Origin of the sequence: Ramlibacter sp. WS9 (assembly GCF_003797765.1) — a bacterium.
In the GTDB taxonomy this organism is placed as follows: Bacteria; Pseudomonadota; Gammaproteobacteria; order Burkholderiales; family Burkholderiaceae_C; genus Ramlibacter.
Genome location: NZ_RKMB01000002.1, coordinates 500,830 through 612,727 on the forward strand (window position 1 = coordinate 500,830; position 111,898 = coordinate 612,727).

General features: G+C 64.2%; 106 protein-coding genes and 3 pseudogenes (1 of these 109 cut by a window edge). 47 read left to right on the forward strand and 62 right to left on the reverse strand.

Annotated elements, in window-relative coordinates:
- Together EEB15_RS05370 and EEB15_RS05375 are read left to right on the forward strand one after the other, a co-directional pair.
- Positions 1-1,067: the 3' portion of an efflux RND transporter periplasmic adaptor subunit gene (locus tag EEB15_RS05370; RefSeq protein ID WP_141508485.1), read on the forward strand. It extends 109 nt beyond the left edge of the window; only the last 1,067 of its 1,176 coding nucleotides appear in the window; its start codon lies off the left edge, out of view; its stop codon occupies positions 1,065-1,067.
- Between the two features lie 17 nt (positions 1,068-1,084).
- Positions 1,085-4,207, forward strand: coding sequence for an efflux RND transporter permease subunit (locus EEB15_RS05375; RefSeq protein WP_141508633.1), 3,123 nt, complete (start codon positions 1,085-1,087; stop codon positions 4,205-4,207).
- A gap of 1 nt (position 4,208) precedes the next feature.
- On the opposite strand, the gene rfaE2 is transcribed toward EEB15_RS05375, so the two are convergent.
- A complete protein-coding gene (gene rfaE2, locus EEB15_RS05380; protein WP_141508486.1) occupies positions 4,209-4,694 on the reverse strand; it encodes a D-glycero-beta-D-manno-heptose 1-phosphate adenylyltransferase in 486 nt (161 codons plus the stop codon).
- 66 nt (positions 4,695-4,760) lie between these two features.
- Positions 4,761-5,630: a ferritin-like domain-containing protein gene (locus EEB15_RS05385; RefSeq protein WP_141508487.1), complete on the reverse strand. Its 870-nt coding sequence runs from the start codon at positions 5,628-5,630 to the stop codon at positions 4,761-4,763.
- A gap of 85 nt (positions 5,631-5,715) precedes the next feature.
- Between EEB15_RS05385 and EEB15_RS05390 the strand changes: the two genes are divergently transcribed.
- Positions 5,716-6,276 carry a glutathione peroxidase gene (locus tag EEB15_RS05390; protein WP_141508488.1) on the forward strand — a complete coding sequence of 187 codons (561 nt, stop codon included), beginning with the start codon at positions 5,716-5,718 and terminating at the stop codon, positions 6,274-6,276.
- Between the two features lie 393 nt (positions 6,277-6,669).
- Here the strand turns inward: EEB15_RS05390 and EEB15_RS05395 are convergent, their stop codons facing one another.
- On the reverse strand, positions 6,670-7,284 hold the full coding sequence (locus EEB15_RS05395; RefSeq protein ID WP_141508489.1) for a glutathione S-transferase N-terminal domain-containing protein: 615 nt from the start codon (positions 7,282-7,284) through the stop codon (positions 6,670-6,672).
- A gap of 245 nt (positions 7,285-7,529) precedes the next feature.
- On the opposite strand from EEB15_RS05395, the gene purB reads away from it, so the two are divergent.
- Together purB and EEB15_RS05405 are read left to right on the forward strand one after the other, a co-directional pair.
- Positions 7,530-8,909 (forward strand): adenylosuccinate lyase, encoded by a 1,380-nt coding sequence (purB, locus tag EEB15_RS05400; RefSeq protein WP_141508490.1) that lies wholly within the window; start codon positions 7,530-7,532, stop codon positions 8,907-8,909.
- Between the two features lies 1 nt (position 8,910).
- Positions 8,911-9,471, forward strand: a complete 561-nt coding sequence (locus EEB15_RS05405) for a YaeQ family protein (RefSeq protein ID WP_141508491.1) — start codon at positions 8,911-8,913, stop codon at positions 9,469-9,471.
- Positions 9,472-9,476: 5 nt separating this feature from the next.
- Here EEB15_RS05405 and EEB15_RS05410 read toward each other — a convergent pair whose 3' ends face one another.
- Both EEB15_RS05410 and EEB15_RS05415 read right to left on the reverse strand, forming a co-directional pair.
- Positions 9,477-9,779, reverse strand: a complete 303-nt coding sequence (locus tag EEB15_RS05410) for a DUF2007 domain-containing protein (RefSeq protein ID WP_141508492.1) — start codon at positions 9,777-9,779, stop codon at positions 9,477-9,479.
- Between the two features lie 9 nt (positions 9,780-9,788).
- On the reverse strand, positions 9,789-10,220 hold the full coding sequence (locus tag EEB15_RS05415; protein ID WP_141508493.1) for a DUF3717 domain-containing protein: 432 nt from the start codon (positions 10,218-10,220) through the stop codon (positions 9,789-9,791).
- 311 nt (positions 10,221-10,531) lie between these two features.
- On the opposite strand from EEB15_RS05415, the gene EEB15_RS05420 reads away from it, so the two are divergent.
- Together EEB15_RS05420 and EEB15_RS05425 are read left to right on the forward strand one after the other, a co-directional pair.
- Positions 10,532-11,203, forward strand: coding sequence for a TerC family protein (locus EEB15_RS05420; protein ID WP_141508494.1), 672 nt, complete (start codon positions 10,532-10,534; stop codon positions 11,201-11,203).
- A 53-nt stretch (positions 11,204-11,256) separates the two neighbouring features.
- Positions 11,257-11,610, forward strand: a complete 354-nt coding sequence (locus EEB15_RS05425; protein ID WP_141508495.1) for a phage holin family protein — start codon at positions 11,257-11,259, stop codon at positions 11,608-11,610.
- On the opposite strand, the gene EEB15_RS05430 is transcribed toward EEB15_RS05425, so the two are convergent.
- Positions 11,578-13,071 carry a M48 family metalloprotease gene (locus EEB15_RS05430; protein ID WP_233259369.1) on the reverse strand — a complete coding sequence of 498 codons (1,494 nt, stop codon included), beginning with the start codon at positions 13,069-13,071 and terminating at the stop codon, positions 11,578-11,580. The two genes, EEB15_RS05425 and EEB15_RS05430, sit on opposite strands and share 33 nt — an antisense overlap.
- A gap of 105 nt (positions 13,072-13,176) precedes the next feature.
- Here EEB15_RS05430 and moaC point away from each other — a divergent pair, with 105 nt between their 5' ends.
- From moaC to rffA, 11 genes are all read left to right on the forward strand, one after another.
- Entirely contained in the window at positions 13,177-13,665 is a 489-nt protein-coding gene (gene moaC / locus EEB15_RS05435; RefSeq protein WP_141508496.1) for a cyclic pyranopterin monophosphate synthase MoaC, read from the forward strand.
- Positions 13,666-13,893: 228 nt separating this feature from the next.
- On the forward strand, positions 13,894-14,592 hold the full coding sequence (locus EEB15_RS05440; RefSeq protein WP_141508497.1) for a WbqC family protein: 699 nt from the start codon (positions 13,894-13,896) through the stop codon (positions 14,590-14,592).
- A complete protein-coding gene (locus EEB15_RS05445) occupies positions 14,589-15,533 on the forward strand; it encodes a glycosyltransferase family 2 protein (protein WP_141508498.1) in 945 nt (314 codons plus the stop codon). The genes EEB15_RS05440 and EEB15_RS05445 overlap by 4 nt, the downstream gene beginning before the upstream one ends.
- Positions 15,530-16,351 carry a phytanoyl-CoA dioxygenase family protein gene (locus EEB15_RS05450; protein WP_233259359.1) on the forward strand — a complete coding sequence of 274 codons (822 nt, stop codon included), beginning with the start codon at positions 15,530-15,532 and terminating at the stop codon, positions 16,349-16,351. The genes EEB15_RS05445 and EEB15_RS05450 overlap by 4 nt, the downstream gene beginning before the upstream one ends.
- A gap of 50 nt (positions 16,352-16,401) precedes the next feature.
- Positions 16,402-17,193: a bifunctional 2-polyprenyl-6-hydroxyphenol methylase/3-demethylubiquinol 3-O-methyltransferase UbiG gene (locus EEB15_RS05455; RefSeq protein WP_141508499.1), complete on the forward strand. Its 792-nt coding sequence runs from the start codon at positions 16,402-16,404 to the stop codon at positions 17,191-17,193.
- Positions 17,186-17,824, forward strand: coding sequence for a trans-aconitate 2-methyltransferase (locus EEB15_RS05460; RefSeq protein WP_141508500.1), 639 nt, complete (start codon positions 17,186-17,188; stop codon positions 17,822-17,824). The genes EEB15_RS05455 and EEB15_RS05460 overlap by 8 nt, the downstream gene beginning before the upstream one ends.
- Positions 17,821-18,486 (forward strand): acetyltransferase, encoded by a 666-nt coding sequence (locus EEB15_RS05465; protein WP_141508501.1) that lies wholly within the window; start codon positions 17,821-17,823, stop codon positions 18,484-18,486. The genes EEB15_RS05460 and EEB15_RS05465 overlap by 4 nt, the downstream gene beginning before the upstream one ends.
- Positions 18,487-18,683: 197 nt before the next feature.
- Complete coding sequence (locus EEB15_RS05470) at positions 18,684-19,409, forward strand: hypothetical protein (RefSeq protein ID WP_199236455.1); 726 nt, start codon at positions 18,684-18,686, stop codon at positions 19,407-19,409.
- Positions 19,366-19,833 carry a GtrA family protein gene (locus tag EEB15_RS05475; RefSeq protein ID WP_199236456.1) on the forward strand — a complete coding sequence of 156 codons (468 nt, stop codon included), beginning with the start codon at positions 19,366-19,368 and terminating at the stop codon, positions 19,831-19,833. The genes EEB15_RS05470 and EEB15_RS05475 overlap by 44 nt, the downstream gene beginning before the upstream one ends.
- A complete protein-coding gene (locus EEB15_RS05480; RefSeq protein WP_141508503.1) occupies positions 19,830-20,735 on the forward strand; it encodes a trans-aconitate 2-methyltransferase in 906 nt (301 codons plus the stop codon). Before EEB15_RS05475 ends, EEB15_RS05480 begins: the two co-directional genes overlap by 4 nt.
- 1 nt (position 20,736) lies before the next feature.
- Positions 20,737-21,888 (forward strand): dTDP-4-amino-4,6-dideoxygalactose transaminase, encoded by a 1,152-nt coding sequence (gene rffA, locus EEB15_RS05485; RefSeq protein WP_141508504.1) that lies wholly within the window; start codon positions 20,737-20,739, stop codon positions 21,886-21,888.
- A gap of 280 nt (positions 21,889-22,168) precedes the next feature.
- Here rffA and EEB15_RS05490 read toward each other — a convergent pair whose 3' ends face one another.
- Positions 22,169-23,689: a Wzy polymerase domain-containing protein gene (locus tag EEB15_RS05490; protein WP_233259360.1), complete on the reverse strand. Its 1,521-nt coding sequence runs from the start codon at positions 23,687-23,689 to the stop codon at positions 22,169-22,171.
- A gap of 237 nt (positions 23,690-23,926) precedes the next feature.
- Here EEB15_RS05490 and EEB15_RS05495 point away from each other — a divergent pair, with 237 nt between their 5' ends.
- The 6 genes from EEB15_RS05495 to EEB15_RS05520 all read left to right on the forward strand — a co-directional run bounded on the left by EEB15_RS05495 (position 23,927) and on the right by EEB15_RS05520 (position 32,845).
- Positions 23,927-25,207 carry a nucleotide sugar dehydrogenase gene (locus tag EEB15_RS05495; protein WP_141508506.1) on the forward strand — a complete coding sequence of 427 codons (1,281 nt, stop codon included), beginning with the start codon at positions 23,927-23,929 and terminating at the stop codon, positions 25,205-25,207.
- Between the two features lie 208 nt (positions 25,208-25,415).
- Entirely contained in the window at positions 25,416-26,225 is an 810-nt protein-coding gene (locus EEB15_RS05500) for an ABC transporter permease (protein WP_141508507.1), read from the forward strand.
- A complete protein-coding gene (locus tag EEB15_RS05505) occupies positions 26,215-27,465 on the forward strand; it encodes an ABC transporter ATP-binding protein (RefSeq protein ID WP_141508508.1) in 1,251 nt (416 codons plus the stop codon). Before EEB15_RS05500 ends, EEB15_RS05505 begins: the two co-directional genes overlap by 11 nt.
- A gap of 28 nt (positions 27,466-27,493) precedes the next feature.
- Positions 27,494-29,092: a hypothetical protein gene (locus EEB15_RS05510; RefSeq protein ID WP_199236457.1), complete on the forward strand. Its 1,599-nt coding sequence runs from the start codon at positions 27,494-27,496 to the stop codon at positions 29,090-29,092.
- A gap of 76 nt (positions 29,093-29,168) precedes the next feature.
- Positions 29,169-30,971, forward strand: coding sequence for a bifunctional 2-polyprenyl-6-hydroxyphenol methylase/3-demethylubiquinol 3-O-methyltransferase UbiG (locus tag EEB15_RS05515; protein WP_141508509.1), 1,803 nt, complete (start codon positions 29,169-29,171; stop codon positions 30,969-30,971).
- A gap of 80 nt (positions 30,972-31,051) precedes the next feature.
- On the forward strand, positions 31,052-32,845 hold the full coding sequence (locus tag EEB15_RS05520) for a methyltransferase type 11 (RefSeq protein WP_141508510.1): 1,794 nt from the start codon (positions 31,052-31,054) through the stop codon (positions 32,843-32,845).
- Positions 32,846-32,913: 68 nt separating this feature from the next.
- Here EEB15_RS05520 and EEB15_RS05525 read toward each other — a convergent pair whose 3' ends face one another.
- The 20 genes from EEB15_RS05525 to sucC all read right to left on the reverse strand — a co-directional run bounded on the left by EEB15_RS05525 (position 32,914) and on the right by sucC (position 58,580).
- The gene (locus EEB15_RS05525) at positions 32,914-34,032 is read right to left on the reverse strand and encodes a class I SAM-dependent methyltransferase (RefSeq protein WP_141508511.1); all 1,119 of its coding nucleotides are present in this window, start codon (positions 34,030-34,032) and stop codon (positions 32,914-32,916) included.
- A gap of 140 nt (positions 34,033-34,172) precedes the next feature.
- Entirely contained in the window at positions 34,173-35,207 is a 1,035-nt protein-coding gene (locus tag EEB15_RS05530; RefSeq protein WP_199236458.1) for a glycosyltransferase family 2 protein, read from the reverse strand.
- Positions 35,189-36,049, reverse strand: a complete 861-nt coding sequence (locus EEB15_RS05535; RefSeq protein WP_141508512.1) for an NAD-dependent epimerase/dehydratase family protein — start codon at positions 36,047-36,049, stop codon at positions 35,189-35,191. The genes EEB15_RS05530 and EEB15_RS05535 overlap by 19 nt, the downstream gene beginning before the upstream one ends.
- Positions 36,046-37,143, reverse strand: coding sequence for a glycosyltransferase family 4 protein (locus tag EEB15_RS05540; protein ID WP_141508645.1), 1,098 nt, complete (start codon positions 37,141-37,143; stop codon positions 36,046-36,048). The genes EEB15_RS05535 and EEB15_RS05540 overlap by 4 nt, the downstream gene beginning before the upstream one ends.
- 20 nt (positions 37,144-37,163) lie before the next feature.
- Positions 37,164-38,267, reverse strand: coding sequence for a hypothetical protein (locus EEB15_RS05545; RefSeq protein ID WP_158289993.1), 1,104 nt, complete (start codon positions 38,265-38,267; stop codon positions 37,164-37,166).
- Positions 38,242-39,648, reverse strand: a complete 1,407-nt coding sequence (locus tag EEB15_RS05550; RefSeq protein WP_141508514.1) for an MBOAT family protein — start codon at positions 39,646-39,648, stop codon at positions 38,242-38,244. The genes EEB15_RS05545 and EEB15_RS05550 overlap by 26 nt, the downstream gene beginning before the upstream one ends.
- A gap of 55 nt (positions 39,649-39,703) precedes the next feature.
- Positions 39,704-40,609, reverse strand: a complete 906-nt coding sequence (locus tag EEB15_RS05555; protein WP_141508515.1) for a glycosyltransferase family 2 protein — start codon at positions 40,607-40,609, stop codon at positions 39,704-39,706.
- Positions 40,593-42,521, reverse strand: a complete 1,929-nt coding sequence (locus EEB15_RS05560; RefSeq protein WP_141508516.1) for a tetratricopeptide repeat protein — start codon at positions 42,519-42,521, stop codon at positions 40,593-40,595. Before EEB15_RS05560 ends, EEB15_RS05555 begins: the two co-directional genes overlap by 17 nt.
- Before the next feature lie 64 nt (positions 42,522-42,585).
- Positions 42,586-43,014, reverse strand: a complete 429-nt coding sequence (locus EEB15_RS05565) for a pilin (protein ID WP_141508517.1) — start codon at positions 43,012-43,014, stop codon at positions 42,586-42,588.
- 158 nt (positions 43,015-43,172) lie between these two features.
- A complete protein-coding gene (locus EEB15_RS05570) occupies positions 43,173-45,218 on the reverse strand; it encodes a tetratricopeptide repeat protein (protein ID WP_158289994.1) in 2,046 nt (681 codons plus the stop codon).
- 54 nt (positions 45,219-45,272) lie between these two features.
- Positions 45,273-45,572 (reverse strand): hypothetical protein, encoded by a 300-nt coding sequence (locus tag EEB15_RS05575; RefSeq protein ID WP_141508519.1) that lies wholly within the window; start codon positions 45,570-45,572, stop codon positions 45,273-45,275.
- Positions 45,573-45,632: 60 nt separating this feature from the next.
- Positions 45,633-48,041 (reverse strand): GspE/PulE family protein, encoded by a 2,409-nt coding sequence (locus EEB15_RS05580; protein ID WP_141508520.1) that lies wholly within the window; start codon positions 48,039-48,041, stop codon positions 45,633-45,635.
- 19 nt (positions 48,042-48,060) lie between these two features.
- Complete coding sequence (locus EEB15_RS05585) at positions 48,061-48,852, reverse strand: 3',5'-cyclic-nucleotide phosphodiesterase (protein ID WP_141508521.1); 792 nt, start codon at positions 48,850-48,852, stop codon at positions 48,061-48,063.
- Between the two features lie 8 nt (positions 48,853-48,860).
- Complete coding sequence (locus EEB15_RS05590; protein WP_141508522.1) at positions 48,861-51,107, reverse strand: CHASE2 domain-containing protein; 2,247 nt, start codon at positions 51,105-51,107, stop codon at positions 48,861-48,863.
- A gap of 51 nt (positions 51,108-51,158) precedes the next feature.
- Positions 51,159-51,866 carry an FHA domain-containing protein gene (locus tag EEB15_RS05595; RefSeq protein WP_141508523.1) on the reverse strand — a complete coding sequence of 236 codons (708 nt, stop codon included), beginning with the start codon at positions 51,864-51,866 and terminating at the stop codon, positions 51,159-51,161.
- Positions 51,867-51,915: 49 nt separating this feature from the next.
- The gene (locus EEB15_RS05600) at positions 51,916-52,701 is read right to left on the reverse strand and encodes a Stp1/IreP family PP2C-type Ser/Thr phosphatase (RefSeq protein ID WP_141508524.1); all 786 of its coding nucleotides are present in this window, start codon (positions 52,699-52,701) and stop codon (positions 51,916-51,918) included.
- A 28-nt stretch (positions 52,702-52,729) separates the two neighbouring features.
- Positions 52,730-55,528, reverse strand: coding sequence for a CHASE2 domain-containing serine/threonine-protein kinase (locus EEB15_RS05605; protein ID WP_233259361.1), 2,799 nt, complete (start codon positions 55,526-55,528; stop codon positions 52,730-52,732).
- Positions 55,529-55,707: 179 nt separating this feature from the next.
- Positions 55,708-56,412, reverse strand: coding sequence for a TerC family protein (locus EEB15_RS05610; RefSeq protein WP_141508525.1), 705 nt, complete (start codon positions 56,410-56,412; stop codon positions 55,708-55,710).
- Between the two features lie 92 nt (positions 56,413-56,504).
- On the reverse strand, positions 56,505-57,398 hold the full coding sequence (gene sucD / locus EEB15_RS05615) for a succinate--CoA ligase subunit alpha (RefSeq protein ID WP_141508526.1): 894 nt from the start codon (positions 57,396-57,398) through the stop codon (positions 56,505-56,507).
- 12 nt (positions 57,399-57,410) lie between these two features.
- Positions 57,411-58,580 carry an ADP-forming succinate--CoA ligase subunit beta gene (sucC, locus tag EEB15_RS05620; RefSeq protein WP_141508527.1) on the reverse strand — a complete coding sequence of 390 codons (1,170 nt, stop codon included), beginning with the start codon at positions 58,578-58,580 and terminating at the stop codon, positions 57,411-57,413.
- Positions 58,581-58,741: 161 nt separating this feature from the next.
- Between sucC and argC the strand changes: the two genes are divergently transcribed.
- Positions 58,742-59,662 carry an N-acetyl-gamma-glutamyl-phosphate reductase gene (argC, locus tag EEB15_RS05625; protein WP_141508528.1) on the forward strand — a complete coding sequence of 307 codons (921 nt, stop codon included), beginning with the start codon at positions 58,742-58,744 and terminating at the stop codon, positions 59,660-59,662.
- Positions 59,663-59,699: 37 nt separating this feature from the next.
- On the opposite strand, the gene recX is transcribed toward argC, so the two are convergent.
- Complete coding sequence (gene recX, locus EEB15_RS05630) at positions 59,700-60,152, reverse strand: recombination regulator RecX (RefSeq protein WP_141508529.1); 453 nt, start codon at positions 60,150-60,152, stop codon at positions 59,700-59,702.
- 7 nt (positions 60,153-60,159) lie between these two features.
- Entirely contained in the window at positions 60,160-61,215 is a 1,056-nt protein-coding gene (recA, locus tag EEB15_RS05635) for a recombinase RecA (protein WP_141508530.1), read from the reverse strand.
- 145 nt (positions 61,216-61,360) lie between these two features.
- On the opposite strand from recA, the gene EEB15_RS05640 reads away from it, so the two are divergent.
- The 3 genes from EEB15_RS05640 to EEB15_RS05650 all read left to right on the forward strand — a co-directional run bounded on the left by EEB15_RS05640 (position 61,361) and on the right by EEB15_RS05650 (position 64,205).
- Positions 61,361-61,849 carry a MarR family winged helix-turn-helix transcriptional regulator gene (locus EEB15_RS05640; protein ID WP_141508531.1) on the forward strand — a complete coding sequence of 163 codons (489 nt, stop codon included), beginning with the start codon at positions 61,361-61,363 and terminating at the stop codon, positions 61,847-61,849.
- Between the two features lie 96 nt (positions 61,850-61,945).
- Positions 61,946-62,617 (forward strand): response regulator transcription factor, encoded by a 672-nt coding sequence (locus EEB15_RS05645; RefSeq protein ID WP_141508532.1) that lies wholly within the window; start codon positions 61,946-61,948, stop codon positions 62,615-62,617.
- A 109-nt stretch (positions 62,618-62,726) separates the two neighbouring features.
- Positions 62,727-64,205 carry a sensor histidine kinase gene (locus tag EEB15_RS05650; protein WP_141508533.1) on the forward strand — a complete coding sequence of 493 codons (1,479 nt, stop codon included), beginning with the start codon at positions 62,727-62,729 and terminating at the stop codon, positions 64,203-64,205.
- Here EEB15_RS05650 and EEB15_RS05655 read toward each other — a convergent pair.
- From EEB15_RS05655 to EEB15_RS05670, 4 genes and pseudogenes are all read right to left on the reverse strand, one after another.
- Entirely contained in the window at positions 64,190-64,837 is a 648-nt protein-coding gene (locus tag EEB15_RS05655; RefSeq protein WP_141508534.1) for a glutathione S-transferase family protein, read from the reverse strand. The genes EEB15_RS05650 and EEB15_RS05655 overlap by 16 nt on opposite strands.
- 18 nt (positions 64,838-64,855) lie before the next feature.
- On the reverse strand, positions 64,856-65,509 hold the full coding sequence (locus EEB15_RS05660) for an SPOR domain-containing protein (protein ID WP_141508535.1): 654 nt from the start codon (positions 65,507-65,509) through the stop codon (positions 64,856-64,858).
- Between the two features lie 9 nt (positions 65,510-65,518).
- A complete protein-coding gene (locus EEB15_RS05665; protein WP_141508536.1) occupies positions 65,519-66,295 on the reverse strand; it encodes a biotin--[acetyl-CoA-carboxylase] ligase in 777 nt (258 codons plus the stop codon).
- Positions 66,296-66,376: 81 nt separating this feature from the next.
- Positions 66,377-66,871 (reverse strand): annotated as a pseudogene (locus EEB15_RS05670) (SET domain-containing protein); the annotation flags it as partial.
- 131 nt (positions 66,872-67,002) lie between these two features.
- On the opposite strand from EEB15_RS05670, the gene EEB15_RS05675 reads away from it, so the two are divergent.
- The 5 genes from EEB15_RS05675 (at position 67,003) to EEB15_RS05695 (ending at position 71,977) form a co-directional block, all read left to right on the forward strand.
- Positions 67,003-69,933 (forward strand): DNA topoisomerase III, encoded by a 2,931-nt coding sequence (locus tag EEB15_RS05675; RefSeq protein ID WP_141508538.1) that lies wholly within the window; start codon positions 67,003-67,005, stop codon positions 69,931-69,933.
- A 51-nt stretch (positions 69,934-69,984) separates the two neighbouring features.
- Positions 69,985-70,245: a hypothetical protein gene (locus EEB15_RS05680; protein WP_141508539.1), complete on the forward strand. Its 261-nt coding sequence runs from the start codon at positions 69,985-69,987 to the stop codon at positions 70,243-70,245.
- Between the two features lie 107 nt (positions 70,246-70,352).
- Positions 70,353-70,727 carry a nuclear transport factor 2 family protein gene (locus EEB15_RS05685; RefSeq protein WP_141508540.1) on the forward strand — a complete coding sequence of 125 codons (375 nt, stop codon included), beginning with the start codon at positions 70,353-70,355 and terminating at the stop codon, positions 70,725-70,727.
- 205 nt (positions 70,728-70,932) lie between these two features.
- Positions 70,933-71,520 carry a hemerythrin domain-containing protein gene (locus EEB15_RS05690; RefSeq protein ID WP_141508541.1) on the forward strand — a complete coding sequence of 196 codons (588 nt, stop codon included), beginning with the start codon at positions 70,933-70,935 and terminating at the stop codon, positions 71,518-71,520.
- Positions 71,504-71,977 carry a hemerythrin domain-containing protein gene (locus EEB15_RS05695; protein WP_158289995.1) on the forward strand — a complete coding sequence of 158 codons (474 nt, stop codon included), beginning with the start codon at positions 71,504-71,506 and terminating at the stop codon, positions 71,975-71,977. The genes EEB15_RS05690 and EEB15_RS05695 overlap by 17 nt, the downstream gene beginning before the upstream one ends.
- Before the next feature lie 5 nt (positions 71,978-71,982).
- Here EEB15_RS05695 and EEB15_RS05700 read toward each other — a convergent pair whose 3' ends face one another.
- The 19 genes from EEB15_RS05700 to atzF all read right to left on the reverse strand — a co-directional run bounded on the left by EEB15_RS05700 (position 71,983) and on the right by atzF (position 91,623).
- Positions 71,983-73,203: an MFS transporter gene (locus EEB15_RS05700; protein WP_141508543.1), complete on the reverse strand. Its 1,221-nt coding sequence runs from the start codon at positions 73,201-73,203 to the stop codon at positions 71,983-71,985.
- Positions 73,204-73,297: 94 nt separating this feature from the next.
- The gene (locus tag EEB15_RS05705; RefSeq protein WP_199236459.1) at positions 73,298-74,071 is read right to left on the reverse strand and encodes an SDR family NAD(P)-dependent oxidoreductase; all 774 of its coding nucleotides are present in this window, start codon (positions 74,069-74,071) and stop codon (positions 73,298-73,300) included.
- Positions 74,072-74,186: 115 nt separating this feature from the next.
- Entirely contained in the window at positions 74,187-74,912 is a 726-nt protein-coding gene (locus tag EEB15_RS05710) for a GntR family transcriptional regulator (protein WP_141508544.1), read from the reverse strand.
- A gap of 13 nt (positions 74,913-74,925) precedes the next feature.
- Positions 74,926-75,606, reverse strand: a complete 681-nt coding sequence (locus tag EEB15_RS05715) for a cysteine hydrolase family protein (protein ID WP_141508545.1) — start codon at positions 75,604-75,606, stop codon at positions 74,926-74,928.
- A 19-nt stretch (positions 75,607-75,625) separates the two neighbouring features.
- Entirely contained in the window at positions 75,626-77,221 is a 1,596-nt protein-coding gene (locus EEB15_RS05720) for an ABC transporter ATP-binding protein (protein ID WP_141508546.1), read from the reverse strand.
- The gene (locus EEB15_RS05725) at positions 77,218-77,898 is read right to left on the reverse strand and encodes a cysteine hydrolase family protein (RefSeq protein WP_141508547.1); all 681 of its coding nucleotides are present in this window, start codon (positions 77,896-77,898) and stop codon (positions 77,218-77,220) included. The genes EEB15_RS05720 and EEB15_RS05725 overlap by 4 nt, the downstream gene beginning before the upstream one ends.
- Before the next feature lie 8 nt (positions 77,899-77,906).
- A complete protein-coding gene (locus tag EEB15_RS05730) occupies positions 77,907-78,950 on the reverse strand; it encodes a formamidase (protein WP_141508548.1) in 1,044 nt (347 codons plus the stop codon).
- Between the two features lie 10 nt (positions 78,951-78,960).
- Complete coding sequence (locus EEB15_RS05735) at positions 78,961-79,881, reverse strand: ABC transporter permease (RefSeq protein ID WP_141508549.1); 921 nt, start codon at positions 79,879-79,881, stop codon at positions 78,961-78,963.
- Positions 79,878-80,981, reverse strand: coding sequence for an ABC transporter permease (locus EEB15_RS05740; RefSeq protein ID WP_141508550.1), 1,104 nt, complete (start codon positions 80,979-80,981; stop codon positions 79,878-79,880). The genes EEB15_RS05735 and EEB15_RS05740 overlap by 4 nt, the downstream gene beginning before the upstream one ends.
- Positions 80,982-80,990: 9 nt before the next feature.
- Complete coding sequence (locus EEB15_RS05745; RefSeq protein WP_141508551.1) at positions 80,991-82,100, reverse strand: BMP family ABC transporter substrate-binding protein; 1,110 nt, start codon at positions 82,098-82,100, stop codon at positions 80,991-80,993.
- A 55-nt stretch (positions 82,101-82,155) separates the two neighbouring features.
- Positions 82,156-82,548 (reverse strand): oxalurate catabolism protein HpxZ, encoded by a 393-nt coding sequence (gene hpxZ / locus EEB15_RS05750; protein WP_141508552.1) that lies wholly within the window; start codon positions 82,546-82,548, stop codon positions 82,156-82,158.
- 5 nt (positions 82,549-82,553) lie between these two features.
- The gene (locus EEB15_RS05755; RefSeq protein ID WP_141508553.1) at positions 82,554-83,957 is read right to left on the reverse strand and encodes an AtzE family amidohydrolase; all 1,404 of its coding nucleotides are present in this window, start codon (positions 83,955-83,957) and stop codon (positions 82,554-82,556) included.
- A complete protein-coding gene (locus EEB15_RS05760; RefSeq protein ID WP_141508554.1) occupies positions 83,954-84,160 on the reverse strand; it encodes an AtzG-like protein in 207 nt (68 codons plus the stop codon). Before EEB15_RS05760 ends, EEB15_RS05755 begins: the two co-directional genes overlap by 4 nt.
- A gap of 2 nt (positions 84,161-84,162) precedes the next feature.
- Complete coding sequence (locus tag EEB15_RS05765) at positions 84,163-85,155, reverse strand: oligopeptide/dipeptide ABC transporter ATP-binding protein (RefSeq protein WP_141508555.1); 993 nt, start codon at positions 85,153-85,155, stop codon at positions 84,163-84,165.
- Positions 85,152-86,132: an ABC transporter ATP-binding protein gene (locus tag EEB15_RS05770; RefSeq protein ID WP_141508556.1), complete on the reverse strand. Its 981-nt coding sequence runs from the start codon at positions 86,130-86,132 to the stop codon at positions 85,152-85,154. Before EEB15_RS05770 ends, EEB15_RS05765 begins: the two co-directional genes overlap by 4 nt.
- On the reverse strand, positions 86,129-87,091 hold the full coding sequence (locus EEB15_RS05775; RefSeq protein ID WP_199236460.1) for an ABC transporter permease: 963 nt from the start codon (positions 87,089-87,091) through the stop codon (positions 86,129-86,131). Before EEB15_RS05775 ends, EEB15_RS05770 begins: the two co-directional genes overlap by 4 nt.
- Positions 87,088-88,101: an ABC transporter permease gene (locus tag EEB15_RS05780; protein WP_141508558.1), complete on the reverse strand. Its 1,014-nt coding sequence runs from the start codon at positions 88,099-88,101 to the stop codon at positions 87,088-87,090. Before EEB15_RS05780 ends, EEB15_RS05775 begins: the two co-directional genes overlap by 4 nt.
- A gap of 95 nt (positions 88,102-88,196) precedes the next feature.
- Positions 88,197-89,834: an ABC transporter substrate-binding protein gene (locus EEB15_RS05785; protein WP_141508559.1), complete on the reverse strand. Its 1,638-nt coding sequence runs from the start codon at positions 89,832-89,834 to the stop codon at positions 88,197-88,199.
- 37 nt (positions 89,835-89,871) lie between these two features.
- On the reverse strand, positions 89,872-91,623 hold the full coding sequence (gene atzF / locus EEB15_RS05790) for an allophanate hydrolase (RefSeq protein ID WP_141508560.1): 1,752 nt from the start codon (positions 91,621-91,623) through the stop codon (positions 89,872-89,874).
- Between the two features lie 160 nt (positions 91,624-91,783).
- Here atzF and EEB15_RS05795 point away from each other — a divergent pair, with 160 nt between their 5' ends.
- Both EEB15_RS05795 and EEB15_RS05800 read left to right on the forward strand, forming a co-directional pair.
- The gene (locus EEB15_RS05795; RefSeq protein WP_141508561.1) at positions 91,784-92,005 is read left to right on the forward strand and encodes a type II toxin-antitoxin system PrlF family antitoxin; all 222 of its coding nucleotides are present in this window, start codon (positions 91,784-91,786) and stop codon (positions 92,003-92,005) included.
- Positions 92,005-92,406, forward strand: coding sequence for a PIN domain-containing protein (locus EEB15_RS05800; RefSeq protein WP_141508562.1), 402 nt, complete (start codon positions 92,005-92,007; stop codon positions 92,404-92,406). The genes EEB15_RS05795 and EEB15_RS05800 overlap by 1 nt, the downstream gene beginning before the upstream one ends.
- Before the next feature lie 46 nt (positions 92,407-92,452).
- Here the strand turns inward: EEB15_RS05800 and EEB15_RS05805 are convergent, their stop codons facing one another.
- The 4 genes and pseudogenes from EEB15_RS05805 to EEB15_RS05820 all read right to left on the reverse strand — a co-directional run bounded on the left by EEB15_RS05805 (position 92,453) and on the right by EEB15_RS05820 (position 94,324).
- The gene (locus tag EEB15_RS05805; RefSeq protein WP_141508563.1) at positions 92,453-93,637 is read right to left on the reverse strand and encodes an acetyl-CoA C-acyltransferase family protein; all 1,185 of its coding nucleotides are present in this window, start codon (positions 93,635-93,637) and stop codon (positions 92,453-92,455) included.
- A 19-nt stretch (positions 93,638-93,656) separates the two neighbouring features.
- Complete coding sequence (locus tag EEB15_RS05810; RefSeq protein ID WP_141508564.1) at positions 93,657-93,860, reverse strand: hypothetical protein; 204 nt, start codon at positions 93,858-93,860, stop codon at positions 93,657-93,659.
- A gap of 21 nt (positions 93,861-93,881) precedes the next feature.
- Positions 93,882-94,076, reverse strand: coding sequence for a hypothetical protein (locus tag EEB15_RS05815; protein WP_141508565.1), 195 nt, complete (start codon positions 94,074-94,076; stop codon positions 93,882-93,884).
- A 90-nt stretch (positions 94,077-94,166) separates the two neighbouring features.
- Positions 94,167-94,324: pseudogene (locus EEB15_RS05820) on the reverse strand (rubredoxin).
- A gap of 107 nt (positions 94,325-94,431) precedes the next feature.
- Here EEB15_RS05820 and EEB15_RS05825 point away from each other — a divergent pair.
- The 8 genes from EEB15_RS05825 (at position 94,432) to EEB15_RS05860 (ending at position 103,057) form a co-directional block, all read left to right on the forward strand.
- The gene (locus EEB15_RS05825; protein WP_141508566.1) at positions 94,432-95,169 is read left to right on the forward strand and encodes an NUDIX domain-containing protein; all 738 of its coding nucleotides are present in this window, start codon (positions 94,432-94,434) and stop codon (positions 95,167-95,169) included.
- Between the two features lie 125 nt (positions 95,170-95,294).
- Entirely contained in the window at positions 95,295-96,314 is a 1,020-nt protein-coding gene (locus tag EEB15_RS05830) for an SPFH domain-containing protein (RefSeq protein WP_141508567.1), read from the forward strand.
- The gene (locus tag EEB15_RS05835; RefSeq protein ID WP_233259362.1) at positions 96,311-97,264 is read left to right on the forward strand and encodes a sugar kinase; all 954 of its coding nucleotides are present in this window, start codon (positions 96,311-96,313) and stop codon (positions 97,262-97,264) included. Before EEB15_RS05830 ends, EEB15_RS05835 begins: the two co-directional genes overlap by 4 nt.
- 19 nt (positions 97,265-97,283) lie before the next feature.
- Positions 97,284-98,147 (forward strand): cysteine hydrolase, encoded by an 864-nt coding sequence (locus tag EEB15_RS05840; RefSeq protein ID WP_141508568.1) that lies wholly within the window; start codon positions 97,284-97,286, stop codon positions 98,145-98,147.
- Between the two features lie 22 nt (positions 98,148-98,169).
- Complete coding sequence (gene pncB / locus EEB15_RS05845; protein WP_141508569.1) at positions 98,170-99,363, forward strand: nicotinate phosphoribosyltransferase; 1,194 nt, start codon at positions 98,170-98,172, stop codon at positions 99,361-99,363.
- Between the two features lie 7 nt (positions 99,364-99,370).
- Entirely contained in the window at positions 99,371-101,071 is a 1,701-nt protein-coding gene (locus tag EEB15_RS05850) for an NAD+ synthase (protein ID WP_141508570.1), read from the forward strand.
- Between the two features lie 7 nt (positions 101,072-101,078).
- Complete coding sequence (locus tag EEB15_RS05855; RefSeq protein WP_141508571.1) at positions 101,079-102,146, forward strand: bifunctional nicotinamide-nucleotide adenylyltransferase/Nudix hydroxylase; 1,068 nt, start codon at positions 101,079-101,081, stop codon at positions 102,144-102,146.
- A gap of 2 nt (positions 102,147-102,148) precedes the next feature.
- On the forward strand, positions 102,149-103,057 hold the full coding sequence (locus tag EEB15_RS05860; protein ID WP_141508653.1) for an ADP-ribosylglycohydrolase family protein: 909 nt from the start codon (positions 102,149-102,151) through the stop codon (positions 103,055-103,057).
- Between the two features lie 16 nt (positions 103,058-103,073).
- Here EEB15_RS05860 and EEB15_RS33595 read toward each other — a convergent pair whose 3' ends face one another.
- A complete protein-coding gene (locus EEB15_RS33595; RefSeq protein WP_158289996.1) occupies positions 103,074-103,325 on the reverse strand; it encodes a hypothetical protein in 252 nt (83 codons plus the stop codon).
- Positions 103,326-103,415: 90 nt separating this feature from the next.
- On the opposite strand from EEB15_RS33595, the gene EEB15_RS05865 reads away from it, so the two are divergent.
- A complete protein-coding gene (locus EEB15_RS05865) occupies positions 103,416-104,456 on the forward strand; it encodes a porin (protein ID WP_158289997.1) in 1,041 nt (346 codons plus the stop codon).
- A gap of 28 nt (positions 104,457-104,484) precedes the next feature.
- Positions 104,485-105,513, forward strand: a complete 1,029-nt coding sequence (locus tag EEB15_RS34165) for an ArgP/LysG family DNA-binding transcriptional regulator (RefSeq protein WP_141508573.1) — start codon at positions 104,485-104,487, stop codon at positions 105,511-105,513.
- On the opposite strand, the pseudogene EEB15_RS05875 reads toward EEB15_RS34165, so the two are convergent.
- Both EEB15_RS05875 and EEB15_RS05880 read right to left on the reverse strand, forming a co-directional pair.
- Positions 105,495-105,875 (reverse strand): annotated as a pseudogene (locus EEB15_RS05875) (Lrp/AsnC family transcriptional regulator); the annotation flags it as partial. The gene EEB15_RS34165 and the pseudogene EEB15_RS05875 sit on opposite strands and share 19 nt — an antisense overlap.
- The gene (locus tag EEB15_RS05880; protein ID WP_158289999.1) at positions 105,872-107,500 is read right to left on the reverse strand and encodes a Na+/H+ antiporter; all 1,629 of its coding nucleotides are present in this window, start codon (positions 107,498-107,500) and stop codon (positions 105,872-105,874) included. The pseudogene EEB15_RS05875 and the gene EEB15_RS05880, both read right to left, overlap by 4 nt.
- Positions 107,501-107,722: 222 nt before the next feature.
- Between EEB15_RS05880 and EEB15_RS05885 the strand changes: the two genes are divergently transcribed.
- The gene (locus EEB15_RS05885) at positions 107,723-107,965 is read left to right on the forward strand and encodes a hypothetical protein (protein WP_141508576.1); all 243 of its coding nucleotides are present in this window, start codon (positions 107,723-107,725) and stop codon (positions 107,963-107,965) included.
- A gap of 15 nt (positions 107,966-107,980) precedes the next feature.
- Here EEB15_RS05885 and EEB15_RS05890 read toward each other — a convergent pair whose 3' ends face one another.
- Positions 107,981-109,144: an FAD-dependent oxidoreductase gene (locus EEB15_RS05890; RefSeq protein WP_199236461.1), complete on the reverse strand. Its 1,164-nt coding sequence runs from the start codon at positions 109,142-109,144 to the stop codon at positions 107,981-107,983.
- 90 nt (positions 109,145-109,234) lie between these two features.
- Between EEB15_RS05890 and EEB15_RS05895 the strand changes: the two genes are divergently transcribed.
- On the forward strand, positions 109,235-110,203 hold the full coding sequence (locus EEB15_RS05895; RefSeq protein WP_141508578.1) for a hypothetical protein: 969 nt from the start codon (positions 109,235-109,237) through the stop codon (positions 110,201-110,203).
- A 64-nt stretch (positions 110,204-110,267) separates the two neighbouring features.
- Here the strand turns inward: EEB15_RS05895 and EEB15_RS05900 are convergent, their stop codons facing one another.
- Both EEB15_RS05900 and EEB15_RS05905 read right to left on the reverse strand, forming a co-directional pair.
- Positions 110,268-111,029, reverse strand: a complete 762-nt coding sequence (locus EEB15_RS05900) for a Fic family protein (RefSeq protein WP_141508579.1) — start codon at positions 111,027-111,029, stop codon at positions 110,268-110,270.
- Positions 110,983-111,669, reverse strand: a complete 687-nt coding sequence (locus tag EEB15_RS05905) for a type IV toxin-antitoxin system AbiEi family antitoxin domain-containing protein (protein ID WP_141508580.1) — start codon at positions 111,667-111,669, stop codon at positions 110,983-110,985. The genes EEB15_RS05900 and EEB15_RS05905 overlap by 47 nt, the downstream gene beginning before the upstream one ends.
- Positions 111,670-111,898: the final 229 nt, after the last annotated feature.

Genomic DNA, 111,898 nt, shown 5'->3' on the forward strand with positions numbered 1-111,898 from the left:
AGAAGGACGCGCCGACCGTCAAGCCGGCGCTCACCGTCACCGCCGTGCAGCCGCAGCGCGTCACCCTGCCGGTGAAGCTGTCCGCGAACGGCAACATCGTCGCCTGGCAGGAAGCCATCGTCGGCGCCGAAGCGCCGGGCCTGCGCATCGCGGAGGTCAACGTGAATGTCGGCGACCGAGTGGCCAAGGGCCAGGTGCTGGCACGCTTCGCTGAAGGCACGCCGCAGGCCGAACTGGCGCAGTTCCGCGCCAATCTCGTCGAGGCCGAAGCCGCAGCTGCGGATGCCGCCGCCAACGCACAGCGCGCGCGCAGCCTGGAGACCACCGGCGCCCTGAGCGCTTCGCAGATCAACCAGTACCTCACCGCCGAGAAAACGGCGCAGGCGAAAGTCGGCGCGGCGCGGGCCATGCTGCAGGCGCAGCAGGTTCGCGTGAACCAGGGCGACGTGCGGGCACCGGACGCGGGCATCATCTCCGCGCGCAACGCCACCGTCGGAGCGGTGGTGGGCAACGGCACCGAGCTGTTCCGGCTGATCCGCCAGGGCCGGCTCGAATGGCGCGCCGAAGTCACGTCGCAAGAGCTGGGCCGCATCACGACCGGCACCACGGCGCTGGTAACGGCGGCGAGTGGCGCGCGCCTGTCGGGCCGGGTGCGCACCATCGGCCCCACGGTCGATCCGCAAACCCGCGCAGCCCTGGTCTACGTCGACGTCACGCCGCTGCCCGGCATGCCCGCCAGCGCGCGCGCCGGCATGTTCGCGCGCGGCGAGTTCGACCTGGGCTCGACCCCCGCGCTCACCGTGCCGCAAGCTGCGGTGGTGGTGCGCGACGGCTTCAGCTATGTGTACCGGCTGAACACGGACAACCGGGTCAGCCAGGTGAAGGTCCAGACCGGGCGCCTGGCGGGCGACCAGCTGGAAGTCGTGGGCGGCTTGGCCCCCGATGCACGGGTGGTGGCGGCCGGCGCGGGCTTCCTCAACGACGGCGACATGGTTCGCGTGGTCGGCACGCAAGCGCTGGGTGCGGGCCGTGCCGCCAGCGCCCCCGCTTCCGCCGCGTCGCGCTGAACGGAGCGTCACCCATGATGAACGTCTCCTCCTGGTCGATCAAGAACCCGATTCCGGCCGTGATGCTGTTCGTGCTGCTGACCTTCGGCGGCATCCTGTCCTTCAACGCGATGAAGGTGCAGAACTTTCCCGACATCGACCTGCCGACGGTGAGTGTCACCGCCTCGCTGCCCGGCGCGGCGCCGGCGCAGATGGAAACCGACGTTGCACGCAAGATCGAAAATGCGATCGCAACGCTGCAAGGCCTGAAGCACATCTACACGAAGGTGCAGGACGGCGTCGTGACCATCACCGCCGAGTTCCGGCTGGAGAAGCCGGTGCAGGAAGCGGTGGACGACGTTCGCTCCGCCGTATCGCGTGTTCGCGGCGACCTGCCGGGCGATGTGCGTGACCCGGTGGTGACCAAGATGGACCTGGCCAGCCAGCCGGTGCTGGCTTTCACCGTCTACTCCAAGCGGATGGACGACGAGGCGCTGTCCTGGTTCGTCGACAACGACATCTCGCGCAAATTGCTCGCCGTGCGCGGCGTGGGCGCTGTCAATCGCGTCGGAGGCGTCACGCGCGAGATCCGTGTGGCCCTGGACCCGGCACGCCTGCAGGCCTTGGGCGGCACGGCGGCGGAAATCTCGCGCCAGCTGCGCCAGGTGCAAACCGAAAGTGCCGGTGGCCGCACCGACGTGGGCGGCAGCGAGCAGACGGTGCGCACCTTGGCCACCGTCCAGACCGCGCGCGAGATCGGCGAGCTGGAGCTGTCGCTGGCCGGCTCGGGCAGCGGCCCCGGCCGCAGCATCAGGCTCAAGGACGTGGCGACCATCTCCGACACCACCGCCGAGCCGCGCTCCGCGGCCCTGCTCAATGGCAAGCCGGTGGTCGGCTTCGAAGTGGCGCGCAGCCGAGGCGAGAGCGAAGTGACCGTGGGCGCCGCCGTGCACAAGGCGCTCGCGGAGCTGAAGCAACAGCATCCGGACCTGGAACTCGTCCAGGCCTTCGACTTCGTCACGCCCGTGGAAGAAGAATACCAGGGCTCGCTGCACCTGCTGCTCGAAGGCGCCGCGCTCGCGGTGCTGGTCGTGTGGCTGTTCCTGCGCGACTGGCGCGCCACCTTCGTGTCGGCCATCGCCCTGCCGATGTCGGTGATCCCCGCCTTCATCGGCATGCACCTGCTCGGCTTCACGGTCAACGTGGTGACGCTGCTGGCACTGTCGCTGGTGGTGGGCATCCTCGTCGACGACGCCATCGTGGAAGTGGAAAACATCGTGCGCCACCTGCGCATGGGCAAGACGCCGTATCAGGCCGCGATGGAGGCGGCCGACGAGATCGGCCTGGCGGTGATCGCGACCACCTTCACGCTGATCGCGGTGTTCCTGCCGACGGCTTTCATGAGCGGTGTCGCCGGCAAGTTCTTCAAGCAGTTCGGCTGGACCGCTTCACTCGCCGTGTTCGCCTCGCTGGTCGTGGCCCGGGTGCTGACGCCGATGATGGCGGCCTACATGCTCAAGCCGATCGCGACCGGCGAGGCCAAGGATGCGCGCTGGATGCAGATCTACATGAAGTGCGTGAACTGGAGCATGCGCCACCGTCTCGCCACGTTCATCCTGTCGGCGCTGTTCTTCTTCGGCTCGGTGGCGTTGATCCCGCTGCTGCCCACCGGTTTCATCCCGCCGGATGACAACTCGCAGACCCAGGTATTCCTGGAGCTGGCACCGGGCTCGACCCTGGAGCAGACCAAGGCCAGTGCGGAACAGGCGCGCCTGATGATCTCCAAGGTGGAGCACGTGAAGAGCGTCTACACCACCATCGGCGGCGGCAGCGTCGGCGTCGATCCGTTCGCCCCGGGCGGCGCGGCCGAAGCACGCAAGGCGTCGCTCACGGTCCTGCTGACCGACCGCGGCGACCGGCCGCGCAAGCAAGGCATCGAGAACAAGATCCGCGCGGCCCTCGAGCCACTGCCCGGTGTGCGCAGCAAGGTGGGGCTGGGCGGCTCGGGCGAGAAGTACATCCTGGTGCTGACGGGCGAAGACCCGCTGGCCCTGGGCGCGGCCGCGCTGGCGGTGGAGAAGGACCTGCGCACGATCCCCGGCCTGGGCAGCGTCGCGTCCACCGCCAGCCTGATCCGGCCGGAGATCGCGGTGCGGCCGGACTTCGCCAAAGCCGCCGACCTCGGCGTGACCAGCAGCGCGATCGGCGAAACACTGCGTATCGCCACGGCGGGCGATTACGACATCGCGCTGCCCAAGCTCAACCTGTCGCAGCGGCAAGTTCCCATCGTGGTCAAGCTCGAGGAGAGCGCCCGCAAGGACCTGAGCCTGCTGGAACGCCTGGCCGTGCCCGGCGCGCGCGGCCCCGTGATGCTGGGCCAGGTCGCGACACTGGAGATGGTCGGCGGGCCGGCCGTGATCGACCGTTACGACCGCTCGCGCAACGTCAACTTCGAGATCGAGCTGTCCGGGCTGCCGCTGGGCGACGTGGCCGCCGCGGTCCAGGAGCTGCCGTCGGTGAAGAACCTGCCGGCCGGCGTGAAGGTGATCGAGGTCGGCGACGCCGAAGTGATGGGCGAATTGTTCGCGAGCTTCGGGCTGGCCATGCTCACCGGCGTGCTGTGCATCTACATCGTGCTGGTGCTGTTGTTCAAGGACTTCCTGCACCCGGTCACCATCCTGTGCGCCTTGCCGCTGGCATTGGGCGGTGCATTCGTCGGCCTGCTGATCGCGCAGAAGAGCTTTTCCATGCCGTCGCTGATCGGCCTGATCATGCTGATGGGCATTGCGACGAAAAACTCGATCCTGCTGGTGGAATACGCGATCGTCGCGCGACGCGACCACGGCCTGTCGCGCTTCGACGCCTTGCTCGACGCCTGCCACAAGCGCGCGCGTCCGATCATCATGACCACCATCGCGATGGGCGCGGGCATGCTGCCGATCGCCATCGGCTTCGGCATCGCCGACCCGAGTTTCCGCTCACCGATGTCGATCGCGGTGATCGGCGGGCTGATCACCTCCACGGTGCTGAGCCTGCTGGTGGTGCCGGTCGTCTTCACCTACCTGGACGACCTGGAGCATTTCATCAAGCGGTTGGCGGGCAAGCTGCGGCGCAAGCCCCATGTGCCGCCGGACACCGAGGTGCCAGCGAAACCTGCGTGAGTCAGCTTTTCTCGCGGATACGGCGCACGAGCGCCGTGGTCGAGTAGCCGTCCACGAAAGGGATGGCCAATGCTTTGCCGCCATAGCCTTCCACCACGGCGGTTTCGGCCAGCTTGCTCATGTCGTAGTCGCCGCCCTTGACCAGGATGGCCGGCTTGAGCTGCATGATGAGCTGCAGCGGCGTGTCTTCATCGAACCAGGTGACGAGGCTCACGGACTCCAGCGCGGCCATGACCAGCGCGCGGTCGCGCTCGTTGTTGAGAGGACGGTCCGGGCCTTTGCCCAGGCGCTTGGCCGAGCTATCGGAGTTGAGCGCCACCACAAGGCTGGCACCGAGCTCGCGCGCCTGCGCGAGGTAGGTGACGTGGCCGCGGTGTAGTACGTCGAAGACGCCGTTGGTGAAGACCACGGGCTGCGGCAGCGCGGCCACGCGCGACGCGGCGTCGGTGCGGGCGACGATCTTGTCGATGAATGAAGAGGATGGCACGCCGCTATGGATTGCGGGGGATACGAAGGATCCCTCCGGGATCGGCCCGCAATGACATGCTTGCGATCAGGCAGTGCTCGGCGTGGGACCGACGCCGTTGCTGGCGATCAGCAGCGCGGCTACTTCCTTGCGGTAGCGATTGAGCTCCTGCACGCTCTTGAAGCTGCGGTCCATCAGCAGGCTCATGTTGTGCAGGATGCGCTCGACGACTTTGCTCTCCCAGACCGCGTCGAAGTTGATCTGCGTGTCCAGCCAGTGCTCCAGCCATTCCGGGTTGGGCAAGCGGCTCTGGATCGTGTCGCGCGGGAACAGCGCCTTGTTGACGTGCAGGTTGGTGGGGTGCAGCGCCTGCGCCGTGCGGCGGGCGCTGGCCATCAGGACACCGACCTTGGAGAAAGCAGCCTTGGCCTCGTTGCCGAAGTTGTTGATGGCCCGCTTCATGTAGCGCAAGTAGGCGCCGCCGTGGCGGGCTTCGTCCTGCGACAGCGTGGTGTAGATGTGCTTGATGACCGGCTCGGTGTGCCACTCGCTCGCGCGGCGGTACCAGTGGTTCAGGCGGATCTCGCCGCAGAAATGCAGCATGAGCGTCTCGAGCGCTGGGGCCGGCTCGAATTCGAAACGCACCTCGTGCAGTTCCTTCTCGGTCGGTGCCAGCTCCGGGCGGAACCGCTTGAGATATTCCATCAGCACCAGCGAGTGCTTCTGCTCTTCGAAGAACCAGATCGACATGAAGGCTGAAAAGTCGCTGTCGTCCTTGTTATCCCGCAGGAACATCTCGGTGGCGGGCAGGGCCGACCACTCGGTGATTGCGTTCATCTTGATGGTCTGGGCCTGCTCGTCGGAGAGCTTGCTGGCGTCGAACGTGTCCCAGGGAATGTCCTTGTCCATGTCCCAGCGGACGGATTCGAGTTGTTTGAACAGTTCGGGGTAGAGCATGATTGCTTTCGGAATGCCCACATTTTAAGCGGCCACGTGAAAACAGCTTGACAATTGGACACTACCGTCCGAAAGGTGGCTCTTCTTGAACACTTTCCGCTTCTTTTTAGCCGCCGCTGCGGCGGCGTTGACGTTCGCGGCGCCGGCGCGTGCGGCCGATGCCAGCTGCCCCGCCACGCTGAACCATCAATTTCCGCGCTTGCAAGACGAGAAGCCCCAGACACTTTGCCAATACAAGGGCAAGGTACTGCTGGTGGTCAACACGGCGAGCTTCTGCGGCTTCACCCCCCAGTACAAGGGCCTGGAAGCCCTGTACGCGAAGTACAAGGACCGGGGACTGGTGGTGCTCGGCTTCCCGTCCAACGACTTTGCTCAGGAAAAGGGAAGCAACAGGGAGATCGCGGACTTCTGCGAGAACACCTACGGCGTGAAATTCCCGATGTTCGGCGCCTCGCACGTGCGCGGCGCGGACGCCAACCCGCTGTTCAGGCAGCTTGCCCAGGCCACGGGGAACCAGCCCCTCTGGAATTTCCACAAATACCTGGTGGGCCGCGACGGAAAGCCTGTGGCCAGCTACGGCACCCGCACCGTGCCCGATGACGCGGTCCTGGTCGGCGAGATCGAAAAACAATTGGCCGCGAAGTGAACAGCGGGCCGCGCTAGGCCGATCGACTGCCGAGCCGGTTCACAAAAATTTACCTCTCGGCGCGGTCGGGGACTGGAACCCGGGCAATCCGTCCCCACTCTACTCAGCACACGAGCAGTGCTCGTCATAAGAATTGTTTTTCGTGCTGCGAAGACTTCCGGGAGCATTTAGCCCGGCTGTAATCCTGGAGCGACTCTTCTCCTCCTCCCTCCCTCCCTCCTTCGTTTCGGGGCGCTTCGCAGCACAATTTATTCACATGAAAAACGCTACGCGTTTTTCATGTGCTCTGATCAGATGAAAAAACCCGGCTGAGCCGGGTTTTTTAATAGGGGGCCGCACTGCGCGTTGCTGCGTGCTGGCCGGTGCCCCTGCGGGGGGGGGTGGCGTCAGCCGTCAGGTCGGTTTGCTGTCGATGAAGCTCTGGCGCTGCATCAGTTTCTCGTGGAGCTTGCTGAGGTTGGGGTAGGTGCCGCGCCAATCGATTTCGGGGAAGCGGAAGTCCAGGTAGCCGAGCGCGCATCCGACAGCGATGTCAGCCAGGCTCAGGTAGATGCCGGCGCAGAAGGGCTTTTCGCCCAAGCCTTGGCTCATGGCCTTGACGCTCGCATGCACCTTGGCCAGCTGCCGGTCGATCCAGGCCTGGCTGCGCTGCGCCTTGGTACGCCCCGCCCAGTTGGCTTCGAGCCGCGCGAGGATCGCGGCGTCGACGACGCCGTCCGCCAGTGCTTCCCAGGTCTTCACCTCCGCGCGCTCGCGGCCCATCGCCGGGATCAGTTTGCCGACCGGCGACAACGTATCGAGGTACTCGACGATCACGCGCGAATCGAACAGCGCCTCGCCGCCTTCCATCACCAGGCAAGGCACCTTGCCCAGCGGGTTGGACTGGCCGATGGTGCTGTCAGCGGCCCACACATCTTCCATCACGAAATCGTAGTCCAGCTTCTTTTCAGCCATTACGACACGCACCTTGCGCACGTAAGGGCTGGCGGTGGCTCCGATCAGTTTCATGAAAAGCTCTCTTTGGTATTCGAGTTATCGCGATGATTCATTTTAGCGAGAGGACCCGACGTGGCTTGTCTCGTTCCCGTGCGCCCGTGTAACCCTCGGGTTTTAGCCGGAGCGCTCCCGGATTTTGTGGCACGCGCACGACAGGGGCCGTGCACCAGTCCCGTGCGGGGCCGCCCCCTACAATCGCGGGGACCCGCCTGCCCACACCCGCCTCCCACGTTTTGCAGCCTCCCACGGTTTCCCCCATGACGCTATCCCACATTTCCGCCCTGTCTCCGCTGGACGGCCGATACGCCGGCCGCCTCGCGCCGTTGCGCCCGCTGATGAGCGAGCAGGGCTACATGCACAAGCGCGTGCAGGTCGAGGTCTGCTGGTTCATCGCACTCTCCGATGCCGGGTTCTCGGAATTCAAGCCGCTGTCGCCGGGTGCGCGCACGTATCTGCTTGGGCTGGTGAAGAACTTTTCCGAGGCGGACGCCCTTGCGATCAAGGAGATCGAAAAGACGACCAACCACGATGTCAAGGCCGTGGAGTACTGGATCAAGTCGAAGTTCGAGGCACGGCCGGAGCTCAAGGCCGCCAGCGAGTTCGTGCACTTCGCCTGCACCAGCGAAGACATCAACAACACGAGCCACGCGCTGCAACTGAAGGGCGGGCGCGACCAGGTGATCCTGCCCGCGCTCGACGCCGTCATCGCCAAGCTGCGCGAGATGGCGCACGCGTATGCCGAGGTGCCGATGCTGAGCCGCACCCACGGCCAGACCGCGAGCCCAACGACGGTCGGCAAGGAAGTGGCCAACGTGGTGGTGCGCCTGCAAGCCGCGCGCGAGAAGATCGCCGGCGTCAAGCTGCTGGCCAAGATGAACGGCGCGGTGGGCAACTACAACGCGCATCTCTCGGCCTGGCCCGACTTCGATTGGGAAGCGTTCAGCCGAAAGCTCATCGAGGCGCCGGAGCCGCTGGGCCTGGGCCTCACGTTCCAGCCGTACAGCATCCAGATCGAGCCGCACGACTACATGGCCGAACTGTTCGATGCGGTGGCTCGCGCCAACACCATCCTCATCGATTGGTCGCGCGATGTGTGGGGCTACGTCAGCCTCGGCTACTTCAAACAGCGGCTGCGTGAAGGCGAGATCGGCTCGTCGACCATGCCTCACAAGGTCAACCCGATCGATTTCGAGAACGCCGAAGGCAACCTCGGCTTGGCCAATGCGCTGCTGCGCCACCTGTCGGAAAAGCTGCCGATCTCGCGCTGGCAGCGCGACCTGACTGATTCGACGGTGCTGCGCAACATGGGCGTGGCGCTGGGCTACGCCGCGCTGGCCTACCACTCGATGGGCATCGGCCTGGGCAAGCTGGAGATCAACGAAGAAGCGCTGGCGGGCGACCTGGACGGGGCATGGGAAGTTTTGGCCGAACCGATCCAGACGGTGATGCGGCGCTTCGGCGTGCAGGGCGCGTACGAGAAGCTGAAGGAAGTCACACGCGGCAAGAGCGTGCGACCGGAAGACCTGCACCGCCTGATCCGCTCACTCGAAATCCCCGAAGCGGAGAAAGAGCGGCTGCTGGCGCTCACCCCGGGCACCTACACCGGCAAGGCTGCCGAACTCGCGAAACGAAGCTAGCTTGGCCCTCAAATCAACCATCTTCAAGGCGAACCTCTCGATCGCCGACATCGATCACGCGTACTACGCGGATCACCAGCTCACGCTGGCGCGTCACCCGAGCGAGACGGACGAGCGGATGATGATCCGCCTCGTCGCGCTGGCATTGAACGCGTATCGCGTGCAGACCGAATGCAACGGAGACGCGACGCTCACCTTCGGCGCCGGCCTGTCCAACCCGGACGACCCCGACGTGTCGTTGCGCGACTTCACCGGGCGCACGCGGCTGTGGATCGAGGTCGGGCAGCCGGAAGACAAGCCCATTGCAAAGGCTTGCAGCAAAGCCGATGCAGTCAGCCTGTATTGCTTCGCCCACTCCGCGGAAGTGTGGTGGCGCGGCATCGAGACCAAGCTCACCCGCCTGCACAGCCTCAGCGTCTACCGCGTCCCCACGGTCGCTTCACAGGCGTTGGCGGCCCTGGCCGAGCGCAGCATGCAACTGCAGGCCACGGTGCAGGAAGGCACGTTGATGCTGGGTGACGGCAAGAACACGGTCGACATCGAGCCGCTGCGCTGGAAATAGCGTCTTCAGGCCGGCATGGGCAGGCCGCAGTTCCAGCATTGCTCGAACCCGCCTTCCACCGTCTCGCCGCACGCACACAGCCATCGCCGCTGAGTCGCGTGCTGCAGCCCGTGCAGGAACTCGCGTGCCTCCACTTCCTGCTCATCGTGCGTGAGCCAGACCTCGGGCAGGCACTGGTCGGGCGGCAGCTCGCCGGCAGCGGCACCGAGGTAGTAGCGCTGCACGGAAGCTTCGATCCCCGCCTGGCGCAGCGCATCGGCCCAGAGCGCGGCAATGGCGATGTTGGGGGCCTGGGTCAACTTCCGCATTGCGTGGACTCAGGCGGACGCTGGCGGCTCACCAGGGCCTTCGGCTGCCCTTTCAGAGTACTTGTTGAAGCGCCAAGCATCACCTTCGAGGGTGATGCGCCGCCAGGTCTGGCGCTTCTCGGCCGGCGTCATCGCGGGCCAGTGCTGCACCTCTTCGAAGGTGCGCCCGCAGCCCTTGCAGTCGGCGTCGCCTTGGCTGGTCGAGCAGATGGCGATGCAGGGCGTATCCGGCGTCGTGTCGTACCAAGCCTTCCACGCAGCGTAGGCGGCCGGCGGAAAGCCTTTCTCATCGGCCTCGTCCTCGTGATAGAAGATCAGCAGCGCATACACCTCCGCCAGCGCCCGCAACTCGGGCGCGAGCGTGACGCCGTCGGGCGACGGCTTCTTTTCGCGCCAGAAGTTGATGGCGGCTTCGATGTCGGTGATGTGGATTCCGGCCATGTAACGAGCGCAAGGGGAGGCGGATGATAGCGCCTCAGTGTGCCCAGTTTGGGCGTCCTGTGCTTTAATACGGGCACGAAGGGGAGTAGCTCCCGTCCGGCGCTTCAACGCGCCGGGTATCGGCAAGTCGTCATTACGAAGTGCGTGCACTTCCGGCTTGTCGGGCACTGGCGCCACGCCATGCCGAGCCAGACCTTCGATTGAAACCCTGAACGGGGTTCGGTCGAAGCGATCTTGGTTCCCGCCAAAGCACGTACTCGCACCGTTCCCGTATGGGGTTGTTCATCGAACAGCAACTCGGAGCGTTTTTCATGGAATTTCTATCGACCGCCTGGTGGACAGCCTTGCTGGCCATCATCCTCATCGACCTGGTTCTGGCCGGCGACAATGCCATCGTGATCGCCCTGGCGGCGCGCAACCTGCCGCCCCATCTCCAGAAAAAGGCCATCGCCTGGGGAACGGTCGGCGCCATCCTGGTCCGCTCGGTCATGACCGTTGCGGTCGTCTGGCTGCTGAAGATTCCGGGCCTGATGCTCATCGGCGGATTGGGCCTGGTGTGGATCGCCTACAAGCTGCTGGCCGACGACGGCGGCGGCGAGCACGACGGCCCGGTCGTCGGCACTTTCTGGGGCGCGATGAAGACCATCGTCGTGGCCGACGCGCTGATGGGCATCGACAACGTGCTCGGCGTCGCCGGTGCGGCCCATGGCCAGATGGACCTGGTGGTGATCGGGCTGCTCGTCAGCGTCCCGATCGTCGTTTTCGGCAGCACCGTGGTGCTCAAGCTGGTGGAGCGCTTCCCCATCATCATCCAGGCCGGCGCCGCGGTGCTGGCGTTCACGGCCGCCAAGATGATCGTCGACGAACCGCTGCTGCGCGGGGTCTTCAGTCACGACGCGGCGCGCTGGGGCACGTACGCCGCCGCTGTCGCGGGCGTGCTGCTCGCCGGCTGGTACGCCGCCCGCCGCCAACCGGCCGCCTGACGCAGCCCGCCACGCGCCATGCGACCCGCATGGCGCGGTGTATGCTGCCGGCCATGAAGCTTCTTGCCAAATGGATGCTCAGCGCCGCGGCGCTGCTGCTTGTCGCCTACATCTACAGCGGCGTCGAGGTCAAAACGTTCACCGCGGCCCTCATCGCCGCGCTCGTCCTCGGGCTGCTCAACACCATCGTGCGGCCCGTCCTGGTGGTGCTGACCCTGCCAGTCACGGTGGTCACGCTCGGCCTGTTCCTGTTCATCATCAACGCGCTGATGTTCTGGGCCGCCGCGGGACTGCTGGACGGCTTCCACGTGCGCGATTTTGTTGCCGCGCTGATCGGCTCGCTGATCTATTCGCTGATCGGCGTGGTGATCGAGTCAGCGCTCGAGAGCCTGTTCTCGAAGAAGTGATGCCACCGCCCGCGCGCGGGTGTCGATGATCGAAGCCTCGATGTGGTCGCCACCGCCGCCCGACTTGCGCGCCACATCCTGCGCTGCCTTGAAGCGGTCCATTGCCGCCTGGTAGTCCAGGTGGGCCACCTGCACCTCGGCTTCGGCGCGGATGGCCCGCAATGTCTGGCCCTGCGCCGTGTAGGCGGCGCCTAGCAGCTGCCAGGCTTGAGCGTCGCGCGGGTGCAGCGCCACCCAGGTCTGCAGCCGTGGGGCGGCATCGGCAGCGCGCCCGCTCTGGATGCGGGCCTGCGACAGCAGCATCACTTCGGGGCGATGGTTGTCGGCCGGGTCGATCATGCCGGCCGCGCGTGTGGCGTCGCCGGCGGCAAGCGCCAACTCGGCCGCGAGCAGTTTCGCGGTGCGCGATGCGCGCGCGTCGCCCGCCGTGGCTGCCTGCAAACGCGCCACGAGACGGGATGCCGCCGCCGGCTCGCGCAGCTTGGTGCTGGCCAGCGCGGCGGCGTAGAGGATGCCCACCTGCCGCCAGCGGTCGCTGGCCGCCGCCTGCGGCCCGTCGGCTTCGGCCGCATACGCGCGCAGGCCGTCCATGCCCGGGTTCGACAACACGCGCGATCGGCCGACCATCATTGAGTGCACCAGGTCCGGCGCCGGCGCTGCCGGCGCGCGAGCCTGAAGCTGCTGGCGCGACTGCGCCTCGGCGATGCGCTCGGTGTTCATCGGGTGGGTGCGCAGATAGGGAAAGCTGCCGTTGTCGTTCAGGCGCGCGGACTGCTGCAGCTTTTCGAACATGCTGACCATGCCCTGGGCGTCGAAGCCGGCCTGCGTCATCACGCCGTAGCCGACGCGGTCGGCCTCTCGCTCCATGTCGCGCGAGAAGTTCAGCTGGTTCTGCATCGCGAGCGCCTGGCCGCCCGCGATCACTGCATTGGCCGCGTCAGGGCTCTTGCCCGCCGCGAGCGCGCCCAGGATGATGGCCGCCAGCATCATCGGTGCCTGCCGGCTCTGCTGCGTCATCAAACGCGAGATGTGGCGCTGCGTCACGTGGCTGAGTTCATGCGCCAGCACCGCCGCCAGTTCGTCGCGCGTCACGGTCACGTTGACCAGACCGAGCTGCAGGCCCATCCAGCCTCCGGGCACGGCGAAGGCGTTGATCACGCGATCTTTCCCCAGCAACACCTGCCAGGCGAAGCGATCGTCCAGTTCGGAGGTGAGCTCGCCGCGGGTGCGCGCGGCCGCCAGCAGGCGGGTCCAGATCTCGAGCACGTATTCGTCGAGCACCGGATCGTTGATGTAGTCCGGATCGCGGTACAGCTCGCGGGCGACACGCTCACCCAGCTTGCGCTCGGCACTCACGGCCATGTCGCTTGGGTCGCCCAGGGTGGGGAGCTGGGCGCGGGCCGGCATCAGCAGGCAAGCCGCCATCAGCGCCGCGCCCAACGGGGCGGCGCGCAAGCGCATGCCGCCCGCCCGCAGCCGGTGTTTCCAGAGGATCATGTGCGTATGATGCTAGAAGAAGATGAACACAGCGTAAATGGTTTTGCCCGCGCCGGTTACAAGGACATCATGAGCTCGCTGACACATTTCGATGCACAAGGCCAGGCCCACATGGTCGACGTGGGCGGCAAGCCGGCAACCCGCCGCGTGGCCGTCGCCGGCGGCCGCATCGAAATGCTGCCCGCCACCCTGGCGATCATCGAATCAGGCACGGCCAAGAAGGGCGATGTGCTGGGCATCGCGCGCATTGCGGGCATCCAGGCGGCCAAGAAGACCAGCGACCTGATCCCCCTGTGCCATCCGCTCGCGCTGACGCGGGTTGCGGTGGAATTCCTGGTGGAGCGCCCGGCTGCGGGCGGGCACGGCGCGATCGCCTGCACGGCCACCGTCGAAACGGTGGGCCCGACGGGGGTGGAGATGGAAGCGCTCACGGCTGTGCAGGTGGCCCTGCTTACGATCTACGACATGTGCAAAGCGGTGGATCGTGGGATGACGATTACGGGGGTGCGGGTGCTGGAGAAGCAGGGCGGCAAATCCGGGCACTACGTCGCCGGTTAAAGACCTTTTTGACCAGAAAACTTAGTCTTGTCCAACGCCTGGCCCAATGAAGGCGTTTTATGTTTATCCGGAGGTAGCCGGTTCGAGCTCTGGTCGAGGAAGCCAGAGACCACTACCTTCTAAGGCATTCCGAAGACCGCTGTCCGCGAGGCCAGCGGATTATCTGCCCCGTGAGCGTGCGCTATCATTGTTCAGCAGAACCCCAGCGACGCTGACCCCGGATCATCGATGAAGAAGATCGCCATCGTCCAGTCCAACTACATTCCCTGGAAAGGGTACTTCGACTTGATTGCGATGGTAGATGAGTTCGTACTGTTCGATGACATGCAGTACACACGCAGGGACTGGCGCAACCGCAACCGGATCAAGACGCCCCAAGGCGTCCAGTGGCTCAGCGTACCCGTGCTAGCCAAGGGCAAATACAACCAGAAGATCAATGAGACCGAGATTGACGGAACCGGTTGGGCCGTGACGCACTGGAGAGGGCTGGAACAGAACTACCGCCGCGCCGCTCATTTCGAGACTGTCGCCCGGTGGCTGGAGCCGCTCTATCGTTCGTCTGCCGCGCGGACGCACCTCTCGGTGCTGAATCGCTGCCTGCTAGAGGCAATATGCGCATTCCTCGGGATTCGGACCGTCATCAGCAGCTCGGCCGACTATTTGCTGTCAGAAGGCAAATCCGAGCGGCTTGCCGATATTTGCGCACAGGCAGGTGCAGATGAATATATTTCCGGGCCCGGTGCAAAGGACTATCTCGATCCGGCCGTTTTTGAGGAGCGGGGCATCGGCGTGCGCTGGTTCGACTATTCCGGGTATCGCGAGTATTCCCAGCTGTGGGGCGCGTTCGTCCATGAGGTGACGGTGCTGGATCTCCTCTTTAATTGCGGGAAAAATGCCCCGGACTTCATGAGGCACGTCAGGCCATGAAGCTCTCCATCGTCGCCACGCTTTACCAGTCAGAGAACTGGGTTGCCGAGTTCTGCGCGCGCGCAGGTGCCGCGGCCGGACAGTTCGCGGGCGACGACTACGAGATCGTCCTCGTGAACGATGGCTCACCCGATAGAAGCCTCGACGTCGCAGTGCAGATGGCGGCAGCCGACCCGCATCTCGTCGTCGTCGATCTTTCCCGCAACTTCGGCCATCACAAAGCGATGATGACGGGCCTGGCGGCCGCCAGGGGGGACAAAGTCTTCCTTGTCGACAGCGATCTGGAGGAGCAGCCCGAGTGGCTCTCACTGTTTGCGCAGAACATGGACCGTGACTGCGCCGATGTCGTGTTCGGTGTACAGGGGCCACGCAAGGGACGGGCCTTCGAGCGTTTGAGCGGGCGCATGTTCTACAAAGTGTTCCGGCTGCTGACAGGGATCGCGCAACCCGACAACATCGTGACCGCCCGCCTGATGAGCCGCCGTTATGTCGACGCGCTTCTGTTGCATCGCGAACGAGAGGTGAATATTGGCGGGCTCTGGATCATCACGGGCTTCAAGCAAACGCAACTGCCAGTCCAAAAGCTGTCTGTCAGTCCAACCACCTATTCGCTATCGCGCAAGATCAGCCACCTTGTTAACGCAGTCACATCCTTCAGCAGCGTGCCGCTCGCAATGACGTTCTACGCCGGACTGTTGATCTCGCTGTCAGCCATGCTGTTCATATTTTTCCTCGTCGGGCGGTACTTTTCTGCCTCGGCCCCACCCGACGGCTACACGTCGATCGTCGCGTCCATCTGGCTGTTTTCCGGCCTCATTATCTTCTTCATGGGTGTTCAGGGAATCTACATCGCAAAGATCTTCTCCGAGGTGAAGCAAAGGCCCTACACCGTCGTTCGACGGGTGTACCGCGGGGGAGCGAGTGCTGGGGACGCCTTATGAACGATTCTCCGCGGGGAGCGGTCCCGTCAGCTTCGTATGGCGTACTCGAGCGGACAACCGCCGGATCGAGTCTGAACGAGGCGATAGAACAGGTGCGGTCGCTCGGCTACGCGGTACTGGAGTCCGGATGTTCGGCCGAAGACCTCGGACGCCTGTCGCGATGCTTCGACGGAGCTCGCCTGCGCTATGTGCGGCAGCACGGGCAGGCGGCCCTCGAATCGATCGATGAGCACAACAACATCCGCTTGCTGATGGCGCATGACCGCGCTTTCCTCGACTTGGCGCTGCGTCGCGAACTGCTGGCAGCCGTGGGGGCGCTGATTCCTGGCAAGTTCTTGCTGAATCAGCAGAACGGCATCATCAATCCGCCGAACCAACGATACAACCAGGGTGCATGGCATCGCGACCTGCCCTACCAGCACTTCGTCTCGTCCACGCCTCTGGCGGTCAACGCACTCTTCTGCATCGATGATTTCACGGTAGAGAATGGTGCAACCTTTGTCTTGCCTGCATCGCACAAGTCGGCGGCGTTTCCATCCCCGTCGTTTGTGGAGCGCAACGCGCTGCAAGTCCAGGCGAAAGCGGGGCAGTTCCTGCTGATGGACTGCATGGCGTTCCACTCGGGCGGCCACAACGGAAGCGGCCGCGAACGGCGGGCCGTCAATCATGTTTTCAGCATTCCGTATTTCAAGCAGCAAATACGCATCCCCGGGAATCTGGACGAATCGGGACTGACTCCCCAGGCGAGAGAAATCCTGGGCTTCGCCTTCCAGGAGCCGGCATCGGTGACGCACTATCTCGCAAGCCGTACAAGCTGATGCAAGATGGTTGAACTCCTGCGCTCCGCCCCGCATCGAGGATTTCGTCCATGAACGTACTTCCCCCGGGAACGCTGCTTCAAATGATGTACCTCGAAGAGCGGCTTGGACGGACTCCGCCCGGCCGGTTCATCGAGGTGGGACCGGGCAGCGGCGAAATCACGCAGATGCTGCTCAATCGCGGGTGGTGTGGCCAATCCTGCGACCTCGAAGCGACGACCGTGGCGAAGCTCGAACACCGCTTCGCAGCTCAGATTGCGCAGGGGCGCTTCGCCGCTTTCCACGGGGACTTTCTCTCCCGGAGCACCGTGGTGTCGCCGCAAGTGGACCTCGTGATCTCGTGCATGGTCATGGAGCACCTCGACGAAACGGCACAGTTCGAGTTCATGCGCCGCGCCCGAGAGGTTCTGAACCCTTCCGGAAAAATGATCGGCCTGGTTCCCGGCTCTCCGGCACACTGGGGCATCGAGGATGACATCGCCGGGCATTGCCGGCGGTACACGCAAGCCAGCATCGAGGCGCTGGCAAACACGAACCGCTGGCGCCTCATGCACGTCGCTGGCTTGACCTACCCACTCTCCAATCTTCTGTTGCCGCTGTCAAACGCCATTGTCCGCAAGCACGAGGGTTCGAAGCTGTCGATGTCGCTGCTGGAGCGTACGAAACAATCCGGTGCGCGTGACGTCAAGTTTAAAACGCGGTTTCCTCCCATCCTTGGTTTGTTTCTGAACCGCATGGCAATGGCGCCGTTCAACGCCTTGCAAAAGGCGTTCTCGAAGTCCGAGAGTGCCCTGGTCATCTACTTCGAGGCAAGTCCCGCGCCGGAGCTCGTTCATGGATGAGTTTAAAAACGAGGCGCTCCTGTCGGACGTGGCTGCTTACTACTCGCTCAAACTGTCGGAGCATGGGCAGACCGCCCGCGGTGTCGACTGGAATGGGGAGGAAGGACAGGCACAGCGATTTCGCGAAGTTTGCAGGCTAGTCGACGGCACACGCCCTTTCTCCGTCGCCGACCTCGGGTGCGGCTATGGCGCGCTGTACGACTACCTGCTGCTTCAGCAGTACAACTTCAGCTACCTTGGAGTCGACTTGTCCGAAAGCATGATCGCTGCGGCGCGCGAGCGATTGAGGGAAAGCCGCACTGCAAGATTGCTGCAGGCGAGTGCTCCTGACGTGGTGAGCGACTACGGCATCGCCAGCGGCATCTTCAACGTCAGGCTTGGCCACGCTGACGACGAATGGTCTGACTACGTCTACCGGACGCTCGACGAACTCGACAGGACGAGCCGGCTGGGATTCTCGTTCAACTGCCTGACCAAGTACTCCGACACGCATCGCATGCGCCCGGGCCTCTACTACGCAGACCCTTGTGAGCTGTTCGACTTGTGCAAGCGACGATACGCAAGGAACGTGGCGCTGCTGCACGACTACGGCCTTTACGAGTTCACGATCCTGGTCAGGAAAGTACCATGAAGAAGCGGCTTGTGGTTTTTGGAACGGGCGACATTGCCCAACTGGCGCACCGGTATTTCAACCTCGACTCCGACTATAAGGTCGCCGCTTTCACCGTCGACGCCGAATACATGGACAAGCCCGTGTTCTGCGATTTACCGGTCGTCGCGTTCGACGAGGTTGTCAACCACTTCCCGCCTGGCGAGTTCGACATGTTCGTCGGCCTGAGCTATTCCAAACTGAATGCAGTCCGACGAGACAAATTTCTCGCGTGCAAAGCGAAAGGCTATCGCCTGCCGAGCTACGTGAGCAGCGCCGCCAGTGTCCAGAACGATGGTGCCATTGGAGACAATTGCTTTGTCCTCGAGGACAACACCATCCAGCCGTTCGTACGGATTGGAGATAACGTCACGCTGTGGAGCGGCAACCACATTGGCCACCACTCGACGATCGGCGACCACAGTTTTCTCGCATCCCACGTGGTGGTGTCTGGCGGGGTGACGATCGGCAAGCAGTGCTTTATCGGCGTCAACGCGACGCTGCGCGACCACATCCGGATCGGCGACCGGTGCGTCGTCGGTGCCGGTGCGCTGCTGCTCGCCGATGCAGCGCCAGATGGGGTCTACATCGGTCCGGCCACGGAGCGTTCGAAAGTGCCGAGCGGGCGGCTGCGCGGCATATGACGGTCTCGTGGAGAAAACTGGGACGGCTCTTCTGTCCCAACGATAGCGGGCGCCACGCGAAGCTTCTGACGCACGCCGCAAATCCACTGCCTGTCCATCTGGAGGGAGACGTCTACCGTGTCTTCTACTGTGCCCGCGACAGCGCGAATCGGTCTTCCGTCGGCGCCGTTGACATCGATGTCGTACGGCGCCGGGTGTTGCACGACCATCCCGAGCCCGTATTCGTACATGGCGCCGAGGGCAGCTTTTTCGCCGATGGCGTGAGTATCGGCAACTGCTACGAGACGCCCGAGGGGCGCTTCATGCTTTTCATGGGCTGGCGCAATCCGGCCGGCGCCCACTGGTACGGTGAGATCGGCCGGTTGCGAGTGGACAATGACCTGGGACTCTCGCTGGACGGCGAAGTGCCGTTCTTGCCGCTCGACCACGACGACACAGCGAGCCTCTCGTATCCATGGGTCGTGCGCGAGGACGGCGGGCATGGCTACGCGATGTGGTACGGGTCGACCCTTGCCTGGGATGGCGGCAACGGCGAGATGGTTCACGTCATCAAGCGGGCCTCCTCCTTCGACGGCAAACACTGGCGCAAGGAAGACGTGGCGATTCCCTATGGCATCGGCACGGCGCAGGCGTTCTCGCGACCGACAGTCTTGGTGGACGCGACGGGCCGCCACCACATGTGGTTTTCCTATCGGAGCGGGTCCGGGCCGGCGTATCGTATCGGGTATGCGAGCAGTCCCGATGGTGGCGCCTGGACGCTGGATCTTGCCCAAGCCGGCATTGCCGTGGCCGAAGAAGGTTGGGACTCCGAGATGATCGAGTACCCGTTTGTATTCGAGCATGGCGGCGAGCGCTACATGCTCTATAACGGCAACGGGTATGGCAGGACGGGATTTGGCTTGGCCGTGGCTTCGCATGAATGAGGCGCCTCCGGCGGCAAAGCGGCACGCGCTGGGTACCCAACTGCTGCGCTATGGCTTTGTCGGCGTGCTCAGTAATGCGGCAGGCTACCTGGTCTACCTGGTTGCGACGCATCAGGGCGCCGAGCCGAAGGTGGCCATGTCATTGCTTTATCTCGCGGGCGCGTGCATTGGTTTTTGGGGTAACCGCCAGCTCACCTTCAAGCACGGCGGCAGCGTCACCAAAGCCGGCATGCGATATGTTCTGGCCCACTGCATGGGATACCTGATCAACCTTGCCATCCTGTACGTCTTCGTCGACCGCCTGTCCATCCCGCACCAGTTGGCCCAGGCGATCGGCATCGTCGCGGTTGCTGGGTTCCTTTTCGTCACCTTCAGGCACCTCGTGTTCGGCGACGCTGCGTCGAAGTCGAGAGACCATTCGTGAAACTGTGCCTGCGTTGCCATGCAAGCTTCGAAAGCAGCGCCAGCCGTTGTCCAGCGTGCGGCCATGCGCCCTCGGAACTCGACGGGTTCACCGCCTACTCTCCCGAGCAGGCGCATCATGGGGGTGGCTTCAAGGCGGGGTACTTCTCAGAGCTGGCGCAGCTGGAGGATGCCAACTTCTGGTTCCGGGGGAGGAACGCCCTCATCCAGTGGGCCATCGGCAAATACTGCACCGACTTCCGGTCTTTGCTGGAAATCGGCTGCGGGACTGCCTACGTGCTTTCGGGAGTCGCCAAGGCATTCCCGCAAGCGCGGTTGCTCGGGAGCGAGATTTTCGTCGCAGGCCTCGCTTTTGCCGCCACGCGCCTGCCCTCCGCCACATTCGTGCAAATGGACGCGCGCGATATTCCTTTCGTGAGTGAATTCGACGTCATCGGGGCATTCGATGTCATCGAGCACATCGAAGAGGACAAGCGCGTTCTGGCCGCGATGCATGCCGCGCTCAAACCGGGTGGCAGCATCCTGGTGACGGTGCCACAGCACCCCTGGCTGTGGAGTGCCGCAGACGAATACGCGTGTCATGTCCGGCGGTACCGCGCCGCGGAACTGCATCAGAAGGTCCGCGCAGCAGGATTCGAAATCGTGCGCAGCACGTCCTTCGTCAGCGCGCTGCTGCCGGCCATGATGGTGTCCCGCCTCGCACACCGCCAGCGTGCGGCCGGGCGCTATGACCCCCAGGCCGAATTCAAGATCCGGCCCTGGCTGAACACCGCGCTTGAGAGTGCACTCGCGTGCGAGCGGGGCATGATCAGGGCGGGCATCGACCTGCCCGTGGGGGGCTCCAGGCTCTTGGTGGCAAGGAAGCCGGCGCACCAGCCCGCGCGGGTCATTGATCGGACTTGACATGAAAAACTCACGCATCCCATTCAACTGGCCGCACATGACGGGGAACGAGCTTCAATACATCGCCGAGGCCCACCTCAACGGCCGCTTGGCGGGCGACGGCCCTTTCACTGCCCGGTGCCATCGGTGGATCGAACAGCATACCGGTTGCTCCAAGGCACTTCTCACGCACTCGTGCACAGCGGCCCTGGAAATGATCGCTCTGTTGATGGACATACGTCCCGGCGATGAAATCATCATGCCCTCATACACCTTTGTGTCGACGGCAAACGCTTTCGTGCTGAGGGGCGGCGTACCAGTGTTTGTGGATATCCGTACCGACACGCTGAATCTTGATGAAGCGCTGATAGAAGCTGCAATCACTCCGCGCACTCGTGCCATCGCGGTTGTGCACTACGCGGGCGTGGCCTGCGAGATGGACACGATCATGGCGATCGCCCGAAAATACGGATTGGCAGTGGTCGAGGACGCTGCGCAGGGCGTCATGTCCACCTACAAAGGACGCGCACTCGGCAGCATCGGGCAATTTGGCGCATACAGCTTCCATGAAACAAAGAATGTCATCTCGGGCGAAGGTGGCGCTTTGCTTGTAAATGATCCAGCACTCAACCTCCGCGCGGAAATCATCCGCGAGAAGGGGACAGACCGCAGCCGTTTCTTCCGGGGCGAAACCGACAAGTACACTTGGCAAGAAGTTGGGTCATCGTTTCTGCCGGGCGAACTGATCGCTGCATTCCTCTGGGCACAGTTGGAGCAGGCGGATCGAATAACGCAGGCGCGTTTGGCTGCATGGGACCGATACCACGAGCGCCTGAAGGGCCTGCAGGAGAGCGGCGCCGTGCGCAGGCCCGCGGTGCCTGAAGGCTGCGTCCACAACGCGCACATGTACTATCTGGTGCTGTCACCTCAGATCGACCGCCAACACGTGTTGGATCGATTTAAGTCGGCAAGTATTGCGGCAGTTTTCCACTATGTTCCGCTTCACTCATCCCCTGCGGGGCTGCGATATGGTCGCGCGCACGGAAGCCTTGAAGTGACCGAGGCTGTCTCGGAAAGGCTCATACGGCTACCGCTTTGGAGCGGATTGACGGAAACGCAGCAGGAATTCGTCATTAAGATACTCAGCGAGGCCGTCGGCAATCGCATCAACTAAGACATTGGTTCCTCTTCCCCGTTCTTGATCCAGCCGCTGGGCGACTCGGCAATCCACTTGCGCTTGCGATGGGCGCTGCGGGCTTCATCGGTGTGCAGCTTGGTTGCCATTGCCTAATGCACGGATACTTGCTCGCATCGATTTCGACTCGCTCGTTGCTCTCGCCCCCAGCGCGACCACCAGCTCGGTGGGATGGTCCTTTTGCGCTCGAACACCGATTCGCGCCACCGCCACATAACCCTCACCCTAGCCCTCCCGCGGGCAGAGGGAGAGAAGGGCACTAAGTCGCCGGCTGACCCGGCGGCGCGGAGCCGCGGCCTCCTCTGTCCTTCGACCATTTGTCGTAGGCTTCAGGAAATGCTGCCTTGAAGCGCGCCAAGTCCATCAGCAGTTCGTCTTCGCGCTTCAGTACCAGCGCGCTTTCGAGCGCCTTTTCGATGATCCGCGGCTCGGGCGAATAGTGCAGCAGGGACCGCGCGGTCTCGTACGTCCATGCCGCGTTGTTCAGTGTTAGCGGCGTGATCGTCAGTTCGGCAAAGCGCGCCTGATTGCGAAACAGCCAGGACTTGCGAATCTGCGGCAACGGGTCGTCACGCATGGCGGGCGTGCGCGATTCGGGCGGCAGGTAAACCTGGCTCACGCGCCGGTAGTCCCACGTGGCATAGGCACAGGCGGCCACGACTGTGACCGCGAGCCCCGCGCTGACCATTCGGGCCCGAGCACCCGCCGCACGCAATGGTGGGCCGGGCTTGACGCCCCAGAGCAGGCCCAGGCACAAGCCAAACGCAAGCTGGAACGGGCCATACCACAGCGGATATTCCAGCAGGCTGTGCAGCCCGATCACCGCCAGCACGCCCCAGGCCATCTGGCGCACCGGATCGGCATCGCTCCATGGCCGCGCTCGCAGGGCCGCCCACAGCAGGCCGACACAAGCGATCAGCGCTGCCGGGACGCCCAGCTCCACTGCCAGGTGCAAGGGCAGGCTGTGCGCGTTGTCGAGGATGTCGCAAAAACGCGCGCCCGGGTGCAAGGTGGTGAAGTGGGCGAAATCCAGCTCGCCCCAACCCCACCCGCGCCAAGGGTGCTGAGCGATGAGGTGCAGCACGTTGGACCAGAGCACGGTGCGACTGCTGCAAGCGTCGACGGCCGCGACGCGTTCCCACAGCCGGTTGCCGGCGACGCCAGTCAGCGCCTCGAGAAGCGCCGGCAATGCGAGCGCTGCCACGAGGTAGGCTGTGAGACCCACGCCAAAGAGCGCTGCACGCGCGCGGCGCGGTCCGGGCCAGGCGCAGGCCAGCACGCCCAGCACCAGCATCTGCATGAGCCCGGTGCGGGAGGTGGTTGCGGCATTGCCCGCGGCCAGCCACGCCATCGCAAGCACGGCGGTCCAGGCGCCGAGCTTGCGCGGGGACAACCAGAGCAGCGACGCCATGCCGATGGCGGTGAGCGACGCGAACTGGTTGCGTTGACGCAGGTTGGCGTAGGCTTCGCCGGCCGAGGAGCTGTTGATCCAGGGGGCGAACGATGCTTCGACGCCAAAGTACTGGCACAGCGCCATCGCCGTACTGACCGCGGCGGCGAGCAGCCAGGCGAACGCCATTGCATCGATAAAGCTTGCGCGGCTGGAGCCGCCGGCGGCCGCACCGGCGGCCATGAGGATCAGCAGGCAGGCTGCGGCGAGGGCCAGGGATTCAGGGGACAAGCCGGTGCGTATTGCGGTCCAAGCAGCCAGGAGGGCGAGGGCCAGCACCAACACGGGATTCAGCCGCGCGGGCGGCTGGATGGCCAAAACCAGCGCCACGCACGTTGCGCTTAGCAGCCAGGGATCAACGGAGGACGAGGGACCACTCGCGAAGGGAGAGATCCACGGCAGCAGCAGGCAAGCCAGGCAAAGCAGCGAACGAACACGTGGCGGCACCGGCGGGTCACTCACCTGAAAGGTCATCGATCGACACGTGGAGACACGAGGCACGGGTTTGCATGGCCTGGATTTTGCCCGAGGGCCGATGCTACAGTAGCCGGGATGGCCGAATGACGCATGGAAAAAATCGCAATTGTCGGACTGGGATATGTCGGCCTTCCGTTGGCCGTGGCGTTCGGCAAGCTCATGCCGACGATCGGGTACGACCTGTCGACGCGCAAAGTCGATAGCTATCGCCAGCACGTCGACCCCAGCGGCACCGTCACAGGCGAGGAGTTGCGCGCGGCCGAACTACTCTCTTTTGCGACGGACGCTGACCAACTCGCCGGTGCCACCTTCTTCATCATCGCCGTGCCGACGCCCATCGACGCGGCCCGAAAGCCGGACTTTTCCCCGCTGGTCCACGCCAGCGAAGTGGTGGGGGCGAGCCTCAAGGCCGGCTCGACCGTCATCTACGAATCCACCGTCTACCCCGGCGCGACGGAAGAAGTCTGCATCCCGATTCTCGAGCGCGTTTCCGGCCTCAAGTGGCAGCGCGACTTTCATGTCGGCTACTCACCCGAGCGAATCAACCCAGGCGACAAGCAGCACGTGCTGGCCAACACGATCAAGGTGGTGGCTGGGGACAGCCCCGGCACACTAGAGCGCGTCGCAGCCCTGTACGAGAGGGTGGTAACGGCAGGTGTGCATCGCGTTTCGTCGCTCAAGGTCGCCGAAGCGGCGAAGGTGATCGAGAACACCCAGCGCGACTTGAACATCGCGTTGATGAACGAACTGGCGGTGATCTTCAACCGGATCGGCCTGGACACGCTGGAGGTGCTGGAAGCTGCCGGCACGAAGTGGAATTTTCTACCCTTCCGCCCGGGCCTGGTCGGAGGCCATTGCATCGGCGTCGACCCGTATTACCTGACGTACAAGGCAGAGATGGTGGGCTACCATCCCGAGGTGATTCTGGCGGGCCGCCGCATCAACGACAGCATGGGCAAATTCATCGCGGAGCAGACGGTGAAGCAGCTCATACAGGCTGGCAGCCACATCAAGGGCGCCAAGGTGAACGTGCTGGGCATTACCTTCAAGGAAAACGTGCCGGACCTGCGGAATTCGAAAACGTGGGACCTGATCACGGAGCTTCGCGCGTATGGCGTCGACGTGTATGTGCATGATCCGGTCGCCGACGCGGACGAGGCGCGCGGGGAATACGGGATCGAGCTGATGGCGTGGGAGTCACTGCCCGTGGCGGACGCGGTGGTTGTGGCCGTCGCGCATCAGGACTTTTTGGCGAGGCCTCATTCGGCCTACGTCGGGCAGTTGAAACGGGGCGGCTGCTTCATCGACGTCAGGGCGAAGTTCGACAGCGACGAGTTGAGGGCGGCGGGGTTGGCGGTATGGCGTCTGTAGTGACATGGCTGAACCCTTCGCGCACCACAAGGTACGACGCCAGAATTCTTGGCACGATTGGCGATTTGAGGGGCATCATATTTCCTGAATCGTCTCATCCGCCGGTTCTGCCGAGGGACGGACTGCTACAGTAAGCAGCATGGCCTCATTCAGCGCATGCGCCCGCGAGCGACCCTAGCTGATGACCTGCCGTCACGCCACTACAGTCATGAGCTTCATCGCGTTGCACCCATTGCGCACTTTTTCCGACACTTGGCGCCACCGCTATCTGCTTGCGCAGCTCATTAAGCGAGACGTTCTCCTGCGCTACCGCGGCGCCGTGTTCGGCGTGTTGTGGATTTTCTTGAGTCCGCTATTCATGCTCGCGGTTTTTGCCTTTGTCTTCGGAAACATTTTCCAGTCCCGCTGGCCCGAGCAAACCGGAGGAATGCCTTTTTGGCTGTTGCTCTACTGTGGATTGATCGCATTCAACATTTTTGCGGAGACAGTTTCACGCGCGCCGACGTCAGTGCGGGGCTACCCGAGCTTCGTCAAAAAAATCATCTTTCCTGTGCACATCCTGCCCGTTGTTCCAGTTGGAGTCGCACTGGTGCATGGGACTTTCAATTTTCTCGTACTCCTGGCCGCCTTGTCCTGGTCGGGCAATTTCCACGCACACGCACTGCTTTTCCCTCTTTTACTCCTTCCGTTGTTGCTGCTCGCGCTTGGAATTTCCTGGTTCGTGGCTGCCTGGGGCGTGTATATCAAGGATATGACCCAGATCGTGCCCATGCTCGTGCAGATGCTGATGTTCGTATCGCCAGTCTTCTATCCCGCGAGCGCCGTGCCTGCAGCGCTGCGTCCCTTCTACGACTACAACCCCCTTGGAACAGTGATTGAAAGTACCCGTTCCGCCGTTACGGGTCAATCGATCGACTGGCGTGCGTGGGGCGTGGCATTGGGGTTCTGCATGGCGGCCTGCATGCTAGGGTACGCGTTCTTCCAGCACAGCCGTGACGAGTTTGCCGATGCACTCTGAGCTTGCGATTTCGGCGCAGAACCTCGGCAAGACCTTCCGTGTGTTTGGCCATCCCGGCGACCGCATCAAGCAGGCATTGTCGTTCGGCCGGATCCGCCTGCATCGAGAATTCACCGCCTTGCGAGACGTCTCTTTCGATGTCAAGAAGGGGGAAACAGTCGGCATCATCGGCCGCAACGGCTCGGGCAAGAGCACCTTGCTGCAACTTGTGTGTGGAGTCTTGAAGCCTACCTCAGGAAAGGTGGAGGCGAACGGACGAATCTCGGCCTTGCTCGAATTGGGCTCCGGATTCAATCCCGAATTCACGGGGCGGGAAAATGTTTACTTCCAGGGAGCGGTGTCCGGGATAGACAAGAAAGAAATGGCCGCACGTTTTGACGATATCGCAGCCTTTGCCGAAATCGGCGAATTCATCGACCAGCCAGTCAGAACCTATTCCAGTGGCATGTTCGTCAAATTGGCATTCGCCGTCGCCATCCACGTGGACCCGGACATCCTGATCGTTGACGAAGCGCTTGCCGTCGGAGATGCGGCTTTCCAGTCCAAATGTTTTCAACGCATACGAGGCTTCCAGAAAAGCGGCGGGTCGATACTTCTCGTGACGCATTCCCTGGAACAAGTGGGCCATTTTTGCGACCGGGTGCTGCTACTGGATTCCGGTACGCTGCTCGCCGACGGCAGTACATCAGAAACACTGACGACATACACAAATAGAATCGCCAAGGGTGCGGCACGGGTCATTGACAGGCCGGCCAAAGATGACCAGTTCTCAGACCATCCAGCCTACGTCAGTAGCGAGACGCGCTGGGGTGGCGGCGCAGCCACGATCGACGATATTTCCTTGACGCAAGCTGGCGTCGTGAATCCCGACAAGTTTCTTGCAGGCCTTGAAACAGAACTTGTGCTTACTATTCGATATCACGCCATCGTCGATCGACCGGTTTATGGCCTGACTGTGAAGTCGGCTGACGGCGCACAGCTTTTTACCGCCAACTCGCTCCAATCACCCGGGGCTGCGGTTGTTCGGGCGCAAAAAGCGGGCGACGTCGTGCGAGCATGCTTTCGCTTCAATCCCTTCTTCGATTCGGGGCACTATTTGATTTCAGTGGGCGTGGCTGGCGAAACGCAAGACGGGCTGATCGCCCACGACCGGCGTTACGATTCGATCGACTTTCACATTGCGCATCCGCTCACCCCGTCACAGGAGGTCGCCGTCCGCTCCACCTTCACCCTCCTGTAGCGATGGCGGCCCGCACACAAGCCCTGAAATGAAGTTGGCGATGCAAATGCGCAATGGCCTACCCGCGGTATTCCGGGTTGCGCTCACGCATATTTATCGCCTCCAGTTGGCCGTGTTGGCCGTATTGGTGGTCTCGTGCCTCTTTTGGTGGCAAGGCAAGGCAGGCTTTAGCCTGTGGGACGAGGGATTCCTCTGGTACGGTGCACAGCGTGTCATGTTGGGAGAAGTGCCGATCCGTGACTTCATGGCCTACGATCCGGCTCGATATTACTGGTCAGCGACGCTGATGAGCGCGTGGGGCGACAGTGGCATCGTGGCCTTGCGGCGAGCTGTCGCAATCTTTCAGGTCATTGGCCTGTTTACAGGCTTGCTCCTGTTGTCGCGGGTCGACAAGACAGCGCGCAAGCTGGACGGCCCTTATCTGCTCCTGTCCGCGGCGGTGTTGGCCCTATGGATGTTTCCCCGCCACAAACTTTTTGATGCGTCGGCGTCCATTCTGTCGATCGGCATACTGGCCTATCTCATCCAAAATCCGACTGGAAGACGTTATTTGCTCAGCGGCGTGTGCGTAGGCTTTGTCGCCATGTTTGGCCGAAACCACGGCGTCTATGCAGGCGTAGCCAGCATTGGCGCCATTGGCTGGTTGAGCATGAAGCGCCCCGGCGGGCCAGGCGCGTGCCAGGGCCTGGCGATTTGGGCGACGGGCGTGCTGCTTGGGTTCTCACCCATACTCCTGATGGCGTTGTTGGTACCCGGCTTCGCCGCAGCGTTTTGGGAAAGCATCCGCTACGTATTTGAAGTCAAGGCGACAAATCTCCCCTTGCCGGTACCGTGGCCATGGCAAGCAAACTTTTCCACTGCACCGTTTGGCCATGCGATTCGGGATGTCCTGGTGGGCCTGTTCTTCCTGGCGACGATTCTTTTCGGCGCGTTTTCCATCGGGTGGGTGATTTATCGAGAATGGCAGGCCAAACCGGTGATTCCCGTGCTGGCGGCGACAGCGTGGCTAGCGCTTCCGTACGCGCACTATGCCTATTCCCGCGCGGACGTCGGCCACCTGGCTCTGGGCATCTTTCCCTTCCTGATAGGTTGCCTCGCCGTGCTGGCGACGCAGGCCGCAAGAATCAAATGGCCGGGCGCGCTCCTGCTTTGTGCCGCAAGCTTCTGGGTAATGCACATATTTCACCCAGGATGGCAATGCCGGAACGGGCGCTGCGTTAATGTGGAAATTTCCGGCGACCAATTGCGTGTGGACCGGGTTACCGCAGACGATGTTGCGTTGCTCCGCCGTTTGGCCACCCAGTATGCCCAGAACGGGGAGGCGTTTGTCGTCGCGCCCAACTGGCCGGGCGCCTATCCCCTGCTCCAACGCAAGTCGCCGATGTGGGAGATTTATGCGCTTTGGCCGCGCTCCGACTCGTTCGAGCGCGCAGAAATCGAACGGATTAAGGCTTCAAATCCTCAGTTTGCGCTGATCTGGAACTTTTCGTTGGATGGAAACGCTGCCTTGCAATTCCGCCATACTCATCCGCTGACTCATCAGTACATTCTGGAAAATTTCGATCCGCTTCCCGCCGTATCCAACCCGGCCTATGGCCTTTTCAAGGCAAGAAAGGCCGCGCAATGAAAGAAACGCAACCGTACAAGCCTCGCTGGCTATTTCAGGATGATTTGCTGGCGCATCAAGTGCGCACACCGGTCTCATGACTACACAGATTCGGCTCGACCCAAGACGGGGCAGCGAGTCAGACCAGACACCCCATGGCATCTCGTATTCAGACGGTGATGAGGTTGAAGACTATCTTTATTCGGTGCTGAGAAATGCGGTCGATCTCAGTGCAGCTTCGTCTGAGTTGGCGGCCGCGATCAAGGATTGGCCGAGTGAGTATCACCTAAGCCCCAGACGGCATAACCTGCTGCGGCATCTTGAATTGAAGTCGACAGACAGGGTCCTGGAACTGGGATGCGGCTGCGGCGCAATTACTCGCTTTCTCGGTGAAACCGGCGCAACGATCATCGCCTTGGAGGGCAGCCCCCGCCGCGCAAAGATTGCCGCAGAGCGCTGCCGGGATCTTCCCAATGTGAGCGTTCGCTGCGGCAACATTGCAGACTTCAGGGCAGCTGAAAAGTTCGACTTTGTCACTCTTATCGGAGTGCTGGAATACGCACCCCGCTTCATTGAAGCGGACGACCCAGTCGGTGCCTGCATTGGTCAGGCTGAAAGCCTCCTGAAAGAGGAAGGCTCCCTGATCTTGGCCATCGAAAACCAACTCGGATTGAAATACCTGAACGGCTGTGCCGAAGATCACGCGGGCGTTCCGTACTACGGAGTCCAAGATCTTTATGGTGCCGGCACGGCGGTCACCTTTGGCAAGAGGGAACTGGAGTCCCGCTTGGGGGCCGCCGGCCTTTCGGATGTTGCATTCATGTATCCGTTTCCGGATTACAAGCTTCCGAGCATCGTCTTGACGTCGGAGGCTTTCGAGCGCCCGGATTTCAAGGTCGCCGACCTGCTGTATCGCAGCTTTAGCCGTGACTACAGCGGTGGCGCGTCCCGGGCGTTCCACGAGAATCTCGTCTGGCAACCATTGGCGCGCAACGGGCTCCTGCAAGATCATGCCAACTCATTCTTGGTCACGGCCAGCCGGAAGCGGCCGGGGCGCCGGGCACGAATCGATTGGTTCGCGCGGACCTACAGCGCGGGGCGTCTTCCCGCATACGAGACCGAGACACTTTTCCGGCCAGACGGCAATGGCATTGCTGTTGTGAAACGCCAGTTGTTCCAGAGTGCGTCGCCTCCCGACCATATGGGCGAATGGAAGTTGCGCCATCGGCCCGCGATGCATGCGTCATACGTTTCGGGGCAACTCTATGCGACGAAACTGCAACCCATCATGGCTCGCGGTGGGGGCCCCGAAGCAGTGGCGAGATGGGCGGCCCCCTGGGTAGAACGTCTCCTGGCAGAGTCACTGCTTGGCCCGGATGGCAAGAAGTTCGTCCCGGGTGCGCGGTTGGATGCCCTTCCCTCAAACCTGGTGCGTGACAGTTCCGGAACATTCTTCGACATCGACCTCGAGTGGGAAGCCGGAACACCTGTGCCACTCGCCTGGGTATTGACGAGAGGGCTCGTCAACTCCATTGGCGCCTGCCCTGCTTCGCCGGCTTTTAATGGCCTCACTTTTCGCGAAGGCGTGATCAAAATCCTGGAGAATTTGGGACTGGTTCTCTCGGAGGAAGACTTCCGGACAGCCGCAGCTTTTGAGGATGCTCTCCAGGACATGGTATCTGGTCAAGATCGGTCTGCGTCCCCCTATTCCGCACTGCTGAATGGGCCGATATATTCATTCACCTTTCCGACCACCTTCCACGATGAAATCGCAGGATTGCGCGTGGAAATCGCTGCGTTGCGCGCGGAGATTATCCGCGTCAAAGCCTCGTCTTCGTGGCGCCTTAGTGCGCCATTTCGCGTGGCTTACAATTTTGCGCGCAAGATTGGTCGCGGATGAAGTACGTCTCCGGCCGATGATTTACCGCGCCTCCACACTGATGCGTTGGCGGCTTTTTTGAACAGCATAACGGGGCGTGCGTGATCCGGCAGACCATTCGCGCCCTTCAGCGCTACACAAAAGACAATGGCGGCTTTGTCGCGGCGACTCGCAAGGTAGCGCGACTCGCTTGGCTGCTCCTCAGGACGACAGGCTTCGCTGGACTCTTCACTGAAGTGCGTCAAACCTTGAAGGCGAGGCAGGCCCAGGTAGCGCTATTGCAGCGCAAGAAAATACTTGCCACTCTGGCCCAGAGCAAGCAGGTGGCAATCCTGACGACCCCTCACGCGATGTTTGTCGCGCACATGCTGAATCACGGGCTAGCCCGACGGGGCTTCCGCGTTTCAATCATTACATCGCCGCCCTCGTTGGGCTATGGAGATGCGATCTACTTGGTAATCAGCCCGCAGATGTTCGCGAGGCTACCAATGAACATGATCGCCTTCCAGATGGAGCAGTCCACCAGCACACGATGGTTCACGCCGCGATACCTCGACCAGCTGCGTAACGCGGTGGCCATCCTGGACTATTCGCGAATCAACATCGACTACCTGACACGTCAGGGAATTCCTTATGGGAACATTTTTTACCTGCCGATCGCGCCCGTGCCGGACTACCTGGATTTGCTGTCCGAACACGGCCTAAATCTCGACCGTTCCGGCAGGAAAGACTATGACGTGCTGTTCTATGGTGACGTCAACAACGAGCGCCGCCGCACCATCCTCGGCAAGCTTGGCGAGCGGTTCAATGTGACCATCGTCGGCAACCTGTTCGGCCGCGAGCTGTACGACAAGCTGCTGAGAGCGCGTGTCGTCGTCAACATCCATTACTACGAGAACGCGCTGCTTGAAACCACGAGAATCTCTGAGTGTCTTTCGCTGGGCGTCTCCGTGGTGTCGGAGAGCAGCTCTGACCGAAGCGATTACCCGGAGCTGGAGGCCCGCGTCCGCTATGTCAAGGTCGGCGACGTTGGGGCCATGATCGATGCCATCGAAAGCCTCCTCAGTGACGAAACCGACCCGGCAGCAGAGGCGCAAGCCGGCGAAGCGGAAACAGTCGGCGCGACGGCTTCCGCTTTCTACCTGGATCGGTTCCTGCTGGCCTTCGGGCTGACCGATTTCGAGACCATGTCGAGCACCGAGGCGCAGCCTCCGCGTTTCTCGACGGGGCGTATCTGCTTGAGCCTGCCGGAGACGATGGCTCGACGGAATTCCTTTCTTGCCCAGGGCCAATCGGCATACGAATTGTTCGATGGCATGCGCGGGGCGCAGGGCTGGATAGGTTGCGGGCTCAGCTACAAGTACTTGCTACAGCGTGCCAAGCGTGCAGGCCTTCCCCGGCTGTTGATCTGCGAAGACGATGTGGTGCTGACGAGCGCCGCGGAAGACTCGTTGGCGGTGGTTTATGACTACCTGGACTCGATCGACGGGCAGTGGGATGTGTTCGCCGGATTGATCGCCCATCTTCACCCGGACGTGACGGTCAGTCGCGTTGCCGAACACGGCGGACTAACGTTTGCCCATCTCGACAAGATGACCAGCATGGTGTTCAACATCTACAACCGGTCGATCTACGATCTGCTGATCGCATGGGATGAATCTGACGAGAATCCGCGGAGCAACACAGTAGACCGATACCTGGAAAGCAGGGACAACTTGAGAGTTGTTACCGCCGTTCCCTTCATCGTCGGGCACTCGGAAGACGACACGTCGACCTTGTGGGGGTTTGGGAACAGGCAGTACGTCGAACTGATTTCGCGCAGCCAGTTGCTGCTGCAAAGCAAGGTCGACGCCGTCCGGGCGCAAGCGAATGCGGGAGGGTCTGGACAGGCCTGACCCCGCGAGGAACAGCCAAGCCTCGGTCTTTGGTCGCGCGATACGCTACCGCGGATCGCCTTGATTTGCTAGCCGGGCGGAATGCTGGCGTTTCTGACGCAAAACTGAGGCGTCAGATGCATGTGAAAGCGCGGCTGCTCGACTTTGCCGATCTTCATTGCGGCAAACATATGTGTGGGGGTGATCTTGCCGGCATGAATGAGCTCCTCATCCTTTGCCTGCACTCGATCGATGAAATCGGTGGCCCAGCCGTCGGTCGGGTCAAAATTGTGGCCGAAACAGCGGTCCACAAATATGTCGATCACATTGCCGAACGGCACAAACAGCGCAAAATCGAAATGCTCGACGAGCAGGGGGAGAATGTCCTGCGCCCGGATGCCCTCGAAGCCTTCAGTGCTGCAATCAAAGTTGATGTAAAGAGGCTCGTGCCGGCGCAGCAGGTTGTTGTAGCGGCAGCGCTCCGGCAACTCCGACCAGAACGAGTGCACAACCTCCAGGGCTTCCGGCCACCGCATGTGCCCGTTGCGCCCGATCATGTCGTGCGCAAGAAAATAGCCGTCGGGACGCAAGTGTGTTTTTATCTCTTTGAAAATGTGTTCCAGCGCCACGAAGTGATGCAGCGCGTGACTGGCGATCACCACGTCATACGCGCCTTCAAGCCGAATCTTGTTGATGTCTGTCGCGGTGAAGCGCAGCAACCCGTCGACGCCCGCGTCTTGCGCGAGCTTCTTGCCGCGGCCGAGCATGGCGGCGTTGAGGTCGACACATTCAATTGTGAAATTGCTGTGCCCTTTGTCGAGCAGTGACCGCGCCAACTTGACCTCCACTTCGCAGTTACCCGAACCCAAGTTGATGATTCGTGTGGGTCGTCCTGCGGCCACCCGCAGCACTTCGTCGGCATGCTTGAGTAGAAACTCAGTGTCGTTCGTGAAATCGAACTTCTCGAGCATCGGCTTCACGTATTTGCCGGCCCAGTAGCCGTGAATCTCGGGTAGATTTGCCACCTTCTCCACGCCCTCGAAAGTCCGGATCTCCGCCGCGAGCTTCGAAGCGTAACTGCGCTTGGGTGAAGGTTCCACAAGCAGCGGCCGAACGCTTGCCACGAAGCGGTCCCAACCCGGCATACGCTGGAGCCGGAGCATGTGGGCCAAGCGCGTCCCGGCACGTCTCACGTTGGTTCGGATCATCAAGTTTCTCCAGTACTCTTGGGGCCAATATCCGCGCTGCGATCAGCCTGACATGCATAAGCCACGCTGCAGAGACCATTATGCTCAGTTCCCCGGGGAAATCGCCCGCACAGGCTCCTCACGCCTTGCATAGAGGCCCGCTACCGCACGGCCGGGATGCCATGCTTCCATAGCATCTGCAGCTTGTACGGAATCCACTGAAAAACCGAAAAGAATTGCCGGGCGGTGCTGCGCCGGTTGCCCTGCACCCATCGGCGGCGCTCGCGCAGCAGATGCCGTTGTTTCCAGAGCGACATCAGGCAGGCTCCATAGATCTCGCGCCACACGCGCAGGTCCCGTTTGATGAGAGTCAGCACCGCTCCCTCGCACGCCAGCGCCGCGAGATGAAGGGGAAAAAGCAGTGCGAAATGAGGCGCCGGACAGGTCAGCACCATCACATAGGACTTGTTGCGCTCGGAGAGCGCCCTGCGTCGGAAGGAGGTGACGAGGCGGCCCTGATCCACCTTTCCCCCGCCAAAGCTGTGGCCGACACGGTGCTTGTAGCCGCTCGCCCGTACGGCGATGACCCGGTATCCCATCAGGCGGGCACGGCAGCAAAGGTACAGGTCTTCGCCAATGCTCCCGAACCATTCGGGAAAGCCGTCCAACTCTCTCCAGAGGGCGCATGGGATCCAGAGGCACGCCCCCATCACCATCCCGACGTCTTCGCGGCGCGGGTCCTGATTGGGCACGGGGTTAAGGAAGGCATCAAGCATGCTGCCCCGGTCGAGCAGTTCCCCACTGGCGCAATCGAATTGCGGAAGAGTCAAGATGGCTGGCGTATCCAGTTCGCGAGCCGCGGACAGCAGGTGTTGCAGCGCGTCCGGATGCAGCGCCGCGTCGTTATTGAGAAGCAGCAGGTAGTCGCCACTGGCCACTGCGGCCATGCGGTTGTTGGCAATGCAGAATCCTACGTTTTCCGAGCTCTCTAGCAGCTTCGCCGCGGGATATTTCAGCCGCACATGCGCTGCGGACCCATCGCTGGACGCGTCGTCGTGGACAAGGATCTCCACGGCGATGTCGCCTTGCTGCTCCAGGATCGAGCGTAGGCACTCGTCGATGACGTCCATTCCGTTGTAGTTGGCAACGCAAACCGAAACCAGGGGCCGTTGCGCCGTCATTTCTTGTTCAGCCAATTCCAGGCGAGATCGAGGCCATCCGCAAGGGAGACTTTCGGTTGCCAACCGAGATGCTGCCGGATACGCGATGTGTCCAGCACCACGCCGCGAACATCGATGCTGCGAGCAGCCCGGTAGACCGTGTTCACCGGCCTGCCTGACACGAGTTCGACCATGCGGCGCAGCTGGTTGACACTTGCGCCGATGCCGCTGCCGAGGTTGTACGTTCTGCGATCGTGCGGAAGCCTGATCAAGCGTACGGTCGCTTCGACAACGTCGTCAATATAGATGTAGTCCCGCACGTTTTCTCCGTCGCCCCAGATCTCCAGCGTGGTGCCGTGAAACGCGTGGTCGAGCAAGGTGCGCACCAAGCCGAACCCGCTTTTTAGCTTCTGGCCTGCTCCATAGGCATTGGAGGGCCGAAGGATGGAGACGGCGCGACCTTGATCGTGTGCGGCCTTGCAGAGCGCTTCCTGCGATGCCTTGGCCGCGCCGTGGTCCGAAAGCGGAAAAAGCGGTGCATCTTCCGGCACTGGCAGGCGAAGCGGATTTCCATAAATGGCTCCGCCGGACGAAAAGTAGATCAGGTGCGTCTCCGGATGAGGCTGCAGGGCTCCCAGGAGTCGCGAGGTCAAGGCGACGTTTTCAAGTTCGAGGGCGGGTTGGCCGGCCGATGATGAGGGCGTCGTCGCGGAGGCCAGATGAACCACCGTACCGCAGACGCGCAGCGATTGTTCGAGCCGCCAGATGTCGGTACGGCCCACCGTATGGACAACGAACCCCTCCTGCTCAAGGCGAGTCCCCAATGCGGTCCCGATGAAGCCCGTGCCTCCAAGCAGTAGCACGCTGCGCCCGTTCATGTCCGGCGCTCCAGAAGGCTCGCATACGCGGCGGCATACCGCCCGGCGCAGCTGGCCCAGGTCCCGACGGAGTCCATGACCCACCTGCGCGCGGCCTGCCCCGCTGCCCGGTTATTGACGGGGTCCTCCAGCCATTCGAGGCCTTGGCTCAGTTGGCCCGGGCCGGCCGCCAGCCAGCCGGTCTTGCCATGCTGCAACACGTCGCGATGGGCCGGCAAGTCGGACGCAAGCACTGGCAATCCGGCAGCCATTGCCTCCAGCATCACTTGCGGGCGCCCTTCGTCATGGCGGCTCAATGTGATCAGCCCGCACGCCATGGGGAACCATCGCTCCTGTAGCTCTGCCGGATGGGTGGGGCCATGGTATTGGACCCATGAAGGGAGGTCAATTTGTTCTTGCATCGGGCCAAAAAGATGCAGCTGCCGCTGCGGGCCGAACAATCCATCACCCCAATCGAACAGGTGGCCGATCTTGTTTTTGGTAAGGCGCGTGATGGCCAGCCAATGACGCGTCGAGTCCGTCGGAATTGGCCGCACCATTTCAAACCACGAATCGTCGACGCCAAAAGCGATTGGGCGAATTTCGGCCAAGTCACCAAAAGCCTGCTCCAGTGCCGGCCGCATCCACTCCGCATTCGGCGCGAGTATGGCGCGACGCTGGCGCAGCACAGCGCGCAATAGCATCTTCATGCCTGGTAGCCGCAACAAAGCGAAGTCCGTTCCGAGCACTGTGATCAACGCGGGTGTGGTGCTGCCCCATAGCGGCAGCGCGTTCTGCAGCCAATTGACGTGTGCCACGTCGGCGCGCTGCTTGCGATAGGCGCGCCCTAGCCGCAAAACCAGGCCAAGGATCGTTCCTATGGCCTGGACCCTATGCACGCGCATCAAGTGCGCAATGCCGCCCCGCTGCGCCAGCCGGGCCAGCCACTCGGCGTCTGCCGAAGTGGAAGCAGACGCAACCGCGGCGGGAATTTGGCCAGGAGGCGCCCACAGTGAGAGCGTCATGTCGTCACGCGCGGCCAACGCTGTGACGAGGTTTGCGATGAAACGTCCGCGCCAGTCCTGTGGGCCCTCGGGGTACGACGTGCTGGTCATCAGCACGTGCAGAGCCGGGTTCATGGCGAACGATCCAAACCAAGGCCCGCAGCCCTGACAAACGCGGTTGTGAATGCCGGCACATCACGCTGGTCCAGATGGGATCCGTCCGGGCAAGCAAAGCGCGACAATTCGGGGTGCTCTTGCGAATGGATAGCGTGGGCGCTTGTGGTGGCCGCCACCCTATCCCAGTACAGGGATTTGGGAAAGCGCCTGGTATCTGCTTCGTGAACAAGACCACTGGTCGGCAAGCTGACGATGATGACTTTGCCGCCACGGGATTGAATGGCCGCCACGGTGCGCTCCAGGTCGACGAGTCCCTTCGTCGTTTGTGCACTCGCCGCCGTTGGTTCGAGCCGGCTCACGTAGTCCTCCACTTTCTGCGCGAGGCGATCGGCTGGCAGGCTTGTGTCGATCTCTGGGGGATTTCCAAGGTGCCTCAGAACTCGGCTCAAATAGAAATCGGGCATCTTCACGCGCTGGTAGTCGGCGCGCCGAGAGCGATCCGCGAAAGTTGACAGGTACTGTGGGGTTGCTTCGGGATTGATGATGCGGTTCTGAAAGGCATCCCACGGGCGCCCGCCGTCGGCGTAGTTGATCAGGTGATTGCGCATGGCATCGGACATCCGCGCGTCGATGTCCCGGTAGGTCGGCCACCGTATTTTCCCGTCGGCACTGGTCTCGTATTCAGCTTGGAAATCATGACTCGCTCCCGACGATTGCCGCTCAAGTGAAACTGGGCCGGGTATCAGATCGAGAACGACGGTACCTCGGATTGACGGGTCATGTGCCAAGCCCTCCAGCACCGGAACGTACGAGCTGCCATCGATGGCCAGCTGCACGGGCTCGAGCCCGGTGGTCCTACGCAGGATGTCCAAGTCGATGTCTAACTGGATCCGAGAGGCCCCCACCAGGATCAAAGCACGCTTGCCGAGTGCGGAAGCCCGCTCGCGCTCCTTGAGCCAGAGCGCCTGGGTGTCATGGACCGTGGGAGCGAAACCTCTTCGCGCCAAAATGATCTCTGTCGTCGCGACAAAGGCGAGTAATGTCAACAACGCGCCGCCAATAGTCAGCTTCCAAGCGCGTGGGGGGGGCCACTCAGAATTGGAAATAAATGAAAGCACGCGGCTCACCTCCGGACACCAGAAAGATGCCAATCAGGCAGATCCCCAAGAGCATAGTCTGTGCTGGGCGCGGGATTGCAAGAAACCAACCACCTGAGGTGCGGTCCCGACCCCAAATGTGCAGGATCACCAGCGCCAGTGAACAGCCCGAGGACGCGAACAAAGTGCCGGGTGGAAGATCAGGGAAGCCAGGCCGCGCCAGCGCCGAGAGAACTGCGAGAGCGTTGCCCGCGTCAGAGGCCCTGAAGGGTATCCAGGTCAAGGTGGCGACCAGGAACGTAGCCACCGCCATCCCGGCACTCGAAAAGTATCGGCCGATCAACCGCAAGTGTCGCCGGCCAAGCCGCTCGAGCAGCAGATAGGTACCATGCAAGCCGCCCCAAAACAGGAACATCAACGAAGCGCCGTGCCACAAACCACCGAGCAGCATGGTCACCATGAGATTTCGGCCGACTCGAAGCGTCGTTCCGCGGCCTCCTCCCAGCGGGATATAGAGGTAGTCCCTCAGCCACGAGGACAGCGAGATGTGCCACCTGCGCCAGAAATCGGAAAAACCGATCGCGCCGTATGGAGAGCGAAAGTTCAGTGGGAAGATGAAGCCGAAGCACAGGGCCAAGCCAATGGCACATGTTGAATAGCCGGCGAAGTCGCAGAAGATTTGCCCTGAGAACGCCAAGACGCCGGCCCAGGCATCCCACGCGCTGGCGCTCTGCGGTGAGTTGTAGAGTTGGTCCACCACCGGAGCGAAAATGGTGTCGGCGAGCACGGTCTTTTGGAAAAGACCGAGCACGAACAGAGCAAGACCCCATCCAACTTGCTGGCCCGTGACGGTCCTTGGCGTGTCAAGTTGAGGAAGAAAGTGGCTTGCGCGGACGATGGGTCCGGCCACTAGCTGCGGGAAGAAGCTCATGTACAACGCGAAGTCCAGCAGCGAAGCCGGCGCCAGCGTCTGCCGCCGATAGACGTCAATCGTGTACGACAAGGCGTGGAAGGTGTAGAAGGAAATGCCGATCGGCAACATCACATCGAAGGGCGCAGGCTTGAACTGCACGCCCGCCACCGCGAGCGCCGCAACGAACTGTTCGAGCACGAAGGCGGCGTACTTGAAGTAGGCCAACGGGATGAGGAGGACGAAGACGCTCGCGACCAGATACCGCTTTCGAATTGCTTCCGATTCCTGGAGCTGGACCAGTCGTACGAGCCACCAGGTCACCACCGTGATGGCTAGCAGCAAGAGGATGAATGGTGGGTTCCACGCGGCGTAGAAAAGCAGGCTGGCCGCCAGAAGAATGAGCTTCTTGGCTCTCCAGCTCCGGGCGATCCTGTGCGCGCTAAACACGACAATCAGAAACAGCAGAAAGCTGAGCGTGTTAAATGGCATGGGCGTTGTGGCCTGCGTTCCACTTTGCGCGCTTCAACTGCGCATCAAATCGTGTTCAGTCCTGGTCGCGATCTTGCGCATCGATGTTCTTGTAATGCAGCGCGGAGATCTGCTCGGAGACGACGCCGATGAGGAATGTGAAGACGGACGAAATGAAAAGCAATGCGCTCATGTTAGTGAAGCGGCCGGAAGTCAGATAGGTGTACAGGTAGTAGCCGAGCCCCGTCAGAAAAAACGTTGCGCTGATGGGCAGGAAAAGCCTTTGCGGCGAGAAGAGCGTGCCAACCTTGATGATGATCAACAGGAATCTCACGCCGTCACGCAGCGGATGAATGTGGCTCGCGCCGGTGCTCCTGCGCGGCGAATGAATTGGAACGTAGGCCACGCTGTAGCCCGCACGGAAGAAGCTCATCGTGATTGTCGTCGGATACGAAAACCCATTGGGCAACAAATACAGGAACTGGCGGAACTGGCGAGCATTCACCACCCGAAACCCCGAAGTGAGATCCGCGATCGGCTGCAAGACCATCCAGCTGGCGAAGCGGCTGAAGATGTCGTTGGCGGCCGCACGGTGCAAGCCTGCTTGAGAGCCTGACTGCCGCGCGCCGACGACCATGTCATAGCCCTGGCGGAACTCATCCAGAAGCAGAGGTACGTCCTCCGGTTTGTGCTGTCCGTCCGCATCCATGAAGATGAGTACGTCGCCTGTGGCGGCACGAGCGCCGCTCTTGACGGCGGCCCCGTTCCCCTTGGGGTAGGGATGGGTCACGACCCGCACCCCGTGCTTCGCACATACGGAAACCGTGGCGTCATCCGAACCGTCGTTGACGACAATGATCTCTGCGCCCTGGGGCATGTACACAGCCAATGCCGGCAACAGTTTTGCCAGTCCCTCAGCTTCGTTGCGGGCCGGAATCACGATGGAATACGTGTCAGCCGGCTTGTCAGTTCGTGTTTGCACTTGTTCCCATCGACTCGACCAGCGTCTTCAGTTCATTCAAGACTGGTCGGTCGCGCACAGCATGAAAATTTTCGATCAGCCAAGTGTATTCTCGCCGCGCTTCCTCCACCCTGTTGGCCCGCAGCAGCAGGCGAATCAAATTGGATCGAAGCGCCGCGCTGCCCGGATCGCTCGCCACAGCAGCCTGTGCGTACCCTATCGCCAATGGAACGGAATTCAGTCGGGCGACGGCGTAGTCCATCGCTACCGCATAGATCATCGCACGCGTCGTGGCGTCAGCGTACGGATTCGACAGGGCAGCCTCGATCAGCGCCTTAGCCTCGTTGTCGTCCATGCATAGACGCCCTTCTACCAAAAGGCCTGAGAGGCTTTGCACGATTCCACGATCGCCTAGGCTGTAGCGGCCGTAAACAAACCGCTCCAGCAAGCGCGCTCGAAGGGCAGCGTCTTTTTGCACACCGGTAATGCAGTCGAGATAGACGAGTCCGACCAAAGCAGCCTTGCCGTTCTTGTCGAGTTCTGCGGCGCGTCGGTAAAAGAACTGCACGGATTGATAGGCCAGCGCATTGCCCCCGCCAGCCTCGAAGGTTCTCTGCATGATGGCCGAGGCCGCTTGAAAGTTGGAGCGCGCCGAATTGGGATGGTTAGCCACATCCGCCTGAGAGCGCAGGAATTCATTGGCCCACTGCATGGACCGGAGGGTTGTTACCAGCCCGCAAAATGATACAAAGCTGATCGCCAGGACCAACCGGGGAACTGGCCAACGAGCATTCGCCTGAACCGGCAACATGAAGCTGAAGAGCCACAGGACTATTCCGAATGACGCGATGTAGTTGCGGTGCTCGTGCGCAATTTCCAGCGGGAACAACGTTGACTCCAGAGCATGGGATGCCAGGAACCAAAACACCGCAAACGCGAATAGCGGCCGTCTTGCGCGTTGCCAAAAGGCGAGCATCGCGACCGCCACCCAGCCCGCAATAGCCAACAAGGTTTCAGGCGGCGCGAAAAGCCCGCGTGAAATTGGAATGTCGTCGTGAAATAAGCCGAAGAAGTGCGGCGCGGGCAAGAGAAGCTGTCCCACATAGAACCAGAGCACTCTGGCTTCTGTCATGAGCCGCTCCACCATGCCGAAATCCCGCACGCTGTACCCTGCGGTGATGAATCCCCACTTGGCCCAGCACAACGTCGAAAGCAAAACACCCGCAATCGCCGCGGCCCACCATTTCAGGCGCGTCGGAACCGTTCGAAACGTGCCAAGGACGAGCCACTCGCACAGGAATATGTGGGCCGGCAGCAGGAGCCCGGTTTCCTTTGAAAAGACGGCGGCGGGCCATAGAACCAGGATGCTGGCCGCCATCGCAAGCACTCCTCGCGCGCCTTGTGCCTGCCTTCCGAAAAGCCAGAGTGACAGCGCGCAAAGTGAAAAAAGCGCCGACAGGCTGGTCATGCGCTGAACGACGTATAGCACCGGCATGGCGTTCAGCGGATGCATTGCCCATGCGGCCGCCACAGCTGCCGCGAGAAGCCATGCGCGGACGCGGCTTGTGCGATTCACCCACCGTCCCAACTGCAACGCGATCACGAAAAAAAGCGCCGCGTTGGCGATGTGGATGGCTAGATTGGTGACCTTGAATGAATAAGGAGCGGCGCCGAAAAGGTGGAGATTTGCCGCAAAACTTAACATGCTCAGTGGCCGGCCCAAGGGGCCTGAAATACCACTGCTTGCGGCCGTCGTCAGGGAAGCAATCGAGCCGTCGGTCGACCTCAGAGCCGGATTCTCGACGATGCTCGAAAAGTCATCGAATATGAAGCCACCTTGCAGGCCGGGCCAGTACAAGGCGAGAAGAAGCAGGCTCACCGCAGGCAAAACCGCAGCTTGAAGTAGCAAGGAACGGTTCGCGAAGGTCAACATGCGCCTAGTGTGCGGGCAAAAAAAAGCCCCGCCGCAGCGGAGCTTTTTTACTACAGACCGTTGATTAGCGGCAATTTGCCGGCAGGTACTTGGCCGCAATGGAACCAGTGCAAACCCAGGTGATCACGCCAACAGAGTCGGCCGTGCCGGTCAGGACGACGTTGCTTCCGCTGATCTTGGGCTCTTTGGCCGAAGCGACCGCGGTAATGACACCAACGTTGGTGACACTGCTTGTATATGCCACGCTCGCGACATACGGCGACGTATGCGCCGACAAGCCGGCCGACGCGACAGCAGGCATGTGACCAAGCGTTTGATAGGCTTCAGCGATCGCGCCCTTCGGGCCAGACGCCGCCAGAACGACTTCACTGGTCTTCGCACGGACCGTGTAGTCCTGGTAAGCCGGCAAGGCCACCGCCGCCAGAATACCGATGATCGCGACCACGATCATCAGTTCGATAAGGGTAAAACCCTGCTGCATGGAACGCTTCATGGAAAACTCCTTGGGTAAAAAATGTTGCGGAGCGTATATGCACGCTTTGTGCCAGCCTGCTCTGCCCTCAAATCAGGTGAAAACAAGCTCATTTCGACACTGTGTGCTTTGCCAACTCGACAATTTTGGTCGTTTTCATCAGAACCGGACATTTCCTGTCACCTCTCAGCGTGTTCGCGGGCCATGCCCACGAACGCGTCTTCCAAATTGCGGGCGAACTTTGCGGAATCGAAAAGTGGCGAATTGATCGCTCGTTGACGCAAACCGGCGCGCACCTCGCCCAACGATTTCAGGTCGCTAGCGTGCTGTGCCGCGATCTCCACGTATTCCTCTTCGCTGCTAGCAACCCAGTCAGCAAGACCGACACAGCGCAAGAGACTTTCGCCTTGGCGCGCCAGTAACGAGTGCCCTGTAAGGGTGACTGTCGGTACACCCATCCACAAGGCCTCGGCTGTGGTCGTTCCGCCTGGGAAAGGATATGTGTCGAGAATCATGTCGACTTCATCGTAGGACGCCAGGTAAGCCTCACGAGGCGCGCCGCCATGAAGGTCCACTCTGGCAATGTCGATACCGACCGCGGTCAGCCGTTCTTTCATGTTTGCAACTGCTTCGCCGTATGCCAGTGGCAAGCTCTGAAGTCGAAGGCGCGAAGTAGGAAGCTGCGCAAGCACTTTCGACCAGAGGGCCAAGGTGCGGTCATTGATCTTGTTCAAGATCTGATACGAGCCGAAGGTGATGTACCCCTTACGCAAGGCGGGTAAGTCTTTTACCTCATCTGCGGCGCCGCTCGTAGGAAGGCTCATGCACAAACGCGTGTCTGGCAGGTACCAAAGTTGCTCGGAATAGTACTGAGCATCGCTTGCGGGCACGGATACCGGGTCCACGAGGATGTGGTCAATTTCCGATACGCCCGTACTGCCCCAGTATCCGAGCCACGCGACCTGATGGGGCGCCGCCTTCCACGCGAAAACCGGCAGTCGATTGAGTCCCGTATGGCCGGCGAGATCCACGAGGATGTCGATGCGGTCCGCATGAATTTTCCTTGCCAATTCATCGTCCGGCAGAACGGCCACCGAGTTCCACTCAGAAACGAGACCTTTGAGCCGGTCGGAAAGTACATCTTCTGTGGCGCTGGCCGAGTAGGCGACGATCGTCAACTTGGCGGGATCGAGATTCGCCAGAATGCCCTCGAGAAAAAGTCCCACGGGGTGAGTGCGGAAGTCCCCGGAAACCATTCCCACCCTCAGAGGTCGCGCCCCCTCCTCGAACGGCGGGCAAAGCCACTGGGAGTAGGGTTTGGCACGTGCCGTCACCCGTGCTCCGTATCGCCGTGCCTCACTCAGGTAATCCGCCGGCGACAGGTCCGACAAGTAAGTCAGCGAAAACAAAAGATTCTGGTGCGCATTCAGGTACTCCGGGTTGATTTGCAATGCGCGCCTGTAGCTTTGGACGGCAAGCTCCAACTGGCCGCTTTGCTGAAACGCCGCACCGAGGTTTGCATGAGCCTGCACGTTGTCTGGCTCGAACTCAAGAACGTTTCGGTAGGTTTGTATTGCCGAGAAAACCTCGCGCCGTCTGAGCTGCGCCACTCCCAGGTTGATGAGAATCGATGAGTCCTGAGGTTGCAGCTGCGCGGCCTGCCGGAAATGAACGATCGCCTCGTCGCACTCGTCCACCGCCAGGCGCAGGTTACCCCTGAAGTAATGAAAGTCCGCCGTGTCCGGCGCAAATGCAGGGCCTTGCTCGAGCACAGCGGTTGCCTCTTGAATTCGGCCCATCTGCGCCAGTGAAATGCAAAGATCCCGCCGGCATGTGTCGAAGCCGGGATTGATTCTCAGGGCTTCCCGGTAGCAGGCCGTCGCTTGTAGCCATTCGCCACGGGTCCGCGCCAGATTGCCGAGCATGTAGTGCGCGTCATAATCCACTGGATTGAGCTTGACGGCCTGCGAGAGCATTTCCTGCGCCACGATGGCATGTCCCAGTTCGCTCTGGACGTAACCGAGGTTGGAGTAGCAGGTTGCGTCTTTGGGGTCGCTCTCCAACCCGCGCCGATAGCAATTTGCAGCCTGCTGCAGATTGCCTTCCTTGAGATAAGTGTTGCCGCGTTGGCGCCACTCGGCGGAACTGACCTTCGGCTTTGCAGTCGCCGCCGGCGCAACGGATCCTTCGAGGCGCGACTGCAGGCTTGCGCGCTTGGTTTCCAACTTGGTTGCGAGCCACCTAAGCATGGAGCGGCACCATCGCGGAGAAGGCGGGCTTCATGATTTGACCGCCACCACAAGCCACTGTGTCAGCTTGTCGATATAAGAGTCGTCGTACCCGGCGTCCTTCAATGCCCACTTGAAGGCGTTCCCCATCTGGGCCGTCTTGTAAAAATTAAGTTTGTTCTTCTGCCTGTAGTTCTTCACCTGCAGATCCATCTGGTCCATGACTTTCAGCGACTTGACGGCGAACTGCTTTTCCTTCAGTGCCACATTCAAGGGCATTCGTTCCATGTAATAGCGAGCCAGGCTCGCGCCAAACTCCTTGGCAGAACTTGCGTCAAAAAATGAAAACATTGGGAGTTGCTGAACGATGAGGATTGCTATTTTGGCCGGATTTGGCCCCAGCCATTCGACTCACTTGATGCAAACCGACCGCACCTGCTTCAAGTCAGTGAGCCCCAGCATCACTTTTTCCATGCCGTCCATTTTCAGGGTCCGCATGCCGCTCTCCACGGCCTGCGTGAACAGCTCGGAGACGCGGGCGCGCTCCTGGATCAGGCGCTTGATGTGGTCTTCGGCCACCAGTAATTCGTGCAGGCCGATGCGCCCCTTGTAACCGGTCTTGTTGCATTTCTCGCAGCCGTTGGCCTTGAAGAATTTCAGCCGGCCGTCCTGGCCATAGGTCTTCACCCAGCTGTCATAGAGCTTCTTGGCCTCGCCGGCGTAGTCGGTTTTCCACGCCGAGGAATGCCGCAATTCTTCGGCGTATTCGGTTACGAACAGCTTGACCTCGTCGGCGTCGGGCAAGTACTCGGTCTTGCAATCGCATAACTTTTTGGCGAGGCGCTGCGCCAGGATCCCCAGCAGCGCGTCGGCGAAGTTGAACGGGTCCATCCCCATGTCCAAAAGGCGGACGATGGACTCCGGCGCGGAGTTGGTATGCAGCGTCGAGAACACCAGGTGGCCGGTGAGCGACGCTTCCACGCCCATCGACACCGTTTCCTTGTCGCGTGATTCGCCGATCATGATGATGTCCGGGTCCGCGCGCAGGAAAGCCCGCATCACCAGCGCGAAGTCGATGCCTGCCTTGCGGTTGATCTGGACTTGGCGCAGGCCCTTCTGCGTGATTTCGACCGGGTCTTCCGCGGTCCATATCTTCGTGTCGGGCGTGTTGAGGAACTTCAAGATGGAGTGCAGCGTCGTGGTCTTGCCCGAGCCGGTGGGTCCGCACACGTAGAACAGGCCATAGGGCTTGCTCACGGTTTTTTCCAGCCGCTCCTTGTTGTGGGCAGTCAGGCCCAGCTTCTCGAGCGGGATCGGTTCGCCGGCCGCGAGGATACGCATCACCACGTCTTCGACCCCACCAGCCGATGGGATGGTGGCGACCCGCAGCTCGATGTCGATCGGGCCGAACTTCTTGAACTTGATCTTGCCGTCCTGGGGCTTGCGCTTTTCGGAGATGTCCAGGTCGCACATGATCTTCAGCCGCGTGACCATGGCCTGGCGGAAATGCGAGGGCACCTCGACGTACGGCTGCAGCGTACCGTCGATGCGAAAGCGGATGCCCGTCTTCTGCTTGCCGGGCAACGGCTCGATGTGGATGTCCGACACCTTCTGGTTGTAGGCGTCGATGATCACCTTGTTGACGAACTTGACGAGTTCGTTGTCCGCGGCGGCGGACATCACATCGCCTTCTTCACCGCCTTCGTCGTCCACAGGCGCGCTGAGATCGGCCAGCAGGTCGTCAATGGACGCGCCTTCTTCGGCGCCGTACAGTTGCGCCAGCGTTTCCTCGAACTCGGTTTGGGTGGTGACCCGGTACGAGAACTTGGAATAGCGCGCAAAAACCTGGGGGACGATGCGCGAGCCGCGAACCGCCTCCGGGTCCATGCACATGACGACCAGCCCCTCCGGCGATTCCTCCAGGGGGATCCAGCCCTGCTCCTCGACGAAGTCGCGCTTGAGCGGACCCTGAAGCGCGTCGACGCGGATGCGGCCAGGATTGAACGGCTCGTACGGCACGCCGAAGAACTTGGCCAGCGACGGCCCGATCTGCGCCGGGCGGATGCGGAAGTCCTGCATCAGCAAGTGCTCGACCGGCTTGGCTTCCTCGCGCGCTTTCTGGATGCAACCCTGCAGTTCGTCCTCGGTCAGCACACCGGCCATGACCAGTCCGCTGTATTTGGTGGCGCGGCGCCGCTGGCCCTCGTCGGCCCTCTGCATCCGCTGGCGGATCGCGGTGGCCAGGGTCTTGCACAGCTGTGTGGCGCCCTCGACCTCGAGGTCGCCGAACGGCTGGTCGCTCTTGTTGTTGATGACCTGCAGGACACCGTGCAAGGTGCTCCCGTCCAGGATCGGCACCACCATCATCTGCTTGGTGCGATAGCCCGAGCGCTTGTCCACTTCCTTCAGGAAGGACAAGGTGGGATGGATGCGCTTGAGCGCTTCGTCGTCGTAGACATCGGCGATGTTGATCAGCTGCCTGCTGAAGGCCGCGTAGCCGGCCAGGCTTTGCGCGCTGATCGGCAGCTTCAAGTCCTTGCTGGTGTTCAGGCCGGTCTTCAGCTTGGAGATGATGGAGGCCTTGTCCTCGCTGATCGCATACAGCGTCAACCGGTCGGCGTTGAACAGCTTGCAGATGTCCTGGCTGGCCTCCAGCATGATCTGGTCGATGTTCTCGGTCTCGTGGATCCGCGTGGTGACCACCTGGAGCTGCTTGTAGAACAGCGCCTCGAAAGACACGCCGCGCTTTTCCGGGGGCAGCATCAGCGAGTCGAAGAACGCCTGCGAGTCGCGCTCGGGCACCTTCAAAACGGCGTTCATGAATGGGGCTTCCACGTGCTCATAGATCAAATTCCTGTCCCGCCCTGAGCCAGCGGATGTCGTGCGTGACGTTCGGGCCGAACGGCTGCGTCTGGTCGAACCGCTGGATCTCGGCCATGATCAATTCGGTCTCGGCCGGCTTGGTGTGCGTGATGTAGATCGGGAACGACTTGCTCTTGTCGATGCAGTCGAGCTCTTCGGCCAGAGCGTGCGGCGACAGGTGCAGGCTGCGCCGGGCCAGGTCTTGCTCGCGGTTGGAGAATGCGGTCTCGATCACCAGCGCGGCGACGTTCATCGAGTTGATGCGCCGCCAGAACGCGGGGTTGCGCTCGGTGTCGCCTGTGAAGACCCAGCAACCTTTGCCCGCCGTCACCGCGTAGCCCACCGCGGGCACCGTGTGCACCGCCGGCAAGACCTCGATGCGCTTGCCGGTGATGTCCAATGTTTCGCCGACCTGGATCTCGTGAAAGCTGATGAAGGGCTTGTCGGGCGACGGGATGCGGCTGAAATCGGGCCAGATCACGTTGTTGAAGATGTGGGCCTTGATCGCCGCAATCGTGCCCGGCAGCGCGTACACGCGGACCGGCTTGGTCAGCTGCGACGCGATCGCGTCGATCATGAGGGGCAGCGCCGCGACGTGATCCAGGTGCGAGTGCGTGAGCAGCACATGCTCGATGCCGCGCATCTCGGGCAACGTCAGGTCGCCGACCCCGGTGCCCGCGTCAACGAGCACGTCCGAGTCGATCAGGAAGGACGTCGTGCGACAGTCCTTCGCGATCGCTCCGGAGCAGCCTAATACGCGGACCTTCAAGGGTTTCCTTACTTGGTTTCGAAATTCGTTGCCCCGTCCCACTCAGGGTCGAAGGGCAGCAGCCTCTTTGAGGCTACACGCTCTGAATACAACTCGTAAAGGTATTTTTTGGCATTCATGCGCTGCAGGTTGAGCATCAGCACGTCGCATTGCTCCCAGTTCTGCGCGCGGTAGGCCTTCAGGAAGGCCGCCCAGGTCTTGAGCTCGTCCTGGTAAGGCTTTTCCAGCCGGTCGGCGGGGGCGACCGGCCGGTAGATGGCAACCGCCTGCTCCTTGCCTTTCACGCGGACCCGATCGAGCTCCTGCCAGGCATATTCCGGCGCCAGCCGGCGGGTGGTTTCGCTCGCCACGATGTCCACGCCATACACCTTGGACAGCCCTTCCAGGCGGGAGCCGAGGTTGACCGCGTCGCCGATTACCGTGTACGCAAGCCGGGCGTTCGAGCCCATGTCGCCCACGCACATCGTTCCCGTGTTCAGGCCAATGCCGATGCCGATTTCCGGGATCCCCTTGGCCCGGTGTTCCTCGTTGACTTTGCGTACCGCGCTGGCCATTTCCATGGACGCCTTGACGGCCAGGGACGCGTGGTTCGGAATGTCCACGGGCGCCCCCCAGAAGGCCATCACGCAGTCGCCCATGTATTTGTCGATGGTGCCGCGGTTCTGCTGGATCTGGTCGGTCAAGCGGCTGAAGATGCCGTTGAGAAGCTCCTGCAGCCGGGTCGGCTCCATGGTCTCGGACATCTTCGTGAAGCCCCGCATGTCGCAGAACATCACCGTGAGTTCCTTGCTGGCGGCAGCCATCGTGTAGCTGCCCGGGTCCTTGACCATTTCGTCCACCAGTTCCGGGGGGACATAGGTGCCAAACAGGTGGGCCAGTTCGCGTTTGCTTCGGCTTTCCACAAAGTAGCCGTAACTCATGTTCAACGCAAAGGCCGTGACGGCCATGACCAAAGCCGCCGCCAGTGGCAGCACCAGGCTCTGGCCCAGGAACAGCCAGAAGTTCAGGCCCACCACGGCGCCGATGACGACCGCGCTCAGGAGCACGGCCCGAGGCGCCGACAGCAAAGGCAAGCCGAATGCGAGCGCGAGTCCGGCGACGACCAGGATGGCGACGTCGTAGCCCAGCGTGTAGTCCGGCTTCACCGGGATGCGGTCGTCGAGCAGGCCGGAGATCAGGTTGGCGTGTGTTTCCACACCGGGGTAGGCCTCGCCCACGGGCGTCACCCGGATATCGAGCAGGCCGGGGGCTGTGGTCCCCACCAGGACGACCTTGCCCTTGAGGGTGTCGGGTGCAATGCGCTTGAACAGCAGGTCGGTGGCGGAGACGTACCGGAACGAGCCGCCGTTGATCCCGCCCGGACCGCGGAAGGGAACCAGGATGGTGACGCCTTCCGCGACGGGGACGCCCAGGCTTTTGTTGCCCAGGCGAAGGCGAATGCCCTCCAGGCCCTGGTACGTGCGCGCCAACCAGCGCTCGTGAGGAAAGGCCGGCTCAACCGTGGGCATGCCCGACAGCATGCGGAACATCGCGAGAGACAGGGATTCGTAGAACTGGTCGTTGTACGCCGCGACCAGCGGGACCGAACGGACCACGCCGTCGATGTCCACCATCGAATTGAAGAAGCCGGCCATCGGCGCCGCCTTGGCCAGCTTGTCGAGGTTCGCGCCGTAGCTGTTCCAGCTGGTGAACTTGATCGGCCGCCCGCGCAGTGCTTCCCGCTCCATCACGGGCGCCGGCAGCACGCCCGTGCGCCGCGGCTCCTTGGCGTTGGTGAGGTAGTAGCCGAGCACCACCGGGCGCTTCTCCAGCGACTTCGCGAACACGCCGTCGTAGTCCAGCGATTCCTGCAGTTCGCTGAGTTTCTGCGTGAACCCGGCCTGGTCCTTGAGCTCGCCTTGCGCCAATTGGCGCAGGCGTTTCAGCCCCGAGCTCTCGTCGGGCTCGGCAAAGACGAAGTCGAAACCCACCAGCGCCGCTTTCTGGCGATCGAACAGCTCGTCGACGAGCTCGGCGAACCGGTGGCGCGACCAGGGCCATCCGACTTCCGCCAGGCTTTTCTCGTCGATATCGACGATGACGATTCGCTCGTCGAGCGTGCGCGGCATGGTGGCGCGCAGCCGGGCGTCATAGATGATGTCATCCAGGCGCTGCAGCACATGGACGGGCATGGCGCCCGTCGCGTGCAGCAAGGCGAACACCAGCGGAATCAGCGTGACCGCGATCCTCGACCAGTGCTTGGCAAGCAGGCCCATCAGGGCCTCGTTCTCGCGTGACGTGCAGCCGGCATTTGCGCGGCGCGGCGGTCAGGCCTGCACGAACTGCATCTGCGTCCCCGCCAGCTCCAGGAGGTCGCCGTTTTTCAGTGTCACGGGGTCGGCGCCGATGGCCGCACCGTTGAGCGTCGGCTTGTTCGTGCCTTCGACGTGCGCGACGACGAAGCCGTGGGGCCGCTTGGTGATGGCAGCCACCGCGACGCCGGGCTTCCCGATCGTGGTCACGACCTTGACCAGGGGCACCTCGCGGCCGGCAGCCGCACCCGACAGCACCTTGATGGCGGCCCTCAGCTGGCCGAGATCAGACGCCAACGCGTGCGCATGCGCGCCGGGGCTCACGCTCGCCGGGGCCGGCGCCGGCGCCGGCGCTGCGCCAACGGCAGGCGCGGGCAACGGCGGCACGACGGCGCCGGCCTTGAGGATCATGGTCTTCTCGAAGGTCGGCCCGGCGACCTCGTTGATGTACTTGATCTTGTACTTGCCGATCTCGACCGTGTCGCTGTTTTGCAACAGCTGCTTCTTCACGGCCTTGCCGTTCACGTAGGTGCCGTTCGTGCTGTTGAGGTCTTCCAGGTAGACCTCGTTGCCGGTCATCTGCAGCACCGCATGTTCGCCACTGACGGCTAGGTTGTCGATCACGATGTCGTTGTAAGGCCGGCGCCCCAGAGTGGTCCGGTCCTTGGTCAACTGCACTTCCTTGATGACAACACCGTCGATCGAAACGATCATTTTCGGCATGGTCTGCTCCTGTCTATATAACTCGTTATCTGCGAACTAGTACGAAAGACTATTTTCCCAGCAATCTGGAAATCAAGCCGCGTTTTTTCGATTCGGTGTTGGCCTGGGCCAGCAGCACGGATATGTTGTCGCGCCCGCCGTTGGCGTTCGCGGCGTCGATCAATTGGGCCACTTTCTGTTCCAGCGGGGCGTCCGTTCCGAGGATTTTGGCGATGCCCTCATCATCCACCATGTCCGACAGGCCGTCCGAGCACATCAGGTAGATATCGCCCGGTTCGACCTTGTGCTCGTTGACTTCCAGCAACACTGCGTCCTCCACGCCCAGGGCGCGGGTGACCAGATTCTTGTTGCTGGAGGTCGCCGCCTGCTCCGGCGTGATGAGCCCGGCATCCATCTGCTCCTGCAAAAGCGAGTGGTCCTTGGTAATCTGGACGAATTCGCCCTCGCGCAGGCGGTAGCAGCGCGAATCCCCGATGTGCCCCAGCATCGCCCGGCCGTCCTGGAACACGCCCAATACCAGCGTCGTGCCCATTCCGCTGTACTGCGGGTTGGAATTGGCGGCGTTGAAGATCGATCGGTTGGCGTTGTCGACGCAGATTTCCATGGCGCGGCGCACTTCGCGGGCATTGGCGTGGCGACCCGCCTGAGACAACCAGCGCCCCAGTTCCGACTTGATGAACGTCGTGGCCATGCCGCTGGCGATCTCGCCGGCGTTGTAGCCGCCCATTCCGTCGGCCAGGATGGCCAGGCGGACCGGCTCGTCGAAGGTGACGGAGTCTTCGTTGTTCTCCCGTGCGAGACCCGGGTCGGTGCGTATGCAAAACTCGTAGTTCATAGGTTGCCGGATCAAGCCTCAAGGTGGTTCATGCGCCGCCCGCACCGCCGGACCCGCCGGGCTTGCGGACCACGTCGGTTTTGGCGAAGGCCGGATCGCCCCCATCCTTTTTCTGCGTCGGATCATAGCCCGGCGCGGGGACCGCGGGCCGCCGCATGCCGACCACGGTCGGTTCGAAGTCGGGTTCGCCCCTGGGCGGGCGGACGCTCGTGGCCATCCCGACGGTCTTGTCGAAGTTGGGAACATTGACCTCGTTGTCGGGCCGCATCACGACGCCCGGAGGCGTCGCGAGGGCGGACCGCGGCGCAGGCGCGGGCAACGGCGCGCCGCTCATTTCGGCCAGCATGGAGCGGAGGTCGGCCGCGAACTGGTCGCCGTCCTGGTAGCGGGTCTCGGGCCGTTTGCTCAGGGCCAGCGCGACCACGTTGGCCAGCCGCTCGGAAATTTCGCGGCGAATGATGCGGATGTCGGGCGCTTCCTCGTTCGCGATCTTGTACATCAGCTCCGCCATCGAGTCGCCGCGGAACGGCAGCACGCCGGCAAGCATCTGGAACAGCATCACACCCAGCGAATAGATATCGGAGCGCCCGTCCACCTTCTTGCCCGCGATCTGTTCGGGCGACATGAAGCTGGGCGTGCCCAGCACCAGGCCGGTCTTGGTCTTACTCGAGTCGGTGATGCGTGCGATGCCGAAATCGGTGACCTTCACCGTGTCGCTGTCGAACTCGTACATGATGTTGGCCGGTTTGATGTCCCGGTGCACCACGTTCTGCCGGTGCGCGTACGCCAGCGCCTCGGCCACGCGTGCCACGATCGACAGCACCTTGGGCACGGGCAGCAGGTGCCCGTCCTTGCAGACATCGGCCAGGTCCTTGCCCTTGAGGAACTCCATCGCGATGTAGGCCAGCTCGTGTTCCTCGCCGGCGTCGAAGATGGTCACGATGTTCTGGTGCTGCAGCCGGCCCGCGGTCTCGGCTTCGCGGAAGAACCGTTCGCGCGCATCGGCGAGCTCCTCGCCTTCGAACTCGTCGCCCAAGGCCATCGTCTTGATGGCCACCACGCGGCCGATTTTCGGATCCCTGCCGAGGTAGACCACGCCCATCGCGCCCTTGCCCAGCTCCTTTTCCACCTGGTAGCGGCCCAGCATCGGCTTCTCGACCCCGCCGCCGTCGAGAAGCATGGTCCCGCCGGGGCGTCCACCGCTGCCGAGGATGACGGTCTCTGAGAGGTTCTTGGCACGGCTGATCTTGCTCTGCAGGTCCTTGTAGCCCTTGTCGTAAGTGGCCATGTACTCGTACACGGCCTGCGCCTTGTTGAACTGCCGCTTGCGCTCGAAGTCGAGCGCAAGGTTGTACAGGTTGTCCATGAGCGCGTCGCCCAGGGGCACCTTGCGGTAGTAGTCGAACGACAGGTCCAGGTCGCCCTTGCCCTGCATGGCCAGGCCCATCATCCGGTTGGCCTCGGCCGAGGCTTCGTCCGATTTGAGCTTGCCCGCTTCGGTCATGAGGAAGCGCTTGGTGGTGAGGGCGAGATGGCCGATGACCAGCAATGCCGCCGGCATGACGAAACGCAGCCACAAGGCCGATCCGGACAGCAGGAAGAATTCGGTAGCCAGCAAGACCACCAACAGGGCGGAGGTGATGATGGCGCCCATGCCCGCCGACAGGCGCGGCAGCAGTGCGATCAAGTACGCGGCCACCAGCAGGAACGCCGCGAATGACGCCAGCACACCCCAGCTCGGCTCGACGACGAAATGCTCGCTGAGGATGTTGGAGGTGACGTGCGCCATCATTTCCGCAGGGCTCAGAGCGGGGTAACCGGGCACCGGGAAAGTGGTGCCGACGCCTTGCGCTGTGGGGCCGATCAGAACGATCTTGTCTGCGTACTTGCTGGCGGGGATCTTGCCGCTGAGCACGTCGTAGAACGAATCGACAGCGAACGCCGGCTTGCCGGCCTGGCTGCGATAGAACTGCGGCAGGATGCGGGCAAATTCGTCGGTCTTGACCTTGAGCTTGCCAACCTGCAGGCCCTCGCCCGCGATGACCTTGATGTCCGGGGTGCCGAGGTTCAGGCTCTTTGCGGCAACCAGAAGCGCCATCGAAGGCACGGCGCGACCGTAATAGTTGACGAGAAGGGGGTCGGCCCGCACGGCGCCGTCTGCGTCATTGGTCTGGTTCAGGTGCCCCAAGCCCGCAGCGGCGTTCGCGATGCTTTCGATCGGGTACTGGCCTTGCAAGGCGGGCCACGAAAAACCGTTCCGCTCATCGATCGTGCTTTTGGCAACCGCCGGAGGGAGGTCCTTATCGGCCTTGCCGAGCGGCTCGCCCAGCACGAAAGCAGACGGCACCAGCACATTCCCGGCCTTGGCCATGCTGGCAGCCAACTTGCCGTCGTTGTCGAGGGCGCTCTCGGCTTCGGCCATCAGCTTGGCCACGGCCTCTTCGTCCGCGTTCGGCCCGAGCGCTTCCTTGATCTTGCGGATGTAAACGAGGCCGCGCTCGGTTTGGGGCTCGGTGAAGAAGACGTTGTAGGCGATGGTCTTGGCCTTGGCCGCCGCGAGCTTGTCGATCAGCTCGGCGTGCACGTCCCGGGGCCACGGCCAGCGGCCGATGTTGGCGACGCTCTGGTCGTCGATGGCGATGATGGCGATCCGGTCGGACGGATGGCGCGAGCTCTGCACGCTCGCGATGTCATAAAAACGGCGCTCCAGCGTCTCGAAAGCGTCGGTGGCCTTCCAGAGCATGAAGACCGCCACCACGATCAGGACGCCCGCGAACCAATCCGCACGCCAGAACCGGCCACGTTTCGCTGAAGAAGATTTGCTCACTGGCCCCTCGTCAGAGAACTGTTCAAAACACCGCGGACTCGCAGCGTTTCCACACCCGCGACGCCAGGAAAGGGGTGCAGGCCTCTGTTTGGACGTTAACAGACGCCCATTCGCCGGACAAGCGACTTTGTCACGGCTTCGGAACGAATTGTTGCAATTTCGCCCGTGCCGCGCGCCATTCACCCAGCGTCGGCAGGCGCCGCGGCGCGCGGCTTGAACACCTTGGCAAGAATCAGGACGAGGATCGCGCCCGCTGCCGCCGCGGCGTATTCCCAAGCCTTGTCGGCAGGCAGGTAGGGCTTCATCGCCGGATCGGTGTAGATCATCTGGCCGGCGATCCATCCCAGCAGCATCGCGCCGAGCGTGATGATGATGGGAAAGCGGTCCATCAGCTTCAGAACGATCTGGCTGCCTGCCACGATGATCGGGATGCTCACCAGCAAGCCGAAGATCACCAACGGCAACTGGTGGCTGCCCGCGCTTTCGGCGGCGCCCGCGATGGCCAGCACGTTGTCCACGCTCATCACCAGGTCGGCGATGATCACTGTCTTCACGGCACCCCATAGCTTGTCGCTGGTGGCGATGTTGCCGTGGTCTTCCTCTTCATGGGGCACGAGCAGCTTCACGCCGATCCACACCAGGAGCAGCCCCCCAACCACCTTGAGGTAAGGGACGGCCAGCAAGGCCAACGCGAATGCGATCAGCACCACCCGCAGGATGATGGCGCCCATGGTGCCGTAGATGATGCCCAGCCTGCGCTGCGTGGGCGGCAGCCCGCGGCAGGCCAATGCGATGACGACGGCGTTGTCGCCGCCCAGCAGGATGTCGATCAGGATGATCTGGCCGACGGCAATCCAGAAAGGGGCGGTCAGGAATGCTTCCATGCTGGGACGTCTCCGGAAGAACAGCTCGAATCAAAAAAGCCGATTGTCCGTCAGGACGATCGGCTTTCGGATGTGGAAAACCGCAGAACTCTCTACAGCAGGGCTTTCAGCAGCTTGGCCATTTCGGACGGGTTGCGCGTGACCTTGAAGCCGCACTCTTCCATGACTTCCAGCTTGGCGTCCGCCGTGTCGGCGCCGCCGCTGATCAGCGCGCCGGCGTGGCCCATGCGCTTGCCCGGGGGCGCGGTGACGCCGGCGATGAAACCGACGATCGGCTTCTTCATGTTGTCCTTGCACCAGCGGGCGGCGTCCGCCTCATCGGGGCCGCCGATCTCGCCGATCATGATCACGGCGTCCGTTTCCGGATCGTCGTTGAACGCCTGCATCACGTCGATGTGCTTCAGGCCGTTGATCGGGTCGCCGCCGATGCCCACGGCGCTGGACTGGCCCAGGCCGATTTCGGTCAGCTGAGCCACGGCTTCATACGTCAGCGTGCCGGAGCGCGAGACCACGCCGATGCGGCCCTTGCGGTGAATGTGGCCGGGCATGATGCCGATCTTGATCTCGTCGGGGGTGATGAGGCCCGGGCAGTTGGGGCCCAGCAGCAGCGTCTTCTTGCCGCCCTTGGCCTCTTTTTCCTTCATGCGGTTGCGCACTTCCAGCATGTCCTTGACCGGGATGCCTTCGGTGATGCAGATCGCCAGATCCAGGTCGGCCTCGACGGCTTCCCAGATCGCGGCGGCGGCGCCGGCCGGCGGCACGTAGATCACGGAGACGGTGGCGCCGGTTTCCTTGGCGGCTTCCTTCACCGACGCGTAGATCGGGATGTTGAAGATCGATTCGCCGGCCTTCTTGGGGTTCACGCCCGCGACGAAGCAGTTCTTGCCGTTGGCGTATTCCTGGCACTTCTCGGTGTGGAACTGGCCGGTCTTGCCGGTGATGCCCTGCGTGATGACGCGCGTGTCTTTGTTGATGTAGATCGACATGACTGGTATTCCTTAGGCGGCTGCTTTGACTGCGGCGACAACTTTTTGGGCCGCTTCGGCCATGGTGTCCGCGCTGATGATGGGCAGGCCCGATTCGGCCAGCATCTTCTTGCCCAGCTCTTCGTTGGTGCCCTTCATGCGCACCACCAGCGGCACGGAAAGGTTCACGGCCTTGCAGGCAGTGATGACGCCGGTGGCGATGGTGTCGCACTTCATGATGCCGCCGAAGATGTTGACCAGGATGGCCTTGACCTTCTTGTTCTTCAGCATGATCTTGAAGGCCTCGGTAACCTTCTCCGGGGTGGCGCCGCCGCCGACGTCCAGGAAGTTGGCCGGCTCGGCGCCGAACAGCTTGATGGTGTCCATGGTCGCCATGGCCAGGCCCGCGCCATTCACCAGGCAGCCGATGTTGCCGTCCAGGCTGATGTAGGCCAGGTCGAACTTGCTGGCTTCGATTTCGGCCGGATCTTCTTCGTCGAGGTCGCGCAGCGCGACGATGTCGGGGTGGCGGAACAGCGCGTTCGCGTCGAAGTTGAACTTGGCGTCCAGCGCGGTGATGTTGCCCTTGCCGTCGCGATTGAGCGGGTTGATCTCGACCAGAGACGCGTCGGTGTCCATGTAGCACTTGTAGAGCTTCTGCAGCACGTCGGTGGCCTGTGCCGTCGAGCCGGCCGGGATGCCGATGCCGTCGGAGATTTCCTGGGCCTGCGCGGCGGTGAGGCCGGCCAGCGGATCGACGAACACCTTGATGATCTTCTCGGGGGTGGAATGGGCCACTTCCTCGATGTCCATGCCGCCTTCGCTGGAAGCGATGAACGCGATCTTCTGCGTGGCGCGGTCGGTCACGACCGAGACGTAGTATTCCTTCTGGATGTCGGCGCCGTCCTCGATGTAGAGGCGACGGACCTTCTGGCCTTCGGGGCCGGTCTGGTGGGTCTTGAGCTGCATGCCCAGGATTTCACCGGCCAGGCGCTTGACGTCGTCGATGCTCTTGGCCACCTTCACGCCGCCGCCCTTGCCGCGGCCGCCCGCGTGGATCTGGGCCTTGACGACCCAGACCGGGCCGCCGAGTTTCTGGGCGGCTTCCACCGCTTCCTGTACGGTGAATGCCGGGATGCCGCGGGGCACTGGCACCCCGAAATTGCGCAAGATTTCCTTGCCTTGGTACTCGTGAATCTTCATGAGGTGTCTCTCGAGGAACGGGTGGGGGTGGTGCCCTACGACGGGGCTTTGGTCTTTGGCGGGAGCGGCTGCAAGGAGCAGCCCGCAACTGTATCATGCTGCAACGCACCAAACCCCACGTGTGGCTTACAGTGGGATGAGCAGTTTCCACAGGAAAAACGATGGCCAAAGTCTTTATCGACGGCGAAGCCGGCACCACCGGCTTGCAGATCCGTGAGCGGCTGGAAAGCATGCCGCAGGTTGAACTGGTGAGCATTGCGCCCGAGTTGCGCAAGGACCCAGCCGCCAAGCGCGCGCTGATGGCCGGCGTCGATCTGGTGATCCTGTGCCTGCACGACGACGCGGCGCGCGAATCCGTGGCGGTCATCGACGCCATCGAAAAGGAAACCGGCCGCGGGCCGCGGGTGATCGACGCGTCGACGGCGCATCGCACCGCCGAAGGCTGGGTGTTCGGGTTCCCGGAACTGGCCGCCGGCCAGCGCGAGGCCGTCGCCAAGGCCACGCGCGTGAGCAACCCCGGCTGCTATGCGACCGGTGCGATCGCATTGGTGCGACCGCTGGTGGACGCCGGCATCATCCCGCGCGACTTCCCTCTGGCGCTGCCGGCCGTGAGCGGCTATTCGGGTGGTGGGCGCAGCATGATCGAAGCCTACGAAGCCGGCACGGCGCCGGCGTTCGAGCTCTATGGCCTCGGCCTGAAGCACAAGCACCTGCCCGAGATCGTCAAATACACGGGCCTGACCCGCCGGCCGATCTTCATCCCGGCGGTGGGCAATTTCCGTCAAGGAATGCTGGTGCAAGTACCGCTGCATCTGGACATGCTACCCGGCAAGCCCACCGGCGCCGACCTGGAGGCCGCGCTGAATAGGCATTATTCCGGCAGCGAATGGGTGACGGTGCAACCGGCGACCGAGGGCGGGAAGATCGATCCGCTGGCGCTGAATGACACCAACAAGATGGAACTGCGTGTCTATGCCAACGAGGAATACCGGCAGGCCGTGCTGATCGCCCGGCTGGACAACCTGGGCAAAGGCGCCAGCGGTGCCGCGGTGCAGAACCTGAAGTTGATGCTGGGGCTCTAGCTAGGGCCTGGATTCCCGCCTTCGCGGGAATGACGCGTTAGTCGTTGGTGACGGTGCCGCCGAGAACACGGCGGATCACGTCGCCATCGAACCCTCGCGCCGCCAAAAACCGCGCCTGCTTGCCTCGTTCGGCCGCATCGGCAGGCGGGGCATCGAACTTGCGGCGCCACACTTCAAGCGCGCGCGTCACTTCGGAAGAACGCAGGCCGGCCACGGCCTGGGCCACCAGCTCGGGCTCGAGACCTTTGCCTTGCAGCTCTTGCCGCACCCGCGCGGCGCCCAACTTGCCGGCACGGCGATGGACCACGGAGTCGGCCACCCGCTGATGGTCGATGAAGCCCCGGGCCTGGAGTTCATCAAGCACCCGGCGCAGCTGGCCGGGCTCTTCTTCGTGACCCGCCAGCTTGCGTTCCAGCTCGCTTCGGGAGTGTTCCCGGCCCGAGAGCAGGCGCAGGGCCCGGCCCTTCAGTGACAGCTGCGGCCGCTGCACGAGTGAGTCACTCCGCGGCTTCGACGTCCGCCGGCAGCAGCGGGATGCCCAGCGAGTCGCGCACCTTGTTCTCGATCTCGCGGGCCAGTTCGGGGTTCTCGCGCAGGAACTCGCGCGCGTTGTCGCGGCCCTGGCCGATCTTTTCGCCGTTATAGGCGTACCAGGCGCCGGACTTCTCGAGCACATGGGCATTGACGCCCATGTCGATGATCTCACCGTGGCGGCTGATGCCCTCGCCGAACAGGATGTCGAACTCCGCCGTCTTGAACGGGGGGGCGACCTTGTTCTTCACGACCTTGACCTTGGTCTCGTTGCCGATCGCCTCTTCGCCCTTCTTGATGGTGCCGGTACGGCGGATGTCCAGGCGCACCGAGGCGTAGAACTTCAGCGCGTTGCCGCCGGTGGTGGTTTCCGGGCTGCCGAACATCACGCCGATCTTCATGCGGATCTGGTTGATGAAGATGACCATGCAGTTGGTCTTCTTGATGGTGGCGGTGAGCTTGCGCAGCGCCTGGCTCATCAGGCGGGCCTGCAGGCCGGGCAGCGAATCGCCCATTTCGCCTTCGATTTCGGCCTTGGGCGTGAGCGCGGCGACCGAGTCGATCACGATCAGGTCCACCGCGCCGGAACGCACCAGGCTGTCGCAGATCTCCAGGGCTTGCTCACCGGTGTCGGGCTGGCTGATCAGCAGGTCCGACAGGTTGACGCCCAGCTTCTGCGCGTACTGCACGTCCAGCGCGTGCTCGGCGTCGATGAAGGCGCAGGTGCCGGCCTGGCGCTGCATTTCGGCGATGACCTGCAGCGTGAGGGTGGTCTTGCCCGACGATTCCGGACCGTAGATCTCGATGACGCGGCCGCGCGGCAGGCCGCCGACGCCCAGTGCGATGTCCAGGCCCAGCGAGCCGGTGGACACCACCTGGATGTCTTCCAGCTTCTCGCCTTCGCCCAGCCGCATGATCGTGCCCTTGCCGAACTGCTTGTCGATCTGCGCCAGCGCAGCCTGCAAGGCCTTGGACTTTTCGCTGTCGGCGGCGATACGGGTTCCTTTGACTTGAGCGTCCATTTTTGAAAATCTCCTTGTGAATCAACAGGTTGAGGTGTCTCATCCAGTGGTTGAATTCACAGGCTGGATGCTTGACCAGTACTTTAACGCGCCGGGTTGAAAGAAGTAAACGAGTTTTTTTGTCAGTTTGCCTTACGATTCAGACATGCCCGAAATCCCCGCGACCGCTGACGACAGCTGGCGCCTCACGCACCTGGGCCGCCTGCTGGGCCACGCCGCACGCCGCTTCGACGAGCGGGTGCTCGCGCTGATGGCGCACAACATCGACGTGCCCTTGGCGCTGTCGAACCTGGCGGCCCGCTCGCAGGTCAGCGCGGCCCACGTCCACGTCACGCGCCACCTCGCACTGGGAGGCTCGCGCCTCACCGAGCTGGCCCAGCGCGCCGGCATGAGCAAGCAGGCGATGGGCGATCTCGTCGACCAATGCGAAGCCTGGGGCCTCGTCACCCGCGAACCCGACCCGCTCGACGCCAGGGCGCGCCGCGTGCGCTTCACCGCCACCGGCCTGGCCTGGCTGCAGGCCTTCAAGGAAGCGGTGGCGCAAGCCGAAACGGAATTCCGCGCCGAGGTGGGCCATGAGGTTGCGGCGGTGGTCATGATCGGCCTGGAGGCTTATGCTGGCCCATCGGCGTAAGCGGCAGGGTTGACCTTCGTCAGTGCCAAGTAGGATGTCCCAGCCTAAAATTTGACTCAGAGCGCTCACAAGATCGGCGCCGACCAGGAGACAGCCATGCGGATACTGATTGCCGAGGACGACCAGGTGCTGGCCGACGGCCTGCTGCGGACGCTGCGCGCCTCCGGCGCGGCCGTGGACCATGTCGCCAGCGGCACGGAAGCCGACGCGGCACTCATGACCAACAATGAGTTCGACCTGCTGATCCTCGATCTGGGCCTGCCCAAGATGCATGGTCTCGAGGTGCTGCGCAAGTTGCGCGGCCGCGGCTCTTCGCTGCCCGTCCTCATCCTCACCGCCGCCGACGGCGTGGAAGAACGCGTCAAGGGCCTCGACTACGGCGCCGACGATTACATGGCCAAGCCGTTCAGCCTGCAGGAGCTGGAAGCCCGCGTGCGCGCCCTCACGCGCCGCGGCATGGGCGGCACCAGCAGCACCATCAAGCACGGCCCGCTGGTGTACGACCAGGCCGGGCGCGTCGCCACCATCGACGGCAAGATGATCGAGCTGTCCGCGCGGGAGCTGGGCCTGCTCGAAGTGCTGCTGCAGCGCGCGGGCCGCCTGGTGAGCAAGGACCAGCTGGTCGAGCGGCTGTGCGAGTGGGGCGAAGAAGTCAGCAACAACGCGATCGAGGTCTACATCCACCGGCTGCGCAAGAAGATCGAAAAGGGCCCGATCCGCATCGCCACCGTGCGCGGCCTCGGGTACTGCCTCGAGAAGATTCCTTGATGCCTAACGATCCACCCCGGCTCCATTCGGGGGCCACCGCGGAACCGGCTTCGCCGGGCCGCTGGTGGCGCCCCCTTGAGGGGGAGGCGCCGAAGGCGCTTCGGGGGTGGTGAAGTTATTTCAGCGCGAGCAGCGCTCGCTGTTCGGCGAGATTCTCGACTGGATGCTCACGCCGCTTCTGCTGCTGTGGCCGGTGAGCCTGGCGCTAACCTGGCTGGTGGCGCAGAGCATTGCCGGCAAACCCTTCGATCGCGCGCTCGAATTCAACGTGCAAGCGCTGGCGCAGTTGGTGACAGTGCAGAACCAGCGTGTCGTATTCAACCTGCCGCAGCCCGCGCGCGAGATCCTGCGCGCCGACGATTCCGACCAGGTCTACTACCAGGTGCTGGGCCCGCGCAGCGAGTTCCTCTCCGGCGAGCGGGACTTTCCGCACCCACCCGAGGAAGAGACCCCGCTGGTCGGCGAAGTGCGGCTGCGCGACGACGAGATGCGTGGGCTCGACGTGCGCGTGGCGTACACCTGGGTCCGGCTCGACCTGCCCGGTGCCCAGCCGTCGCTAGTGCAGGTGGCGGAAACGCGCGAGAAGCGCTCCGTGCTGGCCACCGAAATCATCAAGGGCGTGATGCTGCCCCAGTTCGTCATCCTGCCGATGGCCGTGCTGCTGGTGTGGCTCGCGCTGGTCCGCGGCATCAAACCGCTGTCGCAGTTGGAAGAACGCATCCGTGCGCGCAAGCCCGACGACTTGAGCCCGCTCGACGACACCACGGTGCCGCTCGAAGTCGCGCCGCTCGTCTCGTCCGTCAACGACCTGCTGACCCGCCTCAAGGATTCGATCGCGACGCAAAAGCGCTTCCTCGCCGATGCGGCGCACCAGCTCAAGACGCCGCTGGCGGGGCTGCGCATGCAGGCCGACCTGGCTCAGCGTGAAGGCTTCAATGCCGAGGAGCTGAAGCAGTCGCTCAAGCAGATCGGCCGCTCCAGCATCCGCGCAACCCACACGGTGAACCAACTGCTCGCGCTGGCCCGCGCGGAAAGCAGCGGCCATGTCCTGGCGCGCCAGCCCTGCGACCTGGCGCAGCTCACCATGGAAGCGGTGCAGGACTCGCTGCCGCGCACGATGGGCAAGCACATTGACCTGGGCTATGACGGCGCGGAGCCGGGCGCCGAGGGCGTCGCGCTGCAGGGCAACCCCACGCTGCTGAAGGAAATGATCCGCAACCTGCTGGACAACGCGATCAGCTACACGCCTTCGAGCGCCGAAACGCCCGGGGTCATCACGGCGCGGGTGCTGGCCGACCCGTTCGGCCATGTGCTGATGCTGCAGGTGGAGGATTCGGGGCCCGGCATTCCCGAAGCCGAACGGGACCTGGTGCTGCAGCCGTTCTACCGCGCGCTCGGCACGAATGTCGATGGATCAGGCCTGGGACTTCCGATCGTGCTGGAGATCGCGCGGCAGCACAACGCCGAGATCCAGCTCGAAGATGCCCGCCCTGGGCATGTGCCGCCGGGCACACGGGTCAACGTGCGATTCGTGTTGCCAGCAAATGGACTCGACGCCCGCGAAGGAGCAGCTCAGGCAGCCTTGTAGACATTCAACTGCAGCCGCTCGCGCTCGATGGCGCGCGCCACAGCGGGCAACGCCGCCACGCGCTGCACGAGTGCCCACAGCGCGGGAAAGCCCTGCGGGTCATGCCCGGCAAAGCCACCCCAGCGCAACAAGGTCAGCGCATAGGCATCGAGCGGGCCGAAGTGCTCGCCGCCCAGGTAGGGGCTGGCCTTCTGCGCCATCGCTTCGATCTCACCGAGCATGCCCCCGTACAGTTTCGCGTTGAACGACTTGATCGCCGCCTGCGCGGACTCGTCGTCGGTGAACTTGTACGGCATGAACACGTGCGTGAACGTGGGGTGCACGGTGTTGTTCATCCACGCCAATGTTTCCAGCACCCGGGTGCGCGCCAGTGGCTCGCGCGGCAGGAAGTTGCACTGCGGAAATCGCTCGTTCAGGTGGCTCACGATGGCGACGATCTGCGTGATCACCTCTCCGCCGTCGACCAGCACCGGCACCTGGCCGCGCGGATTCATGGCCCGGTATTCGGCACCGAGGTTCTCCTGCTTGTGCAGCTTCACCAGCACCGGCTCGAACGGCTCGCCGGCCGTCTCCAGCAGGGCGTGGGGAACGAAAGAGCAGGCACCCGGCCCGAAATACAGCTTCAGTGTCATGAGATAAATTCTTCGGTTTTAGCGGCAGGGCCGCAAGGTGCGCGCGCCCAGGCCGGCCTTGAGCTCGTCCAGGCGCGGGCGCAGGGTGTCGTCGACGGCCGCCAGCTTGAGCAGCTGGCCGCGCACCTCGGCGCGCTCCTGCACCACCTTGGCGGTGCGCACGCCGCGCTGCGCGAGCGATTCGAGTTGCCGGGTCGCTTCGGCTTCCGTGGCGAAACCGCCCAGCGACAGGCCCGGCTCCAGTGTCGCATTGGCCAGGGCCTCGAACGAGATGCCCAGTTGCCGCAGCTCGGCCCGCTTGCGCGCGACGTTCTCCGGCGTCTGGTATTTGCCCATGTAGAGAATCCAGCGGGCCGGTTCGACCGTCGGCTCCAGCGACCATGAACCGGACGGCCAGGACTCCAGCGCCGCCTTCAGGGTTGTGGCTTGGCCGTCGTCCAGCGGCGCGGCCTGCAGGCATTCCTGCGGCCGCAGCGCACCGCTCGATACGTCGATGCGCCGGGATTCGTCGGCACTCAGCACCCGGACGGCTTGGGGCTTGATCTGCTGTTCCACGCGATGCGGCTCCGACTGCTGCGCCGGCGCAAAGCCCCAGGAGGCCAGCAGGTTTTGCGACCACGCGAAATAGCCGGCATTGGCCAGCAGCAGCAAAAGGACGGTGAGGCGCATCATCGGGACGGGTCAGGGCACAGCCGGCCGCACGCTCACCTCGGAGCTGGTGATGGCGCTCATGCCGCGCGCCGTATGCACGAGCAGCGCGCCGGTCTCGCTGGTGCCGTGCGCAGTGCCGGCGGTGCCGTCCGAGAGCACCACAGGCCGGTCGCGCAACGTGTCGCGGGCGTTGAAACGAGCCTGGAACGGCGCGAATCCAAACGTCTCGAAGGCCTGCACGGCCTGCACCAAGGGCGCCGCGATGCGCAGCAGGGCATCACCGGCTGTTGTCGCCTGGGGCAGGATTTCGCGCAGCCAGGCTGGCGGTGTGGACAGGCCCGTGGCGTCGCGTTCGGCGATGTTGATGCCGATGCCGATCACCGCGTAGCGCTGGGCCTCGCGCGGCTCACCGAAGCTGGCGGTTTCGATCAGGATGCCGGCCAGCTTGCGATCGTCCAGCCACAAGTCGTTGGGCCACTTCAGCTGGACGCGCGGGTGCAGGCTCTCCGCGAGGCTCACGCCCACCGCCAGCGAAAGCCCCGACCAGTCGGCCGGCGCCAACGGCAACCCCAGGGAAAACGTCAGCGAGTCCCCCGTTTGGCTGGCCCAGCCCCGGCCCAGCCGGCCGCGGCCGGCGGTTTGCTGCTCGGCGACCAGCAATACGGGCTCCAATCGGCCGGCGCGGGCTCGGCGCATCAGCTCGGTATTGGTGGAATCCACCTGCGGCAGGATCTCGACCGTGAAGCCCGGCAGCCGGGGCGACACGGCCTCCCAGATCGATTCCGCGGGAAAAGTAGATGCCCCCACGCTTGCGGCCGAAGCCGCTGCGCTGCCCCCCGAGGGGGCCTTCGTACCTTGGGGCGGCCCGGCGGTACTCACACATCAATCCTTCCGCTTCTTGCGCTTCTTCTTCGGCTTTTCCTTGGGCGCCAGCAGGGTGCCGCGGCAGCTCTTGGCGCCGCACCAGCAAGGGTATTCGGCCTTGATCTTCTTGGTGTAGGGCTCGTCCAGGATCAGGCCGTAGTCGTAATTCAGCTCTTCGCCGGACTTGATGTTGCGCAGGGCCTTGATGAAGACCCGGCCCTCGTCCTCGTCCGCCTCGCAGTTCGGGTCGCAGGAGTGGTTGATCCAGCGCGAGGAGTTGCCGCCCACCTTGGCGTCGATGACACGGTCTTCATCGACGTGGAAGTAGAAGGTGTGATTGGGATCATTGGGGTCGTGGGGGTGGCGCTTCTGCGCCAGCTTCCAGGTGATGATTTCACCCACGTACTCGATGATGGTTTCGCCCTCGGGAATGTCCTGCACCGCGAAGACCCCCTTGCCGTGCACGCCCGACTTGCGGGTCTGGATTTTCTTGCCGGAAACTTCTGCCTTGCCTGCCATTGCCCAAACTCTGTTAATTTAAATATGCACACGTGCGCGCGTGCGCGTATGCGCGCGGGAAGCGCCGATTGTAAGGACGCCGGAGGTCGCCGTGACCGAAGGGCAGGGAAACTACAGGATTGATGAGCCAGATGACTAAGACTTTGGTGATTGCCGAGAAGCCGTCGGTGGCGCAGGACATCGTGCGGGCGCTCACGCCCGTCGCGGGCAAGTTCGACAAGCACGACGAGTATTTCGAGAGCGAGAAATACGTCGTGACCAGCGCGGTGGGCCACCTGGTCGAGATCCAGGCGCCGGAAGAGTTCGACGTGAAACGCGGCAAGTGGAGCTTTGCCCACCTGCCGGTGATCCCGCCGTACTTCGACCTGAAGCCGGTGGACAAGACCAAGACGCGCCTGAACGCCGTGGTGAAGCTGGCCAAGCGCAAGGATGTGAGCGACCTGGTGAACGCCTGCGACGCGGGCCGCGAGGGCGAGCTGATCTTCCGGCTGATCGAGCAATACGCCGGTGGCGCCAAGCCGCTCGCCAAGCCGGTCAAGCGCCTGTGGCTGCAATCCATGACGCCGCAAGCCATCCGCGACGGCTTCGACAGCCTGCGCAGCGACAAGCAGATGGCGGGCCTGGCCGACGCGGCGCGCTCGCGCTCCGAGGCGGACTGGCTGGTCGGCATCAACGGAACGCGGGCAATGACCGCCTTCAACTCGCGCGACGGCGGCTTCTTCCTCACCACCGTCGGCCGGGTGCAGACGCCGACGCTGGCCGTGGTGGTGGAGCGCGAAGAGCAGATCCGCAAATTCATCAGCCGCGACTACTGGGAAATCCACGCCACCTTCCTGGCTGAAGCCGGCGAGTACCAGGCGAAGTGGATCGACCCGAAGTGGAAGAAGAACCCCGACGACGCCGAAATCAAGGCCGACCGGGTCTGGTCGCAAAAGGAAGCGCAGGCCATCGCCGACGCGGTGCGCGGCAAGGCCGCCACGGTCACCGAGGAATCGACGCCGACCACCCAGGCTTCTCCGGCCCTGTTCGACCTCACGTCCTTGCAGCGGGAAGCCAACGGCCGCTTCGGCTTCTCGGCCAAGACCACGCTGGCGCTGGCGCAGAGCCTGTACGAGCGGCACAAGGCTTTGACCTACCCGCGAACCGATTCGCGGCACCTGCCCGAGGACTACCTGGCGGTGGTCAAGGACACCATGGGCATGCTCAAGGACAGCGGCATGAAGCACCTGGCCCCGTTCGCCAAGCAGGCCATCGAGGGCAGCTACGTCAAGCCGATCAAGCGGATCTTCGACAACGCCAAGGTCAGCGACCACTTTGCCATCATCCCGACGCTGCAGGCGCCTAGCGGCCTGTCCGATGCCGAGCAGAGGCTTTACGACCTCGTGGTCAAGCGTTTCCTGTCGGTGTTCTTCCCGAGCGCCGAGTTCATGGTGACCACGCGCATCTCGCAGGCCGTGGGCCACAGCTTCCGCACCGTCGGGAAGGTGCTGGTGAAGCCGGGCTGGCTGGCCATCTGGGGCAAGGAAGTCGCCGAGGAAGGCGATGAGAACGACAAGACGCTGGTCGCGGTGAAGCCCGGCGAGATGGTGCGCGCCGAAGTGGTCGAGCCCAAGGGCCTCAAGACGCGACCGCCCGCGCGCTATTCGGAAGCGACGCTGCTCGGCGCGATGGAAGGCGCGGGCAAGCTGGTGGATGACGACGAATTGCGCGAGGCCATGCAGGAGAAGGGTTTGGGGACGCCGGCAACGCGCGCCGCGACCATCGAAGGCCTGATCAACGAGAAGTACATGTTCCGCGAAGGGCGCGAGCTCATTCCCACGGCCAAGGCGTTCCAGCTGATGACGCTGTTGCGCGGCCTGGGCGTGGAAGAACTCTCCAAGCCCGAGCTCACCGGCGAGTGGGAATACAAGCTCGCGCAGATGGAGCACGGCAAGCTCTCGCGCGAAGCCTTCATGCGCGAAATCGGCGAGATGACGAAGCACATCGTCAAGAAGGCCAAGGAGTACGACCGCGACACGGTGCCCGGTGACTACACGACGCTGACCACGCCCTGCCCCAACTGCGGCGGCATCGTCCGCGAAAACTATCGCCGTTTCACCTGCACCGGCAAGTCGGGCGCCGGTACGGATGCTTGTGGATTCTCGTTCGGCAAGACGCCGGCCGGCCGCACCTTCGAGATCGAGGAAGTGGAAACGCTGCTGCGCGACAAGAAGGTGGGCCCGCTCGAAGGCTTCCGCTCCAAGGCCGGCTGGCCCTTCACCTCGGAGATCATCCTCAAGTACAACGAGGAAGAGAAGAACTGGAAGCTGGAGTTCGACTTCGGCAACGAGCAGGACCCGGCCGAGACCGGCGAGATCATCGACTTCAGCAGCCAGCAGTCGCTGGGCCCCTGCCCGAAATGCGGCGCACGGGTGTTCGAATTCGGCAAGAACTACGTCTGCGAGAAGTCGGTGCCCACCGCCGCGCAGGCCACGCCGAGCTGCGACTTCAAGACCGGCCAGGTCATCCTGCAGCAGCCGGTGGAGCGCGAGCAGATGCAAAAGCTGCTCGCCACCGGCAAGACCGATTTGCTCGACAAGTTCGTCTCGATGCGCACGCGCCGCGCGTTCAAGGCCTTCCTGGCGTGGAACAAGGACGAGGGCAAGGTGACCTTCGAGTTCGAACCGCGCGCGAGCAAATTCCCGCCGCGCAAGACGGCCGCGGGCAAGGCGCCCACCGCGAAGGAGCCGGCAGCGAAGTACGGCGCGCCCGCAAAGGCCGCCGCCAAGAAAGCGCCGGCCAAGAAGGCCGCGCCCGCGAAAAAGGCGGCCGCACCCAGGGCACCGAAGACCGGCACCTTGGCCCCTAGCGCTGCGCTCGCTGCCGTCATCGGCGGCGGGCCCTTCGCGCGCACCGAGGTGATCAAGAAGCTGTGGGACTACATCAAGGCCAACGGCCTGCAGGACGCCAAGGACAAGCGCTCGATCAATGCCGACGCCAAGCTGCTGCCGGTTTTCGGCAAGCCGCAGGTGACGATGTTCGAGCTCGCTAAGGTCGTGGGACCTCACTTGAGCAACGGTTGAGTTGGGTGGTTGTCGCTTGCTGTTTGGCACGTGATACGTCAGCATCACGGCATGCGGACCACATTGGACATCGAGCATGACGTGCTTCTTGCCGTGGCGGAAGTCGCCCGGCTGGAAGGGAAGTCTCTCGGCAGCGTCATCAGCGCTTTGGCGCGCCGGACGCTGGCACAAGAAGCAAGAGAGCCGGCCCCCACACAGCCTCCGCCCGTTCCGGGACCGCTTGCGGCGTATGGCATTCATCCGCTGCCCGCGCGCGGCGCCCTGGTCACCAATGAGCTGATTGATCGCCTGCGGGAACGGCAAGGCGTTTAATGATTACTCGGCGCGACGCAGGCCCACCTCGTCACGTTGGACCGACCGAGCAAGCGGACGGCATTCGCGGCATCATGGCGTCCTCAGCAGCATCTATCCACTAGCCCATGCCTTCTCCCGACACCCTCGAACATTTCATCGCCCGCGTGGAAAGCAATGCCCATGTCGAGGCCATCCAGGAGTTCTACGCCGAGCACGCCTCGATGCAGGAAAACATGGGGGCGCCGCGCGTTGGCCGCGACACTCTCGTCGCGCATGAAGCGGCGGCCCTCGCGCGCGCGGCGTCGGTGCACTCGACCTGTGTGCGTCCGGTGTTCGTGAACGGCGACCATGTCGTCATCCGCTGGATCTTCGTCTTCACCTGGAAAGACGGCACGACGGGCCGCATCGAGGAGCTGGCCTACCAGCGCTGGGAAGGCCAGAAGATCGCGCAGGAGCAGTTCTTCTACGACCCGAAGCAGTTCGTGCGCGCGCCGGCCTGAGGGGCGCTTTCGCGATATAGCAGCAGCAAGAGCTGGCACGCATCGCGGCGTGATGCGGCTTTGCACCTTCCGCCCGGCAATAGCTCTCAAAAGTTTCGCTCAGCCGAGTCTGAATGTCCGACCATTTGACCTATGTCAATTGAAAGTCGCGCTGCACAGCTAGATTCAACAGTCCGAGATTCATCAGTCGTCCGGGGAGGAAGATATGGACCACACTCTACTGAACTACCCAAATGAGGTTGCCCACAGGATCTGCGAAGCCCAGTTGCAATTGCTGAGCCAGCCGCACGATGCGTTCCTGACGGAGCTCATGTTGCTTGCGGGGCTGCCGTCGCTATTCGCGCAGCTTCAACAAGCGCAGTGCGTGGCTGCATCCGCCCTCGCAAAGATCGAGGATGAGATGCTGCCCCACCACGCAACCGAAGAGAAGGTTCTGTTTGCTGCCGTTCTTCTCGGAGTTCGCAACGATGCCGAGAGGGAGCAAGTCCAGTCATTGACGCTCCAGCTGGCCGCCGAGCACAGAAACGTGGAGCAATTGTGGGCCAGGGTCGCCCCGGGGCTTCGAGCACTCGCTGAAGTGCCTGTTGTGCAGATAGATGAAGCACTGCTCACCCGCTTGCTCCGTGACTACTCTCGTCATGTCCTCCTGGAAGAATCCGAGTTCCTGCCCCTTGCTCGCAATATTCTTGCCGACTCTCCCAGCGGGTTGCCCACTCCGACGACGTCCAATCTCTTGCGGCCACGTTCTGAAACGACGGCACTGCCCGGGGATCAGCATGAACAAGTTCTCTGAATCACATGTGCGCATTTTGGGGGCCCTGGAGCGGCTGTCGCAGCTTGCGCGGGGCGAAGTCGCGCGTGACGCCGTTTCCTCGGCGGTGCAAGCCAGCATTGCCATGTTCGATGACGTGGTCGTACCCCATCATCGACTTGAGGAGACGCAGCTCTTCCCGTCGGTGCTCACCGCTGCGCGCGGGACCCCTCGCGTTGGTGCAATCGAAGCGATGGTGCGGCGAATGACAGCGGAACACAAAACCATCGAAGATGTTTGGGTCCAACTCAGGGAAGAACTCGAACACCTCCATTTCGGCGCGGCCAGCGCACGTTGTACGTTGCTCGCTCGCCGCCTGGTCACCGCCTATACGCTCCATGCCGCATTTGAAGAGATCGAATTTCTGCCATTGGCGGAAGACTTGGTCGGCCGGTCCGTGCCAGATGCAGCTTTAACCCACTGCATGTACGAGCAATAGAAGGCTCAGTGCGCCGGCTCCGGCAGCACACTCAATTCGCTCAACGCCGAAACCAGAATCACCACCGCCTGCACGATGAAGCCGGCCAGTGCCAGCCACAGGCACGCCGCCTCGCCCCAGGTCGCGCCGACAAGTCCGCCGAGCGCGGCGCCCACCGGGCGCGAGCCCGCATTCACCGTCAGGAACACCGACGACACGCGGCCCAGCATCGCGCCCGGCGTGATGCTCTGGCGCAGCGTGGTGGAGGTGATCGTCCAGATGATCGGGCCGGCACCGAACAGGAAGAACGCGGCGAAAACCAGCGCGCCTGATGGCACAAGCAGCGTGGCCACGACCATCGCCGCCGCGAGGACGGAAACCGCCGGCCCGAACTGGATGGCGCGGCCGAAGGGCATGGCGCCGACGATGCGCGAAGCCAGCAGCGCGCCGACCACCATGCCCGCGCCATAGCCCGCCAGCGTCACGCCGACGGCCTGCGCGCTGAGGCCCAGCGCCCGCACCGCATAGGGCACATACGCCGCTTGCAGCACGAACCATGAGATGTTCCAGGCCACGCCGGTGAGCAGCATCGGGCGCAGGAAGGGCTGGCGCCAGACGAACTGCGCGCCGTCGCGGATTTCCAGCAGCGGGTGGCGCGGGGCCGCCGCGGCCCGCACCGGCTCGGCCAATCCCCACAGCAGGCAGAGCGCCGACACCGAGAGTACCGACGCCAGTACGAAGGCAGCCGATGCCCCGGCCCACGTGACCAATGCACCCGCCAGTGCGGGACCGCCCGCGTACGCCGCACTGCGCGCGAGTTCGAGCCGGCCGTTGGCACGCGCCAGCGACTCGCGCGGCACCAGCGCGGGCACCAGTGCCGGCGCGGCGACGCTGAAGCCGACGGTGCCCACCGCGCCCAGGAACCCCAGCACAGCCAGGCCGGCGAACGAAAGTTGCCCGCCCAGCACCATCGCCAACAGTGCGAGCAGCGAGAGCGCGCGCAAAGCTTCGGCCCAAACCATCAATCGCCGGCGCGACACCCGGTCCGCCAGCAGCCCCAGCGGGATCGAGAGCAAAAGAAAGGGCAGCGTCTGCACCGCCGCCAGCGCGCCGATTTCGCCGGGTCCCGCGTTGAGCACAAGCACCGCCACCAGCGGCACCGCGGCCAGGCTCAGTTGCTCGGCCGACTGGGCGGCAAGGTTGGACCAAGCCAGGGCGGTGAAGGGGCGAGGGAGTGTGGGCGGCATTGGAAGTCTCTTGTGAACTCCAATGGTGCTGCCTCCAGGAATTCACGCTGGCCGTTTCCGGACCTGGTGTTCCCGGCGCCGACCTGCAGACGCTTCACAAGCTGCTGACCAGGTGTCCTCCGTCCACCGGGATCACCGCGCCGGTCATGTACGAAGACGCGTCTGACGCGAGCAGCATCAGCGCGCCGTCCAGGTCCGCGTAGTTGCCCATGCGCTTTTGTGGCACCCGCGCGATCAGCGCCTGGCCGGCCGGCGAGCGCAGCAGGTCGCGGTTGATGTCGGTCTCGAAGTAGCCGGGCGCCAACGCATTCACGCGGATGCCGTGCTCGGCCCACTCGAGCGCCAGCGCCTTGGTCAGCTGCACGACCGCCGCCTTGCTGGCGGTGTAAGGCGCCACCTGCGGCCGCACGCGCAGGCCCAGGATGGACGCGATGTTGATGATCGTGCCCGGCTGGCCGGCCTTGATCAGCATCCGGCCCGCGGCCTGCGCGACGCGGAACACGCCCGACAGGTTGACGTCGATCACATTGACCCAGTCCTGCTCGGGAAGCTCCGCGCTCTGGCCACGCGCCACCGTGCCCGCGTTGTTGACGACGATCGTGGGCAGCCCCAAGTCCGCCATGGTCTGCGAGAACGCGTTGGACACGCTGGCTGCGTCGGTGACGTCGGTCTCGTACGCGCGGATGTCGTCGGGGCGGTCCACCTTCGCGCCCAGCGCGTAGGCCATTTCGCGTCCCAGGTCGATGCGGCGGCCAAGCAGCGCGACGCGGGCGCCGTGCTCTGCCAGCACCTGCGCGAAATGCGCACCCAGGCCGCTGAAGCCGCCGGTGACGATGGCGGTGCGTCCCTGCAGGTCGAATGAAATCATGCGCGGCGTCCTTCGCAGGTGAGTTGCTGCTCGAAGATTACCGCAGATGCAACGCACCCGTCATTCCCGCGCAGGCGGAAGCCCTGGATCCCCGCCTTCGCGGGGATGACGAACGCTATTTCGCCAACCCGCCCTGCCGCGCCAGATGCACCTGGTGCAGCGTGATCTTCCGCACCTCGGCCTGGCTGGTCTCGATGTGCGCGCGCAGCAGCATCGCGGCCTGGTCGCCGCGCTTGCGCTGGATCGCCTTCAATATCTTGGCGTGCTCTTCGTAGGTGGCGTCGATGCGCGCCTGCTTGGTGAAGTCGAGCCGGCGGATGATGCGGATGCGATCGGTCACATCGCGATGCACCTTGGCCATCTCGGCGTTGCCGGCAGCGGTGACCAGCTTGCAGTGGAATTCCTCGTCCCACTGCGACACCTGCACCATGTCGCTGCTGCGCTCGGCGACGGGCACGAGCCAGATCGCCACCAGCTCGTCGAGCAATTCACGGTCCACCCGCCGGTCGTCGGCGCACAGGCGATGCGCGGCAGTGGTCTCCAGCACCATGCGCAGGTCATAGAGCTGTTCGAACTGCTCGAAGTCGAACGGCAGCACACGCCAGCCGCTGCGAAACAGCACCTCGACATAGCCTTCCTGCTGCAGGCGGAACAGCGCCTGGCGCACCGGCGTGCGCGAAACGCCCAGGCGTTCGGAGAGTTCGTTCTCGGTGAAGCGGTCACCGGGAACCAGATTGAACTCCGCCACGTCGCGCTTGAGCTGCGCGTAGACCTCGTCGGCGCGCGAGCGGTGCGCGGGCGCTTCGGTCACGGGCGGGGGACGGCGGGTGGTGGTGTGCACGGCGCAGACTCTATCAGCGTTGCCCTGTTACATCCGTCGCCAGTGCGGCGATCAACTGCTCGCTCGTCGCCGTCCAGCCGACGATGGCGCCTTGCGCACGCATCATCTCCACGGCGCTGGCTTTGAAATGCGGGAAGTAACTTTCCGTGCAGTCTTCCAGCAGCAGGCAGTCGTAGCCGCGATCGTTGGCCTCGCGCATCGACGTCTGCACGCAGACCTCGGTGGTCACGCCCATGAAAACCAGGTGCGTGACCTTGGCGTCGCGCAACAGGCCACTGAGCGGCGTGGCGTAGAACGCGCCCTTGCCGGGCTTGTCGATGACGATCTCGCCGGGCTGCGGCGCGAGCTCAGGAATGATCTGGTTGCCCGGCTCGCCGGCCACCAGGATGCGGCCCATAGGACCTGGGTCACCGATGCGCAGCGAGGGATTGCCACGGTCGCGCTTGGCGGGCGGGCAATCGGAGAGATCGGGCCGATGCGATTCGCGTGTGTGCACCACCAAGCCGCCGGCTGCGCGCCAGGCATGCAGCACGCGCTGGCACGCGGGGACGATGGCTTGCAGTAGCGAGACGTCGTTGCCGAGGCTTTCGCCGAAACCGCCGGGCTCGACGAAGTCGCGCTGCATGTCGATGATGACGAGTGCTGTATGCGCGAGGGTGAAGTCGTAGGGGAAGGGCGCGGCGTCGAGTTTCATTCGGACTCCTTCGCGAGGTTCATATGCTGCCGCCCATGTGGGCGCCCAGGACATGGCGCTGCGCATCGGCGGCGGTGGTCTCGTGGACGATGCGGCCGTCGCTCATCACCACGATCCGGTCAGCCAACTCCAGCAGCTCATCCAAGTCTTCGCTGATCAGCAGTACCGCGCCGGCGCGCGCGCGCACGCCGAGGATGCGGGTGTGGATTTCCTTCACGGCCGCGAAGTCCAGGCCGAACACCGGGTTGGCGGCGATGAGCACGTTGATGTCGCCGTTGAGTTCACGCGCCAGCACGGCGCGCTGCACGTTGCCGCCGGACAGGCTGCGGATCGGCGCCTGCTCGCCCCGCGTCTTGATGCCGTAAGCGGCGATCCAGTCACGGGCCCGGCTGCGCCAATGCGTGAAGCGGAGCCGACCGCCTGCACAGAGCGGTGCGCGGTCGAAGTCGCGCAGCGCCATGTTTTCCGCGACGGAGAGTTCGCCTACGCACGCGTTGCGCAGCGGCTCTTCCGGCAGGCTGCGCACCTTCAGGCGATGGTTCTCCTCGCGCCGCGCGGCATACGGCTGGCCCATCACGCGGACTTCGCCGCTCGCGCGCTCGCGCTGGCCCACCAAGGCTTCCACCAGTTCGCGCTGGCCGTTGCCCGACACGCCGGCGATACCGAGGATCTCCCCGGGATGCACCGTGAGGCTGAGATCGCGCACGGCCAGCGTGCCGCGGTCGCCCATCACCTTCAGCGAACGCACCTCCAGCGCGGCTTGGTCCGCGTGCTCAGCCTTACCGACCTTGCCTGGCGCATCTGGCACGGGCGCGCGGACCGCGTGAACCTGCGAGAGATGTTCTTCGGCGATGGCGTCCTCGGCGGCCTCGCCCACCATGTGGCGCGCCAGCAGTGCCGGCCCCGTGTAGGGCACGCCGGTGGTGTGCACGGCCTTTCCACGGCGCAAGACCGTCACGTCGTCTGCATACGCCATGACTTCGCGGAACTTGTGCGTGATGATCAACACCGTGCACTGCCCGCTGCGCGCGAACTCGCGCACGTGGCCCAGCACCTCATCGGCTTCTTGCGGCGTGAGCACCGAAGTGGGCTCGTCCAGGATCAGCAGGCGCGGGCGCAGGTACAGCTGCTTGAGCAGTTCCAGCTTCTGCTTTTCTCCCGCGGCCAGCTCGGAGGGGCGTGCGTCCAGGTCGAGCCGAAACGGCGTCGAAGAAAGAAACTGCTCCAGCTCCGCGCGCTTGGCTTTCCAGTCGATCAGTGCGGGCGTCTTGCCCCCGGCCAAGAGCAGGTTCTCGGCGACCGTCATGCCCGGTGCCAAGGTGAAGTGCTGATACACCATGCCGATGCCCAGCATGCGCGCGACGACCGGATTGGCGACGTCGTGCTCGCGACCGTCGATCATCACCGCGCCCTCTTCCGGCCGGTGAAAACCGGCGACGCACTTGACCAGCGTGCTCTTGCCCGCGCCGTTCTCGCCCAGCAGCGCGTGCACCGTGCCCGGCGCGACCTTCATCGTCACGTGGTCCAGCGCGGTGAACGTGCCGAAGCGCTTGGTGAGCTCGTAGGTTTCGAGCGCCATGGCGCCCGCGTTCGGCGTGAGAGCCGGGGAGTTCATGCGATTGCGTCGAGGACGGCTTGCGACGGCGCGTGCGCACCGAACACGCCGCCCTGCATGGTGATCATCTTCAGCGCCGCCTCGTGGTTGCCCTTGTCGGTGGCGGCGGTGCAGTCGGACACAGCCAGGCATTCGAAGCCGCGGTCGTTGGCCTCGCGCATGGTGGTGTGCACGCAGACGTCGGTGGTGATGCCGGTGAGGACCAGGTTGACGATGCCGCGCGTGCGCAGGATCAGCTCCAGGTCGGTCGCGCAGAACGAGCCTTTGCCCGGCTTGTCGATGATGGCTTCGCCCGGCAGCGGCGCAAGCTCCGGAATGATCTCCCAGCCTGGCTCGCCGCGCACCAGCACCTTGCCGCAAGGCCCGTCGTCGCCGATGCCCGCGCCGAGTTGGCGCGAACGCCAACGCTTGTTGGCGGGCAGGTCGGACAGGTCGGGCCGATGGCCTTCCCGCGTATGGATGATGTGGTAGCCCGCCTTGCGCATGCCCGCCATCAGCTTCTTGAGCGGCTCGATCGGTGAACGCGTGAGCGAAATGTCATAGCCCATCTTGTCGACGTAGCCGCCGATGCCACAGAAGTCGGTCTGCATGTCGATGACGACGAGCGCAGTGTTGGCCGGTGTGAGGTCGCCGTTGTATGGCCAGGCGTAGGGGTTGGCGGGGATGAAGCGTTCCATGGTTCTTCTCAAGCAGCTTTCTTGATGGCGACTGCGGCCGAATCAGGCACCAGCGGGTGTTGCTCGGGCCCCTTGTATTGCCTCGTCGGCGCATCGAAGCCGCAGCTCGTACCGTCGGTCACCTGCACCCGCCACGGCAGCTGGTAGCGCCCCGCCGCCATGTCGTGCATGTAGGTGTAGGGGCAATCCTGCGCGCCGCCCTTCACCGCCACGTAGCCGCGGTGGTAGAGCTGGTAGATGTTGTTCTCCACGCCCCAGCCGCTGCGCGCCTCGCGCACCAGGTCGGGCCGCAGTTCGCAGGTGATGATCTCGTCCGGCCGGCCCCCGCCTTCGACCAACACGCTGCCGTCGAAGTTGCAGAACATGCCCTCGCCCATCGAATCGAAACTGCCGTCGCTGCCGCACATGCACACGTTGGCCGTGTAGGCGAGGTTGCTGAACGCGTTGGCCTGGTTGGTGATCTTCCACGCATGGCGGATCGGCGCGGTGTAGCCGGCGGTGCGGATGATGATCTCGGCGCCCTTGTACGCAGCCTCGCGCGCCATCTCGGGGAACATGCCATCGTGGCAGATGATGAGGCTGATCTTGCTGCCGTTCGGGCCGTCGCACACGGGGACGCCCAGGTTGCCCGGCTCCCACGGTTCAACCGGCACCCAGGGATGCAGCTTGCGGTAGTACAGCTTGATCGCGCCGGTGTCGTCGATGATGAGGCCGCTGTTGTAAGGGTTGCCGCCGGGGTTGGCTTCCATGATCGAGAAGCAGCCCCAGATCTTGTGCTCCACGCAAGCACGCTTGAAGGCGGCGACTTCCGGGCCGTCGAGCGAACACATGATCGCGGGCGCCGTGTCCATCGACAGGCCATGCAGCGAGTATTCCGGAAACACAACCAGGTCCATCCCCGAGAGGTTGCGCCTCGCTTTGCCCACCAGTTCGCAGATGCGCCGCGTCTGCGCGGCCAGGTCAGCGGGCGTCTGGACCACGGGCAGTTGCAGCTGCACGAGGCCCACCACGACGCCGTTCGGTGATTTGTTGAGTCCGCCCAGTCCGGTCATGTGATGACTCCTAGTTCGATGCGCCGAGCTCGCCGGGGCTGCCCGCGACCTTGCCCCCGGGCTTGCAGGTCAACACCAGGATGACCAGCGTGAGCACGTAGGGCACGATGTTGAACAGGTGGTAGCCCCAGCCGACGCCGACGGACTGCAGCGCCGGGCCGATCGCGCCGGCACCGCCGAACATCAGCGCCGCGCCGACACAGCGCAGCGGGCTCCAGCGCGCGAAGATCACCAGGGCGACCGCGATCAGGCCTTGGCCGCTGGAGATGCCCTCGTTCCAGCTGCCGGGATAGAAGAGCGTCAATGACGCGCCGCCCAGGCCGGCGATCATGCCGCCCGCGGCTGTCGCGGCGATGCGGATGCCCGACACCGAATAGCCCAAAGCACGCGTGGCGTGAGCCGAATCGCCGGCCATGCGCACCAACAAGCCTGCGCGCGTGTTGGCGAAAGCCCACCACAGGGCAACGGCGAGGGCCAGGCCGATCGGCACCAGCGCATTGACTTGCAGTGCCGAACGCACCGCCGCCGAATCGCTCCAGTTGCCCAGCGCGATGGCGGGCAGTTGCGGCGCCTGCGGCTGGATCAATGGCTTGCCGAGGTAGAACGCGAGCCCCATGCCGAGCAGCATCAGCGCGATGCCGGTCGCGATGTCGTTGACGCGAGGCAGCGAACACAGCACGCCGTGCAGCGTCGCGAGCAGGGCACCGGTGGCCGCGGCCGCGAGCACACCGATCCAGGCGGAGCCGGACAGATAGGACGCCCCGAAGGCCGACATGGCCGAGAGCACCAGCACGCCTTCCAGGCCCAGGTTGATGCGGCCCGATTTTTCGGTGAGGCATTCGCCGAGGCTGACGAAGAGGAACGGCGCGCCGACGCGCAATGCGCCGCCGAGGATGCCGGCGAAGAAGATAAGGAGTTGGTCGGCGGTCATAGGCCTGGATTGCGGGTCGAGCCGGCAATGACAATTGGCGAAGGTTCGGCCGGGCCGAAGCGCCCGAGCCGCGCAAACACGGCCTTCCAGTCCACATCCCTCAACGCCTCGCTCGCCAGGATGAACACGAAGGCTATCCCCTGCAGCAGCAGCACCGACGCATCCGGCAAACCCAGCCTGCGCTGCAACAAGCTGCCCGCTGCGCCAAAGCCCCCAAAAAGAATCGCGACCGGTATCACCGCCAGCGGTTGTTGCCGCGCGATGAACGCCACCAGGATGCCGGCATAGCCGTAGCCCGCGATCAGCGCGGCGTTGGCGCTGGTGTGCACGGCCGCCACTTCCACCGCGCCGGCCAAGCCTGCGCATGCCCCGCCCAACGCGCAGGCCAGGAGGATCAATCGCGACGCCGGCAGCCCCACCAATTGCGCGGCGCGCAAATTCCCGCCCACCACCCGCACCGAAAATCCCGATGGCGTCCAGCGCAGCCACAGCGCCGCCACGATGCAGGCGACGACGCCCAGCACCAGTCCCCAGTGCACGTCGGAACCACCGATGCCGCTGATCAGCATGCCGTCTTTCAACGCATGGGTCGAAGGCTTGTTCAAACTCGCCGGATCGCGCAGCGGCCCTTCGACAAAGTGCTTGAACAGGCCGATCGCGACATAGGCCAGCAGCAGGCTGCTGATCGTTTCGTTGATGCCGCGGAATTGCCGCAGCCAGCCGGCCAGCGCGACCCACAGCGCGCCGGCAGCCGCACCGGCCAGGCACACCATCACCGTGCCGGCCGCGTTGTTGGGAAGCGGCAGGGCCTGGGCGAGCCCCGCACACGCGAGACCGCCCAGGACCAGCGCCCCTTCTCCTCCGATGACCACCAACCCCGCCCGCGCGGGGATCGCCACGCACAGCGCCGTGAGCATGAGCGGCGCTGCGCGCTGCAGCGTGTTCTGCCACGAGTACCAGTCGCCGAACGCGCCCTTGAAGAGCAACAGCCAGACGTCGAGCGGGCTGACCCCCGCGAACCACACGAAGACGCCAAACACGAGCAGCGCGGCCACGATGGCCGCGACAGGCAGCAGGGCTTCTTTGAGTGCGGTTCGCATGCGTGAGCGTCAGCCGACCGAGCCGATCACGCCCTCGACCAGGTAGTTCATCTTCTCCAGCTCAAGGTCGGTCTGCTTGTACGACTTGCCGGCGGGGATGGTGGTCGCGCCTTTGTTGTCCTTCAACGGTCCCTTGAAGATGTCGAACGAGCCGGCCATCATCTTGGCCTTGGTGGCGTCGGCCTCCTTCTTGGCCGCGTCCGTCACCGCAGGGCCATAGGCCGACATCTTGACGAAGCCGTCCTTCAGGCCGCCACGCACGAAGTTGGGGTGCGGCTTGCCGCTGCGCGCCGCTTCGATGAAGTTGGTGTAGGCCGTGAGCCAGTTCCACTCGGCGCCGGTGAGGTAGGCCTGGGGCGCCAGCTTGGCCTGGCTGGCGTGGTAGCCGCAGACCATCTTGCCGCGTTTGGCTGCTGTCTCGACGATCACCTTCGGCCCATCGACGTGCATGGTGAACACGTCCACACCCTGGTCGGCCAGGCTGTTGGTGGCTTCGGCTTCCTTGACGGGCATCGACCAGTCACCGGTGAAGATCACGTTGGTGGTGATGCCGGGCTTGACCGAGCGCGCGCCCATGGTGAAGGCATTGATGTTGCGCAGCACCTGCGGGATCGGCTTGGCGGCGATGAAGCCGAGCTTGCCACTTTTGCTCATGTGGCCGGCGATCACGCCGTTCAGGTACTGGCATTCGTCGATGTAGCCGAAGTAGCTGGCGGTGTTCTTGGGGTGCTTGCCCTCGGTCCACATGCCGCCGCAATGGGCGAAGCGCGTGTCGGGGAATTTGGCGGCCACGGCCAGCATGTGCGGGTCGAAGTAGCCGAACGAGGTGGGGAACACCAGCGACGCGCCATCCTGCGCGATCATGCCGGTCATGGTTTTTTGCACGGCTGCGGTCTCGGGCACGTTCTCTTCTTCCACCACCTTCACGCCCGGCATTTTCTTGAGCATGGCCGCCGCTTCGGCCTGGGCCTGGTTGTAGCCGTAGTCGTCGCGCGGGCCGACATAGATCACGCCCACGGTGATGGGCTTTTGCGCGAACGCCAGCGGGGCAAGACCGGTCGCGCCCAGGGCGGCCAGCGTCTTGAGGGAATCGCGGCGGTTGAATGACTTGAAGCTCATGAGTCTCTCCGGGGGATGAAAGTTGAAGAAGTACTGCGGGACGTGAAAGCAGGATTCATGCAAGCGGCGGCGGCGCGGGCAGCAGGCTGACGTGGGCGGCGACGACGCGCCAGCCCTGGGGCGTGCGCATCCAGGTCTGGCTCTGGCGGCCGGTCTTGTTGCCGCCCGCGCGCTGGAACTCGACGTTGGCCGTGGCAAAGTCGCGGCCGTAGGTGGTGATGACCGTCTTGAGGATCGAACGCTCCAGCCCTTGCACGGGACGCCCAGCGCGGAAGGCCTTGATCGCGTCGTAGCCGTAGAGGTTCTCGCCCACGCCGTAGCGCAGCGTGTGCGGACTGTCCCAAAAGAGCTCGTCGAGCACGGGCACGTCATTGGTGACCAGGGCGGTTTCGTAGCGGTCGAAGACGGCCGTGACTTCGGCCAGCACGTCGGGGAGGTTGATGTCCATGGGCATTACTCCCTCTCCCTCTGGGAGAGGGTTGGGGTGAGGGCAAGATGCGCCACGCCCGCTTGCTGCAGCACCATCGCGGCGCGCAACGCGAGGTCTTCGCGCCAGGGTGCGGCAATGAGCTGCACGGCGATGGGCATCCCGCCCGTGCCCTCCGGCCACATCGGTGCGGCGACCACGGGGCAGCCCGCGAACGAGACGGGCTGCGTCAGCAGTCCCATCGCCGGCCGGCTCGGATGCTTCACGCCGTTGATCTCCAGCCAGTCGGTGCCGATGACGGGCGAGCTCACCGGCGTTGCCGGCGTGATCAGCACGTCCCATTTCTCGAACAACGCGTTGACCTTGTCGCGGTAGACACGGCGAAAGCGCTGGGCCTTGATGTACCAGTCGGCCGGCTGCAGCGCGCCGGAGATGAAGCGGTCGACCGACATCGGCTCGAAGTCCTGCGGCCGGGTGCGCAGATCGGCGAGGTGCAGGCTGCCGCCTTCGCTGGCGGTGATGATGAAGGCGGCGGTGCGGCCCAGCGCGGGATCCGGCCACTGCACTTCTTCCGTCGCGCCCAAGGTCTTTGCGGCAAGTGCCGCGACCGATCGCGCCGCCGGCGTCGCGTTGTCATGGAAATAGCCGGCGAGGATGCCGATGCGCAGGCCCTGCACGCCCTGCGCCAACTCCCCGGCTGCCGGTTGCACTTCGAGTGCGTGGCAGCCCGCGTCCAGCGGGTCGGGCCCTTGCATCGCGTCGTACGACAGCGCGAGGCCCTCGACGCTGTCGGCCAGCGGGCCGAGATGGTCGATGCTGTAGACGAAGGGGTAGGTGCCGCGGCGCGAGAGCCGCCCGAACGTGGGCTTCAGGCCCCACACGCCGCACAGCGAAGAGGGCACGCGGATCGAGCCATTTGTGTCCGAGCCCAGCGTCATCGGCACCTGGCCGGCGGCGACGGCGGCGCCCGAACCGCCCGACGAGCCGCCCGACATGCGCGCGAGGTCGTGCGGATTGCGCGTCGGGCCGTAGTGCGTGTTCTCCGTGGTGAAACCATAGGCGTATTCGTCCATGTTGAGCGCGCCCACCAGCACCGCACCGGCGGCCTTCAGGCGCTGCACCAGGACCGCGTCGGCGGAAGCGGCCGGCAGTTCGCGGTTGATCTTGGAGCCGGCCAGCGTGGTGACGCCTTCGATGTCGAACAGGTTCTTCACCGCGTAGGGCAGGCCTGCCAGCGGAGGCAGCATCTCGCCGCGCGCACGCATCGCATCGACAGCGTCGGCCTCAGAGCGCGCGCGGCGCAATGTCTTCTCGGTGAACGCATTGACACGGCCGTCCGTGGCCTCAATGCGGGCCAAGGCCGCGTCGCACACCTCGCGGGCGCTGGTTTCGCCTGTTGCGACGGCGCGCAGCAAAGCAGCGGTATTCATGGCACGGCTTTCGGAAACGGCGCCGGCCGAAAGATCTCGGCCAACTCGTGGTCGGGCGCGAGTTCGGCGCCGTCCAGCATCCGTGCCATCGCCGCGGTGCGGCTCATGTGTTCGGCCACGCGCTGCGCGGCTGCATCATCCAGCGGCAGACGCACCACAATCGCGGCGGCTTTGACATAGGCGAGGGTTTCGGCAGCGTCCATGCTCAGAACTCCGGCAAGGTTTCGGTGAAGTGGCAGGCGACTTCGCGCGCCGTCGCAACAGCGCGCAGCGGCGGCACGTCGCGCTCGCATTGCGCCACGCCGTGCGGGCAGCGCCCGTGGAAGCTGCAGCGCGTCGGTGCCGCGCCGCCCGCCATCTGGATCGGGCTTTGCGCCTCGCCGGGCAAAAGGTGTTCGGCCGCGTTGTGGCCGGTGCCGGGGATGGAAGCGATCAGCGCGCGCGTGTACGGGTGGCGCGGGTTGGCGAACACCTCGGCGGCCGGGCCGCTTTCGACCACGCGGCCCAGGTACATCACCAGCACGCGGTCGCACAGCAGGCGCACCACGTTCAGGTCGTGCGAGACGAACAGGAAGCTCATGCCCAATTCGCGCTTCAGGTCGGCGAGCAGCTGCAGGATCACGACCTGCACCGAAACGTCCAGCGCCGCCGTGGGCTCGTCCAGCACCAGCAGGCGCGGGCGCAGCACGGCCGCTCGCGCGATGCCCACGCGCGCCTTCTGCCCGCCGGAGAGCTGATGCGGAAAACGCTGCAGCAGTTCGAGCGGGAGGCCGGTGAGCGTGGCGATCTCTTCGACCTGGGCGCGGAGTTCTTTCGCATCGCGCACGCCCGCGAGCAGGCGCAGCGGCTCGGCGATGGTGTCGAAGGCGGTGTAGCGCGGATTCAGGCTGTCGTGCGGATCCTGGAACACCATCTGCACTTCGCGCCGCGACTTGTGCTGCGGCATCAGATGCGGATCGACCAGACCGAGGTCGGCCCCCAGGAAGCGGATCTGGCCCTCGCTCACAGGAAGGGTGCGCGTGAGCAGCCGCACCAGCGTGGATTTGCCGCAGCCGGATTCGCCGACCAGGCCCACCGTTTCGCCGCTCTCGATGCGGAAGCTCACGCCGTCCACGGCGTGCAACAGGCCCTTGCCCTGCGGGGTCTTGACGGGGAAGCGCTTGACCAGGTCCATGACTTCGAGCAGGGCGGCGGTCATGCGGTGACCTCGGGATGATGGCACCGAACGACATGGTGGCCGTCCGCCACGCTCGGCAGCTCGCCGGCGCAAGCATCGGTCACGTGCGCGCAGCGTTCAGCGAAGCGGCACGCCGGCAAATCGGCCCGGCGCAGGTCGGGAAGGTTGCCGCGCACGGCCACCAACTCGCTCAAGGAGGCGCGGCCTACCGGCGTCGCGCCGATCAGCTGGCGGGTGTAGGGATGTTGCGGCCGCAGGAACAATTCTTCGGTCGGCGCGGACTCGACCACATGGCCCGCGTGCATCACGACGATGCGGTCGCACTGGTCGCGCGCCAGGCCGAGGTCGTGTGTGATCAGCAGCGTCGCCATCGCGTGGCCGCCCGCGACCGTGCGCGCCTTCTCGCGGATCAAACCCATGATCGCGGCCTGCGTGGTCACGTCCAGGCCAGTGGTCGGCTCGTCGGCGATCAGCAGCTTGGGGCCGCAGGCCAGGGCCAGCGCGATCATCACGCGCTGGCACAACCCGCCTGAAAGCTCGAACGGGTACGCGTGGTAACGCCGCTCCGGGTCCGGAATCTTCATCTCGGCCAGGCAGGCGATCGCGCGCGCCTTCGCGTCGGCGTGACGCACCGTGGTGTGGCGCAGCAACACGTCTTCCAGCTGGTGGCCGACCTTGCGGATCGGATTGAGCGCGACCTTCGGATTCTGGAAGATCATCGACACTTCGCGGCCACGGATGTCCTGCAGGTCTGCTTCCTTGGCCGCGAGCAGGTCCATGCCGTCGAACTTCGCTGAGCCCTGCGTGATGCGCGCCGCGGCGTCCGACAGGCCCAGCAGCGCATAGGAGAGCACGCTCTTGCCGGAACCGGATTCGCCCACCAGGCCCACTGTCTCGCCCTTGTCGATGCTGATCGACACGTCCTGCAGCGCATGCACGATGCCGCCGCGCGTGCGAAACTGCAGCGACAGGTTGTTGACTTCCAGCAGGGCGTTCATGTCCTCCTCCGCGGGTCGATCAGGTCGCGCAGGCCATCGCCCAGCAGATTGAAAGTGAACACCGCCAACATCAGCACCGAGCCGGGGAACAACGCCACCCACCACTCGCCGGAGATGATGTACGTCGCGCCCTCGGCCACCATGATTCCCCACTCGGCCGCCGGCGGGCTCACGCCCAGGCCGATGAACGAGAGGCCCGCCGCGTTCAGGATGGCCCAGCCCATGTTGAGCGACACCTGCACCATCATCGGCGGCATGGCGTTGGGGATCAGGTGGCACAGCAGGATGCGCGCGTCGCCGTTGCCGGCCAGGCGCGCGGCCTCGATGAAACCGGACTCGCGCCGCACGTTGACCTCGGTACGCGCGACGCGGATGTAGAACGGCAGGTTCACCACCGCCGTGGCGATGATGATGTTGAAGACCGAGTTGCCCAGTGCGGCGACGATGCCCATGGCCAGCACGAATAGCGGAAAGCTCATGACCATGTCGCACAGGCGGATCACGATGCGGTCCAGCCAGCCGCCGAAGTACCCGGCGGCGGAGCCGATCAACCCGCCGATGGCGAACGAGGCACCGACGGCCGACAGCGCGATGACGAAGTCGACACGCGTCGCCACCACTACGCGCGACAGGATGTCGCGGCCCAGGGAGTCGGTGCCGAACCAGTGCTGCCAGCTGGGCGGCGACATGGGCTTGCCCACGTTGGTAGCCAGCGGGTCGAACGGCACGACCCATGGGCCGATCACGGCCAGCAGCACGAACATCGCGAAAAGAACGGCTGCGACGAGTGTGAAGGGGTTGTCGGAGAGAACGTAGCGGGCGTGCGACCAGAAGTTCTTGCTCCCTCTCCCGCTTGCGGGAGAGGGCTGGGGTGAGGGCTTCGCGGCACCCTCATCCCCCGCCTTCTCCCGCGAGCGGGAGAAGGAGCCGATACCGCTGGTGTCCGTCATCGCTTTCATTCCCCCAGCCTCACACGCGGATCGATCACGACGTACAGCATGTCGATCACCAGATTGAGCAGCGTGTACAGCACCGCCATCGTCAGCACAAAGCCCTGAACCGGTGCGTAGTCGCTGGCCACCAGCGCCTCGAGCGCGAAGGACCCAACGCCGGGCCAGGCGAACACTTTCTCCACGATCACGCTCATGCCGAGCAGGAAGGAGAACACCATGCCCATGGTGGTCACCACCGGCAGCAGCGCGTTGCGCAAGGCGTAGCGCACCAGCACCGTGGTGGTGGACAAGCCGGAGGCGCGGGCCGTGCGCACGAAGTCCGCGGACAGCACGGCGAGCATGGAAGCGCGCGTCATGCGCGCGATCGGCGCCAGCACGAAGATGCCGAGCGTCAGCACCGGCAGGATCATCTGCTTGGCGCAGGCGATGAACAGCGTGAAGTTGCCGGCGAGCAGCGCATCGACGGTGTACAGGCCCGTGATCGTCTTGGGCGCGGTGAGGTACGGATCGAGCCGGCCGATCGGCGAGGGCGCCCATCCCAGCAGGAAATAGAAGACATACGCGAGCAGGAGGCCCGTGAAGAAGGTGGGCAGCGAGACGCCTGCCGTGGTCACCAGCCGGCAGGCATGGTCGATCCATGAATTCGGGTGCCGCGCGGCGGCGATGCCCAGCGGGATCGCAATGCTCACCGCGAACAGCAGCGAGGCCAGCACCAGCTCGAGCGAGGCAGGGAGACGCGTCAACAGTTCCTCGCGCACCGGCTGGCCGGTGGACAGGGCGTTGCCCAGGTCGCCGCGTGCCAGGTCCTTCAAGTAGATCCAGAACTGCACGGGCAGCGTGCGGTTCAGCCCCAGCTTCTCGCGCACCTGCTCCACTGCCTCTTGCGTGCCGGCCGGGCCGGCGAAGAACGCCGCCGGGTCGCCCGGCAGCGCGCGCGTAAGCAGGAAGGTGATGAGCACGATGCCGAAGAGGTTCGGCAACGCGCCCAGCAGGCGTTTGAGGATGGACAGGGGCATGAGGGGCTCAGGCCGTCGACGGGCCGCCCCTAGACGGCCTTGGCCCCCTCGGGGGGCAGAGCAGCGGCGTAGCCGCAAACGTGGGGGTCAACATGTCAGGCCGGGCTCGCCGCCTTCACCAGTTGCCGATAGTCCGGCTCCAGGTGGAACCAGTAGGTGTAGCCGCTGATGGTCGGCTGCATCGCCACGTCCATCATCGGCTGCACCAGCGGAATGCGCGGCACTTCCTCGTAGGCCAGCTTGATCATGTCCTTGACCATGCCGTCGTACAGGGGCTTGCTCTCGGCGAAGCGCGCGTTGGTGATCAGCTTGTCCATGGTGGCGTTCTGGTAGCTCATGGTGTTGAACACTGCGTTCTGCCCGTGGTAGCACCAGAAGTAGAAGTACTCCGGGTAGTTCAGCCAGCCGCCGAAGCGGTTCAGGATGATGGGCATGTCCTTCTTCAGCAGGGCCGCGCGCCAGTTGGCGCCGGGCACCTTGTTGATGGTCAGTTTGATGCCGATCTGCGCCAGCGCTTCCTGCACCAGGATCGCCGTGGGCTCGGACACTGTCGCCGAGCCCAGGTCGTACGACAGCACGGTTTCGATGGGGCCCACGCCCGATTCGGTCATCAGCTGCTTGGCCTTGGCGATGTCGGTCTTGTAGCCGTGGGCCTGCGGCCACACCGGCGCCTTGGGGTCGTTGCTGCCGCCCCACTGCTTGATGCCGCGACCGTAGAACGCCGACTCGAACATCTTGTCGTAGGGCATCGCATAGGCCACGGCCTGTCGCACCTTGACGTTGTTGAATGGCGGCTTGGCGGTGTTCATGCCCAGGTAGAACAGGGCGTTCTCGACCGGCAGGCTCACCACTTTCACCTTGCCCTTGTCGCCGGCGAAGTCCGCGAAGTCCTTGGGCGGCAGGGTGTAGGTGATGTCGATGTCACCCTTCTGCAGCAGCGCACGGCGGTTGCCCGACGACGGGATGTCGCGCTGGATGATGCGCTTGATCTTGGGCAGCGGGCCGTTCTTCCATTCCTCGAAACGCGTGTAGACCAGCTCCTGGCCCGGCTTCCAGCTCTCGACCTTGTAGGCACCGCCGCCGGCTTCATTGGTCTTGAGCCAGTCGGCGGCCCACGGGTCCTTCTCGGTCGCGTTCTTCTTGGCCAGCGTCGAGTTGTAGATCGACGCGACCGGCACGCCCAGGTCGGGCATCGACAGCTTGTCCTTGCGGATGAACTTGACGTGGAAGGTGGAGTCGTCAACCACCTTGAACTGCGCCGGGTCTTCCAGCGAGCCCGCCTTCATCTGGAAGGTGGGGAAGCCGCCCATCGCCAGCGCTCGGTCGAAGCTCCACTTCACGTCCTTGGCCGTCACGGGCGTGCCGTCGTGGAAGGTCGCGCCCTTGCGCAGGTAGAACGTCACGCCCATGCCGTCCGCGTCCACCTTCCAGCGCTCGGCCAGTTCGGGCTCGAACTTCGTGAAGTCGTACATGCTGCTGCCGTCGGGCAGCTTCTTCTTGCCGTACGAGATCAGCCGGTCATAGGCGTTCCACGCCACGCCGTAGCTCGGGCGGTTGGCGCCCAGGCCGTGGATGTCCAGCATGTTGGGGCCGAACTCGTTGGCCATGATCAGCGTGTCCTTGCGGTCCTGCGCGGCGGCTTCGCCGGCCACGAACGCCGAGCCCGCGATTGGCGCGAGCGTCGCGGCCTTGAGCAGTGAGCGGCGCTTGAATTGGGAGGGAAGGGACTTCATGGAGTGGCTCCTGTGGACGCTTTTGCAAGGATGGGGATCAGGGTTTGGCGAGGGAAGCTATGTAGGCGCGCCAGCCGCCCAGATGCGAGATGTCTTGTGCGCCTTGCGTCGCCAGCGCTTCGCAGAGGAAACCCTGCACGCTGCTGCCGTCGGCCAGCTCCAGCGTGCCTATGCCCAGCGGCGCGGGGATCAGCGACACGAAGGAGCCGTAGTGTTCCACGGGCATGTCCCAGATCTCCAGCGCGATGCGAGCACCGGTGCCCGGCGCGACGCGCAGCAACCCGGGCTTGGGCGGCACCGTGCCGGGCAGGGCGAAGAACTTGTAGTGCGGCGCGGTCTCGGTGGTGGCGACCAACGTGGCGCCACGCTCCTTGAGTTGGTCGTTGAGCGGCATGCCGGACAGGTGCGCGCCGACGACGGCAACCTTCACCGTCCGCACTCCCTCCCCCTTTGGGGGAGGGTTGGGGTGGGGGCACAGCGCCGGTATCGACACAGCGGGTGGCAACGCCTCCCCCGTCGCACCCTGCGTCAACCCCGTCGCATGGTGGTACCGCTGCCCCAGTTCCGCCAGCTGCCAATCACTGCCGCACTGCCCGATCAACGTGATGCCGAACGGCAGGCCATCGGGGCGGATCGAGCTGGGCACGGAGATCGCGGCGTAGTCCAGCAGGTTGACGAAGTTGGTGTAAGCGCCGAGGTTGCGATTCAGCACCACCGGGTCAGCTTGCATCTGCGCGATCGTGTAGTGCGTGGGGGCGGTGGGCACGAGCAGCACATCTATGGAGGACCACATGGCCGCGGCCTGCTGGCCCAGTGCCTGCAGCTTCGTCTGCGCCTCATACAAATCGGCCGCGCTGTACTCGCGACCCTGCGCGAGGATGCCGCGCACCGGCTCGACGACTTCGCTTTCGTTCGCGTCGAAGAAGGCTCGCACCGCCGTGTAGCGCTCCGCCACCAGCGCGCTTTCGTACAGCAGCGCGGCGGCTTGCGCCAGCGGTTCGTAGTCGATGGCCACAGGCGTGCCGCCCAGTTCCCGCAAGCGTGCGATGGCGCCTTCGAACGCCGCTTGCGCGAGCCCGTCTCCGAAGAACTCGAGCGAAGACGGAACACCAAAGCGAAATGTCTTGCCGAACGGCTGCGTGGCGAGCTTGAGCGGGCGCGAATACGGGTCGGCCACGTCATGCCCCATCGCCGCCTGCAGCACGCGTACCGCCGTGCCCACCGTGCGCGCGAAGATCGAAACGCAATCCACACTCTGCGCCGCCGGCACCACGCCGCGCGCGCTGATCAAGCCCTTCGACGGTTTGATGCCGACGATGTTGTTCAGCCCCGCCGGCACGCGCCCGGAGCCCGCCGTGTCAGTGCCCAGCGAAAAGTCCACCTGCCCCGTCGCGACCACATAGGCGGAGCCGGAGCTGGAGCCGCCAGATACATAAAGAGGGTTGAACGCGTTGGGCACGGCGCCATAGGGCGAGCGCGTGCCGTTCAGGCCGCAGGCGAACTGGTCGAGGTTGGTCTTGCCCAACACCCGCGCACCAGCCGCGAGCAGTTTGCGCACCACCGTGGCGTGTTCGACCGGCCGGTAGGCGAAGGCCGGACAGCCGGCGGTGGTCGGCATGCCGGCCACGTCGACGTTGTCCTTGGCGGCGAAGGTCAGGCCGGCGAGCGGGCCGGTTTCGCTGCCGGCCAAGGGGAAGTCAAGCCGCGTGATCCAGGCCGCGGCCGCACCTTCGGCCACGCCGGAAGGCGTCTGGGGCAGCGAATCGACCGGCAGCGCAACTTGCACCATCTTCGAGCATCCAATCTTGTATCCAAGATGAGATGCAAGGGCTGTGCCAGCTCAGCAGGCCCTTCCGGCCGCCTGTTCCGGACGGACTCGGGGGTCTGCCCGCTCCGTGTCAGGTCCGGAAGATGCGCATTACAATGTTCGATCAAGTAAGGAGAGGCATATGGCCGAGTCCACCATCACCGCTAAGGGGCAGACGACGGTACCGGCGGATATCCGGGCGCTTGTGCACGCCGAGGCGGGTACGCGCCTGGTCTGGTCCGTGATGCCTGACGGCACCATCATCGTTCGCGCCAAGACCAAGTCCATCCTCGACATGGCCGGCATGCTGAAGGCGCCCAAGGGCAAGCGTGTTGCCATTGAAGCGATGAACCCCTGGCGCTGATGCCGGCGCTCGACACCAACGCCCTGGTCCGTTACGTCGTTGAGGACGACGCAGCGCAGCTGGCCGCGGCCAGGCGGCTTATCCGCAAATGCGTCAGCGAAGGCCAGACGCTGTTCGTGCCGGTGACCGTGACACTGGAACTGGAGTGGGTACTGCGCGCGAGCTTTGAATTCACCAAAGAGGAGGTGATGCAGGTGTTGTCGAGCCTGTTTTCGGCCGCCGAGCTGACCTTCGAATCGGAGCGCGCTCTCGAGGTTGCGCTGCAGCTATACCGGGAGAACGCCGCCGACTTCGCGGACTGCCTGCACGTCGCGCTGGCGGCGCAGGCCGGTGAGTTGCCGCTGTGGACTTTCGACAAGAAAGCCGCCAAGGTCAACGGGGCACAGTCGATAGGCCGCTGACGGGCCAGGACGTTCATCTACCCCGCTCAAAAGGAGCAGGGGGCGGTCACACCCGCTCGAAGATCGCAGCAATCCCCTGGCCGCCGCCGATGCACATCGTCACGAGCGCATACCGGCCGCCGGTGCGCTGGAGGTGGTACAGCGCCTTGGTCGCGATCGCCGCCCCTGACGCGCCGATCGGATGGCCCAGCGCGATTGCGCCGCCGTCCGGGTTGGTCTTCGTTGGGTCGAGCTCCAGCGCGCGCGACACCGCGATCGCCTGCGCAGCGAACGCCTCGTTCGACTCGATGACGTCCATCTGGTCCAGCGTCATGCCGGCCTTCTTGAGCGCAAGCCTCGTCGCCGGAATCGGGCCTTCGCCCATGATCTCGTTGGACACGCCGGCGACCGCATAGGAAACCAGGCGCGCCATCGGCTTGTAGCCGCCTTTTTGCGCTGCTTCTGCATCGGCCAGCACGAAGAACGCGGCGCCATCGTTGATGCCCGATGCGTTGCCCGCCGTCACGCTGCCATCCTTCTTGAACGCGGGCTTCATCTTCGTCAGGGCTTCGAGCGTGGTTGTGGCCTTGACGTGCTCGTCGGTGTCGAAGGTGACCTCGCCTTTGCGCGTCTGCGTCACGATAGGCACGATCTGCGACTTGAAGTGGCCCGCGGCGATGGCCGCTGCGGCGCGCCGGTGCGACTCCACCGCCAGCTCGTCCTGCTGCTCGCGGGTGATGCCCCATTTGGACACCAGGTTCTCGGCGGTGATGCCCATGTGGCCCACGCCGAACGGGTCCGAGAGCGTGGCCACCATCATGTCGACCATTGCGGCATCGCCCATCCGCGCGCCGTTGCGCATCGTCGTCGCCAGGTAGCCGGCGCGCGACATCACTTCGACGCCGCCGCCGATGCCGAACTCGCAATCGCCGAGCAGGATGTTCTGCGCGGTGCTGACGATGCCCTGCAAGCCGGACGAGCACAGGCGGTTCACACCCATCGCCACGGAATCCATGGGCAGCCCTGCCTGGATGCTGGCCACCCGCGCCACGTAGGCAAAGCGTTTGTCGGTGGGGATGCAATTGCCCACCGTGACGTAGTTGATCTGCTTCGGGTCGACGCCCGAGCGGGCGATCGCCTCCTTCATCACGGTGCCCGCGAGCTCGTGCGGCTCGATGTCGGCGAGCGAGCCGCCGAAGGTTCCGATGGGGGATCTGGCCGCGGCCAGGACGACGACTTCACGCTTGATCATGGAGGCAACTTTATGGAAATTAGCGAGCGGCGTGGGTGAACCAGAGCTCGCGATAGGTCATCCAGCCGGTGCGCGCGGCGAACTGGCTGGTGCGGTAGTCCTGCGACATGGCGCTGGAGTTTGCCAGATCAGGCTCGGCTGCCGGTGCCGGACGGGGGTTCGACCACAGGGCCCACGACGCCGCCGCGAGGCCAAGCACGAGGACCAAAGCCTTGGCGCGCATGAGCATCTCCGACGGGACCCGTCAGCGCCAGTTCGCGCTGAACACGCTGCCCCAGGTCGCGTCGGTCGGCGTGTTGACGGGGTGGTTGTAGGGCACCGCATGGGCGGCAGGCGCGGCCGCGTGGCCTTGCGGCTCTGCGTCGATGGTCGATGCGGCCGCCAGGGTCGCCGCAGCGGCCGCCGCCAGAATGAAAGCGCCTGTTCGCCGAGGATTCATCACAACTTCCTTTCGAATGCCGGTTGCGGTCCCGAGCCGCATTTCCAACTTTCCATGGCGCCGAAGGCGCTTCGGAGGCGGGCTTTCACTTCAGCTCATCTCCATCAGCGCGTAGTCCGCCTTGCCGGCCCCGCACTCCGGGCAGAACCAGTCCTCGGGCACGTCTTCCACGCGGTGCCGCTGTCCGGGTCGCCCAGGGCCTCGTCGTAGACATGTGCGCAGAAGTCGCATTGCCACTGTCGGGTCATTCTACTATATGCATAGTATACGTATAATTGAACTCGTGTCAAGCGCAGCCATGCCAAGGGGTCCAGGACAATAATGGGCCGGACACTCACACAAAGAGGGCCACTGCTTGACCCGGTCTGCCAAACCAACTACCGCGCTCGACTTCCCCCGCCCGCTGGTCACAGTCGACATCGTGATCTTCTGCATCCTGGAAGATGCGCTCAAGGTGCTGCTGGTCCGCCGGCCGGCCGAGCCTTCCGATCCTTTTCCCGGCCGTTGGGCCCTGCCTGGTGGGTTCGTGGACGTCGCGCGCGACAAGACCTTGCAGGGCTGCGCCGCGCGCAAGCTCGCCGAGAAGACGGGCGTTTCGACTTCCTACCTGGAACAGCTGGGCAGCTGGGGCAGCGCCGACCGTGACCCGCGCGGCTGGTCAGCCACGCATGCGTTCTTCGCGCTGATCCCGGCCCAGGGCGTCACGCTGCAGAAGGGTGCTAACGCGCAGGAGGTCGAGTGGGCCGAAGCCGAGTCGGCGTCGCGCAAGCGGCTCGCGTTCGACCATGGGGAGATCCTGGGCGCCGCCCTGGCACGCTTGCGCAGCAAGGTGGAATACACGTCCTTGCCCGCGTTCCTTCTCAACGAACCGTTCACCCTGCCCCAGCTGCAGCGCACCTACGAGATCGTGCTGGGCCGGCCCGTGGACAAGAGCGCATTCCGCAAGCGCATGCTCGACAGCGCGTTCATGGAAGAAGCCGGCATGGTCGACGGCGCTTTCGGCCGGCCCGCGATGGGCTACCGGCTGCGTGACCGCTCGCAGGCGACCCTGTTCCCCCGGACGTTCAGCCCCCGCGACAGCGCCGGCGGCTGAGGCCGGACGGCCCTCCCCACACTCCGGGCCGTTGCGCCCTTTCAGAAAGAACTTGAACTTCGCCCTATTGAGTTGTACTATACAACTTATCAAGGTTGCACAATACAACTCACAAGGAGCACATCATGTTCGGCTTCCGGTTCATCAAGGCCCAACCCACCACCCACCTGCTGCAGTTCCGCAAGGGCCGCGTGGTGCGCGAGGGCGCCGGCCTGTCTTTCTTCTATTACGCGCCCAGCAGCAGCCTGGTGGCGGTGCCGGTCGCCAGCCAGGCCAGCGACTTCATGCTGGAGCTCGTCACCAGCGACTTCCAGGGCGTGACGGTGCAAGGCGAGATCAGCTTCCGGGTGAAAGACCCGCGGCGCACGGCCGCGATGATGGACTTTTCGCTGGCTGCCAACGGCAAGGGCTATGCCTCGGACGATCCGCGGCGGCTGGCCGACCGCGTGGCGATGCAGGCCAAGGTCATCATCCAGCAAGCGGTCCAGGCACTGGACCTGAAACAGGCACTCAAGGCGTCCGCCGCCATCGCCCGCGCGGCGCAGCAGCAACTGGGTGCGCAGGCCGAGATCGACGCGCTGGGCCTGCAGATCCTGGGCGTGTCCATCGTCGCGATCAAGCCCACGCCCGACATCGCACGGGCGCTCGAAGCCGAGGCCCGCGAGTCCAACCTGAAGGCGGCCGACGACGCGGTCTACCTGCGGCGCATGGCGTCGGTGCAGAACGAGCGGGCCGTCCGCCAGAACGAGCTGGACACCGAGATCGCGGTGGAGCAGAAGAAGCACCAGATCCAGGAGGCGCAGATGGAAGCCAAGGCCGCCGTCATGCGCCGGGGCAACGAACTGCGCGGCGAACAAATGGGATCGGACATCGAACTCGAGCAACGGCGCAAAGACCTGGTCGAAGGCCAGGCGCAGAACACGCGCATGCTGGCCGAGGCCGAAGCGCACAAGGTCAGCACCTTGATGCAGGCGCTGGAGAAAGCCGACCCGCGCGTGGTGCAGGCGCTGGCGGCTGTCGGCATGCAACCCGCCCAGCTGATCGCGCAGGCCTTCGGTGGCATCGCCGACCGGGCTGAGCGCATCGGGCAGCTGAACATGTCGCCCGAGCTGCTGAATTCGCTGATGCGCAAGGAGGTGGTGTGAACACGCAAACGCGATTGGTTGGTGGCGTGGAGCGCAAGGTGGTGCTGGTGACGCGCCGCACACGCCTGGAAGAACTGGTCGTGCGGCACAACACGCTGGCACAAGCGAAGTTCTACGTCGAGCATCTGGGCGCTGACTTCGGCGACTACCTCGTGGAGAACGAGGCCTACGCCAGCAGCCTGCGCACCGCCGCGCAGGCCCTGGAGACCTGGGGCCGGCACCAGATCATCGAGCGGCAGATGCTGCCCAACTTCGTCTTCGGCGCCTCCGACATCGTGGTGGCGCTGGGGCAGGATGGGGTGGTCGCCAACACGATGAAGTACCTGGAAGGCCAGCCGCTCATTGGCGTCAACCCGGAACCCGCGCGCTGGGATGGCGTGCTGCTGCCCTTCGCACCGCACGACCTCGGCAGGGTCTTGCCCGAGGTGGCGGCAGCCGTTCGGCCCATCAAGGCCGTCACCATGGCACAAGTCACGCTGTCGGACGGCCAGACCCTGCGCGCTGTCAACGACCTGTTCATCGGCCCGCACAGCCACACCTCGGCGCTGTACGAGCTTAGCCATGGCGGCAGAAGCGAATTCCAGTCTTCGTCGGGGCTGATCGTCTCCACCGGCCTGGGCTCGACGGCCTGGATGAAAAGCCTGGTCACCGGCGCGATGGCGCTGGCGCAATCGCTGGGCCGGCCCGGCCAAGAGCTGACATACCAGCCGCTGGCCTGGGATGCACCCGCGCTGGATTTCGCGGTGCGCGAACCATTCCCCAGCCGCGCCTCGCAAACCAGCCTGGTGCACGGCCGCTTCGGCAGCAACGATCCGCTGCGGGTGCGCTCGCGCATGCCGGACAACGGCGTGATCTTCTCGGACGGCATCGAGGCCGATTACCTGCGCTTTACCGCCGGCATGGAAGCCACAGTATCGATTTCGCCGGTGCAGGGCCGGCTGGTCCATTAGCATGACACTCGGAGGCCTTATGAAACGCAATATCCAGCTCCTCATCATCGACCCGCAGAATGACTTCTGCGACCTGCCTGCCGATTGGCGGCCGAACGATCCCGTGACAGGAAAGCCCATTGCGCCCGCCCTGCCCGTGGCCGGTGCACACGCCGACATGCTGCGGCTGGCCGATCTCATCCAGAAGGGCTCGGCCGGCATCTCGGGCATCACTGTCACGCTCGACTCGCACCATCGGTTCGACATCGCGCACCCGATGTTCTGGAAGACGGGCAGTGGCGGCGAGGTGACGCCATTCACCCCGATTACCGCCGCCCAGGTGCGCTGCGGCGAATACCTGCCGCGCGATACCACTGCGTTGCCCCGCGCGCTGGCGTACCTCGACGCACTGGAAGAGCGCGGCCGCTACACGCTGATGGTTTGGCCCGTGCACTGCGAGATCGGCAGTTGGGGCCACAACGTGCACGCCGCCGTGAAAGCCACGTACAACGGTTGGGAAGAAGCACGGCTGGCCATGGTGCGCAAGGTCGGCAAGGGCAGCAACCCCTGGACGGAGCACTACAGCGCCATGCAGGCGGAAGTGCCCGACAGCGAAGACCCGGACACCGAACTCAACACGCGCCTGATCGCCAGTCTCGACGAAGCCGACCTGATCGTGATCGCCGGCGAAGCCAGCAGCCACTGCGTGAAAGCGACCACCGAACACATCGTCGAGCACTTGCCATCCGGCAATGCGGCCAAGGTCGTGCTTGTCACCGATTGCATGAGCCCGGTGGGGAGCTTCGAGGCGCAGCACGCCGCCTTCCTGGAAGACATGGCCCGCCGCGGCGTGGCCCTGAATACGGCGGCGCAGGTTCTGGCCACTTTGAACGACAACGCCTGAACGGCATCAAGAGGAAGTCACCATGGACCCCATCATCCGCAGCCTGCTGGACACGGACCTCTACAAGTTCACCATGTGGCAGACGATGCTGCACCGCCACCCGCAGACGCAGGCCGAGTACAGCTTCGTCTGCCGCAACGAGCCTGCTTATCCACTCGCGGAACTTCTGGGCGACGTCAACGAACAGCTCGACCACCTGTGCAGCCTGCGCTTCGAGCCGGACGAGCTGGCCTACCTGGGCGCCTTGCGCTACATCAAGAGCGACTTCGTCGACTTCATGCGCATCTTCCGCTTCCAGCGCGAGTTCATCACCGCCAGCGTCGAAGGCCCGGTGCTGCACATCCGCTCCCTGGGCCCGCAGGTTCACACCATGGCTTTCGAGATCTTCGTGCTGGCCATCGTGAACGAGCTGTATTTCCGCCGGTTCGATCGCGACGCGGCGCTGGCGCAAGGACGCAAACGCCTACAGGACAAGATCGCGCTCCTGCGCACCTTCGAGAAGGAGCCGCCGCGCCGGCACCCCTTCGAGTTTTTCGACTTCGGTGTGCGCCGCCGCTATTCGCGCGATTGGCAGCGCGAAGTGGTGGCCACCTTCAAGAACGAAGTGCCGCAGTATTTCAAGGGCACGTCCAATGTGTTGCTGGCGAAGGAACTCGACCTCGTGCCCATCGGCACCATGGCGCACGAGTACCTGCAGACCTACCAGGCGCTGGGCTTCCGGTTGCGTGATTTCCAGAAGGCCGCGCTGGAGGGCTGGGTGCAGGAATACCGCGGCGACCTCGGCGTTGCGTTGACGGACGTGGTGGGCATGGACGCCTTCCTCGCCGACTTCGACCTGTACTTCGCCAAGCTGTTCGACGGTCTGCGGCACGACTCCGGCGACCCGCTGGTGTGGGGCGAGAAAGCGCTGGCGCACTACGTGAAGCTGCGCATCGACAGTCACACCAAGCGCCTGGTGTTCTCCGACGGCCTCGACCTGGAGACGGCAATGAAGCTTTACCGCGCATTCGCCGACCGCGCGCAAACCGGTTTCGGCATCGGCACCAACCTCACCAACGACGTCGGGCTGGTGCCGCTCAACATCGTGATGAAGCTGACCGGCTGCAATGCGCAGCCCGTGGCCAAGCTGTCCGACAGCCCCGGCAAGACGCTGTGCGACGACCAGACCTTCCTGGCTTACCTGCGGCAGGTGTTCAACGTGACTGCCCTGGCATGAGGTTGCGATGCTGAAGATCACGGCGGCGCAAATCAATCCCACCATTGGGGACATGTCGGGCAATGTGGCGCGGATGATCGCCGCCGCCCGCCAGGCCCGGGCCGACGAAGCGGAGCTGGTGGTGTTCCCCGAGCTGTCGCTCACGGCCTACTATCCGGGCGACCTGCTGGAGGAAGAAGGCTTCATGGAACGCGTGGAGTCGGCCTTCCAGGAACTGCTGGCCGCGTCGCGGCAGATGCCTGCGTTGTATTGGGTGATCGGCCTGCCGGTGCGCCACGAAGGCAGAGGCAAGCGGCTGCGCAACGCGCTGCGCGTGATCAAGGGCGGTGACGTGCTGCTCGAATACGCCAAGCAGTTGCTTCCCACCTACAACATCTTCGACGAGCGGCGCCATTTCGAGCCGGGGCCGGACGTGGCCCGCGTGCTGCGCATCCGCGACGTGCAGGTCGGCCTGATGATTTGCGAGGACGGCTGGAACGACGAAGGCCTGGACTACGGCGTGAACCCGTTCGACCGCCTGCGCGATGCGGCGCCCGACCTGGTGGTGTCGATCAACGCGAGCCCCTCCAACGTCGGCAAGCGCGAGCAGCGGCATCGCATCTTCACCGCCGCGAGTTCGCGCAACGCCTTGCCCATCTTGTACGTGAACCAGGTCGGCGGGCATGACCAGCTGGTCTACGACGGCGCTTCGTTCGCGGTCGAGCCGCAAGCCGGTGCGGTATGGGAAGCGCGCCGGTTCGAAGAAGACGTCACCACGCTGCTCTTCGACGGTGGCCGCTTTCTTACCGCGGCGGGCGAGGCGCCACCCGCTGTCCCGGCCGAAGGCTTGCCCACGCTGGAGTTCTACCGCCGGCAAGTCGTACTGGGCCTGCGTGACTACGCGCGCCGCTGCGGCTTCGGCAAGGCGGTGGTCGGCTGTTCCGGCGGCATCGACTCGGCGTTGACGCTCGCGCTCGCGGTGGAAGCGCTCGGCGCCGGCAACGTCGCCGCCATCACCATGCCTTCGCGCTTTTCGTCGGAAGGCTCGGTGAGCGATTCCGAAATCCTCTGCCGCAACCTGGGCATACCGCTGTTGCAGCACCCCATCGCCGATCTCGTCGCGGGATTCGCTTCGGGGTTCGACGGCGCGTTCGGCACCGCGCTGCAGGGCGTCCCGCTGGAGAACCTGCAAGCGCGCATTCGCGGCACCATCCTGATGGAATACTCCAACAGCTTCGGCCACCTGCTGCTGACCACCGGCAACAAGTCGGAGATCTCCGTGGGCTACTGCACGCTCTACGGAGACACGAACGGCGGGCTGGGCCTGATCGGCGACCTGTACAAGACGGAAGTGTTCGCGCTGTCGGCACACATGAACCAGACGGCCGGCAGAGAGTTGATTCCGCAGGCCATCATCGACAAGCCGCCGTCGGCCGAACTGGCCCCCGGCCAGAAGGACGCCGACAGCCTGCCGCCCTACCCGGTGCTGGACGAGGTGCTGAAGTTCCTGATCGAGGGGCCTCGCCTGGCAACGTGGGAGTACGACAGCGCCGCTGCTTTCGTCGGCGACCTGCGCACGCGGGACGACGGACGCGCCCTGGTCGCCCGCGTCAAGCAGATGATCGCGCGCAACGAATACAAACGCCGGCAAGCGCCGCCCATCATCCGCGTCCGGGCACGGGCCTTCGGCTCGGGACGGCAAGTGCCCATCGCGGCGAAATTTTCGTGAGAGCCCCATGACAACACCCAACAAACAGCACGACGCCGCCGTTTTCGTCGGACGCTTCCAGGCTTTCCACAACGGCCAGCTGGCGCTGCTGCGGCGCGCGCTCGCCGCGGCGCCACTGTGCATCGTCGTTCTCGGTTCCGCCTTCCAGGCGCGCTCGCCCAAAAACCCGTTCTCGTGGCAGGAGCGCGCGGAGATGATTCGCCTGGCGCTGCCGGAGGCCGAGCGCGAGCGGCTGCGCTTCCTGCCGGTGCGCGACTACTACAACGAGGAGCGCTGGGTCGCGGCCGTGCGGCGCGGCGTGGCGGAAATCGCGGGCGCAGGCTCCGTCGTGCTGGTCGGGCATTTCAAGGACGCAACCAGCCAGTACCTGCGCGCCTTCCCCGGATGGACGCTCGACGACGCCGGGCGGCAAGGCAACATCGACGCCAGCGGATTGCGCGACGCCTACTTCGGCGCGCACGCCGACGCCTCGCTCGACGCCGCGCTGGCGGCACTGGTCGACTTGGCGCCGGCCACCACGCTGCAATTCCTTCGCGCATGGGCGGCCCTGCCGCATTACCCGGTGCTGGCCCAGGAATGGGAAAGCCTGCGCGACGAGAAGGCGAAGTGGAGCAGCGCGCCCTACCCGCCGGTGTTCGTCACCGTCGATGCGGTCATCAAGTGCAGCGGGCAGGTGCTGCTGATCGAGCGCGGGCGGCACCCGGGCAAGGGCCTGTACGCGCTGCCGGGCGGATTCCTCGAGCAGCGCGAGACGGTCTACCAGTCCGTCTTGCGCGAACTGCAGGAAGAGACCGGCATGCAGCTGCTCGACGACGACATGCGCCATGCGCTGAAAGCCGTCCAGGTGTTCGACCACCCGGACCGCAGCCAGCGCGGCCGCGTCATCACGCACGCGCACCTGTTCGACCTGGGCGCGCGCCGGCCTCCACAAGTGCAGGCCAGCGACGATGCATCGGCCGCCGAGTGGGTGCCGATCGAACAGCTGGCCGCCATGGAAGCGCGGTTCCACGACGACCACTTCCACATCCTCGATTTCTTCTTTGGGTTGACGGCGGACGAGGACACCGCCAAGTGACTATCAGTGAAATCGACCGGTATCGCGGTTGCCTGCTCGGGTTGGCGTGCGGCGACGCAGTCGGCACTACGGTGGAGTTCAACCCGCGCGGTACGTTCGCACCCGTTACCACCATGACCGGTGGAGGTCCGTTCGGCCTTGCCCCCGGCGAATGGACCGACGACACTTCGATGGCGCTGTGTCTTGCAGCCAGCCTCGTCCATCGGTGCGGGTTCGATGCGACCGATCAGATGAATCGGTACTGCAACTGGCGCAGTGTGGGCTATTTCAGCAGTAACGGCCGCTGCTTCGATATCGGGATGACGGTCGCGGCAGCGTTGGACCGCTATCTCGTCACGTCGGAACCGTTTGCTGGCGATCCTGACCCGCGCTCGGCCGGCAACGGCGCCCTCATGCGGCTCGCCCCGATCTCCATGTACTACCGCGCCAGCGCAGACGACACATTCGTTTACGCCGGCGAAAGCACCCGCACCACTCACGGAGCACGCGAGGCGATCGACTGCTCGCGCCTGTTTGGCCTGCAGCTTCGGGAGGCTCTGATGGGTGCCGACAAGACGGCCATCCTCGGCGTTCGTGCGCCTGAGCCGTTCGGCCCGAAGGTTGCTGCCATCGCGACCGGGCAGTTCCTGGACCGCACCTATGAAGACATCAAAGGCTCGGGCTACTGTGTCGAATCGTTGGAAGCTGCACTCTGGTGCTTCTTCAATACCAGCTCATTCGAGGCAGCCGTGCTCGCGGCCGTCAATCTGGGCGATGACGCGGACACCACGGCGGCGATCTGCGGCCAGATTGCTGGCGCGCACTACGGCGTAGGCGGCATCCCCGCTGACTGGCTTCGCCTGCTCACAATGCGGGACGAAATCGACGCGCTGGCTCACAGCCTCCACGCCCCCAACGCCAGCCATTGTTGACCGCCAGAAAGGCGGCTCAGCGGCGCACCACCCCCGTCGCCGAGACGATCGCCGTGTCCACGAACGAAGCCCCTTCGTGCGACTGCGGTGAAAAGCTGATGAAGTAGTCGCCCAGGTCCGACCGGTGCGCTTGCCGCGCGTTGCGCGCACGGGCGCGGCTGCGCGCGCGAATGACATGCGCCGGCGGCAAAGGCTTTGCGATTTCGCGCTTCGAGACGCCAAAGACGGCAAAGGTTTTTCGCGGGCTGCTCAGCAGAATCTCGGGCAATCGGGAGGGGCAGGAGTCTTCCGATCACACGCGGCGCCGCGGCGTTGCGCCATCTGCAGAAAAACCGAGACACCACGAAAGGAAGATTTCATGCGTTCATTTCCCAATGGGAACAAGGGCTTGTTGGCATTCGCGGCGCTGGTTGCGTGCGCGGGCACGGCCAGCGCCCAATCGGCCGTCACGCTCTACGGCGTCGTCGACCTCGGACTGGAGCAAACCCGGCTCAGCCCCGGCACCAGCACCACGCGCCTGACCAGCGGCATCGACTCGGGCAGCCGCTGGGGCCTGAAGGGCACGGAAGACCTGGGTGGCGGCTTGTCCGCTTCGTTCCAGATCGAGAGCGGGTTCGACGCTTCCACAGGTGCGGGCGGTGGCGCCGGCGGCGGGCTGATGTTCAACCGGCAATCGTGGGTGGGCCTGAACGGAGGCTTCGGCTCGGTCAAGCTGGGCCGCCAGTACACACCGTACTTCTCGGCGCAGGGCGCGATCGATCCTTTCGGCCTGGGCTTCGTCGGCGACGCTTCCGGCATGATCGCCGTGTTCCGGCACTACGGCGTGCGCATGAACAACACGATCAACTACAGCACGCCCAGCTTCGGCGGCTTCTCGGGCGAGGTCGCGTACGGCCTGGGCGAAGTGGCGGGCAGCCACTCGACCGGCAGCCAGTTCGGCTTGCAGGGCACCTATGAGGGCGGCCCACTCACCGCGGTGGCGGCGTACCACAAGCAGGGCCAGGTGGCAGCCGGCGCCGACGCGGGCGACAACCGCAGCGCGCTGGTCGGTGCCGCATACGACTTCAAGGTGGTGAAGCTCCACGGCGCGTTCGCGGACAACCGCGACACGAGCGCCGGTGGCGCGACCACGGGCCGCAGCCGCGACCTGATGCTGGGCGTCAGCGCGCCGGTGGGCGCCGCCACGCTCATGGCCTCGTACATGCAGCACCAGGACCGGCTGGCTTCGAACGCCGACTCGCGCTTCTGGGGCATCGGCGCGTCGTACCCGATCTCCAAGCGCACCAACTTCTACTCGTCCTACTCGCGCATCACCAACGACGCCGGCGGCGCGCTGGGTTCCGGTGCGGCGGGCGTCAACGTCAGCTGGTTGAACTTCGGCATCCGCCACAAGTTCTGAGCCCCACGAGCCAAGTGAGAAGCACGGCATGAGCCCCCTGGACGCGGACGCCCTCGAATGCGTGGCGGCGATTTTGGAAGAAGGCAGTTTCCACGGTGCGGCGCGGGTGCTGTCGATCACGCAGTCGGCGGTGTCCCAGCGCCTGCGCGCGCTCGAAGACCGGATCGGCACACCGCTCATCGTTCGAACGCGCCCGCTGAAGGCCACGGCCGCGGGCGCGGTCGTCCTGAAGCACGCGAGCCAGGCGCGGCTGCTGCGCGCCGACGTGGAACGCGATTTGCGCGAGCTCGCGCCGGGCTCGGCCAAGCCCGGCCGCAAGACCGAGCGCGTGTCGATCGCCATCGGCGCCGACAGCATCGCCACCTGGGCCCTGCCTGCGCTCGACGCGTTGGTGAGCCGCGGCCTGCTATTGGAGATCATCAGCGACGACCGCCACTTCACGCACGAGTCGCTGCGTGAAGGTCATGTGGTCGGCTGCGTCAGCCCCATGAAGCAGGCGATCCGGGGTTGCCACGTGGTGCCGCTGGGGACGCTGCGCTACGCCGCCGTGGCTGCCTCGGCGTACGCGAGCCAGCATTGCCCGGCGGGTTTGACACCGCACAACTTCGCGGCGCTGGACTTCGTGGCGGTGAACCGCAAGGACGACATCCAGGCGGAATTCGTCGGGCGGGCTTTCGGCCTGCGCGAGGTGGGCCTGCGCCAGCTCCTGTTGCCCGGCCCCGAAGCCCAGATGCGTGCGGTTATGGCCGGCTGGGGAGCGGGCGTGGTGCCCGAACTACTGGCCACACCAGGGCTGGAGCAAGAGACGCTGGTCGATTTGCTGCCAGGCTTCCGCCTTTCGGTTCCGCTCTACTGGCATTGCTGGCAGCTGGAATCGGAAGTGCTGGAGCAGCTCACTTCGGCCCTGCGCCAGGCGCGGCCGGGGCAGGACTATTCCTTGGAGGCCTTGCGGATCGGCAAGCCCGCGAACGGCTTCAGCGTTCGAAGCGCGAATGCCGAGCGCGTTTCGCGAACGCCGGGCAACGAAGCCGCCACTTTGGTGATGAAGTCCGCGTAGCTGTCCATGTCTTGCGAGACGACACGCAGCAGGTAGTCGCCGGAGCCGGAGACAAGGTGGCAGGACACGATCTCGTCGATCACCGCCACGGCCGCTTCGAACTGCTGGATGTGCCGCTCGTCGTGGGTGTGCACGCTGACGGACAGGAACGATTCGATGCCGAAGCCCAGGAGACGCGCATCGATGTGCGCGTGATAGCCGCGGATCAGCCCGCTCTCTTCGAGCTTCTTGATCCTGCGCCACACGGGCGTGTTGGTCAGGTTCAGCTGCGCGGCGAGATCCGAGCTGGACAGCCTCGCATCGCGCTGCAGCTGCTCGAGGATGACGATCTCGACATCGGTCAGTTCGACGGCACGGCTCACGGGGCTTCTCCTTGCAAATGGGGCGCGCTGGAGCCGGTGCTCGCGGCGGCCGCAGCCGCCAGCTTCGGCAGATGCGCCTGCTCGTAGTCCAGCATCTCCATCAAGTGGTGCATCACTTCGTCGCCGATCTCGTTGGCTCGCCACAGGCGGATCAGCTCCGCGCGTTCGGCCTTGATGGCCGCGTGTTGCAGGCGGTTGACCAGCTCCATGCGCGGCGTCAGTTCCGTGCCGTCCGACGCCGCCAGCGCGATGCGGTCTGCGATCTCCGCCTTCAGCGAATGCGCCCACTGCGCGGGAACGTTTTCAGCGGCCATCACCTCGTCGATGGCCGCGAGCGCCACCGCGCTCATGGCCGCGCGCACGCGCAGTTGCTCGTCGTGCAGGCTCCAGTTGGAACCGACCTTCAGCCGCCGGATCAGCGCGGGCAGCGTCAGGCCCTGGCCGACCAGCGTGGTGATGATCACCGCGAAGGTGACGAAGATGATCAGGTCGCGATGCGGGAAGGGCGCACCGCCCGGCAAGGTGAGCGGCAGCGCCAGCGCCGCGGCCAGTGAGACGATGCCGCGCATGCCGCACCAGCTGATGATCACCAGCTCGTTCTTGTCGGGGCGCGGCTTCGCGTCGCGCAGGTTGCCGCTCAGGCGTTGCGGCAAGTAGGCCACCGGGAAGACCCAGGCGAAGCGGACAGCCACCGCCACGGCAGTGATGCTGACCGCGATGGCGGCCAGCAGCGCCGGCGGATACTGGCCGAGGTTGCCCACCACGCTGCGCATCTGCAGGCCGATCAGGATAAACACCAGGCTGTTGAGAAGGAACACCAGCAGGTTCCATACCGAGCGGGCCATGATGCGCATCTCGGCCGACACGATCTCGGGTGCGTAGCGCCCCCGCACCAGCCCCGCCGCAACCACCGCCAGCACGCCCGACATGTGCACCGATTCGGCCGCCAGGTAGGCCGTGTAGGGAATGGTGAGCACCGTCAGAACCTCGATGAACGGGTCGCCGAGCTTCTTGTGCACGCCGATGTAGACGAACGCCAGCAAGATGCCCACGCCGATACCGCCCACCGACACCAGCGCGAACTGCGCCGTCGCTTCCATGAACGAGAAGGCGCCGGTGAGCACCGCCGCGACGGCGAACTTGTACAGCACCAGGCCCGACGCATCGTTGACCAGGCTTTCGCCTTCCAGGATGGTGACGATGCGGCGCGGCATGTTCAGCCGCGACAGGATGGCCGTGGCCGCCACCGCGTCGGGCGGCGACACGATGGCGCCCAACACGAAGGCCGCCGCCCAAGGCACTTCCGGCACCAGCAGCTTCAACGTGGCGCCGACGGCCAGGGTCGTCACCGCGACAAGGCCGATGGCCAGCAGGCCGATCGGCCGGATGTTGGCCTTGAAGTCCGTCCACGACGTGAGGAGCGCGGCCTGGTAGAGGATGGGCGGCAGCACCGCCACCAAAATCAATTGCGGATCGAACGCGTACTGCGGCAGGTTGGGGGCCAGCCCCAGCGCGGCGCCGCCCGCCACCAGCGCGATGGGATAGGGGAACTTGAAGCGGCGCGCCACCCAGCCCAGCGCGACGGCGCTCAGGAGCAGCAGCAACAGGAGTTCGAAGAGGGCCATGGGAGCGGAAGGAGGCGGCGGGAGAAAGCGTCGGAAGGCGGCGAAAGCGGACGCCGGATTATGGCGGGGGCACCCCGGAACGTCCAAGTGCGGCTGCAGCTTCGGGCCCGTTTTTGGCGGTTCGTCGCGCCAGCCTGCAGTCCGTCGCATCCCGCTGGCGGCGGGCCGGTGCGGTGCCTAAAGTCCACTCCATCGAACCAACCCGCCTTCTGGAGCCCACAAATGAACACCACCGCCGCCACCCGCTTCGCCGCCCTGCAACCCCTCGTGTCCGTGCGTTCGCGCGTGGCCGCCGCGCTGGCCGTGGTGGGCGTGATGGCCCTGGCCTCGCTCGCCGTGCAGGACGCCAGCCACCAGGCCGTGCACACCGCGGCCGTGTCCTTCTCGAACGGCCCGGCTCACGTCACGCTGGCACCGGTGCAGATCGTCGGGCGCCGCGCCAGCCTGGACGCGAACAGCATCTGAAAGAGGCGTGGCCGGTCAGGCGAACACCGCCGCCAGCCGCCGCACCGCCTCTTCCGACTCGGCCCGATCCACGCGGGCATCCTCATTGTTGAAGTCGCGCGGGCCCTGCGCCTGGACCAGCAGGCCGTCACGGCGCGGGACCATGGAGACGTGGACACCGCGCAGGTACAGCGCGTAGTCCACCTCGGGTTGCGGCACCAGCCGCGCCGTCTGCCCGCGGATCGGGACGATGGTTGTGTCCCCGAACAAAGCCTTCGCCCCATAGCCCGTGCAATTGACGATGGTGCGCTCGCGCAAGCCGGCGATCTGGCGGGCATGCGCGAAATCGCGCTGTTCGATCTCACCGCCCTCGCGTAGGAAATCGTCCATCAGCAAGCGCTGGTAACTGGCCAGGTTGAAGACCATCTGCGTGAAGCGGCGCACGTGGGGTGCCTTGAACGGATGGTGTTCGGGCCGCAGCGTCACCGCGCGCGGCCGCAAATCCTGAATGGAAGCGTCCAGCTCCGCGTAGTCCGGTTCGTCGTTCGGCCCGGTGTCCGGCAGCGGCTCGCCGAACGGGATGTCGGACAGCACGTAGCCGTCGTGCCAGGCCACTGGCTCGCCCGGCAGGCCCAACAGGGTCTGCCAGGTCTTGAATGAAGCCCGCGCCATCGCCTCCCACTGCGCCGCGACGACGGGCGTCGCATGCTCGGCCGCGTACAGCCGCGAATCGGGACTCCACACGCCCGTGGCGGCGGACGAACGAACTTCGGGCGGCCGCTCCTTGCAGTAGATGCGCACGCGCAGGCCGGCGCGCTGGGCCACGCGGGCGGTCGTCAGGCCGATGGCACCGCAGCCGATGATGGCGATGTGCCGCTCGCGCGTCGCGAGCACCAGCGGCAGCGCGCGCAGGGCGGAGCCCCAAGACAAAGACCAGCCGCTGCCACCGTGGCCGTAGTGATGCACGACGTTCTTGCCGTGCAGCCGCTGCGCCTCGATGCGTGGGCCTTGCGGACGGAAAGGCCGGGTGCAGACCGCGAAGTCGATGAGGCGGTCGGGCTGGGCGCGGACGGGGGCCAGCGGCGAGGCCGGGCGGAACGCGGGCTTCGCGGGAGCGGCTGTTTCATCCGCGAGGGCGCCGAAGACGGACAGGCCGCCCAAGGCGCCGGGGATCGATTGAAGGAGCTGTCGGCGTTGCACGGCGCATGTTACCCGGCGCGCAGGCGTGAGCGCGGATGGTCTTTTGTCGCAACTGCTAAGATTTGCCTTCACGCGGCCGAGGAAGAGGGAATGATGCTCCAGTGGGTTTCGGTCACGACCGTCCATGCGCCCGCGTGGCTGATCCGCCTGCACGCTGCCTACATGAAGCTCCTCGGAGCGGAACTTTGCGTGTACTTCGTCGACCGCCCGGCCAGCTACACCGAAGCCGAGTTGTCCGAACTGTCGCAGCACGCGAAATTGTTCCTGTGCGACGACGACTTCTGGCGGTCGTTCGGCGGCCGGCCGGAGAATATCGCGGACCGGCAATTGAGCAACGTGGGCTTCGCCCGCTCCCAGGTTGACGCCAAGTGGTTCCTGCACATCGACATCGACGAGTTTCCCCACGTCGCGCTCGATATCGGCCGCATGCTGGATGGCGCTCCGAGTGAGGTTTCAGAGTTTCACTTCCAGAACGTCGAGCGGCTCATCCTGCGTGGGGGTGCGCACTGGCATGACGGGTTGCTCCGCCTGCCGAACTTCGACATGAAACTGCAGTCGCGCCACTATGGCCAGCGCACGCGCTTTCTGGGCGCCGGGCTGTCCAGCTACTTTCACGGGAAGTCGCTCGTGAAAAACGCGCCGCGCGTGATGCAGGGCGTGCACACGAGCATGCACGTGCTCGCGCACTGGGAGCTGGTGCGGATGACGATCCCGTTGCACGAAGGCTTTTTGGTGCACTACCCCTGCATCTGCCTGCAGCATCTTGTCTTTCGCTTGCGGCGCAACAAGTTTCGCGATCCGGGCGTGCGGAAATTTCGGCACGAGCACAGGCTCGACGAGTTCATGTTCGGGCCCGATGCCCGCCCCGAGAACATCGACAGCGCGGCGGGCGCGCTGCACACCTGCACCCCGGAGCAGGCCAGCACCTGGTCGGAGGTGGGCTTGTGCCGAAGCATTCCTGCCGCGTACCTGGAGCGGTTCGAGCAAGCCGCGGGGGGGGCCGATGTCCTCAAGATGGATTTTGCGGAGCGGTCGCTGGCGGAGTTTTATCGGGATTGATCGGCAGGCGTTGGCCGGCTTCGCAATGCCCGCGCAGCGCAGCTACGGGCATGGCAGTGTGGCGTCAGATGGCAGGGTCGTCAGCCAGATGGGCTTCTTCGCCCCGCGAGCGCTTCGTCTCGCGATAGGACGCCATGGCCTTCTCGTTGCTCGCGTCGTACGTGACGTCGTCAGCGCTCGCGACCGTCAGGCCGTCCAGACCGGAGAGCTCGCGAAGTTGCGTCGCCAGGTCATCTGATCCTCCGGCCTTCCGCACGAATTGACCGAGATATGCATCGAGATACCTGCCGCCCGGATTCTTCAATTCGCGGGCGAGAGCATCCAAGTAGGCCTCTTTGTTCGTTGCTGGCCAATCCACCAGTATCTTGGCTCGACGGCACAACTCTGTGTGCACCAGCATCATGGTGCGCCCATTGCCGTCGAGGAACGGGTGGGCCCAAGCGAAGGCGCCCATGATTGCGCCGGGCTTCTGCTGCATCTGGGTGGTGCTATTGCCCATTTCGAATCCCCACTGGATTGCTTGAGCAATGCGATCCGCGCGCTCAAAATCGACCACGCCGCCCCTGTTGACCTGCGTAGCCACTCCTAGATGCTCACGGTCCTGACCCGCCCAAGGATAGAACTCTGCGAAGAGCATCTCGTGCACCTTGCGAAAGTGCACGTAGGTGACAGGACCCCGAATTCGGTGGAGGAAGGTGAGCGCCTTTTCAAGATGGGCCTCAAAGAAGACTTTCTCCTGGGCCTTGACCAGCGCGAGGTCCTTTTCGGCCTCGATGTTTCTAAGGTAGCCGGCGATGTGGAAGTCCCCGAACGGGTCGAACGGCATCTTGCTGCTCTCTCATGTGGTTGGTCATCAGGCGGGCAAGCTGCGGACCATTGATGACGGACTGCTTGCGCAGCGTGGCAAGAAGCTTCCCTGTCGCGTCCAGGCGCTCGTCATCCCCGGCAAGGCGGGTGACGGCCTCAGCGAAGTCATCAAGCTGCGTACGTGTGTAGACGACGCCGTGAGCTTTTGCCAAACGCGCTACGAACGCTCCCACCCCCTTATTGGGCAGCTGAGTGACGTCGTCAGGCAGCTCGAACGTTCCCGTACGGCGCTTGCGCCGGCGCTCAGCGAAAGGCGATGCACCGCCTGCACGCGGCAAGTCACTGGCAAATTTCTGTTGAAAGGCTGGGCGGCTCAATTTTGATTCGACTTGCGGGACGCTGGCGGCATGGCCGGTTTTGGCTTGAATCTCGCGGGCGAGCACATCAGGCGGGGCAGACAACTCCAACTTGCCCTGCGAATCGACAATTGCCTTCGCGTACACACCCGGACTCAGGCGCACAAGGCGGCCAGCGGTGATGAGGCGGTTGATGGCCTCCGTGAGTTGGCTCTTGCTCCCGAGCTGAGCGAGCTCACGCCGCAGGACGATGTGGTCCGCGCGCTTGGCCAGTGACACCCGCAACTTGCTTTCCAGTTTCATGCCGCTATCCGAATTGATAGGCCGTTTGGATCGACAAGGTTCATTTTATCCTGCGCAGAAACCTCAGTAAAGTCAATTAGTTACGTGGTTTCGCCGTGCCGGCACACAGGCCCATTTGGTGCTCGGCTGAGGAGTCATTCGACTCCCCATGCCATGGAGAGCTGCTACGGCCATTCGGACCGCTGCCCGCCACCACCAGTCGCCCCTACCGCCCCCACCCCTCCAACAC

Bases quoted from the DNA above. Each gene is read 5' to 3' on its own strand.
- EEB15_RS05375 (WP_141508633.1), top strand. From the start codon at position 1,085: ATGAACGTCTCCTCCTGGTCGATCAAGAACCCGATTCCGGCCGTGATG.
- EEB15_RS05385 (WP_141508487.1), bottom strand. From the start codon at position 5,630: ATGCTCTACCCCGAACTGTTCAAACAACTCGAATCCGTCCGCTGGGAC.
- EEB15_RS05395 (WP_141508489.1), bottom strand. From the start codon at position 7,284: ATGAAACTGATCGGAGCCACCGCCAGCCCTTACGTGCGCAAGGTGCGT.
- purB (WP_141508490.1), top strand. From the start codon at position 7,530: ATGACGCTATCCCACATTTCCGCCCTGTCTCCGCTGGACGGCCGATAC.
- EEB15_RS05410 (WP_141508492.1), bottom strand. From the start codon at position 9,779: ATGCGGAAGTTGACCCAGGCCCCCAACATCGCCATTGCCGCGCTCTGG.
- EEB15_RS05415 (WP_141508493.1), bottom strand. From the start codon at position 10,220: ATGGCCGGAATCCACATCACCGACATCGAAGCCGCCATCAACTTCTGG.
- EEB15_RS05420 (WP_141508494.1), top strand. From the start codon at position 10,532: ATGGAATTTCTATCGACCGCCTGGTGGACAGCCTTGCTGGCCATCATC.
- EEB15_RS05425 (WP_141508495.1), top strand. From the start codon at position 11,257: ATGAAGCTTCTTGCCAAATGGATGCTCAGCGCCGCGGCGCTGCTGCTT.
- EEB15_RS05430 (WP_233259369.1), bottom strand. From the start codon at position 13,071: ATGCGCTTGCGCGCCGCCCCGTTGGGCGCGGCGCTGATGGCGGCTTGC.
- moaC (WP_141508496.1), top strand. From the start codon at position 13,177: ATGAGCTCGCTGACACATTTCGATGCACAAGGCCAGGCCCACATGGTC.
- EEB15_RS05440 (WP_141508497.1), top strand. From the start codon at position 13,894: ATGAAGAAGATCGCCATCGTCCAGTCCAACTACATTCCCTGGAAAGGG.
- EEB15_RS05445 (WP_141508498.1), top strand. From the start codon at position 14,589: ATGAAGCTCTCCATCGTCGCCACGCTTTACCAGTCAGAGAACTGGGTT.
- EEB15_RS05450 (WP_233259359.1), top strand. From the start codon at position 15,530: ATGAACGATTCTCCGCGGGGAGCGGTCCCGTCAGCTTCGTATGGCGTA.
- EEB15_RS05455 (WP_141508499.1), top strand. From the start codon at position 16,402: ATGAACGTACTTCCCCCGGGAACGCTGCTTCAAATGATGTACCTCGAA.
- EEB15_RS05460 (WP_141508500.1), top strand. From the start codon at position 17,186: ATGGATGAGTTTAAAAACGAGGCGCTCCTGTCGGACGTGGCTGCTTAC.
- EEB15_RS05465 (WP_141508501.1), top strand. From the start codon at position 17,821: ATGAAGAAGCGGCTTGTGGTTTTTGGAACGGGCGACATTGCCCAACTG.
- EEB15_RS05475 (WP_199236456.1), top strand. From the start codon at position 19,366: ATGGCAGGACGGGATTTGGCTTGGCCGTGGCTTCGCATGAATGAGGCG.
- rffA (WP_141508504.1), top strand. From the start codon at position 20,737: ATGAAAAACTCACGCATCCCATTCAACTGGCCGCACATGACGGGGAAC.
- EEB15_RS05495 (WP_141508506.1), top strand. From the start codon at position 23,927: ATGGAAAAAATCGCAATTGTCGGACTGGGATATGTCGGCCTTCCGTTG.
- EEB15_RS05500 (WP_141508507.1), top strand. From the start codon at position 25,416: ATGAGCTTCATCGCGTTGCACCCATTGCGCACTTTTTCCGACACTTGG.
- EEB15_RS05505 (WP_141508508.1), top strand. From the start codon at position 26,215: ATGCACTCTGAGCTTGCGATTTCGGCGCAGAACCTCGGCAAGACCTTC.
- EEB15_RS05510 (WP_199236457.1), top strand. From the start codon at position 27,494: ATGAAGTTGGCGATGCAAATGCGCAATGGCCTACCCGCGGTATTCCGG.
- EEB15_RS05515 (WP_141508509.1), top strand. From the start codon at position 29,169: ATGACTACACAGATTCGGCTCGACCCAAGACGGGGCAGCGAGTCAGAC.
- EEB15_RS05525 (WP_141508511.1), bottom strand. From the start codon at position 34,032: ATGATCCGAACCAACGTGAGACGTGCCGGGACGCGCTTGGCCCACATG.
- EEB15_RS05535 (WP_141508512.1), bottom strand. From the start codon at position 36,049: ATGAACGGGCGCAGCGTGCTACTGCTTGGAGGCACGGGCTTCATCGGG.
- EEB15_RS05540 (WP_141508645.1), bottom strand. From the start codon at position 37,143: ATGACCAGCACGTCGTACCCCGAGGGCCCACAGGACTGGCGCGGACGT.
- EEB15_RS05550 (WP_141508514.1), bottom strand. From the start codon at position 39,648: ATGCCATTTAACACGCTCAGCTTTCTGCTGTTTCTGATTGTCGTGTTT.
- EEB15_RS05560 (WP_141508516.1), bottom strand. From the start codon at position 42,521: ATGTTGACCTTCGCGAACCGTTCCTTGCTACTTCAAGCTGCGGTTTTG.
- EEB15_RS05565 (WP_141508517.1), bottom strand. From the start codon at position 43,014: ATGAAGCGTTCCATGCAGCAGGGTTTTACCCTTATCGAACTGATGATC.
- EEB15_RS05575 (WP_141508519.1), bottom strand. From the start codon at position 45,572: ATGTTTTCATTTTTTGACGCAAGTTCTGCCAAGGAGTTTGGCGCGAGC.
- EEB15_RS05580 (WP_141508520.1), bottom strand. From the start codon at position 48,041: ATGAACGCCGTTTTGAAGGTGCCCGAGCGCGACTCGCAGGCGTTCTTC.
- EEB15_RS05590 (WP_141508522.1), bottom strand. From the start codon at position 51,107: ATGGGCCTGCTTGCCAAGCACTGGTCGAGGATCGCGGTCACGCTGATT.
- EEB15_RS05595 (WP_141508523.1), bottom strand. From the start codon at position 51,866: ATGCCGAAAATGATCGTTTCGATCGACGGTGTTGTCATCAAGGAAGTG.
- EEB15_RS05600 (WP_141508524.1), bottom strand. From the start codon at position 52,701: ATGAACTACGAGTTTTGCATACGCACCGACCCGGGTCTCGCACGGGAG.
- EEB15_RS05610 (WP_141508525.1), bottom strand. From the start codon at position 56,412: ATGGAAGCATTCCTGACCGCCCCTTTCTGGATTGCCGTCGGCCAGATC.
- sucD (WP_141508526.1), bottom strand. From the start codon at position 57,398: ATGTCGATCTACATCAACAAAGACACGCGCGTCATCACGCAGGGCATC.
- sucC (WP_141508527.1), bottom strand. From the start codon at position 58,580: ATGAAGATTCACGAGTACCAAGGCAAGGAAATCTTGCGCAATTTCGGG.
- argC (WP_141508528.1), top strand. From the start codon at position 58,742: ATGGCCAAAGTCTTTATCGACGGCGAAGCCGGCACCACCGGCTTGCAG.
- recA (WP_141508530.1), bottom strand. From the start codon at position 61,215: ATGGACGCTCAAGTCAAAGGAACCCGTATCGCCGCCGACAGCGAAAAG.
- EEB15_RS05640 (WP_141508531.1), top strand. From the start codon at position 61,361: ATGCCCGAAATCCCCGCGACCGCTGACGACAGCTGGCGCCTCACGCAC.
- EEB15_RS05645 (WP_141508532.1), top strand. From the start codon at position 61,946: ATGCGGATACTGATTGCCGAGGACGACCAGGTGCTGGCCGACGGCCTG.
- EEB15_RS05655 (WP_141508534.1), bottom strand. From the start codon at position 64,837: ATGACACTGAAGCTGTATTTCGGGCCGGGTGCCTGCTCTTTCGTTCCC.
- EEB15_RS05660 (WP_141508535.1), bottom strand. From the start codon at position 65,509: ATGATGCGCCTCACCGTCCTTTTGCTGCTGCTGGCCAATGCCGGCTAT.
- EEB15_RS05675 (WP_141508538.1), top strand. From the start codon at position 67,003: ATGACTAAGACTTTGGTGATTGCCGAGAAGCCGTCGGTGGCGCAGGAC.
- EEB15_RS05680 (WP_141508539.1), top strand. From the start codon at position 69,985: ATGCGGACCACATTGGACATCGAGCATGACGTGCTTCTTGCCGTGGCG.
- EEB15_RS05685 (WP_141508540.1), top strand. From the start codon at position 70,353: ATGCCTTCTCCCGACACCCTCGAACATTTCATCGCCCGCGTGGAAAGC.
- EEB15_RS05690 (WP_141508541.1), top strand. From the start codon at position 70,933: ATGGACCACACTCTACTGAACTACCCAAATGAGGTTGCCCACAGGATC.
- EEB15_RS05695 (WP_158289995.1), top strand. From the start codon at position 71,504: ATGAACAAGTTCTCTGAATCACATGTGCGCATTTTGGGGGCCCTGGAG.
- EEB15_RS05700 (WP_141508543.1), bottom strand. From the start codon at position 73,203: ATGCCGCCCACACTCCCTCGCCCCTTCACCGCCCTGGCTTGGTCCAAC.
- EEB15_RS05705 (WP_199236459.1), bottom strand. From the start codon at position 74,071: ATGATTTCATTCGACCTGCAGGGACGCACCGCCATCGTCACCGGCGGC.
- EEB15_RS05715 (WP_141508545.1), bottom strand. From the start codon at position 75,606: ATGAAACTCGACGCCGCGCCCTTCCCCTACGACTTCACCCTCGCGCAT.
- EEB15_RS05720 (WP_141508546.1), bottom strand. From the start codon at position 77,221: ATGAACTCCCCGGCTCTCACGCCGAACGCGGGCGCCATGGCGCTCGAA.
- EEB15_RS05725 (WP_141508547.1), bottom strand. From the start codon at position 77,898: ATGGAACGCTTCATCCCCGCCAACCCCTACGCCTGGCCATACAACGGC.
- EEB15_RS05730 (WP_141508548.1), bottom strand. From the start codon at position 78,950: ATGACCGGACTGGGCGGACTCAACAAATCACCGAACGGCGTCGTGGTG.
- EEB15_RS05735 (WP_141508549.1), bottom strand. From the start codon at position 79,881: ATGACCGCCGACCAACTCCTTATCTTCTTCGCCGGCATCCTCGGCGGC.
- EEB15_RS05740 (WP_141508550.1), bottom strand. From the start codon at position 80,981: ATGCGAACCGCACTCAAAGAAGCCCTGCTGCCTGTCGCGGCCATCGTG.
- EEB15_RS05745 (WP_141508551.1), bottom strand. From the start codon at position 82,100: ATGAGCTTCAAGTCATTCAACCGCCGCGATTCCCTCAAGACGCTGGCC.
- hpxZ (WP_141508552.1), bottom strand. From the start codon at position 82,548: ATGGACATCAACCTCCCCGACGTGCTGGCCGAAGTCACGGCCGTCTTC.
- EEB15_RS05755 (WP_141508553.1), bottom strand. From the start codon at position 83,957: ATGAATACCGCTGCTTTGCTGCGCGCCGTCGCAACAGGCGAAACCAGC.
- EEB15_RS05760 (WP_141508554.1), bottom strand. From the start codon at position 84,160: ATGGACGCTGCCGAAACCCTCGCCTATGTCAAAGCCGCCGCGATTGTG.
- EEB15_RS05765 (WP_141508555.1), bottom strand. From the start codon at position 85,155: ATGACCGCCGCCCTGCTCGAAGTCATGGACCTGGTCAAGCGCTTCCCC.
- EEB15_RS05770 (WP_141508556.1), bottom strand. From the start codon at position 86,132: ATGAACGCCCTGCTGGAAGTCAACAACCTGTCGCTGCAGTTTCGCACG.
- EEB15_RS05775 (WP_199236460.1), bottom strand. From the start codon at position 87,091: ATGAAAGCGATGACGGACACCAGCGGTATCGGCTCCTTCTCCCGCTCG.
- EEB15_RS05780 (WP_141508558.1), bottom strand. From the start codon at position 88,101: ATGCCCCTGTCCATCCTCAAACGCCTGCTGGGCGCGTTGCCGAACCTC.
- EEB15_RS05785 (WP_141508559.1), bottom strand. From the start codon at position 89,834: ATGAAGTCCCTTCCCTCCCAATTCAAGCGCCGCTCACTGCTCAAGGCC.
- atzF (WP_141508560.1), bottom strand. From the start codon at position 91,623: ATGGTGCAAGTTGCGCTGCCGGTCGATTCGCTGCCCCAGACGCCTTCC.
- EEB15_RS05795 (WP_141508561.1), top strand. From the start codon at position 91,784: ATGGCCGAGTCCACCATCACCGCTAAGGGGCAGACGACGGTACCGGCG.
- EEB15_RS05800 (WP_141508562.1), top strand. From the start codon at position 92,005: ATGCCGGCGCTCGACACCAACGCCCTGGTCCGTTACGTCGTTGAGGAC.
- EEB15_RS05805 (WP_141508563.1), bottom strand. From the start codon at position 93,637: ATGATCAAGCGTGAAGTCGTCGTCCTGGCCGCGGCCAGATCCCCCATC.
- EEB15_RS05810 (WP_141508564.1), bottom strand. From the start codon at position 93,860: ATGCGCGCCAAGGCTTTGGTCCTCGTGCTTGGCCTCGCGGCGGCGTCG.
- EEB15_RS05815 (WP_141508565.1), bottom strand. From the start codon at position 94,076: ATGAATCCTCGGCGAACAGGCGCTTTCATTCTGGCGGCGGCCGCTGCG.
- EEB15_RS05830 (WP_141508567.1), top strand. From the start codon at position 95,295: ATGTTCGGCTTCCGGTTCATCAAGGCCCAACCCACCACCCACCTGCTG.
- EEB15_RS05840 (WP_141508568.1), top strand. From the start codon at position 97,284: ATGAAACGCAATATCCAGCTCCTCATCATCGACCCGCAGAATGACTTC.
- pncB (WP_141508569.1), top strand. From the start codon at position 98,170: ATGGACCCCATCATCCGCAGCCTGCTGGACACGGACCTCTACAAGTTC.
- EEB15_RS05850 (WP_141508570.1), top strand. From the start codon at position 99,371: ATGCTGAAGATCACGGCGGCGCAAATCAATCCCACCATTGGGGACATG.
- EEB15_RS05855 (WP_141508571.1), top strand. From the start codon at position 101,079: ATGACAACACCCAACAAACAGCACGACGCCGCCGTTTTCGTCGGACGC.
- EEB15_RS05865 (WP_158289997.1), top strand. From the start codon at position 103,416: ATGCGTTCATTTCCCAATGGGAACAAGGGCTTGTTGGCATTCGCGGCG.
- EEB15_RS34165 (WP_141508573.1), top strand. From the start codon at position 104,485: ATGAGCCCCCTGGACGCGGACGCCCTCGAATGCGTGGCGGCGATTTTG.
- EEB15_RS05880 (WP_158289999.1), bottom strand. From the start codon at position 107,500: ATGGCCCTCTTCGAACTCCTGTTGCTGCTGCTCCTGAGCGCCGTCGCG.
- EEB15_RS05885 (WP_141508576.1), top strand. From the start codon at position 107,723: ATGAACACCACCGCCGCCACCCGCTTCGCCGCCCTGCAACCCCTCGTG.
- EEB15_RS05895 (WP_141508578.1), top strand. From the start codon at position 109,235: ATGATGCTCCAGTGGGTTTCGGTCACGACCGTCCATGCGCCCGCGTGG.
- EEB15_RS05900 (WP_141508579.1), bottom strand. From the start codon at position 111,029: ATGCCGTTCGACCCGTTCGGGGACTTCCACATCGCCGGCTACCTTAGA.
- EEB15_RS05905 (WP_141508580.1), bottom strand. From the start codon at position 111,669: ATGAAACTGGAAAGCAAGTTGCGGGTGTCACTGGCCAAGCGCGCGGAC.